This window comes from Sphaerotilus uruguayifluvii (assembly GCF_013294065.1).
GTDB lineage: Bacteria > Pseudomonadota > Gammaproteobacteria > Burkholderiales > Burkholderiaceae_C > Sphaerotilus > Sphaerotilus uruguayifluvii.
In genome coordinates, this window is the sequence record NZ_JABSNM010000016.1 from 1 (window position 1) to 112,396 (window position 112,396).

Below are 112,396 nucleotides of genomic sequence, written 5' to 3' on the forward strand. Positions count from 1 at the left end.
GCAAACCGCTCTCGGCTGATGTCACTCGCGTAGGCTTTTCTCGTCGGCATCCCCGCATTTTCAGGGCAGTCGGGATCGTGAACACGCTCTCAGACCGGCAGCGTCGGCGGCGAGGCGGCCCGCGGCGCGCCCTCGCCGGCCAGCGACTCCAGCCAGGCCCGCACCTCGGCCTCGCTCTCCAGCCGGCCCATCGGCGGCAGCGCTGCCAGCAGCCGCCGGCCGTAGCCCATCTGCACCAGCCGCGTGTCGCAGATCACCAGCAGGCCGCGGTCGCTCTCGCTGCGGATCAGCCGCCCGGCGCCCTGCTTCAGCGCGATCGCCGTCTCCGGCACGAAATGGTCGTTGAAGGCGCTGCCGCCCTCGGCCTCGATCGCGCGGCTGCGCGCCTCGGCCAGCGGATCGTTCGGCGGCGGGAACGGCAGCTTGTCGATGACGACGCACTGCAGCGCGTCGCCCGGCACGTCGATGCCCTCCCAGAAGCTGTGCGAACCCACCAGCACCGCGCGCGGGCGCTCCAGGAAGCGCGCCAGCAGCGCCCGCTTCGGCCCCTCGCCCTGCATCAGCACCTCGATGCCCCGGCCCTGCAGCCGCGCGCGCAGGCCCTCGCCGATGCGCTGCAGCGCGCGCAGCGTCGTCGTCAGCACGAAGGTGCGTCCGCCCAGCGCCTGCGCGCAGCGCGCCGCCAGCGCCGTCACCTCGTCCGGGTGGCGCGGATCGGCCGGCTTCGGGAACAGCCGCGGCACATGCAGCCGCGCCCGGCCCGCGTAGTCGAAGGGGCTGGCGACCTGCAGCGTGCGGGCCTCCTCCAGCCCGGCGCGGCGGGTGAACCAGGCCAGGCTCGGCTCGTCGCCCAGCGTCGCCGAGGTGAAGATCCAGGCCCGGCGGCCGGACTCGACCTGGGCGCGCAGCGTCTCGCGCACGTCCAGCGGCGACTCGGTCAGCCGGGCCTGGTGCGCGCCGGCATCGATCCAGCGCACCCGCCCGGGCTCGGCCTCCGCGCCGAAGGCCTCGGCCCGCGACAGCAGCGAGCGGGCGCGCTCGAGCAGGCGCTGCAGGTCGGGCCCGGCGGCCTCGACCGCCTCGAGGTGCTGCGCCGCCTCGGCCGCGACCCGCGCGACCCGTTCCAGCGCCTCGTCGAAGGGCGCCTGGCCGGCGCGCTCGTCCCAGCGCAGCCGCACGCTGGTGCGCCCCGGCCCGGCGCAGGCCAGCCGCAGCTCGCGCGCGGCCAGCTCGCAGCGCGCCGCCAGCTCCTGCCACGGCCCGAAGCCGCGCGCCTGCGTCAGCCCGGCGGCGAGCAGGTCGCGCCCGAAGTCCATCAGCTGCGAGCTCGCCAGCGTGCGGCCGAGGAACTGCACGCCCGCCTCGTTGAGCTGGTGCGCCTCGTCGAAGACCACCGCATCGACGCTGGGCAGCAGCTCGGCCATGCCGGTGTCGCGCAGCGTCAGGTCGGCGAAGAACAGGTGATGGTTGACGACGACGATGTCGGCCTGCATCGCCTCGCGCCGCGCCTGCACCACATGGCATTGCCGCCAGGACGGACAGTCGGCGCCCAGGCAGTTGTCGCGCGTCGAGCTGACCAGCGGAATGACCGCCGAGCGCTCGTCCAGCCCGTCGACCTCGGCCAGATCGCCGCTGCGCGTGCCCTGCGCCCAGGTCTCGATGCGGGCGAGCTGGCGCAGCGCGAAGACATCGAGCGGCTCGGGTGCCTGGCGCGCCAGCGTCAGGCGGTGCAGGCAGAGGTAGGACGCGCGCCCCTTGAGCAGCGCCACCTGCACCGGCAGGCCGAACAGGCGCGCCAGCCGCGGCAGGTCGCGCAGGAAGAGCTGGTCCTGCAGGCTCTTGGTCGCGGTGCTGACCATCGCGCGCAGGCCCGACAGCAGCAGTGGCACCAGGTAGGCGTAGGTCTTGCCGACGCCGGTGCCCGCCTCGGCCACCAGCACGTCGCGCGAATCGAGCGCCTGCGCCACCGCGTCGGCCAGCCGGGTCTGGCCCGGACGCGGGCGAAAGCGCGGATCCAGCCGGGCCAGATCGCCGCCGGGCGCGAAGGCGCGAGCGACCTCGGCCCGCAGCGCGAAGGCGTCGTCGCCAGGGGAGGTGTCGGGCGCTGCGTCGTTCATGCCGGCTCGGGCGGATCGAGCGAGATCTCGAGGCGCGCGATCATGTCGCGCAGCGCCAGCCGGCGCTTCTTCAGGCGGCGCAGCATCAGCTCGTCGAGCGGCATCTCGTGCGCGATCCTGTCGATCAGGCTGTCGAGATCGGCGTGCTCGATGCGCAACTCGATCAACCGACGCTGCGGGGAATGCAGGTTATCGTCCATCCGCGTGCATCATCAACAGGAAACATGGCAGACAGCGATTATAGTTTTGCCATGAAACCCGACTCCCCTGGATATCGGCTGTCGGCGTCGACTGGAATCGACCGCGGCGACCGGCTCTACCAACAGGATCAGGTGGAGATCTTCTCCCACCCGCGCGTGCCGGGCTGCGTGCTGGCCGTGCTGGCCGACGGCATGGGCGGCAAGAGCGGCGGCCGCAAGGCCGCCGACCAGGTGCTGCTGATCGCCCGCCAGCTCTTCGAGCGCTTCGTGCCGAGCCGCGAGCCGGCCGCCGACCTGCTCAAGCGCATCGTGCTCGAATCGCACCTGATGATCAAGCTGACGGCGATCACCTCCGAGCAGGAGCCGCACAGCACGATCGCCGCTGCGCTGATCCTGCCCGATCGCCAGTGCCATGTGATCCACGCCGGGGACTCGCGCGTCTACGTCTTCCGCGGCTCGCAGATGATGTCGCGCACCTTCGACCACTCGCTGGTGCAGCGCCTGGTCGAGGAAGGCGAGATCACCGAGGACGAGGCCAACGACCATCCGCACTCGCACCTGCTGACCGGCTGCCTGGGCGCCGACGAGGAGCCGCCGATCACGCTGGCCCGCCATGACCGGCTCGAGCTCGGCGACTCGATCCTGGTCTGCAGCGACGGGCTGTGGCACTACTTCACCTCGCGCGAGCTGGGCACCATCGTGCATGCGCTCAAGCCCCGCGACGCCAGCAAGATGCTGATCAGCAAGGCGCGCCAGCGCGCCCGCGGCGGCGGCGACAACCTCTCGCTCGCCCTGGTGCGCCTCGACGCGATCGAGTGAGCCGGACCGGGTCGCCGCCGGGATTCAGGTCAGCGACGTGTCCACGTCGCGCCGCTCCAGCGCCAGGAATTCCTGCGACTGCATCTCGTTCAGACGCGAGACGGTGCGCGGGAACTCGTGCGACAGCGGCCCTTCGGTGTAGAGCTGCTCGGCCGGCACCTCGGCCGACATGATCAGCTTGACGCGCCGGTCGTAGAGCACGTCGACCAGCCAGGTGAAGCGCCGGGCCTCCGAGGCCAGCTTCGGCGGCATCATCGGCACGTCCGACAGCAGCAGCGTGTGGAACTGGCTGGCCAGCTCGAGGTAGTCGTTCTGCGAGCGCGGGCCGCCGCAGAGCTGCCTGAAATCGAACCACACCACGCCGCCGGCCTTGCGACGCGCGCGGATCTCGCGGCTCTCGATGCGCAGCACCGGATCCTCGTCCTTCACCTCGGCCAGCTCGTCGAAGGCCTTCGTCATCTCGGCATCGGCCTGCGCGCCCAGCGGCGTGTGGTAGAGCTGCACGTGCTGCAGCGTGCGGCGGCGGTAGTCGGTGCCGTTGTCGACGTTGATCACCTCGAGCTTGGCCTTCAGCAGCTCGATCGCCGGCAGGATGCGGTCGCGGTGCAGGCCGTTCGGGTACAGCTCGTCGGGATGGAAGTTCGACGTGGTGATGATCGAGACCCGGTTCGCATACATCGCGTCGAGCAGCCGGTGCAGGATCATCGCGTCGGTGACGTCGGCGACATGGAACTCGTCGAAGCAGATCAGCCGGAAGCGCCGCGCGATGCGCTTGCCCAGCTCGTCGAGCGGATTCGGGATGCCCTTGAGCTCCTGCAGCTCGCGGTGCACCTCGCGCATGAACTCATGGAAGTGCAGCCGGGTCTTGCGCTGCAGCGGCACCGCCTGGAAGAAGCTGTCCATCAGGAAGCTCTTGCCCCGCCCCACCCCGCCGTACATGTAGACGCCGCGCGGCAGCGCCGGGCGCACCAGCATCTTGGTGATCGCGTTGCTGCGCCGGGCCTTGTAGGCGATCCACTCGTCCTGGCAGCGCTGCAGCGCCGCCACGGCGCGCAGCTGGGCCGGATCGGCCTGGTAGCCGCGCTCGGCGAGGGTCTGGTGATAGATCTCGGTGACGGTGCTCATGGGTTCGGGGGCGTCGACAAGGACAGAGGGGCGGCCTGCGCCGCCCCTCAGGGTCTCACGGCCTGCCGGGGCCGCGAGCGGATGCTCAGAAGTTCAGCGTGCGCTTGTCCACGGCCAGCGCGGCTTCCTTGGTGGCTTCCGACAGCGACGGGTGCGCATGGCAGATGCGCGCGATGTCCTCGGCCGAGGCCTTGAACTCCATCGCCACGACGGCTTCCGAGATCAGCTCGGACGCGAACGGGCCGACGATGTGCACGCCCAGGATCTCGTCGGTCTTGGCATCGGCCAGGAACTTGACGAAGCCGGTGGTGTCGCCCAGCGCACGCGCGCGGCCGTTGGCCATGAACGGGAACTGGCCGGCCTTGTAGGCGACGCCGTCGGCCTTGAGCTGCTGCTCGGTGCGGCCGACCCAGGCGATTTCCGGGCTGGTGTAGATCACCCACGGAATGGTCGCGAAGTTGACATGGCCGTGCTGGCCGGCGATGCGCTCGGCGACCGCCACGCCTTCTTCCTCGGCCTTGTGCGCCAGCATCGGGCCGCGCACCACGTCGCCGACCGCCCAGACGCCGGGCAGGTTGGTCTTGCAGTCGGCGTCCACGACGATCATGCCGCGCTCGTCGAGCTGCAGGCCGACGGCTTCAGGGTTCAGGCCGATGGTGTTGGCGACGCGGCCGATCGAGACGATCAGCTTGTCCACCGCCAGCGTCTGCTCCTCGCCCTTGGCGTTGGCATAGCTGATGACCACGCCTTCGCCCGAGGCGTCGACCTTGGAGATCTTGGCGCCGAACTCGAACTTCAGGCCCTGCTTCTGGAAGGCCTTGAGCGCCTCCTTGGCCACGCCTTCGTCGGCGGCGGCCAGGAAGGACGGCATGGCTTCGAGAATGGTGACCTCGGAGCCCAGGCGGCGCCAGACCGAGCCCATCTCCAGGCCGATCACGCCCGAGCCGATCACGCCGAGCTTGGCGGGAACGGCACCGATGCGCAGCGCGCCGTCGTTGGAGAGGATCTTCTCCTCGTCGAACGGGGCACCCGGCAGCGCACGCGCGTTCGAGCCGGTGGCGACGATGACGTTCTTGGCCGTCAGCGTCTCGTTGGCCGCGCCGGCCACCGCGATCTCGTAGCCGCCCTCGACCGCCTTGGCAAAGGAGCCGCGGCCGTGGAAGAAGCTGACCTTGTTCTTCTTGAACAGGTAGAGGATGCCGTCGTTGTTCTGCTTCACGACGGTGTTCTTGCGGCCGACCATCTTCGCGACATCCATCTTCAGGTTGTCGAGGGTGATGCCGTGGTCGCCGAAGTGGTGCGCGGCCTGCTCGAAGTGCTCGCTGGACTGCAGCAGCGCCTTCGACGGGATGCAGCCGACGTTGGTGCAGGTGCCGCCCGGAGCCGGGCCGCCCTTGTCGTTCTTCCACTCGTCGATGCAGGCGACCTGGAAGCCGAGCTGGGCTGCACGGATCGCGGCGATGTAGCCGCCGGGGCCGCCACCGATGACGACGACGTCGAATTGCTTGGACATGGTGTTTCCTGGAATGCTTGGCAGAACGCCCCCGGAGGGGCGTTCGAGATCACGTCAGAGGATCAGATGCGGGGCGCGTCGATCAGATGTCGAACAGCAGGCGGGCCGGATCTTCCAGCGCTTCCTTCATCGTCACCAGACCCAGCACGGCCTCGCGGCCGTCGATGATGCGGTGGTCGTACGACATCGCCAGGTAGTTGATCGGACGCACGACGACCTGGCCGTTCTCGACCACCGCGCGGTCCTTGGTGGCGTGCACGCCCAGGATGGCCGACTGCGGCGGGTTGATGATCGGGGTCGACAGCATCGAGCCGAAGGTGCCGCCGTTGGAGATCGAGAAGGTGCCGCCCGACAGGTCTTCCAGACCCAGCTTGCCGTCCTTGGCCTTCTTGCCGAACTCGGCGATCTTCTTCTCGATGTCGGCGAAGGACATCTGGTCGGCGTTGCGGATGATCGGCACCACCAGGCCGCGCGGCGAGCCCACCGCGATGCCGATGTCGAAGTAGCCGTGGTAGACGATGTCGTTGCCGTCGACCGAGGAGTTCAGGATCGGGTACTTCTTCAGCGCCGCGACCGCCGCCTTGACGAAGAAGGACATGAAGCCCAGCTTGATGCCGTGCTCCTTCTCGAACTTGTCCTGGAACTTCTTGCGCATGTCCATGACCGGCGCCATGTTGACCTCGTTGAAGGTCGTCAGGATGGCGTTGGTCGACTGCGACTGGATCAGGCGCTCGGCGATGCGCGCGCGCAGGCGGCTCATCGGCACGCGCTGCTCGGGGCGGTCGCTCAGGTTCTGCGCGGCCGGCGCGGCCACGGCGGGCAGCGGCCGGGCCACGGCGGCGGGCACCGGCGCGGCGACCGGGGCCGGCACGGCGGCCGGCTTGGCACCACCGGCGACGGCGGCCAGCACATCACCCTTGGTGACGCGGCCGTCCTTGCCCGAGCCGGCGACATCGCCGACGGCCAGGCCGTTGTCGGCCAGCAGCTTGGCGGCGGCCGGCATCGCGACGTCGCCCTTCGAGCCGCCGGTGGCGGCCGGCGCGGCGGCGGCCGCCACCGGAGCGGCGGCCGGCGCGGCTGCGGCCGGAGCGGCGGCAGCGCCCGCCTTGCCTTCGGTGTCGATCTGCGCGATCACCTGGTCGCTGACGACCGTGCCGCCGTCACCGACGACATGGGCGGCCAGCACGCCGGCGGCCGGCGCCGGCACTTCCAGCACGACCTTGTCGGTCTCGATCTCGATCAGGATCTCGTCGATGGCGACAGCCTCGCCCGGCTTCTTCTTCCACGACAGCAGGGTTGCTTCGGCAACCGACTCGGACAGCTGGGGAACCTTGACTTCTACGATGGCCATGATGGGAAATTCGGTTGGATCTCGGATTCACGCCCGCGACCTGTCCCGGGCACCCGCCCTGCTGGGGCGGGCGCCGGGCACGCGAAGCGTTCGGGACAGGCTTACTTGGTCAGCACGAAGCCCTTGAGCTTGGCGAAGGACTGGTCCAGCAGCGCCTTCTGCTGTTCCTGGTGCAGGTGGGCGTAACCCACGGCCGGCGAGGCCGAGGCCGGGCGACCGGCGTAGCCGAGACGCTGACCGCTCTGCATGTTCTCGTGGATCTGATGCTGCACGAAGAACCAGGCACCCTGGTTCTGCGGCTCGTCCTGGCACCACACGATGTCGGTGGCGTTCGGATACTTCTTCAGCTCGTTGGCGAAGGCGCGGTGCGGGAAGGGATAGAGCTGCTCGACGCGGATGATGGCCACGTCGTTCGCCTTCTTCTCCTCGCGCTTCTTGATCAGGTCGTAGTAGACCTTGCCCGAGCAGCAGATCACGCGCTTGACCTTGGCGCCGTCGATCGCGGCGTTGAGCTCGCCGATCACGGTGCGGAACTCGCCCTTGGTGAACTCGGTCACCGGCGAGGTCGCCTCCTTGTTGCGCAGCAGCGACTTCGGCGTGAACAGCACCAGCGGCTTGCGCAGCGGGCGCACCATCTGGCGACGCAGCACATGGAAGATCTGCGAGGCGGTGGTCGGCTGCACGATCTGCATGTTGGTGTCGGCGGCCAGCTGCATGAAGCGCTCCAGGCGGGCCGAGCTGTGCTCGGGGCCCTGGCCTTCGTAGCCGTGCGGCAGCATCAGCGTCAGGCCGTTGACGCGGCCCCACTTCACTTCGCCGGAGGCGATGAACTGGTCGATCACGACCTGCGCGCCGTTGGCGAAGTCGCCGAACTGGGCTTCCCAGATCGTCAGCGTGTTCGGCTCGGCCGAGGCGTAGCCGTACTCGAAGCCCAGCACCGCCTCTTCCGACAGGATCGAGTCGATGACGGTGAAGGTGGCCTGACCGTCGGCGACGTGCTGCGCCGGCACGTAGGTGCCCTCGTCCCACTTCTCGCGCTTCTGGTCATGGATGACGGCGTGACGGTGCGTGAAGGTGCCCCGGCCGCAGTCCTCGCCCGACAGGCGCACGCCGTAGCCGGCCGCCACCAGCGAGGCGAAGGCCATGTGCTCGCCCATGCCCCAGTCGACGTTGATCTCGCCACGACCCATGGCCGCGCGGTCGTCGTAGACCTTCTTGACCAGCGGGTGCATGTTCACGGTGGCCGGCATGGTGGTCAGGCGCTCGGCCAGACGCTTCCACTCGGTCAGCGGGATCGCGGTGTCGGCCGAATCGGTCCACTTCTTGCCCAGGAACGGCGCCCAGTCGACCGCGAACTTGCTCTTGTAGTTCGACAGCACCGGGTCGACCGTGTGGCGGCCGGCGTCCATCGCGGCGCGGTAGGCCTTGACCATGTCGTCGCCCAGCGTCTCGCCCAGGCCCTGGGCGGCCAGCTTGTCGGCGTAGAGCTTGCGGGTGCCAGGGTGCGCGCCGATCTTCTTGTACATCAGCGGCTGGGTCAGCGCCGGCGTGTCCTGCTCGTTGTGGCCCAGCTTGCGGAAGCAGATGATGTCGACGACCACGTCCTTGCGGAAGGCCAGGCGGAACTCGAGCGCCAGCTGCGTGGCCAGCACGACCGCTTCCGGATCGTCGCCGTTGACGTGCAGCACCGGCGACTCGACCATCTTGACGATGTCGGTGCAGTACAGCGTCGAGCGCAGGTCGCGCGGGTCGCTGGTGGTGAAGCCGATCTGGTTGTTGATGATCAGGTGCACCGTGCCGCCCGTGGAGTAGCCACGGGTCTCGGACAGCATCAGCGTCTCCTGGTTGACACCCTGGCCGCCGAAGGCCGAGTCGCCGTGCACCAGCACCGGCAGCACCTGCGCGCCGGCCGGATCGCCGCGGCGGTCCATGCGCGCGCGCACCGAGCCTTCCACCACCGGGTTGACGATTTCCAGGTGCGACGGGTTGAACGCCAGCGACAGGTGGACCGGACCGCCCTGGGTCGCGATGTCCGAGCTGAAGCCCTGGTGATACTTGACGTCACCGGCAGGCAGCTCTTCCGGCGCGGTGTGGTCGAATTCGGCGAACAGGTCCTTGGGCATCTTGCCCAGGGTGTTGACCAGCACGTTCAGGCGGCCGCGGTGGGCCATGCCGATGACGATCTCCTGGACACCCTTCTCGCCGGCGCGCTGGACCAGCTCGTCCATCGCGGCGATGAAGCTCTCGCCGCCTTCGAGCGAGAAGCGCTTCTGGCCGACGTACTTGGTGTGCAGGAAGCGCTCCAGGCCTTCGGCCGCGGTCAGACGCTCCAGGATGTGCTTCTTCTGCTCGACGCTGAAGCTCGCCTTCGAGCGGATGCTCTCGAGCTTCTCCTGCCACCAGCGCTTCTGCGTCTGGTCGGTGATGTGCATGAACTCGACGCCGAGCGTGCTGCAGTAGGTCTCGCGCAGCGCCTGCAGGATCTCCCGCAGGGTCATGTGCTCGGCCTTCGTGAAGTACGTGTTCGTCGCCGAGAACGTGATGTCCATGTCGGACTCGGTCAGGTCGTAGAACGCCGGCTCGAGTTCGGGAATCTTGGGACGCTCGGTGCGCTTGAGCGGATCGAGGTCGGCCCAGCGCGCGCCCACGTTGCGGTACGCGGCGATCAGCGACTGGACGTGGACCTGCTTGCGGGCGACCGCCAGATCGGCGGAGCTGGCCTTGACGGCGAAGGCGTTGGCCTTGGCGCGCTGCGCGAAGGATTCGATGACGGGCGCGTGGGCGACGTCGCGGCTGTCGGAGCCGTCGACCGCGGGCACGTGCTGAAGCGCGTCGAAGTAGTCGCGCCAGTTGTCAGGCACCGAGCCCGGATTGTCGAGGTACGCCTCGTACATTTCTTCGACGTAGGGGGCATTGCCGCCGAAGAGGTACGAGTTCGACCTGTATTGCTGCATCATATTTTCGCTCACCTTGCGCCCCAGTGACCAGGGCTCCGATGGGTTGGACAACCTTCCGCGACACGGCTAGACCGGTTGGCGGATCGCGACCCGCCTTAGCTGTTGCCAGAGAAGGGGACGGGAAGGACCTACAGAGTCAGGACGACAATGTAGCACCGGGAACGCGGCGCGTCCCTGGCGTTTTTTCTGTGTCGAGAGAATGACTGTGGTCAAAATGATGCAACCCTGTCCGCGTTGCGGACATGAATGCATCAGCCTGGCACAGGGCGGCGCGGCCCGAGGCGTGGCACATGATCTGCTTGTCTCCTGCGACGGTCGTGTCGCTGCGTTCTCGTGTCGTTGTCGTCTGCCGTTCCCGCCCGCGGCCCCAAGGCCGTGGGTGCTCCCGTCAGGGGCGCATTCTCGCGAAGGGCGCCGCCAGCGGATCACCGACGAACAGCCCCTGGCGAGGCCAGGCCACGCTCTTCCAGTAGGCCTCGAGCGCGGTGCTGCCCTGCAGGTAGTGCATCAGCAGCAGCTGCGGGTGCGGGAACTTCTGCGGATGATTGCAGGGTTCGCTGACAGTTCCATAACTTGCAGTGACGCCGGCATCGATCCAGTCGAGCGCCGTGCTCTGCCCGGCGGACCGGTCGAGCACGCCGCCGTAGGAGGTCAGATGATCGGCCAGCGCGCCCGGCAGCCAGCCGATCGCCTCCGCGCCCGAGAAGCGCGCCACCCCGGTCTGCACCAGAACGACGCGTTCGCTGCCGGCCGCGGGCAGGTCGCCGTCCTCGACCAGCACCTCGAGGCCCAGGCGAGGGACCGCGCCGGCCGGCGGGAACAGCGACGCGCGGACATTGCGCGCCGCATCGGCGGTGTTCATGTAATGCACGCGCGACGGCGCCACGCCGCGCAGCGCCAGCGCGCCGATCGAGGTGCTGGCCCGGTCGATCAGCCGGTGCGCCAGCGCCGGGGAGGAGGCGGCCAGCAGCATCGACGGGCGCAGGCCATGATCGCGCCAGGGCGCCGCGCTGCGGGAGTTGAAATAGGGCGACAGGGCCTGTCGGGCGCAGGTCGACGCGCAGACCCCCGGATCGAAGCCCAGCGTGACCGCCGACGTGATCGACTGGCACTCGACGGCAAACGGCTTCACCCAGGCCAGCGCCAGGCCCTGGACGCGATCGCCGAAGAACTCGTCGATGCGCCGGCGCAGCCGCTCCAGCTCGGCCACCGCCAGATGCGGCTGCACCGGCAGGTCCACATGCAGCACCTGATCGTCGGCCAGCGCATGGGCGCGGCGGTAGTGCTCGCCGACCTCGACCGAATAGGGATCAGCATCGTTGACGACCAGCCCGATGCGCGACGGCAGCACCCGCCCGGCCACGCGCGGCACGCCAGTCAGCCAGCGCCGCTGCGGCGCGGAGGCCGCCCGCGCCGGGGCCGCGCCGGCCGGCTCCATCGGGGGCTCGGCCGGGGCCGGTGCGGCCGCCGCAGCCCCTCCGATCATCGACGCCAGAAGCGCACCGAGCATCTGCATCGCCAGATGCCTTTTCGCCATGTAAAAATGCCGACAGAAACCGAATCGAATCACCATGACAAAGAAGGATAGTGCACCGCAGACCCCGGCCATCCAGGTGATGGAACGCATGTTCATGCTGCTCGACGTGCTCGCCGAGCATCAGGATCCGGTGTCGCTCAAGCAGATCAGCGAGCAGACGGGCCTGCACCCGTCGACCGCGCACCGCATCCTGAACGATCTGGCGATCGGCCGCTTCGTCGATCGCCCGGAAGCCGGCAGCTACCGGCTCGGAATGCGACTTCTTGAACTCGGAAACCTGGTCAAGGCGCGACTCGACGTGCGCGATGCGGCCCTGGGACCGATGCGCGATCTGCACAAGCTCACGCATCAGCCGGTCAACCTGTCGGTGCGCCAGGGCGACGAGATCGTCTACATCGAGCGGGCCTACTCGGAACGCTCGGGCATGCAGGTGGTGCGGGCCATCGGCGGGCGCGCGCCGCTTCACCTCACCTCGGTGGGCAAGCTCTTCCTCGCGCACGACGATCCCCAGCGGGTGCGCAGCTATGCGACCCGCACCGGGCTGGCCGGCCACACCCGCAACAGCATCACCGACCTGTCGACGCTGGAGCGCGAGCTCTCGCGGGTGCGGCAGACCGAGATGGCACGGGACAACGAGGAACTGGAGCTGGGCGTGCGCTGCATGGCCGCAGCCATCCACGACGACCAGGGCCGGCTGGTGGCCGGACTGTCGATCTCGGCGCCGGCCGACCGTCTCGAGGAGACCTGGGCCGACCGGCTGCGCGAGACCGCACAGTCGATCTCGGCCTCGCTGGGCTACCGCGGCAGCCACTGAGGCACCCACGAGAAAAGCCCCGCTCGCGAGCGGGGCTTCGGATCCGTGCGGCCCGGATCAGGACAGCGGCGTGCGGGCCCGGCCGGCCGACAGCGGCCCGGCCGGATGACGCCCGGCATCTCCCGACTCGATCCAGCGCCGCACCCGCTCGGCATCGCCGATGCGCGAGTACTTGCCCGCCGAATCGAGGAAGACCATGATCAGCTTGCGGCCGGACAGCTTCGCCTGCATCACCAGGCAGCGCCCGGCCTCGACGATGTAGCCGGTCTTCTGCAGGCCGATGTCCCAGCCCGGGTTCATCACCAGGCGGTTGGTGTTGTGGAACTGCAGCGTACGCGAACCGACGTCGACCTCGTGCGCCGGCGAGGTCGAGAACTCGCGCAGCAGCGGGTACTGGTAGGCCGCCTTGACCAGGCGAGCCAGATCGGCCGCGCTGGACTGGTTGCTGCTCGACAGGCCGGTCGGCTCGACATAGCGCGTACTGGACATGCCCAGCGCCACGGCCTTGCGGTTCATCGCGGCGACGAAGGCCTGCAGGCCACCGGGATAGTGGCGGCCGAGCGCGTTGGCCGCACGGTTCTCCGACGACATCAGCGCCAGATGCAGCAGTTCGCCACGGCTGAGCACGATGCCGGGCGACAGGCGCGAGCGGCTGTTCTTCTCGGTGTCGATGTCTTCCGCGGAGATCTCGAGCATGTCCTCGAGCGGCTGCTTCGCCTCGACGACGACCAGCGCCGTCATCAGCTTGGTCAGCGAGGCGATCGGCAGCACCGCCTGCGAGTTCTTGCTGAACAGCACCTCGGAGGTGTCCTGGTCGACCACCAGCGCGACGCTGGACTTCAGGTCGAGCGGATCGGCAGTGGCATGCAGGCCGCTGGCCTGGCCGTAGGACAGGCGCGGCGGCTCGGCCGCCTCGGCGGCCACGGCACGGCGGGCCGACACCCGGCGTGCGGCACGCGCGCCGTCGCCGGACTTCTTGCGCACGGCCGCGGCGGCGGAGGTGCTCTTGGCCCGGGCCTGGCGGGTGGCGGCCTCGGCCGACACCGGACCCAGCCCGGAGAGAAGCACTGCCACGCCGAGCAGCAGTGCCGAACACTGGGAGGAAATCGTCTTCTTCTTCAAGGATTCACACGTCACGACGGGCCTCTGGATACTGCGAACAGGGAACCGGAATCAGTCTAGGCCAAGCATGCCCTGCGTCACAAGCACATGATTCGCCGAAGATTTTCAGTTCCCACCCCCAGTTCGCACGATCCCTGCGTCAGCCCTGTGCCGCGACCCGCTCGGCCTTGCTGTGGAGCTTGTTCAGCGCCGACAGATAGGCCTTGGCCGAGGCGACGACGATGTCGGGATCCGCGCCGACCCCATTGACGACGCGGCCGCCATGTTGAAGCCGAACAGTGACTTCGCCCTGCGACTCGGTGCTGCCGGACGTGATGGCGTTCACGGAATACAGCAGCAGTTCAGCTCCGGTCTCCAGCTTCGACTCGATCGCCTTCAGCGTCGCATCGACCGGACCGTTGCCCTGCGCCACCGCGCGGTGCTCGATCTGGCCGGCGGCGAAGGTCACCCGCGCGCCCGGACGCTCGCCGGTCTCGGAGTGCTGCGACAGCGACAGCAGGCGATAGTGCTCGACCTCGGCGCTGACGCTCTCGTCGCCGACCAGCGCGATGATGTCCTCGTCGAAGATCTCGCTCTTGCGGTCGGCCAGGTCCTTGAACTTGACGAAGGCGGCGTTGAGCTCGGACTCGGACTCGAGCTCGACGCCGAGGTCCTGCAGGCGCTGCTTGAAGGCGTTGCGGCCCGAGAGCTTGCCCAGCACGATCTTGTTGGCGCTCCAGCCCACGTCCTCGGCGCGCATGATCTCGTAGGTGTCGCGCGCCTTGAGCACGCCGTCCTGGTGGATGCCCGAGGCATGCGCGAAGGCGTTGGCGCCCACCACCGCCTTGTTCGGCTGCACCACGAAGCCGGTGGTCTGCGCCACCATGCGCGAGGCCGGCACGATCTGCGAGGTGTCGATGCCCAGGTCGAGGTTGAAGTAGTCGCGGCGGGTCTTGACCGCCATCACCACCTCTTCGAGCGAGCAGTTGCCCGCGCGCTCGCCCAGGCCGTTGATGGTGCATTCCACCTGGCGCGCGCCGCCGATCTTCACGCCGGCCAGCGAGTTGGCCACCGCCATCCCCAGGTCGTTGTGGCAGTGCACCGACCAGATCGCCTTGTCGGAGTTCGGGATGCGCTCGCGCAGCGTGCGGATGAAGTTGCCGTAGAGCTCGGGAATCGCGTAGCCGACGGTGTCGGGAATGTTCAGCGTCGTGGCGCCCTCGTCGATCACGGCCTCGAGCACGCGGCACAGGAAGTCGACGTCCGAACGGTAGCCGTCCTCGGGCGAGAACTCGATGTCGGCGCACAGATTGCGCGCGAAGCGCACCGACAGCCGCGCCTGCTCGAGCACCTGCTCGGGCGTCATGCGCAGCTTCTTCTCCATGTGCAGCGCGCTGGTGGCGATGAAGGTGTGGATGCGGGCGCGGTTGGCGCCGCGCAGCGCCTCGGCCGCACGCGAGATGTCGCGGTCGTTGGCACGCGCCAGCGAGCAGACGGTGGAGTCCTTGATCACGTCGGCGATGGCCTTGACCGCCTCGAAGTCGCCATTCGACGACGCGGCGAAGCCGGCCTCGATGACATCGACCTTCAGGCGCTCGAGCTGGCGCGCGATGCGCAGCTTCTCGTCGCGCGTCATCGAGGCGCCGGGCGACTGCTCGCCGTCGCGCAAGGTGGTGTCGAAAATGATCAGCTTGTCACTCATGGTCGTCTCCAAGGAGGGTGGGTACACCGACGCTGCTCTGGGATCCCGGGTGGATGACCGGGCGACAAAAGAGAACGGCCCGCAGCGTGGTGCCATGCGGGCCGTCGATCCAGAAAGGGGGTACAGGAATGTACAGGTGTGACTGGTCAGCGCGCCCGGGGCACTTCGATTAGAAGCAGTGCTAGGGATTGAACGCCGAAAGTCATGCGGCCACTATAGCACGCCTCAGCGGTGCAGGCCGCGCTCGTCGGGCTCGTCGGTCGAGGTGGCGATGACGCTGACCGGGCGGCCGCGCGACTTGCGCACCCCGTACACCACATAGCCCGACAGGCCGTAGACGACGAAGACGCCGAACAGCACCAGCGGCGGGTGATAGGTGATCACCGCGATGCCCAGCGCGATCGCCACGATCACGATGAAGGGCACGGTGCGCTTGAAGTTGACGTCCTTGAAGCTGTAGAAGGGCACGTTGGTGACCATCGTCAGCCCGGCGTAGAGCGTGGTGGCGAAGGCCAGCCAGATCAGCCATTCGATGTCGCGCACGCCCCGGAAGCCCATGTCGTCCATCACCCAGATCAGGCCGGTGACCAGCGCGGCCGCGGCCGGGCTCGGCAGGCCCTGGAAGTAGCGCTTGTCGACCACGCCGATGTTGGTGTTGAAGCGCGCCAGGCGCAGCGCGGCGCCCGAGCAGTAGACGAAGGCGGCGATCCAGCCGAGCTTGCCCAGGCCCTTGAGCGCCCACTCGTACATGATCAGCGCCGGCGCCGCGCCGAAGGAGACCATGTCCGACAGGCTGTCCATCTGCTCGCCGAAGGCGCTGGTGGTGTTGGTCATGCGTGCGACGCGACCGTCCAGGCTGTCGAGCACCATCGCGCAGAACACGCCGATCGCGGCCTGGTCGAAGCGGCCGTTCATCGCCATCACGATGGCGTAGAAGCCGCCGAACAGCGCCGCCAGCGTGAACAGGTTCGGCAGGATGTAGATGCCCTTGCGCCTCGGACGCAGCGGCGCCGGCTCGTCCAGATCGTCGTCGAGGTCGCCCCGATCGGGGGTGGTGTTTTGGTTCATGGCGCGATTATCGCCAAGCGCGGCCGCCGCCCGACAGGGCCGCCCCACGGCCAGCCCGGGCGGGGCTCAGCGCCCCTCGCTCATCAGGTACAGCCAGGGATCGCGCGCGGCGGCGATCTCCGGTCCGTCGACGCGCTCGTGGCCGGCGAGGTCGAACAGATGCACCCGGCGCCAGCCGGCCGCACGGCACTCGTCGATCATCGCCTCGGGCCGCAGGTAGCGGGTCGCGCCACCGTTGCACGGGTCGATCAGCTCGACCGGTCCGGCGCCGGCCTGGCGCAGCCGGTCGCGATTGAGCCGGCGCATGCGGCCCCAGAAATGCTGCGTCTCCAGATAGACGCGCAGCGAACCGGCCCAGCGCACCGCCGCCCGGCTGTCGAGCCAGTTCAGGTTGTGCGAGGAATGGATCATCGCGCCGCCCGGCGCCAGCACCCGCGCGCACTCGGCCAGCACCTGGCGCCGCTGCGCCGCATCGCCCACCAGGTCGATGCCGTTGAAGCTGAACAGCACCAGGTCGAAGGCCGCGTCGGCGAAGGGCAGCGCCCGCGCGTCCGCCACCTCGAGGCGCAGGCCGGGAAAGCGCTGCCGGCAGGCGGCGATCATCGGCTCGGACAGGTCCACGCCGACATAGCCGCGGCAGCGCCCGGCCAGCGCCGCGGTCGTGCGCCCGCCGCCCACGCCCAGGTCCAGCACCCGGCTGGCGGCCAACCGGCGCTCGCCGATGCGCCCCAGGATGACCTGCTCGGCGCGCTGCAGCGTCGACTGGCCGGCATAGCGGCGCACCACCTCCGGCCGCAGGTAGTAGTCGGGTCCGACCGGAGAAGGAGCGAGAGGCGGCGTCATCATGGGGATTCCCTGCGTGATTTCTCGTGAATGCGCCGATTGTCAGATACAAATCATTACATTCAGGCTCGCTCAAGCCGCGTTCAGCAAGCCGCAAGGAAACGAGAAAGGGGCGACACCCTCGCGGGTGTCGCCCCCTCGTGCTCGACGGCGTCCGGCACCGAGCCGGACCGCCGGACGCGCGATCAGTTGCGGCTCTTGTCGACCAGCTTGTTGGCCTTGATCCAGGGCATCATCTCGCGCAGCTTGGCGCCGACGACCTCGATCTGGTGCTCTTCGGTCAGGCGACGGCGGCTGATCAGCGTCGGGGCGCCGGCCTTGTTCTCCAGGATGAAGGACTTGGCGTATTCGCCGGTCTGGATGTCCTTCAGGCACTGGCGCATCGCGTTCTTGGTCGCCTCGGTGACGACGCGCGGGCCGGTCACGTACTCGCCGTACTCGGCGTTGTTCGAGATCGAGTAGTTCATGTTCGCGATGCCGCCTTCGTAGATCAGGTCCACGATCAGCTTCAGCTCGTGCAGGCACTCGAAGTAGGCCATTTCCGGCGCGTAGCCGGCTTCCACCAGCGTCTCGAAGCCGGCCTTGATCAGCTCGACGGCACCGCCGCACAGCACGGCCTGCTCGCCGAACAGGTCGGTCTCGGTCTCTTCGCGGAAGTTGGTCTCGATGATGCCGGCCTTGCCGCCACCGTTGGCCGAGGCGTAGGACAGGGCCAGGTCACGGGCGCGGCCGGTCTTGTCCTGGTAGACGGCGATCAGGTGCGGCACGCCGCCGCCCTGCACGTAGGTGCCGCGAACGGTGTGGCCCGGGGCCTTCGGCGCGACCATCCAGACGTCGACGTCGGCGCGCGGCACGACCTGGCCGTAGTGCACGTTGAAGCCGTGCGCGAACACCAGCGAAGCGCCTTCCTTCATGTTCGGAGCGACTTCGGCGTTGTAGACCGCAGCGATCTGCTCGTCCGGCAGCAGGATCATGACGACGTCGGCCTCGCGCACCGCGTCGGCGATCTCGGCGACCTTCAGGCCGGCCTTCTCGGCCTTGGCCCACGACGCACCGCCCTTGCGCAGGCCGACGGTGACCTTCACGCCCGAGTCGTTCAGGTTCTGGGCATGCGCGTGGCCTTGCGAGCCATAGCCGATGATGGTGACGTTCTTGCCCTTGATGAGGGACAGGTCGGCATCCTTATCGTAGTAAACCTTCATGGAAATTTCCGTATTCCGTAGTTGAGTCTGTAGCGGGGACGAATCAAACACGCAGGATGCGCTCGCCGCGCCCGATCCCGCTGGTACCGGTGCGCACGGTCTCGAGGATGGCGGTGCGGTCCACCGCCTCGATGAAGGCATCGAGCTTGGACGAGTCGCCCGTCAGCTCGATGGTGTAGGTCTTGTCGGTCACGTCGATGATGCGGCCGCGGAAGATGTCGGCCATGCGCATCATCTCGTCGCGCTCCTTGCCGACGGCGCGCACCTTCACCAGCATCAGCTCGCGGGCGGTGAAGCTGCCCTCGGTCAGGTCGACGACCTTGACGACCTCGATCAGGCGGTTCAGGTGCTTGGTGATCTGCTCGATCACCTCGTCGGAGCCGTGGGTGACGATGGTCATGCGCGACAGCGACGGATCTTCCGTCGGCGCGACCGTCAGGCTCTCGATGTTGTAGCCGCGGGCCGAGAACAGGCCGACGACGCGCGACAGCGCGCCGGCCTCGTTCTCGAGCAGCAGGGCGATGATGTGCTTCATGTGAGGGTCTCCCGGCCGGCGGGCCGCGGCGCGACGGCGTGTGGCCGTCGCCCGCCCCGCAGGCCTGTCAACGAAGAAAGGTCGAGTGCTCTCGAGAGGAATCAGCAGGCCCGGGGCCGTGCCGGCGCTTCCCGGCGCCCTGCCCCGCCGGCGGTCACCCGCGGGGCCTGGCCGGGTCGCGGACCGGTCACAGGTCTTCCGAGCCCAGCAGCATCTCGGTGATGCCCTTGCCCGCCTGGACCATCGGCCAGACGTTCTCGGTCGGATCGGTGCGCACGTCGAGGAAGACGGTGCGGTCCTTCAGGCGGATGACCTCCTTCAGGGCCGGCTCGACCTCGGACGGGCGCTCGATCTTGATGCCGACGTGGCCATAGGACTCGGCCAGCTTGACGAAGTCGGGCAGCGCGTCCATGTAGCTGTGCGCGTAGCGGCCTTCGTAGATCAGCTCCTGCCACTGGCGGACCATGCCGAGGTAGCGGTTGTTCAGCGCGATGACCTTGACCGGCGTGCGGTACTGCTGGCAGGTCGAGAGCTCCTGGATGTTCATCTGGATCGAGCCCTCGCCGGTGATGCAGAACACGTCCGCATCCGGCTTGGCCAGCTTGATGCCCATCGCATACGGCAGGCCCACGCCCATCGTGCCCAGGCCGCCGGAGTTGATCCAGCGACGCGGCTCGTCGAAGCGGTAGAACTGCGCCGCCCACATCTGGTGCTGGCCGACGTCCGAGGTCACGTAGCTGTCGGTGCCGCGCGTCAGGTTCCACAGCGTCTCGACGACATGCTGCGGCTTGATCAGCTCGTCCGACAGCTTGTAGCTCAGGCAGTCGCGCTTGCGCCATTCGGCGATCTGCGACCACCAGGCGCCGAGCGCGTTGGCGTCCGGCCGCTGCTGGGCCTCGCGGATCTGCGCGATCAGCTCCTGCAGCACGTCCTTGACATCGCCCACGATGGGGATGTCGACCTTGACGCGCTTGGAGATCGACGACGGATCGATGTCGACATGGATGATCTTGCGCTCGACCGAGGCGAAGTGCTTCGGGTTGCCGATCACGCGGTCGTCGAAGCGTGCGCCCACCGCCAGCAGGACGTCGCAGTTCTGCATCGTCATGTTGGCTTCGTAGGTGCCGTGCATCCCGAGCATGCCCAGGAAGCGCGGGTCGGTGGCCGGCATCGCGCCCAGGCCCATCAGCGTGTTCGTGACCGGGTAGCCCAGCAGGTCGACCAGCTCGCGCAGCTCGGCCGAGGCATTGCCCAGCACCACGCCGCCGCCGGTGTAGATGTAGGGCCGCTTGGCCTGCAGCAGCAGCGACACGGCCTTGCGGATCTGGCCGCCATGGCCCTTGCGCACCGGGTTGTACGAGCGCATCGAGATCGTCTCGGGATACTCGAAGGGCGCGGTGTTCAGCGACACGTCCTTCGGGATGTCGACGACGACCGGCCCCGGGCGACCCGTGCGGGCGATGTGGAAGGCCTTCTTCAGCGTGACGGCCAGGTCGCGCACGTCCTTGACCAGGAAGTTGTGCTTGACCACCGGGCGGGTGATGCCGACGGTGTCGCACTCCTGGAAGGCGTCGAGGCCGATCGCGGCGGTCGGCACCTGGCCGGTGATCACCACCATCGGGATCGAGTCCATGTAGGCGGTGGCGATGCCGGTGACCGCGTTGGTCACGCCGGGGCCGGAGGTGACCAGGGCCACGCCGACGTTGCCGGTGGCACGCGCATAGCCGTCGGCCGCATGGACGGCCGCCTGTTCGTGGCGGACCAGGACGTGCTGGATCGACTCCTGCTTGTACAGGGCGTCGTAGATGTACAGGACCGAGCCGCCGGGATAGCCCCAGATGAACTCGACGCCTTCGGCCTGAAGGCTGCGCACGAGGATTTCCGAGCCGTTGAGCACCGGCAGGGAAGCGGAGGAGGAGGAATCGCGGGAGGCTTGTGCCGAGGCGGCACGCTTTTGTTCCGCGGCAGACATGTCCATGTTGATGAACCTTTCGGGTTTTCTCTGACGAAAATCGATCGGTGCGCCTCCTCTCGCCCTCGTGAGGCGGAATTGGCGCCTGCGCGGTCATCGACGCAGGCGCCCGGGGTCGGGCGACCGGTTCAGACCAGGCACGCGTGGTGCGAATCCGGGATTATCGCACCAAGCTGGCGTCATGTCGAAGAAATGCACCCAGGCCGCCCGCACATGCCCTCATCGGAGGGCAGCGACGGCGATGACATAATCCGCGCCGCCCCACTTCCGGACCGATGCCGCCCGCCCGGGCGCGGCCCCACCCCTTGGCCACCGAACAAGAGCTCTCCGACTTCCTGCAGAACATCGAGAAGCGCGCCTTCAAGCGCACCGTCTATGCGGTGCGCGACGAGGACGCGGCGCTCGACATCGTGCAGGACGCGATGATCCGGCTCGCGCAGCGCTATGGCGACCGCCCGGCGGCGGAGCTGCCGCTGCTGTTCCAGCGCATCCTCAGCAACGCGACGATGGACTGGTTCCGCCACCAGAAGGTGCGCAACGCGGTGATGCGCAACTTCTCGGAGTTCGAGTCGTCCGAGTCCGACGACGACTTCGACCTGCTCGAGCACCTGTCGACCCAGGACAGCGCCGGCACCGATGCGGAATCGGCCGACGCGGCAGTCGCGCGGGTACAGACCTTGCAATTGATCGAGGAGGAAATCGCCAGGCTGCCGGCGCGTCAACGTGAAGCCTTCCTTATGCGTTACTGGGAGGAAATGGATGTTGCCGAGACCGCGGTGGCCATGGGCTGCTCGGAAGGCAGCGTCAAGACTCACTGCTCGCGCGCCGTGCATGCACTGGCGAAGGCACTGCAAGCCAAGGGAATCTCACTGTGAACACCGCCCCCCCCTCCCGTCCGCCCAGGCCGGCCAATGCCGAGGCCCTGGAAGCCCGTTTCGCGCTGCGACTGGCCGCGCGCCTGGAGACCGGCGCGCAGCAGGTGCCGCACGACATCGGCGAGCGGCTGCGCGTGGCGCGCCAGCAGGCGGTCGCGCAGGCGCGCCGTCCCGCCCCGGCGCGCGCGCCGGTGCAGGCCGAGGCCCCGGTGGTGATGCCGGTCTCGATCGGCGCGTCGGGCAGCGCCGCGCTGATGCAGGGCCGGCTGGGCAGCGGCGACGAGTCGCCCTGGTGGGGCCGTCTGGGCTGGCTGCTGCCGACGCTGGCGCTGGTGGCAGGCCTGTTCGGCATCGGCGAATGGCGCGACATGGAGTCGATCGCCTCGATCGCGCAGATCGACGCCGAACTGCTCGGCGACGACGTGCCGCCCTCGGCCTATGCCGACGCGGGCTTCCACGAATTCCTGAAGCTGCCGGCCGTGGCCACCGCCGAGCCGGCGCCGACCCCCTCCGCAGAGATCGCCCAGCAGCCATGACCCCTTCGCGTCCCGCACCGTCCCGGCGGACCGCGGCCAGCCTCGTGCTGGCGTCGGCGCTGAGCCTCGGCCTGCCGGCCGGCGCGCAGACGGCGGCCTCGGCCAGTCCGGGCGGCGGGCTGACCTGGCAGCAGCTCAGCCCGGCCGAACAGGCGGTGCTGCAGCCGCTGCGCGCGCAGTGGAGCGACATCGAACCGACGCGTCGCCAGAAATGGCGCGACATCGCCGCGCTCCATCCGAAGCTGACGCCCGAGCAGCGCGAGCGGCTGCGCTCGCGCATGACCGAATGGGCCGCGATGACGCCGGTCCAGCGCAATGCCGCACGGCTGAACTTCGAGGAAGCGCGCCAGATCCCGGCCTCGGAGCGCCAGGCCCGCTGGCAGGCCTGGCAGCAGCTGCCCGAGGAACAGCGCCGCGCGCTCAGCGAGCAGGCCGCCAGCCGGCCCGCACCGGCCGGACCGGTGCCCGCCGCGGTGCGCCGGACGCCGGCGACCGACACGCCGCAGCCCAAGAACAACATCGTCTCGGGCTCGCCGGTCCGGACACAGCCGCAGCCGGTCGCGCTCGGCACGGTCCAGGCCGGCCCCGGCGCCAGCACCCGGCCGATCGGCCGCTCCGCGCCGATGCCGCCGCGCCACCAGCCCGTCGGCCTGCCCAAGATCGCCGCGACCCCCGGCTTCGTCGACAGCACGACGCTGCTGCCCTCGCGCGGCCCGCAGGGCACGCCCGTGCCGTCGCCGACGCTGTCGCCCGCCGCCGTCGCCCAGGACGCAGCGGCAGCACCTGGGGCTGCCGCCGCGCCCGCGGCGACGCCTGCCTCGGGCAGCGAGCCCTGAAGCCCGCCTCCGAGGCCCTCGCATCGCAGGCGTTAACATGGCGGCCCCGATGAATGCCGCCCCCGCCTGAGATGGCCGCCACGACTGCCCCGTCCGCCCTGCCCTACACCCCCGACGATGCCGACCCCTCGCTGCAGCCGACGCCGCCGCTGCAGCGGCGCATCGCGGCCATGCTCTACGAGAGCGTGCTGCTGTTCGGCGTGCTGATGATCGGCGGCATCGCCTACGGGGTCGCGACCGGCCAGACGAATGCGCTGCAGGGCCGGCTGGAGTTCCAGATCTTCCTGTTCCTGCTGCTGGGCCTGTACTTCTGCTGGTGCTGGGTGCGCGGCGGGCAGACGCTGGCGATGAAGACCTGGCATGTGCGGCTGGTGCGGCTGGACGGCCGCTCGCCGAGCCTGCCGCAGGCGGTCGCGCGCTACCTGCTGGCCTGGCTGTGGTTCCTGCCGGCGCTGCTGGCCGCCTGGAAGCTGGGGCTGCATGACAAGGGCGCGCTCTCGGGCGCGCTGCTGGCCGGCATGGCCGGCTATGCGCTGCTGACCTGGGTGCTGCCGGACCGGCAGTTCCTGCACGACCGGCTCTGCCAGACCCGGCTGGTCACCTGGCGTCCCGCGCCGCGCAAGCGCCGCTGAAGCGGCCCCGCCTCACCTCTCCGATCCACGTCACGGAATGGACAATCCGCACAAGGGCCGCACCGGCCTCGATCGAATCCGACACGCCGCGGGCTATTCGCTGCAGGGCCTGAGCGGCGCCTACCGGCACGAGAGCGCGTTCCGCCAGGAGCTCTGGCTGGCCGCGCTGCTGCTGCCGCTGGCCTTCTGGCTGGGACGGACCTGGGTGGAGGTGGCGCTGCTGGCCGGCAGCGTGGTGATGGTGATGATCGTCGAGCTGCTGAACTCGGCGGTCGAGGCGACCGTCGACCGCATCTCCTTCGATCTTCACGAGCTGGCCAAGCGCGCCAAGGACTACGGCAGCGCCGCGGTCTTCCTGGCGCTGGCGCTGTGCGGCGGCATCTGGGCCGCCGCGCTGTGGAGCCGCCTGGCCGGCGGCTGAAGATCAGACCGCGTTCTCGTCGGTCTCGCCGGTGCGGATGCGGATGACCTGCTCGACCGGCGTCACGAAGATCTTGCCGTCGCCGATTTTGCCGGTGTGCGCGGCCTTGACGATGGCCTCGAGGCAGCGCTCGACGTCCGCGCCCTTCACGACGATCTCGACCTTGACCTTGGGCAGGAAGTCGACGACGTACTCGGCGCCGCGGTAGAGCTCGGTGTGGCCCTTCTGGCGGCCGAAGCCCTTGACTTCGGTGACGGTCAGGCCGGTGACGCCGACCTCGGCGAGGGCCTCGCGGACCTCCTCGAGCTTGAACGGCTTGATGATGGCGGTGATCTGTTTCATGGTCATGGCGGTCTCCGGCAAACGGGACGGATCAGGGTTCGGATCAATGTAGCACCGCGGGCGGCCGCCTGCCGGCAGGCCGCCCGGGCGTCACCTCACTTCAGGGCCTTGTAGCGGAAGCGCTTCGGGCGGGCGCCTTCTTCGCCCAGGCGGCGCTTCTTGTCGGCCTCGTACTCCTGGTAGTTGCCGTCGAAGAAGAACCACTGCGAGTCGCCCTCCGCCGCCAGGATGTGGGTGCAGATGCGGTCCAGGAACCAGCGGTCGTGGGAGATGATCATGGCCGAGCCGGCGAACTCCAGCAGGGCCTCCTCCAGCGCGCGCAGGGTCTCGACGTCCAGGTCGTTCGACGGTTCGTCCAGCATCAGCACGTTGCCGCCCTGGGCCAGGGTCTTGGCCAGGTGGAGGCGTCCGCGCTCACCGCCGGAGAGGCTGCCCACCAGCTTCTGCTGGTCGTTGCCCTTGAAGTTGAAGCGGCCGATGTAGGCGCGGCTGGGCATGACGAACTTGCCCACGACGATGTTGTCCAGACCGCCCGAGACGTCTTCCCAGACGGTCTTGCTGTCGTCCAGGCTCTGGCGGCTCTGGTCGACGAAGGCCAGCTTGGCGGTCTTGCCGATGGCGACCTCGCCCGCATCCGGCGCCTCGACGCCCTGGATCAGGCGGAACAGCGTCGACTTGCCGGCGCCGTTCGGGCCGATGATGCCGACGATGGCGCCGGCCGGCACCTTGAACGACAGGTTCTCGATCAGGACGCGGTCGCCGAAGCTCTTGGAGACGTTCTTGAACTCGATCACCTCGTTGCCCAGGCGATCGGCCACCGGGATGAAGATCTCGTTGGTCTCGTTGCGGCGCTGGTAGTCGACGTCGCTCAGTTCCTCGAAGCGGGCCAGACGCGCCTTGCTCTTGGCCTGGCGGCCCTTGGCGTTCTTGCGCACCCACTCCAGTTCCTGCTTCATGGCCTTGGCGCGGGCATCCTCGGTCTTCTGCTCCTGCTCCAGGCGCTTTTCCTTGCCTTCGAGCCAGTCGGAGTAGTTGCCCTTGTACGGGTAGCCCTGGCCGCGGTCGAGTTCCAGGATCCACTCGGCGGCGTTGTCGAGGAAGTAGCGATCGTGGGTGATGGCCACCACGGTGCCGGAGAAGCGCTGCAGGAAATGCTCCAGCCACTCGACCGATTCGGCGTCCAGGTGGTTGGTGGGTTCGTCGAGCAGCAGCATGTCGGGCTTGGACAGCAGCAGGCGGCACAGCGCGACGCGGCGCTTCTCGCCGCCCGACAGCGGGCCGATCAGCGCGTCCCACGCCGGCAGGCGCAGCGCGTCGGCGGCGATCTCCAGCTGCAGGTCGGTGTTCTCGCTGCCGGCGGCGGCGATGATGGCCTCCAGCTCAGCCTGCTCGGCGGCGAGCTTGTCGAAGTCGGCGTTCTCGTCGGCGTATTCGGCGTAGACCTGATCCAGGCGGGCCTTGGCCGCCATCACGCCACCGATGCCCTGCTCGACCGCCTCGCGCACCGTCTGGCCCGGATCGAGCTGCGGCTCCTGCGGCAGGTATCCGATCTTCAGGCCCGGCATCGGCACGGCTTCGCCCTCGATGTCCTTGTCGAGGCCGGCCATGATCTTCAGCAGCGTCGACTTGCCCGAGCCGTTCAGGCCGAGCACGCCGATCTTGGCGCCGGGGAAGAAGGACAGCGACACGTCCTTCAGGATCTGCCGCTTCGGCGGCACGATCTTGCCGACGCGGTTCATGGTGAAAACGTATTGGGCCATGGGGTGTGCGGAAAAGAGCCTGGGGCGATGGGTGCGGGGAATCCCCGCGCTGAATCCGGTATTGTCGCCGCACTCGCGGCCGAACGCACCGTCCGACGGACGGCAGGCTGCAGCCGACCAGCGGCAAGGCCGGGCGGTGACGACGGCACGCCGGCGCCCTAGCATCCCGCCATCGTTTCATTTTTGCGCGATCGCCCGACCGCCTCGCGACCCTCCATGTCCCGCCCGACTTCCGCCCGTGCCCGCCGCCCGCACCCGACCCGGGGCTTCACGCTGATCGAGGTGATGGTGGTGGTGGCCATCATCGGCATCCTCGCCTCGGTGGCACTGCCCTCCTACAACGACTACATGCGCCGCAGCGCGCTGCCCGAGGCCTTCACATTCCTGTCGAACGACCGGGTGGCGATGGAGCAGTACTACCAGGACAACCGCAACTACGGCAGCGGTGCCTGCGCCAGCAAGACGCAGGCGGTGCCCTCGGCCGGCAACCTGCCCGACAAGGGCTCGAGCCTGAAGTTCGGCTACAGCTGCACGGTCGGCGCGGACGGCCAGAGCTACAGGCTCGTGGCCACCGGCGTGAGCGGCCAGGCTTCCTACGGCCATGTCTACGAGACCGACCAGTCGGGCGCGCAGCGCACGACGATGTTCAAGGGCGCGACCGTCAGCAAGTCCTGCTGGCTGAAGAAGGGCACGGAATGCTGAACCGACGCCGGCACGGCTTCACGCTGATCGAGCTGATGGTCACGCTCGCGGTGGCGGGCGTGCTGCTGGTCGGGGCCATTCCGCTGGTGCGCGAATGGCTGATGAACCTGGAGATCCGCAACGCGGCCGAGTCGATCGCCAGCGGCCTGTCCAAGGCCCGCAGCGAGGCGGTCAAGCGCAACCAGCCCGTGATGTTCTCGCTGGTCTCCAGCACCAGCGCCGGCACGCTCGACGCCGACTGCCAGCTCTCGCCGCGATCGGCCTCGTGGGTGGTGAGCCTGGAGGATCCGTCGGGCGCCTGCGACCGTCCCGCCGGCGTCGGCGGCGTCAAGGAAGACAAGCCGCGCCTGCTCGACAAGCACGCGAGCGGCGACGGCTCGCCCAGCGTCGTCGTCGGCGTCTACGACGCGAGCTGCTCGAACTCCACCGGCGCGACCCAGGTCAGCTTCAACGGCTACGGCCGGATGAACGACGATCCGGAGCCGATGCGCTGCATCGTCGTGCGCCATCCGCGCAGCGACACCACGCACACGCTGCGCGTCATGGTCGGCACCGGCGGCACCGTGCGCACCTGCGATCCGGCGGTCACCGACCGCGACGACCCCCGCACCTGCATCCCGACATGAAGACCGCCCGCCGCCCCGCCCTCCGCCCGGTCCGCGGCTTCGCGCTGATCGAGGCGCTGATCGCGCTGCTGATCTTCTCGCTGGCGGTGCTCGGCCTGGTGGGTCTGCAGGCCTCGATGACGCGCGCCAGCACCGGCGCGAAGTACCGCGCCGACGCCGCCTACCTGGCCACCGACCTGATCGGCATGATGTGGAGCGACCGCACGCAGCTCAAGCTGTTCAACAGCTGCGACGCGCACGCGCCCTGCCAGGCCTGGAGCACGCGTGTCGGCAGCACGCTGCCGGCAGGCCGCGCCACCGTCAGCGTCGTCGACAAGGTCACCGACACCAGCGTGCAGTCGGCCTACGCGGTCAGCGAGGTCACCGTGACCGTCTTCTGGCGCACGCCCGGCGAGAACGCCGACCACCAGTTCAGCACCACCACCGTCATCAGCGCGAACCCGGCCTCCTGAGCCCGGCGCGCGCCTTCAGAGCATGTCCGGCATGACCGAGTCCTCCCGTCCCATGGCGTCGTCGCAGCGCGGCGTCACGCTGATCGAGCTGATGATCGGCATGGTCATCGGCCTGCTGGCCGTGCTCGTGATCAGCCAGGTGGCGATCCTCTACGAGGGGCGCAAGCGCACGATCACCTCCGGCGCCGACGCCCAGGCCAGCGGCGCGCTGGCGCTGATGGCGATCCAGCGCGACATCCAGACCAGCGGCTACGGCCTGGCCGAGGGCGGCGCGATCGGCTGCCCGGTGCGCGCGCGCCACAGCGGCATGGCCGCCGGCGCGGTGCTGCGCTTCACGCTGGCGCCCGTCGTCATCACCGATGGCGCCAACGGCGCGCCCGACAGCATCGGCGTGCTGATGAGCCGTCCCGGCGACTTCGCGGTGCCGATCCGCACCACGAGCGACCATGCCCGCGGCGCCAGCGTGTTCAAGGTCGGCAGCGGCGCCCCGCTCGGGCTGAAGCAGGGCAGCCTGATGCTGGCCGTGCCGGTCCCCACGCCCGACCCGAAGGCGCTCGCCAGCGAGGAGAGCACCTGGTGCAGCGTCTTCAACCTCAGCGAGACGCCGGCCGCCGACGCCACCACGCTGGCCCACGCGACCGGCACGACCGGCCCGTGGAACCAGGACCTGTCGGGCGAGCCGGTCTTTCCCGGCGCGACCAGCACCGACATCGCCTACGCCTCGGGCAGCCTGCTGCTGAACCTGGGCTCGCTGACGCGGCGCACCTTCTGCATCAGCGGCCGCGGCGGCGACTGCGACGCGCCCGGCGCGCCGCTGGTGCCGCTGAACCTGCGCCAGATCAGCCTCGACAGCGCCACCGCGAAGGACAAGGCCGAGGACCTGCACCCGCAGGTGGTGCAGCTGCAGGCGGTCTACGGCCTGGACACCACCGGCGCCGACCAGATCGTCGACCAGTGGACCGCGACCTCGCCGACCACCGCCGCGGGCTGGCGCCAGGTCATCGCGGTGCGGGTGGCGGTCGTGACCCGCAGCGTGCAGGACGAGCGCCGGCCCGACCGCGCCGCCGAGCAGCCGGTCACGCCGGACCTGCCGGTCTGGCACCCGGACGGCTCGACCGCCGAGACGCTGCGCGTCGACCAGGTCGTCGGCAGCGGCTGGCGCAACTACCGCTACAAGGTCTTCGAGACCGTGATCCCGCTGCGCAACCTGCTCTGGCAGGCCGCCTCCTGATCCCGCCGGCCGGCCCCCAGCAGCCGAGGACCCCTCCCGATGAACAGAGCTCCCCTCCCGATCCGCAGAACGCAGCATGGCGCCTCGCTGGTGTTCGCGATGATCACCGTCGTGGCGCTGTCGCTGGCCGCGGTCGCGCTGATCCGCTCGGTCGACACCGGCGTCAACATCCTGGGCAACCTCGGCTTCAAGCAGGACACGCTGATGGCGGCCGACCGCGCCACGCAGAAGGCCGTCGAGTGGATGCAGAGCCAGGTCTCGGCCAGCACCAGCTCGCTCGATGCCAGCCAGCCCGACCTCGGCTACATGGCCGCGATGGTCGACGGCCTCGATCCGGTCTCGAGCTCGAAGTCGGCGACCCGCGCGGCGATCGACTGGAACCGCGACGGCTGCAGCTCGCAGCCCGGCCCGACACCCAGGACCTGCGTGCCGGCGCTGAAGGACGCGATCGACCTGGGCAACGGCATCCGCGCGCGCTACCTGATCGTGCGGCTGTGCAGCGACATCGGCAGCAGCACCTCCGGCACGGTGCTGTGCCCGCGCCCGCCCGGCTCCAACAGCACGATCTCGGGCGAGCGCAACCAGCTCGACACCAAGAACAGCGGCCGCATCGGCACGACCGTCGTGACCGAGTACTACCGCGTCATCGTGCGCGCCGAGGGCGCACGCAACACCGTCAGCCTCACCGAGACGCTGGTGCACTTCTGAGAACCGCCATGTCCCGACGCCCCAGCCCTTCCCGTCCGGCACCCGCCTCGCCCCCCGCCCGCCCGCCGGTGGCGGCCCTGCCGCTGCTGACCGCGCTGGCGCTGGGCCTGCCGACCCTGCATGCCCAGGTCATCGACGTGGCCCAGGCGCCGCTGAACGCGACCTCGCTGCGGGTCAAGCCCAACATCATGTTCATCCTCGACGACTCGGGCTCGATGAACTACGAGTTCATGCCCGACGAGGTCGGCTTCACGAAGGACTGGGCCACCGACGAGTTCTATGTCGGCTACTGGTCGTCGCAGTGCAACGGCGTGGCCTTCGACCCGACGCTGGACTATGCGCCCCCGGTCGATGCCGCCGGCAACACCTATCCCAACGCGAGCTTCACCGCCGCACCGAACGACGGCTTCCGCACCGGCTCGCCCACCACCAGCCTCGACGGCCGCAGCTACTACGTCTACGTGCCCTACGCCGGCTCGCCGGCGGCGATGTCCTGGACCTACCGCAGCTACGGCGAGGTCGACACCTCGACCACCTTCTACAAGGAATGCATGCAGACGGCCGGCGATGCCGTCAAGGCGGGCCGGTTCACCAAGGTGACGCTCAGCGCCAGCGACACCTCCGCCACCGCCGTGGCGCTGCGGCAGAAGTACGCCAACTGGTACACCTACTACCGCAGCCGCAAGCTGACGATGCGCAGCGCCGTCGGCCGCTCCTTCCGCTACATCGGCGAGAACTACCGCGTCGGCATCACGCTGATCAGCGACGGCACCGTCACCAGCCCGAGCTTCCTGAACGTCTCGGACTTCCTCGACAAGGCCGGCTCGGGCACCGGCACGCAGCGCAGCGACTTCTACCGCCTGCTCTATGCCGCCGAGACGGTCGACGGCTACACGCCGCTGCGCGGCGCGCTCTCCAAGGTCGGACGCTACTTCGCCAAGACCTGGCCGGGCCAGACCGTCGATCCGATGCAGTACTCGTGCCAGCGCAACTACGCGCTGCTGTCGACCGACGGCTACTGGAACGTCGGCATCCCGAGCGAGCCCGGCTACGAGACCGGCATCTACCGGCCGCTGCAGCTGAACAGCAGCACCCTGGTGGACAACCAGGATGGCACGCTCAAGACCCCCTACAAGGACAGCACCGGCACCGACGCCGGCGGCGACAGCAACTCGCTGGCCGATGTCGCCCAGTACTACTGGGCCACCGACCTGCGCCCCGACATGGCCGACAATGTCGCCGCGACCGAGCGCGACCGCGCCACCCACCAGCACCTGCGGACCTTCACGGTCGGCCTGGGCGTGCGCGGCACGCTGACCTACGACCGCAACTACCTGACGCAGAGCAGCGGCGACTACGCCGACATCGTCGCCGGGCGCAAGCAGTGGCCGGTGCCGACCGGCACGAAGGACCCCAGCTCCTACGGCGACGCCACCCACATCGACGACCTCTGGCACGCCGCGGTCAACGGCCACGGCCAGTACTTCTCGGCCAGCAACCCGGAGTCGCTGGCCGAGGCGATCACGACGATGCTCAGCGAGATCAGCAAGGACAGCGGCTCCGGCTCCGCGGCCTCGACCAGCTCGCTGACGCCGGTGAGCGGCGACGACTGGATCTTCCTGCCCAGCTTCAGCAGCGCGCCGAGCTGGTACGGCGACATCCGCGCCTTCCGCTTCACCACCGACCCGGTCACCGGTGCGCTGATCGCTCCCGACACCGGCCCCGACAAGGAGATCTGGAGCGCACGCAAGAAGCTCGATGCGCGCGATGCGTCGACGCGCCGCATCCTGTTCGGCACGACCGGCGGCACGCTGGCCGAGCTGACCTATGCCAACCTGCAGGCCTCCGGCCTGAACGGCGACTTCGACATCGCCTGCAGCGCCACCGTCTCGAGCCTGTCGCAGTGCAGCACGCTCAGCACCGCAGCCAAGGCCAAGGTCACAGGCACCAATCTGGTGAGCTTCCTGCGTGGCGACACCTCGCTGTCGCTGAGCCAGAAAACCCTCGACAACCAGGTCTTCCGCAGCCGCACCTCGGTGCTGGGCGACTTCGTCAACGCCTCGCCGGTGTACCTGGCCCGGGCGCCCTTCAGCTACGCCGACGCCGACTACAGCACCTTCGCCGCCGCCCAGAAGACGCGGCTGAAGATGGTCTACGCCGCGGCCAACGACGGCATGCTGCACGCCTTCCGCGTCGGCGAGAACACCAGCGACAGCACCGGCGGCGAGGAGGCCTGGGCCTTCGTGCCGCGCGGCGTGATGCCGCACCTGTGGCGCCTGGCCGACGCGGGCTACGACAGCAACCACCGCAACATTCTCGACGCCACGCCGGTCATCGGCGACGTCTACGACAGCACGACCCGGCAGTGGCGCACCATCCTGGTCGGCGGCATGGGGGCCGGCGGGCGCTACTACTACGCGCTCGACGTGACCTCGCCGCTGAACCCGAAGCTGCTGTGGGAGTTCAGCAACGGCAACCTCGGCCTGACCTTCGGCAACCCGGTCATCGCGAAGAATGCGCAGGGACGCTGGACGGTCGCCTTCACCTCCGGCACGAACAATGTCGGCGACGGCATCGGCCGGCTCTACGTGGTCGACGCGGTCAGCGGCGCCCTGCTGAGCACGGTGGCGACCCCCGCGGGCAGCGCGGCCGCCCCGAACAATCTCGGCCGGCTCAACGCCTGGGTCGCCAGCGAGACCGACAACACCGCGCTGCGCTACTACGCCGGCGACATGCAGGGCAGCCTGTGGCGCTTCGACCCGGACGACCGGGTCGAGCCCTCCGGCACCGAGGCGGTGCGCCTGGGCCGCGCGCTCGACGCGGCAGGCAATGCGCAGCCGATCGTCGACATGCCGCTGCTGACCGAGATCACCGCCGGCAGCGGCATCAAGACCGCGATCGTCACCTTCGGCACCGGCCGGCTCGTCAACATCGGCGACCTCTCGACCACCGGCGTGCAGAGCGTCTACGCGGTCAAGGACGCGCTGCAGGCCAGCGGCATCGGCGGCAGCGGCGCCAGCCAGGCCGCGCTGCGCGACACCGCCTCGCACCTGGTCAAGCAGACGCTGAAGGCCGATCGCACGATCGACCCGGTCAACGCGGTCGACTGGACGACGCAGAACGGCTGGTATGTCGACCTCGACCTGCCGCTGTCCACGGGCGAGCGCATCGTGCTCGACGGCGTGCCGCTGGGCGACGGCGTGATCGCCTACGCCTCGTCGGTGCCCAGCAGCGACCCGTGCAGCAGCGGCGGCAAGTCCTACCTCTACCAGTTCAAGGTCGGCAACGGCGCGCTGGCGGCCAAGACGCTGACCTACGACTCGCTGCTGGTGGGCATCGGCCGCACCGTCGACAGCAAGGGCAATGTCAGCGTGGTCACGACGCAGCGCAACGAGGCGCTGTCGCTGGCTGCAGGCGGCGGGCGCAAGCCGGAGAAGTCGACCCAGGCTCGACGCACCGCATGGCGGGAACTCGACTGAAGCCGGCAGCGGCGGCCAGCGTGCTGCTGTCGCTGCTGCTGCATGCGGCGCTGCTGGCGGCCCCGCCGGCGGCACGGCCCCAGGAAGGCGCGGGCCGTCCGCCAGCGATGCGGGTGCGCACGCTGACCGAGGCCATCACGGCGCCGCAGGCGCAGCCACCGCGGCCGCCGGACGATCGGGCCGGCCGCGAGCCCGCGCGAGCCCGCACGGGCAGAGCGGGCACGACGATGCCGGCCTGGGATCTGCCGACGGCACCGACCGCGGCGGGCCCGCCGGTGGACGGGCCATCCGACGACCCGGCCGCCCCGAACGAGGGCGAGAGCGAGAGCGAAGACGGACTGGGCGACTTTCTCGCGCCCGAGCAGCTCGACCGGCGCGCCCGGGCCAGCGCGTCGATCGACCTGCCCTGGCCGGAGCTGGCACCGCATGGCCGCTTCCGCGCGGTCATGACGCTGTTCGTCGACGAGACCGGCCAGGTGCTGCGGGTGCGGCTGGAGCCGGACGAGGCCGGCACGCTGCCGCCGGTGCTCGAGGACAGCGCGCGCCAGGCCTTTCTCGCCGGCCGCTTCGAGCCGGGCGAGCTCGGCGGGCGCGCGGTGCGCAGCCGGCTGCGGGTCGAGGTGGAGTTCCGGGACGACTGAAACGCGTCCGGGCCGCTCAGACCCCGGCCAGCACCCGCAGGTGCGCCGCGACGCTGCGCGCCAGCGAGCTCAGCACGTAGCCGCCCTCCAGGCAGGAGACGATGCGCCCCTTGGCGTGGCGCTCGGCCAGGTCGACCAGGCGCTGGGTGATCCAGCCGTAGTCGGCCTCGACCAGGCCGAGCTGGCCCAGGTCGTCCTCGCGGTGCGCGTCGAAGCCGGCGGAGATGAAGATCATCTGCGGGCGGAAGGCCTCCAGCCGCGGCATCCAGTGCAGGTCGATCAGCTCGCGCACCTCCATGCCGCGGGTGTAGGCAGGCACCGGCACGTTGACCATGTTGTCGCCCAGCGGCACGCCACCGCTGTACGGGTAGATCTGGTCCTGGAAGAAGCTCGCCATCAGGATGCGGTCGTCGCCGGCGACGATGTCCTCGGTGCCGTTGCCGTGGTGCACGTCGAAGTCGATGATCGCCACCCGCTCCAGCCCGCGCACGTCCAGCGCATGGCGCGCCGCGATCGCGATGTTGTTGTAGAAGCAGAAGCCCATCGCCTCGGAGCGGGTCGCGTGGTGGCCGGGCGGACGGATCGCGCAGAAGGCGTTGGCATAGGTGCCGTCGATGACGGCGTCGGTGGCGGCGATCGCCGCGCCCACCGAGCGCAGCATCGCCTGGCGGGTGCCGGGGCAGACGCTGGTGTCGGGGTCGATCGCGCGGTGCTCGCCGGTCTCGACCGCCTGGCGCAGGAACTCGTCGAGCTCGATCAGGTAGCGCTCGCTGTGCGCCAGCATCAGGTCCTCGTGGCGGCCGAGCGGCACCTCGTCGGGGCGATGCAGCGCGATGTCCAGCCCGGTGGCCAGCAGATGGTCCTCGATCGCGTCGAGGCGCTGCGGACATTCGGGGTGGCCGGGGCCCATGTCGTGGCCGCGGCAGTCGGAGTGCGTGTAGAAGGCGGTGCTCATGATGTTGTCTCGCACGGGAATGCGGGGGTCCTTTTCCCGTGCGTTGTCCCTCTGGCTTCAGGTATGGTTCGATGATGATGACAAGCCCACATCACGCCCAGCTGACACCCCTTTCACGGCTTCTGGCGCAGCTGGTCGACCGGATCGGCTCGGTGGTGGCGGGCAAGCCGGCGCAGATCCTCGACAGTGTCGCCTGCCTGCTCGCGGGCGGGCACCTGCTCATCGAGGATGTCCCGGGTGTCGGCAAGACGACGCTGGCGCACGCGCTGGCCGCCTCCGTCGGCCTGCGCTTCGCGCGCGTCCAGTTCACCGCGGACCTGACACCCAGCGACCTGATCGGGGTCAGTGTCTACGAGCGAAACCGCGAGAGCTTTGTCTTTCATCAAGGCCCGATCTTCACCCAGGTCCTGCTGGCCGACGAGATCAACCGGACCGGGCCGCGCACGCAGAGCGCGCTGCTCGAGGCGATGGAGGAGCATCAGGTCAGCGTCGACGGCCAGACGCTGGCGCTGCCGGCGCCCTTCTTCGTCATCGCGACGCAGAACCCGTCGGAGCAGCTCGGCACGCACCCGCTGCCCGAGAGCCAGCTCGACCGCTTCCTGATGTGCCTGACGCTGGGCTATCCCGACCCGGCGGCCGAGCGCGCGCTGCTCGAGGGCCGCGACCGGCGCGCGGCGGTGCGCGGGCTGGAGGCGGCGATGACGCCGGCGGAGCTGCAGGCGGCGCAGGCCGCGGTGCTGCAGGTCCATGCCGCGCCGGCCCTGCTCGACTACCTGCAGGCGCTGATCGCTGCGACCCGCGACGGACGCTGGTTCGTGCAGGGCATCTCGCCGCGCGCCGCGCTGGGCCTGCTGCGTGCGGCGCGCGCGCGTGCGCTGCTGGCCGGGCGCGACCATGTGATGCCGGAGGACCTGCAGGCGCTGGCGGTGCCGGTGCTGGCGCACCGGCTGCAGCCGCTGCCCGGATCGGGCCGCGGCCCGGCCGCCCAGGTGCGCGCGATGGTCGACGCGGTCGGACTGGCCTGAGCGGAGCCGCCCCGTCGATGCGACGCCCGCGCCGCTGGCAGCTCTGGTGGGAGGCGCGCCACCCGCGCACCGACCGGCTCGAGCTGACCCACCGCAACCTCTACATCCTGCCGACGGCCTCGGGCTGGCTGTTCGCGCTGCTGCTGCTGGCGCTGCTGCTGGCCTCGATCAACTACCAGCTCAACCTCGGCCACCTGCTGACCTTCTCGCTGGCCAGCGCCGGCGTCGTCGCGCTGCACGCGACCCATTCGGCGCTGCGCGGCCTGGTGCTGCAGGCCATGCCGGTCGAGCCGGTCTTCGCCGGCGACGAGCTGCTGCTGGAGATCCGGCTGGACGAGCGCCTGCGCGTGGGTGCGCCGTGGAACTTCGGCCGCCACGGCATCGGCCTGCGCTGGCGCGACCGGCCCGGCGACGAGACGGTGCAGGTCAGCCTGTCGGAGAACGGCCCGGCGGTGCTGCGGCTCGGCCGCCGGACCGCACGGCGCGGCCGGCTGGAGCTGCCGGCGATCGAGATCGACTGCCGCTTCCCGCTCGGCCTGTTCCGCGCCTGGAGCGTCTGGCGGCTGTCGCTGCAGCCGCTGGTCTGGCCGGCGCCGGAGCCCGGCGCGCCGCCGCTGCCCGAGCCGCCGGCCCGGGACGGCACGGCCCGCGCCGCCGCGTGGCGGCATGACGAGGACGGCGAGCACGGCATCCGCCCGTGGCGGCGCGAGGACCGGCCCTCGCAGGTGCTGTGGAAGCTGTCGGCGCGCAGCCTGGCCGCCGGCAGCGGCCTGCTGGTGCGCGACCCGCCGCCCCCGCCCCGCCAGGGCAGCGACCTGCAGCTCGACGGCGACCGGCTGCAGGGCCTGGACGGCGAGACGCGGCTGAGCCGGCTGTGCGCCTGGGTGCTGGCGGCCGAGGCCGAGGGGCGGCGCTGGCGACTCGACCTGGGCGCGGTGCATGTCGGCCCCGGCCACGGTCCGGTGCAGCGGCGCGCCGCGCTCGACGCGCTGGCGCTGTGGGGCGGTCGCCCGGCGGAGACGGCGCCATGAGCCGCCTGCTGCATGCCTGGACCGTCGCGCTCGACAGCCGCCCGCGCGAGACACGCGACACGCTGTTCCTGCTGGCGGTGCTGGCCTGGACGCTGCTGCCGCAGATCAGCCAGGTGCCGCTCTGGTGCGCCGCGCTGGCCTATGCGGCGCTGGCCTGGCGCGCGCGGCTGGCCTGGCGCGGCGCGGCGCTGCCCTCGCGCTGGATGCTGCTGCTGGCGCTGCTGGGCGCAGGCGCGGGCACGCTGCTCAGCCACCAGACGCTGCTGGGCAAGTCGGCCGGCCTGACGCTGCTGGTGGTGCTGGCGGCGCTGAAGACGCTAGAGCTGCGCGCGCGACGCGACGCCACCGTGGTGTTCTTTCTCGGCTTCTTCCTGGTGCTGGCGAGCTTCCTGCACTCGCAGTCGCTGGCCACCGCGCTGGCGATGGCGCTCTCGGTGTGGACGCTCCTGGCCGCGCTGGTGCTCGCGCACATGCCCCAGGGCCGCCCGCCGCTGCTGCAGTCGCTGAAGCTGGCGGCGCGGCTGCTGCTGACCGGCCTGCCGCTGATCGTGCTGCTGTTCCTGCTGTTCCCGCGCATGGCGCCGCTGTGGAGCCTGCCGTCGGAGGGCGGCGGGCGCACCGGGCTGTCGGACCGGCTGCAGCTCGGCCAGGTCGCCGAGCTGGCGCAGGACGACAGCCCGGCGCTGCGGCTGCAGTTCGACGGCCCGGTGCCGGAGCCGGCGCGGCTGTACTTCCGCGGCCCGGTGCTGGCCGAGCCCGACGGCACCGGCTGGCGCATCCGCCCCGGCGCCAGCGGCGAGCCGCTGCCGGCGCCGCGGCCCGGCGCGACGCTGCTGCGCTACCGCATGACGGTCGAGCCGCTGGGCATCACCACGCTGCCGCTGCTGGAGTCGGCGCGCTTCGGCCCGCTGCCGGCCGAGGGCCATCCGCGCTGGCTGCGCCACCGCGACGGTGCCTGGCTGTCGGAGCGGCCGCTGGACGCGCGGCTGCAGGTCGAGGCGCAGGCGGTGCTCGACACGCCCGAGCATGTCGCCCCCGGCGCGCGTCCGTCCACGCCCGCACCCGCGTCCGCCACCGCGCTCGTCGCCGCGCAGCCGCTGCCCGAGGCGCTGCAGCCGCAGGTCGAGCTGCCGGCCGGCCACCATCCGCGCACCATCGCCTGGGCCCGCGGCCAGCTCGGCGGCGACGGCGAACGCGATCCGGCCCGCCTGGCCCAGCGCCTGCTCGAGCGCATCCGCCGCGAGCCCTACGTCTACACGCTGACGCCGGGCGAGTCCGGCCCCGAGCCGGTCGACGAGTTCTGGCTCGACCGCCGCAGCGGCTTCTGCGAGCACTACGCCAGCGCCTTCGTCATCGCGATGCGCGCGCTGGGCGTGCCGGCCCGGCTGGTGACCGGCTACCAGGGCGGACGGGTCAATCCGGTCAACGGCGTGCTCGAGGTGCGCCAGAGCGATGCCCATGCCTGGGTCGAGTACCACGATCCGCGCCGGGGCTGGGTGCGGGTCGATCCGACGGCGGCGATCGCGCCGGAGCGGGTGATGCTGCCGGGCCCTGGCGGCGCCGGACGCCGGCTCGACGGCGCCTTCGCCGCGCTCGATCCGGCGCTGCTCGAGCGCATGCGCGCGCTGTGGAGCGCCGCCGACCACCGCTGGAACCAGTGGGTGCTGGGCTATGGCCGCCAGGGCCAGCGCGACCTGGCCGGGGCGCTGGGCTGGTCGCTGCCGGACACCGCCGGGCTGGTGCGGCTGCTGGCCGGCCTGATCGGGCTGCTCGGACTGGCCGGCGCGCTGCTGGCCGCGCGCGCCGGCCGCCAGCGCCCGCCCGACGAGCTGTGGCTGCAGGGCTACGAGCGGCTGCGCCAGGAGCTGGCCCGGCGCGGCCTCGACAGCCGGGCCTCGGTCCCGCCGGCGACACTGGCGCAGCAGGTGCGTCTGCACTGGGGCGAGGCCGGCGAGCCGGTGGCCCTGCGGCTGCAGGGCCTGGGCGAATGGCGCTACGCTGCACCGGTCGCCCGCCGTCCGGCGCTGCGGCCGCTGCTGCGCGAGGCCCTGAAGGCGGCGCGCCGGCTGCCGCGCCGGCCCGGCCCACCGGCCCCGGCGACGGCCGCCCCACCTTCCGATCCCCCGCGATGAGAATCCTCCACACCATGCTGCGCGTCGGCGACCTGCAGCGCTCGATCGACTTCTACACCCAGGTGATGGGCATGACGCTGCTGCGCACCACGCACCGGCCGGAGCAGAAGTACGACCTGGCCTTTCTCGGCTACGGCAGCAACCCCGAGCACGCCGAGCTGGAGCTCACCTTCAACCACGGCGTCGACCGCTACGAGCTGGGCAGCGCCTACGGCCACATCGCCGTCGGCGTGGAGGACGCCGCGGCCACCTGCGCGGCGGTGCGCGAGCGCGCGCAGGCGCTGGGCGGCGCGGTCACCCGCGAGGCCGGCCCGGTCCAGGGCGGCAGCACCGTGATCGCCTTCATCACCGATCCGGACGGCTACAAGATCGAGCTGATCCAGCGCGGCACCTGAAGCCGGCTGAAGGTGGCTGCACGGCAGCGGCACAATCGGGCCCCGATGAGTGCCGTGTCCCCCACCCCCCCCGTCCCGCTTCCCGAGGATCTGACGCCGCTGCAGCGCGATGTGCTGCAGGCGCTGGCCGTGCTGACCGGCTACCGGCAGCGCACCGTCATCCACAAGTTCCTGCAGGCCTGCGGCTGGCTCACCGACAAGGGCCGCCCCCCCACCGGCGACGCGGTGCGCCGCGCGGTCGACGAACTGGCCGCGCAGGGCCGGCTGATCGGTCACCCGAGCCGCAGCGGCTACTGGGCGGTGCCGCACGAGCTGCACACCGCCACCTGGCTGGGCGTGCTGGAGCGCGACACGCCGGAGCGGCTGGCCCGGGCGCTGGCCGTGGTCGACGGCCCCGATGAGGTGCCCCGGCCCTTTGGCGGCGGGATGCGCGTCGCGCCCTTCGTCAACATGGACGCGGCCTGCGCCGCGGTGCGACTGGCGCTGTATGGCGGCTCCCCGCCCGACCGGCTCGAGCCGCTGCGGCTGCGCTGCGGCTGGGGGCTGGAATGGCAGGCCGTGCTCGAGCGCGCGCTGTTCGATCGCCTGGACGTGCCCCTGCTGGCGCGGCTGCATCCGCTGATGCGCATGGAGACGCTGCAGTCCTGCCTGGAGCTGCGCATGCGCCGCTGGAGCTGCCCGGACGGGCTGCCCATGCGCGAGCTGGTCGATGCGCTGCTGGCCGAGGCCGGCCGCGATCCGCGCCTGATGGCGCTGCTGTCCTGCCACCCGCTGCCGATGGCCGTCGAGGAATGGCGGCTGCTGGCGCAGCTGCCCGACGAACCGCCGCTGCCCCCGATCGAGCCCGCCGATCCCGCCACGGACCCGATGTCGGCCCTGCTCGAGGCCCATGCCGGCCTGAGATCGATGGCCGCCGGACGCTGGGACGAGGCGACCCGGCACTACGTCGCCTCGCTGGAGGGCCTGCGCCGCGTGACCGGCCAGCGCAAGGAGCTGCTGCCGACCTGGATCGCGCTGGGCCATGTGCTGGCGCTGATGGCGCAGGGCACGCCGGCGACGCTGGCGCAGGCACAGAAGTTCTGCCTGACCGAGAGCGGCCGACGCCAGGCCGGCACCGACAGCCTCTGGGGCCTGCTGGCGCTGGCGATCCGCATGCGCCAGGGCGAGGAGCGACGCGATCCGCGCGCGCTGCCGATCCGCAGCCGGCCGCCGCACCTGCATCCGGACGATCTGGCCAGCTGGATCGGCCGGGCCTGGCTGCACGACCCGGCCAGCGATCCCGCCCTCACCGCGGCCGAGCGCACGATCGCGCGGGAGACGATCACCCGCCTGCACCAGTGCGGCCTGACGCTGCTGGCCGGGCTGATGGAGTCGGCGCTGGCGGTGCTGGAAGGCCGCGCGCCCGAGCGGCCCTTCATCACCGGCGCGTCGCTGCACCAGCCCGCCTGGCAGCGCGCGCTCGACGAGCTGGCCCGGCTCGGCCAGGACAGCGCGGCGCGTCCGGAAGGCGCCAGCCAAGCCACCCGCCTGGTGTGGGTGCTGTCGGTCAACCTGCATGGCGCGCTGGAGGCCATCCAGCCGATGGAGCAGCGCCAGGGCCAGCGCGGCTGGGGCAAGCCGCGCGCGCTGCCGCTGTCGCGGCTGCTGCGCGACGACAGCCTGCCGCCGCAGGACCTGCGGCTGGTGCGCTGCATCCGCGCCAGCGTGCACGAGCGCGGCGGCCAGCGCCTCGATCTGGCCCAGGCCATCGTCGCGCTGGTCGGCCATCCGCTGATCGAGTTCGACGACACGCCCGGCGTGAACGTGAGCCTGACCGAGACACCGGCCGAGATCGACGTGACCGACCTGGGCGCGCGGCTGCGGGTCACGCTGCTGCCGCCGCCGCGCTGGTGCGACCCGCAGGCCGACCGCAGCGAGCCGCAGCTGCCGATCATCAACGCCGCCGACCAGCGCGAGGCCGAGCAGCTGCTGCTGACCACCGTGCTGCGCGACGGGCCGGACCGGGCGCGGGTGGTGCGCTTCAGCGCGGCGCAGAAGCGCGCCGCGCAGCTCATCGGCACCGGCCTGGAGGTGCCGCACGAGGCGATGGCGCAGCTCGACGAGGTGCTGCGCGGTCTGGGCGCGCATTTCCGCATCCACAGCGACAGCGCAGGGGCCGGTGCGACCGGCCCGGACGGCGCGTCGCCCGCGCAGGCGCAGGAAGTCGAGGCCGAGACGCGGCTGCGTGCCGAGCTCACGCCCGAGGGCGACGGGCTGGCGCTGCGGCTCGCGGTGGCCCCGCTGGGCGCCGAGGGACCGCGGCTGGAGCCCGGCCAGGGCCGGGTGCGGCTGATCGCCTCGTCGAGCGGCGGCACGCCGCGCGCGACGCGGCGCGACCTGGCGCGCGAGCGCGATCACCTGGAACGGGTGCTGGAGGCCTGCCCGATGCTCGAGCCGCTGCCCGACGGGGCGCCGGCGCGCTGGTCGGTGGCCGAGCCCGAGCTGGCGCTGGCGCTGCTCGAGCGGCTGCACACGCTGCAGGCGGTCGAGGCGCTGGACTGGCCGCGCGGCCGACCGATCCAGGTCGACGCCGCCGGACTCCAGCAGCTCAAGGTGCGGGTGCGCAGCGGCCAGGACTGGCTGGCGCTCGACGGCGGCGTCGAGATCGACGAGCAGCTGGTCTTCAGCCTCGGGCGGCTGCTCGACTGGAGCCGCACGCAGCGCAGCCGCTTCGTGCCGATGGGCGACGGCCGCTATCTGGCGCTGACCGAGGAACTGCGCGGCCGGCTCGAGGACATGGCCGGCGTGGCCGAGACCCGCCAGGACGCCGCACGCCTGACGCCGCTGGCCGCGCCGTGGCTGGAACAGACGCTCGAGGGCAGCCGGCTCGAGACCGACGCGCGCTTTCGCGAGCGCGTCGAGCGGCTGGCGCAGCTCGAGCGTCAGGTGCCGCGCCTGCCCGGCACGCTGCAGGCCGAGCTGCGGCCCTATCAGCAGGAAGGCTTCGAGTGGGCGATGCGCCGCGCCGGCGCCGGCTTCGGGGCGATCCTGGCCGACGACATGGGCCTGGGCAAGACGCTGCAGGCGCTGGCGGTGCTGCTGGCGCGCGGGCGCGGCGGCGCGGCGCTGGTGGTGGCGCCGACCTCGCTGATCGGCAACTGGCTGGCCGAGGCGCGCCGCTTCGCGCCGGCGCTGCGCCTGAGCGACTTCGGCGCGACGCCACCGGCCGAGCGCGAGGCGCTGCGTGCGGCCGCCGGCCCGAACGAGGTGCTGCTGGTGTCGTACACGCTGCTGCAGCTCGACGCCGAGGGCTTTGCCGGCCGCGACTGGCACACGCTGGTGCTCGACGAGGCGCAGGCGGTCAAGAACGCCGCGGCGCGGCGCAGCCAGGCGGTGCATGCGCTGCACGCGGACTTCCGACTGGCGCTCTCAGGCACGCCGATCGAGAACCGGCTGGCCGAGCTGTGGTCGATCATGCAGATCTGCAATCCGGGCCTGCTGGGCACGCAGGCGCAGTTCTCGGAGCGCTTCGCGGTGCCGATCGAGCGCGACCGCCACCGCGGCCGCCAGCGCACGCTGCGCCGGCTGGTCGGGCCCTTCATCCTGCGCCGCACCAAGTCGCAGGTGCTCGAGGACCTGCCGCCGCGCACCGAGCTGGTCCTGCCGGTCGAGGCCGAGCCGGCCGAGCAGGCGCACTACGAGGCGCTGCGCCGCCAGGCGCTGAAGGAGGCGGAGGAGGCGCTGCAGGGCGACGCCGGCAGCGGCACCGCCCAGCTCCACCTGCTGGCGCAGCTGACCCGGCTGCGCCGCGCCGCCTGCGATCCGCGCCTGGTCACGCCGGAGCTGTCGCTGGCCGGCGCCAAGGTGCGCGCCTTCGGCGAGCTGGCGCGCGAGCTGGCCGCCAACGGCCACCGCACGCTGGTCTTCAGCCAGTTCGTCGACTTCCTGCAGCTGCTGCGCGCCACGCTCGACGAGGCCGGCCTGAGCCACCAGTACCTGGATGGCGCGACGCCCGCGGCCGAACGCAGCCGCCGCGTCGCCGCCTTCCAGGACGGCGAGGGCGACTTCTTCCTGATCAGCCTGAAGGCCGGCGGCTTCGGCCTGAACCTGACCGCGGCCGACTACGTCGTGATCGCCGACCCGTGGTGGAACCCGGCCGCCGAGGACCAGGCCTCGGGCCGCGCCCACCGCATCGGCCAGCAGCGCCCGGTCACCGTCTACCGGCTGGTGCGCCAGGGCACGCTGGAGGAGCGCATCGTCGCGCTGCACCACGACAAGCGCGAGCTGGCGGCGCAGGTGCTCGACGGCGGCGACGGCCCGGCCCAGGCCCCGCTGGCACCGCAGGAGCTGCTGGCGCTGATGCGCGGCGACGATCCGCAGTGAGGCCGGCGGCAGCGGGGCGGCTCAGGCCGCCTGCTGCTGCAGCGCACGCGCGATGCGCTGCAGGTCGACCATCTGCAGCATGCGGCGCGCGTCGCCCTGCCCGACCTGGGCGAGCTGGCGCGAGTGCACCGCCTGCGCCAGCGCATCGCGGGCATCGCCCAGCACGGGCAGCGCCGGCTCCCAGTCGGCCGGCTCGATGCTGCGCAGCATCGGCACCGCGAAGCCCACCGGCACGCCCTCTTCGGCCTCGACCACCAGCACGCTGACCGCCGGCGTGACTGCCGGCGGCGGCAGGCCGTGCAGCCGGCTCAGGCACATCACCGGGATCGAGCGGCCCCGGTGCGCGACCAGACCGAGCATCACGCCGCCGACCTCGAGCACCGCGATCTCGCAGCCGAAGGGCAGGATCTCGCGGATCTGCCCGATCGGCGTGGCCACCTCGCGGCCGAGCTGGTAGGTCACCATCGCGCGCTGGCCGGCGGCCTGCAGCGCCACGGCCGCGGCGCCGTCCGCCGGCGCCGACCCCGCGGCGGCCCCGCGCAGCGCCGCGACCGGCCGACCGCTGGCCGCCAGGGCCTGGAGCCCGGCGTGTCCGAGCAGGCCCCGCGGGCTCAGCACCAGGAACTGCTGCACCGTCGGCGGCAGCAGCGCGCGCACCTCCTCGGCCAGCGCCTGGATGGACAGCCCGCCCTCGAACAGGTCCTGCCGCGGCAGCGCAAACGCCGGCACCGGCATCACCGCATCGTCATCGACGCGCACCACGTCGAGCACCCGGTCGATCAGGAAGGCCACCAGGCCGGCCTCGAGCCGCACCATGAAGGCCTGGTGCGTCGCCTCCTGCGCACGCTCCATCCGGCCGAGCCCGCACAGCGCCGGCAGATCGACCACCGGCACCTCCTCGCCCGCATGCTCGAGCACGCCGATGCAGGCCCCGGATCCGCCCAGCACCGAGGCGCGCACCTGCGGCGAGGGCAGCGTCGCATGCACCGCCATCGCCGGCAGCGCCAGCGGGACGCGGCCGCAGGTCATCAGCAGCATCGGCAGGCCCGAGGCCAGCGGCTCGTCGCTGACGCTGCCGTCATGCACCCGCTGGCGCTGCGGCTCCGGATCCTCGACGCAGGGCAGACCGGGCAGCGCCAGCAGCGCCGCCGGCGACAGCACGCTGATCAGGCCCGCGTCGTCGGCACGGCGCAGGCTGCCGGCCAGCAGCCCGCCCGGCGCGGCGCGGTTCATCCGCCCGCCCTCGCTGCGGAACACGCCCGTCACGCCCTCGCACAGCAGCCCCAGGATGCGACCGTCATGCACCACCAGCACGACGCACGGCCAGTCGACCGGATCGATCGCCAGCCCGATCAGCGGCCGCAGGTCCAGCACCGGCACCAGCACGCCGCGCAGGTCGATCGCGCCGAGCAGCCCCTCGGCCCGCACCGGCAGGCGCTCGAGCCGGCCGCAGGGCACGACCTCGCGCAGCGCGCTCATCGGCAGCGCCAGCTGCAGGCCGCCGACCCGCATGCCGCCGAAGTCGCCGGCCGGATCGATTCCGCTCACGACTTCACCGAGCCGGTCAGCGCCCCGATCAGCCCGGAGACCTCGCCGGCCAGACGCCGCTGGCCCTCGGTGGCCTGGGCGATCTCGGACACGCTCGAGCGGGTGCGCCCGACGCTGCTCATGATGCCCTCGAAGCTGCGCGCGGCCTCCTTGCTGACCTCGGCGCCATGGCCGACCTGCATCACCGACTCCTCGATCAGCTTGGCGATCTCGCGCGCCGCCACCGAGCTGCGCTCGGCGAGCTTGCGCACCTCGCCGGCCACCACCGAGAAGCCCACGCCGTGCTGGCCGGCGCGCGCCGCCTCGATCGCGGCGTTGAAGGCCAGCAGATTGGTCTGGCTGGCGATCTCGCCGATCACGCGCACGATCTCGGAGACCCGCACCGAGCTGGTCTGGATGCTGCCGATGGTCTCGATCGACTTCTGCAGCGCCGCGAAGCCGCCCTGCGCGGCGCAGGCCGCCTCGCCCGCCATCTCGGCGGCGACGCCGGAGTTGCGCGCGATCTCGGTGATGCTGGCCACCAGGCTGGCCACGCTCTCGCTCATCTCGGCCGACTTGGAGGCGATGCGCTTCTCCAGCTGCACCTCCTTCGTGACGTCGAAGGCGTACTTGACGATCTTCATGACCCGGCCGTTGAGGTCGAGGATCGGGTTGTAGGTCGCCTGGATCCAGACATCGCGGTTGTACTTGCCCACCCGGTGGAAGCGGCCGCTGAGGAACCTGCCCTCGCCCAGGCGCAGCCAGAAGTCGCGGTACTCCTCGCCCTGGGTGTATTCCGGCGTGCAGAACATGCTGTGGTGCATGCCCTGGATCTCGCGCAGCGTGTAGCCCATCGCGGCGAGGAAGTTGCGGTTGGCGCTCAGCACCCGGCCATCGAGGTCGAACTCGATCACCGCCTGGCCGATGTCCATCGCCTGGACCTTGGCGACGTACTCGGCATTGCGCAGCCGCGCCTCGGTGACGTCGCTGGCGAACTTGACCACCTTCACCGGATGGCCGCGCCGGTCCAGGATCGGGTTGTAGGTGGCCTGGATCCAGATCTCGCGCCCGTCCCGGCCGATGCGCTTGTACTCGCCGGAGAAATACTCGCCGCGCGAGAGCCGCTCCCAGAAGGTCTGGTAGTCGCTCGAGCCGACCTCGGCCGGCGCGACGAACATGCGGTGGTGCCGGCCGGCGATGTCCTCGGCCTTGTAGTCGAACAGGCGCAGGAAGTTCTCGTTGGCGTGCAGCACCCGCCCGCTCAGGTCGAACTCGATCACCGCCTGCGCGCGGTCGATCGCGCCGAGCTTGCCGGCCGCATCGAGCCGGGCCTGCTGCTCCTGGGTGATGTCCTGGGCCAGGATCAGCACCTTCATCAGCGTGCCGTCCAGGTTCATCACCGGACTGCGCGTCGACGAGAACCACGCCTCGCGCCCGCCCGCGGCCTTGCGACGGAAGGCGCCGCTGCAGGAGCGCCCGGAGCGCAGGCCCTGCCACATCGCCTCGTATTCCGGGGAATGGCTGTCGTCGTCGAACAGCAGCGAGCTCTCGGCACGCCCGATCAGCTCCTCGCGCGAACAGCCCAGCGCCTGCACGAACCGGTCGTTGATCGACTGGATGCAGCCATCTCGATCGAGCACCATCATGCAGCTGGTGGCGGAGACCGCGTCCATCATCGTCTGGGTCTCGAGGCTCTGCTGCCTGGCCTCGGTGATGTCGCGGCAGTGCTTGACCACCTTCACCGGCTGGCCATCGCCGTCGAGGACCGGGTTGTAGCTGGCCTGGATCCAGATGCGACGACCGTTCTTGCCGAAGCGCAGGTACTCGCCGGAGAGCACCTCGCCATGCGCCAGCGCGTGCCAGAACTGCCGGTACTCGGACGAGCGCCCCTCGCTGTTGTCGACGAAGACGCGGTGATGCTGGCCGCGCAGCTCCTCGCGCGTGTAGCCGACGAGCTTCAGGAAGTTGTCGTTGGCGTCGAGGATGTTGCCCGTCAGGTCGAACTCGACGATGCCATGCGAGCGCGAGATCGCGTCGAGCCGGCACTGGTTCTCGACCGACTGGGCCTTGGCCTCGGTCACGTCCCGCGCCAGCATCAGCACATGGACCGGATGCCCCTGCGGATCGCGCACCGGCAGCATCGACAGCGCCAGCCAGACGGTCCGGGCCTGCGGGCCGATGTGGCGCAGCGTGCGGATCACCGGCCTGCCGTCGTGCAGCAGCTCGAGCAGGCCGCCCGGCTCGCCCGTGGGCCGGACTTCCGTGCAGAAGCGGCTGTAGGGCTGGCCGATCACGTCCTCGCGACGGCTCTCGAAATGCGCGAGAAAGGCGTCGTTGGCGCTGCGGACCGTGCCGTCGAACTCGATCTCCGCCACCATCAGGTGGCTGTTGATCGCGGAGATGCTGGATTCGGTGAGGTTCGGGGTGTTCATCGTCGGCGGGAGCTGGGAACTGCGGCCCGATGATTCTCGGCACCCTGCCCCCACCCCCGATCCGCGGATCAGGACCCCGATTGCCCCCCTGTCGGATCCGGGCTTTCAGATCAGCGACATGCGGCGCGCCGCCTCGCGCAGCTCGCCGCGGAAGTCCGGATGCGCGATGGCGATCAGCGCGGCGGCGCGCTCGCGCAGCGAGCGCCCGCGCAGCTGCGCGATGCCGTGTTCGGTGACGACATAGTTGACGTCGTTCTTGGTCGTCGACACGAAGGTGCCCGGCGAGAGCACCGGCGCGATGCGCGAGACGGTGCCGCCGCGCGCGGTCGACGGCAGCACGATGATGCCGCGCCCGCCCTCCGACAGGTTGGCCGCGCGGATGAAGTCGGCCTGGCCGCCGGTGCCGGAGAACGGCGTCGGCCCGAAGCTCTCGGAGCCGCACTGGCCCGACAGATCGACCTGCAGCGAGGCGTTGATCGCCACCAGGTTGTCGTTGCGCCCGGCGATCGCCGGATCGTTGGTGAAGTCGACCGGATGCATCTCCAGCATCGGATTGCGGTGCATCGCGCGGTAGAGCCGCGCGGAGCCCATGCCGAAGGTGGCGACGATGCGCCCGGGCATGAAGTTCTTGCGCCGGCAGGTGACCGCGCCGCTCTCGACCAGCGACAGCAGGCCGTCGCCCATCATCTCGGTGTGGATGCCCAGATCGCGCTTGTCGTGCAGCTGGGTCACCACCGCGTCCGGGATGCTGCCGTAGCCCAGCTGCAGCGTGTCGCCGTCGCGCACCAGGCCGGCCACATGCGCGCCGATGGTGCGCTGCACCTCGTCGATCTCCGGCAGGCCGACCTCGCGCAGCGGCGCGCCGCTCTCGACGATGGCGCTCACCTGCGAGATGTGCACATGGCAGGCCCCGAAGGCGAAGGGCACGTTCGGGTTGACCTCCAGGATCACCTCGCGGGCGCGCTCGATCGCCGCCATCGTGAAGTCCGGGCTCAGGCTGATCGAGAAGAAGCCGTGCTCGTCCATCGGCGAGGCCAGCGTCATCACCACCTCGCAGCGCTGCTCGCCGCGGCGGATCAGGCGCGGGATCTCCGAGAAATGGCAGGGCACCTGATCGACCCAGCCGGCGGGAAAGCCGGCGCGGATCGACGCGCTCAGGAACAGCGAGCGCGCGCGCAGCCGCGACGGATCGGGATCCTGCATGTAGCCCTGCGGCGCCAGCGGCAGCAGCTGGCTGATCGTCACGTCGGAGAGCCGGTCGCGCCGCGCCGACAGCGCGCGCAGCAGCTCGGGCGGCTCGCCGACGGCCGAGGCGACCAGCACGGTGTCGCCGTCGCGCACCCGCGCGGCGAGGACCTCGTCGGCGCGGCCCAGCCGGTCCTGGTAGAGCGACTGGGGCGATGCAAGGGTGGGAACTCGGTTCATGTGCTGTTTCTCCTGGGCCCTGGGCTGGTTGAGTGCCTGTGAGTGTTCGGGGTTCCTGGGGGCTGGGCCGTCCGGCCCATTCTAGGAAGCGCCGGCCTGCAGCGGGGGCCCGGACAGTCACCCTCGCGTCACCGGTTACATCGATGTTTCATGCGGCGATCCCGGCGACAATCGCGCCCATGCTCGCCTACCGCCACGCCTTCCATGCCGGCAACCATGCCGACGTCCTCAAGCACCTCGTCCTGACCCAGGTGCTGCGCTACATGACGCAGAAGGACAAGCCCCTGACCCTGATCGACACCCACGCCGGCGCCGGCGGCTACGGCCTCGACAGCAACCACGCCCGCAAGCACGCCGAGTACGACGACGGCATCGGCCGCCTCTGGGGCCGCAGCGACCTGCCCGAGGCGCTGGCCGACTACGTCGGGCTGGTGAAGGCCTTCAACCCGGACGCCTCGCGGCTGATGCGCTATCCCGGCTCGCCCACGCTGGCCAAGATGCTGCTGCGCGCTGACGACCGCATGCGCCTGTACGAGCTGCACTCGACCGACTTCCCGCTGCTGCAGGAGACGATGGCCGAGCGGCGCGAGACGGCGGTGATGAACCGCGACGGCTTCGGCGCGCTCAAGGCCGACCTGCCGCCGCCCTCGCGCCGCGCGGTGGTGCTGATCGACCCGTCCTACGAGATCAAGACCGACTACGCCAAGGTGGTCGCCGCGGTGCGCGAGGGCCTGGAGCGCTTCGAGGACGCGGTGATCCTGGTCTGGTACCCGCAGCTGCAACGGCTGGAGCCCCGCGAGATGGTCAGCCGGCTCAAGGCCGCGGCCAACCAGGGCGCGCGCCGCGGCTGGCTGCACGCCAGCCTGTCGGTGGCCGCACCGACCAGCGACGGCTTCGGCATGCTGGGCTCGGGCATGTTCGTGATCAACCCGCCCTTCGTGCTGCAGCAGATGCTGGCGCAGACGCTGCCGGTGCTCAAGCGCGAGCTGGCCCAGCACGACGGTGCCAGCTTCGTGCTCGAGCAAGGCACGCGCTGAAGACGCCGGACGCCGCTCAGCGCGGCCGGCGCCGCTTGATGCCGCTGACCATCGCGGCGACCAGGTTGGTGCGCTCGACCGCGCTCATCAGCAGCGCCGCGGCCACATGCACGCCGGCCAGTCCGAGCAGGGCCTCGGCCAGCCCCTCATGCAGCTCCTGCAGCCATTCCTCGCCCCAGAAGGCGTCGGTGGTCTGCAGCCAGCCGGTGACGCCCAGCGCCAGCACCACCGCCAGCAGCGCCAGCATCATCAGCGCGCCCAGCGGGTTGTGGCCGGCGTGCGTGCCGTGGCAGCCGGCCCGCAGGTCGGCCAGATGGGCGCGCAGCCGCGCTGGCGTCGGCCAGAAATCGGCGAAGCGCGCATGCCGCGTGCCGACGAAGCCCCAGACGATGCGCGCGAGCACCAGCGCGCCGGCCGCGTAGCCGATCCACTGGTGCACCCGCTCGCCATCGTCGATGACGAACTCGTTGAGCGCGATGCAGGCCACCAGGCCCCAGTGGAAGATCCGCACGAACGGATCCCACACCCGGACCTCTCCAGGCTCCAGGTCGGACGGCGACGTGCCCGTGCTCACTTGGACTCGAGCACCGCGGCCGTGGCCGGGTCGAAGTAGATCTCGACCTTCTTGCCAGCCTTGTCCTGGCCGTAGATCTCGTAGCACTGGCCCTTCGTGACCTTGAAGGTCTTGATCTTGTAGCCCTCGCCCTCGAGCTTGGCCTTGAAGTCGGCCTCCTTCATCCAGCTCTCCTTCGGCGCCTTGCAGGTCGGGCCGGCGGTGGCGGCGGTGGCGGTCAGCAGCGCGGCGATCAGGATCATCAGTCGGTTCATCGTTTCGGTCCTTCGTTCGGGGTCAGGGGGAACGACCCCGGGCGGGGCCGCGATCGCATTGCAGCGCCGGGGCGTGAAGCCGGACTGAAGCCGGACCGCGGATCAGGGACGAAAAAACCGATGGGCACGAAAGATGCCGGCGAGACATACCCCCTTGAAAAGGGGGGTCCACTTTGCCTTTCTTGACGGATTCAGCGCTCGATGCGGCAAATTTTCGCATCTATCATGAAGGACACCCCACAAACACGGGACAGTACCGATCCCGTGCAGATCCTGTTCCGATCCCTGGTCCGCGGAGTCCGCCATGAATCTCGTCCTCGCCCCGATCGCCTCGCCCGCCGTGCGCAGCACCGCCTGGCTGCTGGTCGCGCTGCAGGTGCTGGCGATGACGCTGCTGACGCTGCTGATGGGGCTGCTGCCCGGCCTGAGCCCCTCGGTCGAGAAGGCGCTGTTCGGCGCCTGGGTGATGCTGGTGGGCGTGTCGATCGCGTTCACGCCGCTGGTGCCACCGCGCGAGCGCGCCTCGCACCTGCTGGGCTTCGGCCTGGGCTGGCCGATGCTGCAGGTGCTGGCGTCGTGGGCGGTGCAGGCGCTGCTGCTCTGAACGCGGCTCAGCGCAGCGCGGCCGCCACCGGCGGCGGCGGCACGGCATGGTCGAGATCCGGGCGACGCCACGGATCGACATGGGTCATCAGGTTCAGCACCCGGTGGCGCTGCATGACCCGGCGCCGGGCCTCGACGGCGATGTCGTGGCCGGCCTCGACGCTGAGCGTGGCCTCGACCTCGAGGTGCGCGTCGACGACGATCATGTCGCCCATCTTGCGGGTGCGGATGTCGTGCACGCCGCTGACGCCGGGCGTGCCGGCCAGCGTCTCGCGGATGGCCTCGACCTCGCTGTCGTCGACCGCCCGGTCCATCAGGTCGTGCAGCGCGTCCCAGCCGAACTCCCAGCCCATGCGAGCGACCAGGAAGCCGACGATCAGCGCGGCGATCGGATCGAGCAGCGGGTAGCCGGCCAGGTTGCCGACGATGCCCAGTCCGACCACCAGCGAGGAGGCCGCATCCGAGCGCGCATGCCAGGCGTTGGCCACCAGCATGCTCGACTTGACCCGCTTGGCCACCGCCAGCATGTAGCGGAACAGGCCCTCCTTGGCCAGCAGCGCCAGCCCGGCCACCCACAGCGCCAGCGGCGCGACCGGCGCGATCTCGTCCGGGTTCTCGAGCTTGAGGATGGCCGACCAGACCATGCCCAGCCCCACGGCCAGCAGCAGCGCGCCCAGCACCAGCGAGGCGGCGTTCTCGAAGCGCTGGTGGCCGTAGGGGTGGTCCTCGTCGGCGTCCTTGCGGCTGTGATGGCTGGCCAGCAGCACGACGAAATCGGCCACCAGATCCGACAGCGAGTGGATGCCGTCGGCGATCAGGCCCTGGGACTTCGACAGCACGCCGGCGACGATCTGGACCGTCGTCAGCACCAGATTGACGATCACGCTGACCCAGGTGCTGCGGGACGCGGCCCGGGCGCGGTCCTCGGCAAGACCGGGACCGTCCTCGTCGTCATCGGGCAGAGGGGAAAACTGCATCGGAGCGGGCCGACCCGGAGGGCCGGCGTGAAAGTGGAGATCCCCTCATCCTAGCGCCGGTGCTGAAGCCGGCGTGAGGCCCGGCGCGGATCAGCCGCGCAGCGCCTGCGCCTCGGCCGCCAGCCGGGTGATGCGCGCCCAGTCGCCGGCCTTGACCGCGTCGGCCGGGGTGAGCCACGAGCCGCCGCACACCTTCACGTTGGGCAGCGACAGGAACTGCGGCGCCGTCTCCAGCGTGATGCCGCCGGTCGGGCAGAACACCACGTCGTGGAAGGGGCTGGCGAAGGCCTTGAGCAGGTTGACGCCGCCCACCGCGGTGGCCGGGAACAGCTTCAGGAAGCGGTAGCCGTCGGCGCTGGCCATCATGACCTCGCTGGCGGTGGACACGCCCGGCAGCAGCGGCAGGCCGATGTCCAGGCAGGCGCGGCCGATCTCGGGGGTGTAGCCGGGGCTGACGGCGAACTGGCAGCCGGCGTCCCTGGCGGCCTGCGCGTCGGCGATCGAGCGCACCGTGCCGGCGCCGACGATGGCCTCGGGCACCTCGGCGATCATCGCCTTGATGCAGTCGAGCGCCGCCGGGGTGCGCAGCGTCACCTCCAGCACCTTGACACCGCCGGCGACCAGCGCGCGGGCCAGCGGCACCGCGTCCTCGACGCGGTCGATGACGATGACGGGAATGACGGGGCCGTGGCCGGCCAGATCGAGGGTGTTCATGGGGAGACTCGCGATTCGTGAGGGTTCAAGGCCCGGTCAGAGCCAGGTGACGGCGCCTTCCTCGGCGCTCAGCACGTTGCGGCGCATGCCGCCGAAGAGTTCGCGGCCCAGGCCGTGCGCGGCGTCGTCGGCCAGGTCGGCCGGGCGATCCTCGATGGTGCGCGCGGCCCATTCGTCGGCGCCCACCAGGGCATCGAGCGTGCCGGCCACCGCGTCGACGCGGACGAGGTCGCCGCTGCGCACCTTGCCCAGCGGGCCGCCGCCGAGCACCTCGGGGCTGACGTGGATCGCCGCGGGCACCTTGCCGGAGGCGCCGCTCATGCGCCCGTCGGTCACCAGCGCGACGCGGAAGCCCTTGTCCTGCAGCACCGCCAGCGGCGGCGTGAGCTTGTGCAGCTCGGGCATGCCGTTGGCGCGCGGGCCCTGGAAGCGCACGACGGCGACGAAGTCGCGCTCGAGTTCGCCGCGCTTGAAGGCCTGCTGCAGCGCCTCCTGGCTGTCGAAGACGATGGCCGGCGCCTCGACGACGTGGCGGTCCTCGGGCACGGCGCTGACCTTCATGACGCCGCGGCCGAGGTTGCCGGCCAGCAGCTTCAGGCCGCCGCTCTCGCCGAAGGGCTCGGCGGCGGTGCGCACGATCTGGTCGTCGATCGGGGTGGCCGGCAGGTCGCGCCAGGCGAGCAGGCCGTCCGCGCCCTGAGCCGCCAGCACGGGCACGCGGCCGTAGGCGGCCATGCCGCCCTCGGCCACCGTCATCACGTCACCGTGCAGGCAGCCCGAGTCGAGCAGCTCGCGCAGCACGAAGCCGGGGCCGCCCGCGGCCTGGAACTGGTTCACGTCGGCCTTGCCGTTCGGATAGACCCGCGCCAGCAGCGGTGTCGCGGCCGACAGCTCGGAGAAGTCGGTCCAGTCGATGAGGATGCCGGCCGAGCGCGCCACCGCCACCCAGTGGATCAGGTGGTTGGTCGAGCCGCCGGTAGCCAGGAGCGCCACCATCGCGTTGACGATGCAGCGCTCGTCGACCAGCTCGCCGATCGGGGTGTAGCGCGCGCCGCCCTTGCGGATGGCCAGCACGTTGCGCACCGCCTCGCGGGTGAGTTCCTCGCGCAGGCCCTCGTGCGGGTGGATGAAGGCGGCGCCCGGCACATGCAGGCCCATCGCCTCCAGCAGCATCTGGTTGGAGTTGGCGGTGCCGTAGAAGGTGCAGGTGCCGGCGCCATGGTAGGCGGCGGACTCGGCCTCCAGCAGCTTGTCGCGCCCGACCAGGCCCTGCGCGAACTGCTCGCGCACCTTGGACTTCTCGCTGTTGGACAGGCCGGTCGACATCGGCCCGGCCGGCACGAACACGCAGGGCAGATGACCGAAGTGCAGCGCACCGATCAAGAGGCCCGGCACGATCTTGTCGCACACGCCGAGCAGCAGCGCGGCGTCGAACACGTCGTGCGTCAGGCCCACCGCGGTGGCCATGGCGATGGTGTCGCGCGAGAACAGGCTCAGCTCCATGCCCGGCAGGCCCTGGGTGACGCCGTCGCACATCGCCGGCACGCCGCCGGCGACCTGCACCGTGGCGCCGAGGCGGCGCGCCTCGTCGCGGATCACCGCCGGAAAGCCCTCGTAGGGCTGGTGCGCCGACAGCATGTCGTTGTAGGCGGTGATGATGCCGATGTTGGGTGCCTTCTCGGCCACGACGCGGAACTTGTCCGAGCCCGGCAGCGCCGCGAAGGCGTGGGCCACGTTGGCGCAGCCCATCCGGTCGGCCCCGCGCGGGCGCGCAGCGATGGCACGCGTGCGCGCCAGATAGGCCTGGCGCAGCGGCTGGCTGCGTTCGCGGATGCGGGCGGTGATGTCGGCGATCTGGGATTTCATGGCGTTGGGCTGGCCTGGAACGGCCGTGAAACTTTCGGATGATTACAGCGTAACCGGGTTACATCGTCAAATCATTCGCCAGGAGCCCACGCAAGAAAAAGGCCCGGCGCCGCGACGATCGCGGCCCGGGCCTGCGCAAGCGCCAGCCCTCGCGGGCCGGCCGACGCTCAGGGCGCGTCAACGATGCGGATCTCGACGCGACGGGCCTCGCGGTCGGTGCCGCTGCCGGTGGTGCTTTCCGGCTTGCGCAGCAGCACCTGCTGCAGCGGCACGCCGCCGACGATCAGTGCCGCACGCACGGCCTTGGCGCGCTGCTTGGCCAGCTCGGCGTTCTTCGCCGGGTCGCCGGTGGAATCGTGATAGCCCGACAGCAGCACGCGCTTGCTGCCGTCGCCGGCCAGCGCCTTGACCACCTCGGCCAGCGCGCCCGCATCCTGCGGCGACACCTCGGCCGAGCCGGTCTCGAAATACAGCACCGCCAGCGCCGGGCCGGTCGGGTTCAGGTCGACCAGCACATCGGTCTCGCCGGTCGAGGCCGCGGCCGCCGCGGTCTGCGCCGCCGGAGCCGACGGGCCCTTCAGGGTGCGCGTCACCGCAAAGCCCAGCACGCCCAGCAGCAGCACCGCCACGCTGGCGAACACCACCCACAGACCCACCTTGCGGCTGTCGTCGCGATCGTCGTCACTCATTTCGAACCTCCTCATGTTGATGAACGCGGCAGTTTACGGTGACAAACATCACGCATTCTTGACTTTGGGAGGGGCCGTCGCGCTCTTGTGGCGACAGCACCACTGCACCGACACTGCGGTGATGGACCTCGCGCGCATCCATGACGATCTCGAGCGGCTGCTCGCCGGCGGCACCGGCCTGCAGGTCTTCGGCTATGGCTCGCTGCTGTGGCGGCCGGCCTTCGCGCCGGCCGAATGCCTGCCGGCGCGGGTGCATGGATGGCACCGGGCACTGCGGATGCGCTCGCGCGTCAACCGCGGCACGCCGCAGTGCCCGGGGCTGGTCTTCGCGCTGCTGCCCGGCGGCTCGTGCCGGGGCGAGCTGCACCGCGAACACGACGCGCGCGCCCATGCGACGCTCGACGCGCTGTGGGAGCGCGAGATGCCCGGCGGCGGCGTCTACCGGCCACGCTGGATCGACTGCCACACGCCGCGGGGGCGGCTGCCGGCGCTGGCCTTCACGCTGTCGCCCGCGCATCCCAGCCATGTCGGCCGGCTGGACGACGCCGCGCTGCTGCAGGTGCTGCGCCAGGCCCGGGGCCGCTACGGCAGCACGCTCGACTACCTGCTGCGCACCGCCGCGCGCCTCGAGCAGCTCGGCATCCGCGATGCCGAGGTCTCACGCCTGGTCGACCTGGCCGAACGGCATGGGCTGACGGACCGCGAGCGCCGGCTCGGCCTCGATCAGCCGCTCGAGGTCGGCCTGCGTGTCGATGTCGACCAGCACGCCGGCGTCGCCGGTCTCGACCGGCACTGAAGGGTAGCGCGCCAGCACGCGGCGCAGCCCCTGGTCGCCGCTCAGGCGCGAAAGCTCGTTGTACAGCTCGGCCGACAGGCCGACCGGATGGCCGGCGCGGCCGCCATGCTGCGCGCAGACGATCGGCGCAGCCCCCAGGCAGACCGCGCGCGCCACCGCCTGCAGCGTCTGCGGACGCACCCGCGGCATGTCGCCGGGCAGCACCAGCCAGCCGCAGGACTGCGCCCGCGCACACACGCCGGCCGCGATCGAGTAGCCCACGCCCAGCGGCTCGCGGCTGGCCGAGCCGACCGGCGGCAGCAGCACGATGTCGCGCGAGGCCACCACCTCGCGCACCAGGCCGACCAGCGGCGCCACCGTCACCACCACCAGCGGCAGCCCCGAGGCCAGCACCGACTGCAGCGTGTGCGCCAGCACGCTGGAGTCCCCCAGGGGCGCGGCCAGCTTCGGCGCTGTCGTGCCGAAGCGACGTCCGGCCCCGGCCGCGACCACCACCACCGTCGGAAGCGTGCGCGTCGGGCTCATGCCACCCCCTCCCCCGCGCCTCTGGAATGCTGCACTGCGATCATGCCGCTATCGAAACCGACAAGCGCCGCGCAAGGAAGTGGTGCCTTCACTTAAGGAAGATCACTAGCGCCGCCGCGACCCGCCCGGGATCGGGGCGGAAGGCGCTCCACGATGGCGCATACTGGCGCCATGAAGGACATCGCCCACCTGCGCAAGAGTTACGAGAGCGGCGAGCTCGAGGAGGCCCAGGCCCATTCCGAGCCGCTGCAGCAGTTCGAGCAGTGGCTGCACGCGGCGCTCGACGCCGGCGTGCCCGAGCCGAACGCGATGACGCTGGCCACCGTCGGCGCGGACGGCCGCCCGTCGACCCGCATCGTGCTGATCAAGGACTACGACGCCCGCGGTCTGGTCTGGTACACCAACTACGACAGCCGCAAGGGCCGCGAGCTCGCCACCCACCCCTGGGCCGCGCTGCAGTTCCACTGGGTCGAGATGGAGCGGGTGGTGCGCATCGAGGGCCGGGTCGAGCGGGTGACCGAGGCCGAGTCGGACGCCTACTACGCCTCGCGCCCGCTGGATTCGCGTCTGGGCGCCTGGGCCTCGCCGCAGAGCCAGCCGATCGAGTCGCGCGCCACCCTCGTCGCCAATGCGGCCAGGGCGGCCGCGCGTCATGGCCTGAACCCGCCCCGTCCGCCGCACTGGGGCGGCTTCCGCCTCGATCCGGACCGATGGGAGTTCTGGCAGGGCCGCAAGTCGCGCCTGCACGACCGGCTGGTCTACCAGCGCGACGCCACCGGCACCTGGCAGCGCCTGCGCCTGGCGCCATGAAGTGAATATTTCGCGCAAGCCTTGTTATCAAATGATGATTTCCGAAACCTGAAGGAGGCCGGGCACCGAGAATCGCAGCGTTACCAGACCTGCGCTCTCGCCTCTCGCCCGTGCTCGACCCTTCCTGGAAACCGACCCTCTCCGCGCTGATCCAGCCCCCGGCCAGCCTGCTGCTGATGATCCCGGCGGGGTTGTGGGCATTGCGCTGGCGCCGCTGGGCCGGCCGGCTGATGATCTCGCTGGCCACGCTCGGGCTGTGGCTGATGTGCTGCAGCGGCAGCGCGCAGTGGCTGCAGGACCATGTGCTGCGCCCGCCCTCGGCGCTGAGCGCGCCGGAGATCCGCGCGCTGATGCGCGCGCCCGGCACGCCGCCGACCGCGATCGTCGTGCTCGGCGCCGGCCGCCATCGCCTCTCGCCGGAATACGGCAGCTCGATGCTGACGCAGCAGGCGATGGTGCGGCTGCACTACGGTGTCTGGCTGGCGCGGCGCACCGGGCAGCCTCTGGCCTACAGCGGCGGCGTGGGCTGGGGCCAGTCCGGCGAGACCACCGAGGCCGAGACCGCCGCACGCATCCTGATGGACGACTACGGCAGCCGGCTGCGCTGGACCGAATCGCGCTCGCGCGACACCCGAGAGAACGCCGAGCGGCTGGTGCCGATGCTCCAGGCCGACGGCGTGCGCCGCATCATCCTGGTGACGCACGCCAGCCACATGCCACGCGCGATGCGCGCCTTCCGCGATGCCGCCGGACGGCAGATCTCGATCGTCGCCGCGCCGGTGGGCTTCGTGACGAACGACGAGTCGGGCCTGCTGGACTGGATCCCGAGCTCGTACGGCTACCGGCTGGTGCACGACGCGCTGCACGAGGTGCTCGGGCTGATCACCGGGAACTGAGCGGCCGGACACCGGACGGGAGGCCCGGACAGAAACCCGCCCGAGGCGCAGGCCGTCGGGCGGGTGGTGGCGATCGTCATCTGATCGCCTGCGGAGAACGCGGAGGGGAAGAGTCCACGCCTCCTTCCGGACCACAATGATCCGGCTTCAGGGCGTCCGCCTGATGCGGACGGCCAAAGATTACGCCCCGGATCTGCCGCTGGCAAGCCCCCCCGGCTTCGGCTCGAACAGCCGCGACCACATCGCCTCCATGCGGGTGGCCACCGCATGGTCCATCTCGATCGTGCGCCCCCACTCGCGGTCGGTCTCGCCGGGCCACTTGTTGGTCGCGTCCAGCCCCATCTTGCCGCCCAGGCCCGACACCGGCGAGGCGAAGTCGAGGTAGTCGATCGGCGTGTGCTCGACCAGCGTGGTGTCGCGCACCGGATCCATGCGGGTGGTGATCGCCCAGATCACCTCCTGCCAGCTGCGGATGTCGACGTCGTCGTCCACCACCACGATGAACTTGGTGTACATGAACTGGCGCAGGAAGCTCCACAGGCCGAACATCAGCCGCTTGGCGTGGCCCGGATAGGCCTTCCTCATGCTGATGACCGCCATGCGGTAGCTGCAGCCCTCCGGCGGCAGATAGAAGTCGACGATCTCCGGAAACTGCTTCTTCAGGATCGGCACGAAGACCTCGTTGAGCGCCACCCCCAGCACCGCCGGCTCGTCGGGCGGCTTGCCGGTGTAGGTCGAGTGGTAGATCGCGTCCTGGCGCATCGTCAGGCGCGAGATCTCGAACACCGGGAACCAGTCCTGCTCGTTGTAGTAGCCGGTGTGGTCGCCGTAGGGGCCTTCCAGCGCGTGCAGGTAGCCGTCCTTCTCCTTCAGCCGCACGCCGTGCTCGCTGACGCCCTCGAAGCCGGGCTCGGCCGGCGGGATGTGGCCCTCCAGCACGATCTCGGCGCTGGCCGGCACCTGCAGCATCAGGCCGCCCTCGCCCACCTGGCTGTCGGCCAGCTCGGTGCGGCCGCCACGCAGCAGGCCGGCGAACTGGTACTCCGACAGGCTGTCGGGCACCGGCGTCACCGCGCCGAGGATCGTCGCCGGATCGGCGCCCAAAGCCACCACGATCGGAAAGGGCTTTCCACGATTTGCATGAACGAATTCGCGGAAATCCAACGCACCGCCGCGATGGGCCAGCCAGCGCATGATGACCTGGCGACGTCCGATCACCTGCTGGCGGTAGATGCCGAGGTTCTGGCGCCGGCGCGGCCGCGCAACCGATTGCGGTCCGCGCGTCACCACCAGCCCCCAGGTGATCAGCGGCGCCACGTCGCCCGGCCAGCAATGCTGCACCGGCAGCCGGCCCAGGTCGACGTCCGGCCCCTCGATCACCCGCTCCTGGCAGGCCGGCCGGCGCACCACCGAGGGCTTCATGTCCCACAGCGTGCGTGCCATCTGCCACAGCTGGCCGGCGTCCTGCAGCCCCTTCGGGGGCTCGGGCTCCTTCAGCCGCGCCAGCAGCTCGCCGATGTCGCGCAGCGCCGAGACGCTTTCGGCGCCCATGCCCAGCGCGACACGCCCCGGCGTGCCGAAGAGATTGGTAACTGCAGGTATCGTGAATTTTTCACTTCCACGCACCGGATGGGTGAACAGCAGAGCCGGCCCGCCCGCCCGAAGCGTGCGATCGGACAGCCAGGTCATTTCCAGATCGGTCGAGACGGGCTCTTTCACTTCAAGAAGCTCGCCCCGGGCCCGCAAGGCGGCCAGGAAGTCTCGGAGGTCTCGGTATTTCATGCTTTTTGTGTCTGATTGGTGACTCTTTTATTGTTGACCGGTTATTTGGACGACTTCTAGAATCCGGCCGTTTCGTAACACAGGGGCTCGTGGCCTGCCGCGACCATCGCGCAGCAGCCCCTTATTCGAACCCGTCAGGACAAGGGAGGGCGGCCGCCACCAGAGCGGCCCGGTGTGCAGGAACTGCGAAGAGCAGCATCCTGCCGCGGTGACGACGGGAATTATCGAGGCGCCTGCCCATGGCCACACGGCGCCTGCAGTGATAGCGAAAGGAGTTGCATGACTGCACCCCGATCGTGGACACGCGTGCGCATGGCAGCCCTGCTGTCGGTGCGGGTGTTCTTCTCCGATCTCGGACACGGCCTGCTGGCCGTGAGCCACAGCAGCCTGGCCGTCATCGGTCTGGCGGTGCTGAGCACCACCTTCGTCATCGGCGGTCGCGCCGATGTCCGCGGCGCGCTCGAGGAGCGCGCGCTGGACTGGCTCGTCGCGCGCCAGGAGGCCCGCACGGCCGACAGCGCCGACACGCTCGAGACCTCGGACCTGCTCGGTCCGGGCGACGCGTCGGCGGTCGACCGCGCCACCGCGGTCGACCCGAGCGAGCTCAACCGCCAGCAGGCGGTGGTCGCGCAATGGCTGGCGCGCCGCTACAAGGTCGCGCCCGAGCCGGTCGGCCGGCTGGTCCAGGAGGCCTGGTCGCTGGGCCGGCGCGTCGGTCTCGAGCCGACGCTGATCCTGGCCATCGTCGCGATCGAGTCCTCGTTCAACCCGTTCGCGCAGAGCTCGGTCGGCGCGCAGGGCCTGATGCAGGTGCTGACGAAGGTCCATGACGACAAGTACGTCGCCTTCGGCGGCAACCACGCGGCCTTCGATCCGCTGACCAACCTGCGCGTCGGCGTGCAGGTGCTCAAGGACTGCATCGCCCGGGCCGGCTCGGTCGAGGGCGGCCTGCGCTACTACGTCGGCGCGGCCAATCTGGCCAGCGACGGCGGCTACGCCTTCAAGGTGCTGGCCGAGCAGGAGTTCATGCAGCAGCTGCTGCACGGCCGCTCGGTGCCGGTGACGGCACGCCTGCCGGTGCCGCCGGTGGCGCCGCCCGACGCCCCGCCCGCGGGCGGGCCGATGTCGCCGGTCAGCCCGGCGCCCGGCGCGGGAGCCCATGGCAACCGCGTGGCGTCGCTGGGCTACTGAGCGCGTGCGCTTCCTGTAAACTCGCCCGACCACGCAACTGGCGTTCAAGGCCTCGATCGGGGCCGAGGTGGGCAACCACCGGGGAGCGTGGTCGCCGCAGGCGCATCGGCTTGCGGCGGTTTCTTGCCGTGCGCCTGGGCAGCCCGTGCCGTCGATCCGCGAGGAATCGCCGCCGGGTCCAGAACCTCCCGACAGGACTGCCGCATCATGTTTGACCGCGCCACCCACACCCTGGCCGCCATCGACCCCGAGATCACCGCCGCGATCGAGGCCGAGGTCCATCGCCAGGAAGACCACATCGAGCTGATCGCCAGCGAGAACTACACCTCGCCGGCCGTCATGGCCGCCCAGGGCTCGCAGCTCACCAACAAGTACGCCGAAGGCTACCCCGGCAAGCGCTACTACGGCGGCTGCGAGCATGTCGACGTCGTCGAGCAGATCGCCATCGACCGTGCCAAGGAACTGTTCGGCGCCAGCTTCGCCAACGTGCAGCCGAACTCCGGCTCGCAGGCCAACCAGGCCGTCTACTTCGGCCTGCTGCAGCCGGGCGACACCATCATGGGCATGAGCCTGGCCGAAGGCGGCCACCTGACCCACGGCATGCCGCTGAACATGTCGGGCAAGTGGTTCAAGGTCGTCTCCTACGGCCTGAACGCCGCCGAGGACATCGACTACGACGCGATGGAGCGCATGGCGCACGAGCACAAGCCGAAGCTGATCATCGCGGGCGCGTCGGCGTTCGCGCTGCGCATCGACTTCGAGCGCTTCGCCAAGGTGGCCAAGGCCGTCGGCGCCTACCTCTGGGTCGACATGGCGCACTACGCCGGCCTGATCGCCGCGGGCGTCTACCCGAACCCGGTGCCGCACGCCGACGTCGTCACCACGACCACGCACAAGACGCTGCGCGGCCCGCGCGGCGGCCTGATCCTGATGAACGACGAGGCCGTCGCCAAGAAGATCAACTCGGCGATCTTCCCCGGCATCCAGGGCGGCCCGCTGATGCACGTCATCGCGGCCAAGGCCGTGGCGCTGAAGGAAGCCCTGTCGCCCGAGTTCAAGGCCTACCAGGAGCAGGTGGTCAGGAACGCCGCCGTGATGGCCGAGACGCTGACCCAGCGCGGCCTGCGCATCGTCAGCGGCCGCACCGAGAGCCACGTCATGCTGGTCGACCTGCGTCCGAAGGGCCTGACCGGCAAGGAAGCCGAGGCGCTGCTGGGCCGTGCCCACATGACCTGCAACAAGAACGGCATCCCGAACGACCCGCAGAAGCCGATGGTCACCAGCGGCATCCGCCTGGGCTCGCCGGCCCTGACCACCCGCGGCTTCAAGGAGGACCAGGCCCGCCTGGTCGCCAACCTGATCGCCGACGTGCTGGAAGCCCCGAACGACGAGGCCGTCATCGAGCGCGTCAAGGCGCAGGTCGCGCAGCTGACCCGCGACTTCCCCGTCTACCGCGGCTGAGGCCGGGCGGCGACGCCCTCCCGATGCGCTGCCCCTACTGCGGTCACCAGGAAACCACCGTCGTCGAGACCCGCGCGTCCGACGAGGGTGACGCGATGCGCCGGCGGCGGCGCTGCAGCGGCTGCGACAAGCGCTTCACCACCTACGAGCGCGCCGAGCTGGCGATGCCGGCGGTGGTGAAGAAGAACGGGGCACGCAGCGAGTTCGACCGCGCCAAGCTGCGCGCGTCGATGACGCTGGCCCTGCGCAAGCGCAATGTCAGCGTCGACCTGCTCGACGCGGCGATCGCCCGCATCGAGAACACCCTGTTCACCAGCGGCGAGAGCGAGGTCGGCACCTCGCAGATCGGCGAGCTGGTGATGCGCGAGCTCAAGCGCCTCGACAAGGTCGCCTACGTGCGCTACGCCTCGGTCTACCGCCAGTTCGAGGATGTCGACGCGTTCAGCCAGCTGATCCGCGAGATCTGATCCAGCGCGGATCGCCTCCGCATCCCCCCTCGCCTCCCCCTGACGTCCCTCCATGGAGGGATGCCGCGCGGGCGCCTGCCTGCAGACACTGGCCTCCTGTGCCCGTGTCCTTGCCGTCAGGAGGTCCGCGATGCGTGCTCGCCGTCACCCCCGCAAACGCCAGCCCGCCCGGTTGCGCGGGCTGACGCTGGTCGAGCTGCTGGTCACGCTGACGCTGCTTGCGCTGCTGGCCGGCGCGGCGCTGCCGGCGCTGGGCGCGCTGCTGCAGCGCCGCCGCCTCGAGGGCGCCTCGTCGCAGCTGATCTCGGACCTGCAGCTGCTGCGCACCAGCGCAATCTCGCGCCACCGGGCGCTGCGGCTGAGCCTGCAGGACCTGCCCGAAGGCAGCTGCCGGATGATCCACGACGGCGAGGCCGGCGACTGCCGCTGCCAGGCCGATGCGCGCCTGCAGCCGCTGACCGAATGCCGCACCGGCGTGACGCTGCTGCAGGCCGCGCTGCTGCCGCGCAGCCAGCGCCTGCGCCTGCAGAGCAATGCCGCCAGCCTCAGGCTGGAGCCTCGTCACGGCACGCTGACGCCGACCGCGACGATCGAGATCGCCAGCGAGGACTCGACCCAGCGGCTGCGCCATGTCGTCAGCCTGCTCGGCCGCATCCGGGTCTGCGCGCCGGCCGCTCCGGTGCCCGGGGTGCCGGCATGCTGAGCCGAGCGCGCCCGCCACGCCCCCCACGCCGCCCTCGCGGCATGACGCTGATCGAGCTCTGCGTGGTGATGCTGCTCGTCGGCCTGCTGCTGGTGCTGGCGCTGCCGAGCTGGCAGCAGCAGGTGCGGCGGGCGCGCCGCGCCGACGCCTTCGCGGCGCTGGCGCAGATCGAGCTCGCGCAGTCGCGCTGGCGCTCGCGGCATGCCGAGCATGCCGGCTCGCTGGGCGCCGACGGCCTGGCGCTGCCGACGCGCAGCCCGGCCGGGCATTACGCGCTGGCGCTCGACGCCGGCATCGACGACCCGGCCAGCGCCTTTCGTGCCACCGCCAGCGCGCTGGGCGACCAGGCCGGAGACACCGACTGCCGCTGGCTGGCGATCGAGTACGCCGCCGGAGCGCTGCGGCCGCGCTCCGGCCCCGATGCCCGGCTCGACAACGATGCCGCGCGCAACCGCGACTGCTGGCGGCCATGAGCGGCGCCCTGCCCCGGAACCGGCCGAGGCCGCGCAGACCGGGCCCGGCACACGGGCTGGCGCTGCTCGAGCTGCTGCTGGCCGCCGCGCTGGCGCTCGGGCTGGCGGCGGCGGCGCTGCAGTTCGTGCTCGCGCAGATCGACGAGCAGCAGCGCCTGCAGGCCGACCGCCGGCTGCGCCAGGACCTGCTCGCGGTGGCCGACCTGCTGGCACGCGACCTGCGGCGCAGCGGCTACTGGGGCCACGCCGGCCTGGCCGCCGATCGGGCGGCGCGCGGCGAGCCGGTGCCCGCCAATCCGTACGACGGCCTGAGCCTCGCGGCCGACGGCAGCGCGATCGGCCACGCCTACAGCCGGGACGACAGCGAGGACGATCAGGTCGCCGGCACCGAGCGCTTCGGCCTGCGCCTGGATACAGCCACCGGCGTGCTGTCCTGGCGGGTGTCCGGCAGCGCGCTGGCCCCGTCGGCGCGCGACGCCTGGCAGCCGCTGAGCGATCCGACCCGGCTGCGCGTGCTGCGGCTGGCGCTGCAGGTCGACGAGCGCGAGCAGTCGCTGGCGGCGCTGTGCGCGCTCGAGCGCTGCGACGCGGCCGCCGGCGGCGACTGCCCGCCGCGGAGGCTGTCGCGCCAGGTCCGGCTGCTGCTCGAGGCCGCCGACCCGCGCGACGCCACCCGCACGCGCCGCATCGAGCTCTCCAGCCGGGTGCGCAACGACGAGGTCCGCGGTGTCTGCCCGGGCTGAACGGCCGCGTGCCCGGGCCCAGCGCGGTCTCGGCGCGGTCGCGCTGGTGGTCGTGCTGCTGCTCGGGGCGCATCTGGCGCTGCTGGCCAGCCACGGCGCGCAGTTCGTCGAGCAGCGGGCCGGGGCGGCGCGGCTGCAGCAGGTCCAGGCCCGCGAGGCGGCCGAGTCCGGCCTGGCCTGGGCGCTGGCGATGCTGAACGATCCGCGCCCGGTCGACGCCCGCTGCGCTCCACCCGGCCCGGGCCTGCGCTCGCTGCGCGCCCGCTGGCTGGCAGGCACGGCGGCCGAACAGGCGGCGCTGCAGCCGGCCTGCGAACGGGCCGCGGCACGCTGGCACTGCGACTGCCCGGACGGCGCGGCCGGCCGCCCGGCCGCACCGCAGGACGGCCTGCTGCACCCGGCCTTCGGCCTGACGCTGGCGCCGGGCGACACGCCGTCGCAGTGGCGGCTGCGCGCCGAGGGCTGCGCCGGCCGCGGCCCCGGCTGCGGCGACCCCGGCGGGCGCGAACCCGAGGCCCGCCATCGCATCGAGATCGTGCTGGCGCGCGCCGGCAGCACGCTTCGCCCGCCCGAGGCGGCGCTGACCGCGGTCGCCGACGTGCGCCTCGAGGGCAGCGTCCTGCTGGCCCGCACCGATCCGGCCGGCGCCGGCGCGGCGGTGCGCAGCGGCGGCCGGATCGACCGGATCGCGCCGGCACAGACCCTCGGCCCGCCCGGCACGCCCGCCGAGGCCCTGTGCCAGGCCGGCGATCCGAGACTGGCCCAGGGCGGCGCGCCGGCGCTGTGGCGCGAACTGCTCGGCCTGCCTCCGCAGGGTGCGGACCTGCCCGGCTGGGAGCGCATCGACTGCGCCGGCCTCTGCGATGCGCAGGCGGTGGCCGCGCGCATCGCCCAGGGCTCGCAGGCGCTGTGGCTCGACGGCGACCTCGACCTGGGCGGGCGCGACTGGGGCCGGGCGGACCAGCCGGTGCTGCTGGCGGTGTCGGGCCGGCTGCTCGCGCGCGAGAGCTTCCGGGCCGACGGCCTGCTGATCGGCGCCCAGGTCGATCTGGCGCCGGCCGGAGCGGGTGCCACGCCGGCCCGGCTGCGCGGTGCGCTGGTCTCGCTCGGCGCGGCCCGGCTGGCCGGCGCGCTGGAGCTGCGCCACGACCGGCTGCTGCTGGCCCGGCTGGCGCCGCTGGGCGGCGCGCTGGTGATGGTGCCGGGCAGCTGGTTCGACCCGGTGAACCCATGAACCGCCGCCCGCAGACCGCCGCGCGACGCGCCCCGGGACTGGCGATGGCCGAGCTGCTGGTGGCGCTGCTGCTGCTGGCGATCGGCAGCCTGTCGATGCTGCGGCTGCAGGCCGGGCTGCGCCTGGACGAGGACCGGCTGCGCCAGCACGACGAGGCGCTGCGCCGCGCCGCCGACGACCTGGAGCAGCTGCGCGGCCAGGACAGCCGGCCCGAGCCGGTGCAGCGGCGGCCGCTGCCCGACGCCCTCGACGGCACGCTCTACCTGCTGGACCGCGAGCTGGCCGACGGTCCGGCGGCCCGGCTGCTCGGCCAGACCAGCCGCGTCGGCTGGACCGACCGGGCCGGCCAGCCGCAGTCGGTCGAGATCGGCAGCCTGTCGGCGCGGCTGGACGCCCGGCTGTCGGCCGCGACCCGGCTTGCGCGCCTCGATGCCTCGGGCCGCAGCGTCGGCCTGGGCCGGCCGGCGCCCTCCGCCCGCCTGCCGCCCGGCAGCCAGGACCTCGGCGACGGCCGACACGCCTGGCGCGCCCGGCCGGACGCGACGCTGATCTGGGTCTTCGACAGCGCCAGCGCCGCCGCGACGCTGCGCTGCGACAAGCCCGTGCCGGCCGCGGGCACGACCGAGCGCCTCGATGCCGGCAGCCTCGGCAGCTGCAAGCTGCTGTCAGGCCTGCTGCTGTCGGGCCATGTGCGCTTCGCCACCGACACCGACACGGTCGGCGAGGCCCAGGCCGAGCAGCCCGCCTCGCCGGTGATGCCTCTGGGGCTGAAGCTGACGCTGAGCACCACCGGCCACCCGTCGCCGGCCTGGGAATGCGTGCACGACGGCCCGGACGGCGGCACGACCGGCAGCACGCGCACCTCGATCGCCTACCACTGCGTCATCCAGCCGGTCGCGCCGGCCTCGGGCGGACTGCCGCGCTGGTCGGGCCGGCTCGACCTGGTGCCCTCGGGCTGGCTGCTGGCCGACAGCGGCGCCACCACCGGCGCGACCGGGCGCTTCCGGATCTGCCGCTACAGCGCCGACCAGGACGGCAACGGCCGCATCGACGCGGCCGAGCATCCGGCCACCCACATCGCGGTGACGCTGCCGCTGGCCGCGCAGAACTTCCTGGTCATCCGCGCCAGCGCACGCTGCCCGGTCGACACCGGCCCCTGGCCCTGGCCGGATCCGGTCGACGACAGCACGGTCGCGCACCAGCCCTGACAGCCGCTCGTGCCCTGCCCGGACGCCGATGACGCGATGCACAATCCGGGCATGCACGCCCTCGACGACACCCCGGACGATCTCCGCCCCGCCCCGCTGGCGCAGTTCAGCGCCCGCGACCAGATCGCGATGGCCGAGGCACTCGACCTGGCGGCCCGGGCCATCGGCCTGACCGAGCCCAATCCGCGGGTCGGCTGCGTGCTGACCGCGCCCGACGGGCAGGTCATCGGCCGCGGCCATACCCGCGAGGCCGGCGGCCCGCACGCCGAGGTGGTCGCGCTGCGCGAGGCCCGCGCCGCCGGCCACGAGCTGCGCGGCGCCACCGCCCATGTCACGCTCGAGCCCTGCAGCCACCACGGCCGCACGCCGCCGTGCGCCGACGCGCTGGTCGAGGCCGGCCTGGCGCGGGTGGTGATCGCCGCGCTCGACCCCAATCCGCTGGTGGCCGGGCGCGGCGTGCGCCGGCTGCGCGCCGCCGGCATCGAGGTGGTCCACGGCCTGATGGCCGAGGCCTCGCGCGAGCTCAACATCGGCTTCTTCTCGCGCATGCTCCGCGGCCGGCCCTGGGTGCGCCTGAAGGTCGCCGGCAGCCTGGACGGCCGCACGGCGCTGCCCGACGGACGCAGCCAGTGGATCACCGGCGCGGCCGCGCGCGCCGACGGCCATGCCTGGCGGCGCCGCGCCGGCGCGATCCTGACCGGCGTGGGCACGGTGCTCGACGACGACCCGCGCCTGGACACCCGCCTGGCGACCGATCCCTGGGGCCGGCTGCCGCTGCGGGTGGTGCTCGACAGCACGCTGCGCACGCCGCCGACCGCACGCCTGCTCGACGCCCCGGGCCGCGCGCTGCTGCTGTGCCTGCCCGCCGCCCTCGAGGACGAGACGCGCGTCGCGGCGCTGCGGCGCGACGGCGTCGAGATCGAGGCGGTCGCGCCCGGCGCCGACGGCCGGCCCGACCTCGCCTCGGTGCTGGCGCTGCTGGGCCGGCGCGGCATCAACGAGCTGCATGTCGAGGCCGGTGCGCGGCTCAACGGCGCGCTGCTGGCCGCCGGCCAGGTCGACGAGCTGCTGGCCTATGTCGCGCCGGTGCTGCTCGGCGAGGGCCGCGGGCTGGCCGCCTTCGGGCCGCCGGCCTCGCTCGACCAGGCCTGGCGGCTGGCGCTGCACGACGTCGCCCGGGTCGGCGAGGACGTGCGCCTGATCGGCCGTCCGGGCGCACGGACCAGCGCCTAGGGGACAGACTCGAAGGCCCCCGCGAGGGACAAGCCCTGCCGAGCGCCTACAATCCAGGGATGTCGATTTCTCCGATACCCGAGCTGGTGGCCGAGCTGGCGGCCGGTCGCATGATCATCCTCGTCGACGAGGAGGACCGCGAGAACGAGGGCGACCTGGTCCTCGCCGCCGATCTGGTGACGCCTGAAGCCATCAACTTCATGGCCAGATACGGCCGCGGCCTGATCTGCCTGACGCTGACGCGCGAGCGCTGCGAGTTCCTGCAGCTGCCGCCGATGGCCGCGCGCAACGGCACCAAGCACAGCACCGCCTTCACCGTCTCGATCGAGGCGGCCACCGGCGTCACCACCGGCATCTCGGCGGCGGACCGCGCGCGCACCGTGGAGGCCGCGGTCGCCCGCGACGGCCGGCCCGCCGACCTGGTCCAGCCCGGCCACATCTTCCCGCTGCAGGCCCAGGACGGCGGCGTGCTGATGCGCGCCGGCCACACCGAGGCCGGCTGCGATCTGGCCCGCATGGCCGGCCTGTCGCCCGCCTCGGTGATCTGCGAGATCATGAAGGACGACGGCACGATGGCGCGCCTGCCCGACCTGCAGGAATTCGCCCGCGAGCACGGCCTGAAGATCGGCACCATCGCCGACCTGATCGCCTACCGCAGCCGCAACGAGACGCTGATCGAGCCGCTGCACCAGGCCCCGCTGACGACGCCCTGGGGCGCCTTCGACAGCCGCGTCTACCGCGACCGCACCGGCCAGGTCCACCTCGCGCTGTCCAAGGGCCGCTGGACGCCCGACGACGAGCTGCTGGTGCGGGTGCACGAGCCGCTGTCGGTGCTGGACCTGCTCGACGTCGGCCGCGCGCGCCACTCCTGGGCGCTGCCGGACGCGCTGGCGACGATCGAGTCGGCCGGGCGCGGCGTGGCGGTGCTGCTCAACGTCGGCCAGGACGCGCAGGCGCTGCTGGGCCTGGCGCAGCCGCAGCCGGCCGAGCCGGCCCGCACCGCCATGGACCTGCGCACCTACGGCGTGGGCGCGCAGATCCTGCGCGACCTCGGCGTGCGTCGCATGAAGCTGATGAGCAACCGCCGCCGCATGCCGAGCATGGTCGGCTACGGCCTGGAAGTCACCGGCTTCCTGCCGTCCGAGCCCCAGGCCTGAGCGCCAACACGCCGACCCTCACCACGGAGTCATCGCCATGCAAGGTGCCGACAAGGGCCAATCCACCCGTCTGGACGGCAGCGACCTGCGCGTCGCCATCGTCCAGGCCCGCTTCAACGCCGAGCTGACCGACCGGCTCGCGCAGAGCTGCATCGCCGAGCTGCAGCGCCTGGGCGTCGAGGAGCGCCACATCCGCCACGTCAGCGTGCCCGGCGCGCTGGAGGTGCCGGTGGCGCTGCAGGCGCTGGCCGAGGCCGACGAGCATGACGCGCTGATCGCGCTGGGCTGCATCATCCGTGGCGAGACCTACCACTTCGAACTGGTCGCCAACGAGAGCGGCGCCGGCGTGACCCGGGTGTCGCTCGATCATGGCGTGCCGATCGCCAATGCCATCCTGACCGTCGAGAACGAGGCCCAGGCCTGGGCCCGCGCCGAGGACAAGGGCGCCGACGCGGCCCGCGTCGCGGTCGAGATGGCGAATCTGCTGGAAGAATTGTCTTGAACCCGAATCCGAATCCGAAATCCCGCTCGCAGGCCCCTGGCCAGGCCGGAGCGCCCCGTCCGAAGTCCGCCCGCCGCCGCTCGCGCGAGCTGGCGCTGCAGGGCCTGTACGAGTGGCTGATCAGCCGCACCGACGTCGGCGTCGTGCTGGCGCACATGCGCGAGCAGGACGAGCACGGCCGCTGCGACAGCGCCCACCTCGACGCGCTGCTGCAGGGCTGCATCGCGCAGATCGCCGACCTGGACGGCGTGATCGCGCCGCACCTGGACCGCAGCGTGGCTCAGCTCTCGCCGGTCGAGCATGCGGTGCTGCTGATCGGCACCTACGAGCTGCGCCACTGCATGGACGTGCCCTACCGGGTCGCGATCAACGAGGCGGTCGAGCTGGCCAAGTCCTTCGGCGGCACCGACGGCCACAAGTACGTCAACGGCGTGCTCGACAAGGCGGCCGCGGGGCTGCGCCCGGACGAGGTCGCGGCCCAGCGCGCGGCCCGCAGCGCCTCGCGCCCGTCCTGAGGACGGCCGGACCCCGAGGTCGAGACCGCACGCAACCGACGATGGACCGACACCCCGCCGCCCGACCTGACCCCCATCGCCTGGCCGACCGCGTCGCCGGGATCGAGCCCTTCTGGGTGATGGAGTGCGCCAAGGCCGCCGACGAGATCGCCCGCAGCCCGGCCTGCGATCCGGCCCTCGGCGGCGAGCCGATGATCTACCTGAACATCGGCGAGCCCGACACCACCGCGCCGCCGGCGGTGGCCGAGGCGGCGCAGCGCTGCATCGCCGCCGGCCGGACCCAGTACACCCCGGCCACCGGCCTGCCGGCCCTGCGCGAGGCGATCTCGCGCTGGTATGCCGAGCGCTGGGGCGCGGACGTGCCGGCGCGTCGCATCGTCGTGACCGCCGGTGCCTCGGCGGCGCTGCAGCTGCTGACGAGCGCGGTGGTCGGCCCCGGCGACGAGATCCTGATGCCGGATCCGAGCTATCCGTGCAACCGCCATTTCGTCACCGCCGCCGGCGGCGTCGCCCGGCTGCTGCCGGCCGAGGCCGCGCAGCGCTTCCAGCTCGACGCGGGCTCGGTCGAGGCGGCCTGGAGCGAGGCGACCCGCGGCGTGATGCTGGCCTCGCCGTCGAACCCGACCGGCACCTCGATCGCGCCCGACGAGCTCGCCCGCATCGCCGCCGTGGTGCGCGCGCGCGGCGGCCTGACCATCGTCGACGAGATCTACCTCGGCCTGAGCTACGACGGCCAGGCGCGCAGCGCGGCGACGCTGGGCGAGGACGTGGTCGTCGTCAACAGCTTCTCCAAGTATTTCGGCATGACCGGCTGGCGGCTGGGCTGGATGGTGCTGCCCGAGGCGCTGGTGCCGGCGGTCGAGAAGCTGGCGCAGAACCTCTACATCTGCGCCTCGACGGTCGCGCAGCACGCCGCGCTGGCCTGCTTCGAGCCCGCGACGCTGGCGCTGTGCGAGCAGCGCCGCCTGGCGATGCAGGCGCGGCGCGACTTCATCGTGCCGGCGCTGGAGTCGCTCGGCCTGGCGGTGCCGGTGCGCCCCGACGGCGCCTTCTACGTCTGGTTCGACACCCGCGCGCATGCGCCCGACAGCTGGACCTTCTGCATGGAGATGATGCAGCGCGCCCACATCGCGCTGACGCCGGGGCGCGACTTCGGCCATGCGCAGACCGCGCATCACGCCCGCCTGTCGTTCGCCAGCTCGATGGAAGACCTGCACGAGGCGACCCGGCGCCTGCGGCGGGTGCTGCGGCGCTGAACGGCCCGGTCACGCGAGGCTGCCGCAGTCATGACCACCTCCACCCGCCCCCGCCAGCAGCCGCCCGGAGCGCCTGGATCGCCCGAGGCCGGCTGGCTGCCGACCGACCCCGGCGCGCTGACCGAGACGCTGCCGCCCGACAGCCTGCCCTTCGAGCAGCAGATCGGCGCGGCGCTGGACCTCAGCCTGCCGGGCGAGACGACCACGCCGGTGCCGCCGCTGCCGCCGGCGCCGCCGGTGCAGATTCCGGACGCGCAGGCGCTGCTGAACCAGAACCAGATGGGCCGCTACGTGCTCGAGCGCCCGCTGGGCGCCGGCGGCCTGGGCACCGTCTGGTCGGCCTACGACACCGTGCTGACGCGCCGCGTCGCGGTCAAGACGCTGCCGCTGGCGGTGCCCGACGGCGAGCGCGAGCCGCTGGTGGCGCGGGTGCTCGACGAGGCGCGCGCGGCCGCGCGCCTGAGCCATCCTCACATCGTCACCGTGCACGACGCCGGCGTCAGCCCGGAGGGCGCCTACATCGCGATGGAGCTGCTGCGCGGCAAGGACCTGTCGCAGATGCTGCGCGCGGGCTGGCGTCCCAGCGGCGAGCAGGCCGCGCTGATCGTGCGCCGCGTCGCCGACGCGCTGAGCTACGCGCACGGCAAGGGCGTCGTGCACCGCGACATCAAGCCCGGCAACATCTTCATGGTCGGGCGCACCCGGCCGGTGGTGCTGGACTTCGGCATCGCGCAGCTGCTGCACCAGGCCGAGGCGATCGGCGGTCCGGCGCTGGGCTCGCCCTACTACGCCGCGCCGGAGCAGTTCGACGGCCGCGAGTGCGATCCGCGCACCGACGTCTACTCGCTCGGCGTGGTGCTCTACGAGCTGCTGTGCGGCCAGCGACCCTACCTCGGCGGCACGCTGACCGAGATCCGCGCCTCGGTGCGCACCGGGCGGCCGCGCCACCCCTGCGAGCTCGACGCCGGCGTGCCGCGCGAGCTCGCCGAGATCGCGCTGAAGGCGATCCGCATCGATCCGGAGCAGCGCCATCGCACCGCCGGCACGATGGCGCGCGAGCTGCGCGCCTGGCTGTCCTCGCACAGCGCCGGCAGCGAGGCGGCGCCTGCGGCCGGCCCGAGCCTGCAGCCGCTGGCCTCGCAGCCGCCGCCGCCCTCGACGATGCCCACGCCGCTGCAGCTGCCCGCGGTGCTCGCGCCGGAGCCTCGGCGGCCGAGCTGGGTGCTCAGCACGCTGCTGCTGGTCGTGCTGCTGCTGCTGCTGCTGGTGGCCACGCTGCTGTGGGCGCGCACCTGATGAAGACCTGCCCGCCCGGGCCCCGGCCCCCGATCCCGACCCGATGACCATTCCGACCCCGCCGCCGATCGCCGGATTCCGCTGGCCGCTGCGCATCTACTGGGAGGACACCGACGCCGGCGGCGTGGTGTTCTACGCCAACTACCTGAAGTTCTTCGAGCGCGCGCGCACCGAGTGGCTGCGCGAGCTCGGCTTCTCGCAGGAGGCGATGCGGCTGCAGGAGGCGGCGATGTTCGTCGTCACCGACACCGCGGTGCGCTACCGCCAGCCGGCGCGGCTCGACGATCGCATCGAGGTCACCGTGCGGCTGGCCGAGGCGGGCCGCGCCAGCCTCGTGCTCGACCAGCAGGCCTGGCGCGAGGACACGCTGCTGGCCGAAGGCCGCATCCGCATCGGCTGCGTCGATGCCGCCACGCTGCGGCCCCGGCGCATGCCGGCTTCCCTGCTGTCCGTGCTCGGACTCTCCTGAGGTGGATTGATGAACCAGGACCTGAACATCCTGCAGCTGGTGATGCATGCCAGCATCGTGGTGCAGCTCGTCATGGCGGTGCTGCTGCTGGTGTCGCTGGCGAGCTGGGCCGTCATCGTGGCCAAGGTCGTCGGCCTGCGCCGGGTGCGCGGCGGCAACGACCGCTTCGAGCGCGACTTCTGGTCGGGCCGCCACATCAACGAGCTCTACCAGCAGAGCGAGCGCAACGCGCACCTGTCGGCGCCGATGGAGCGCATCTTCACCGCCGGCATGCGCGAGTTCCTGAAGCTGCGCGAGCGCCGCGTCGGCGATCCCGGCACGATGCTCGACGGCGCCCGGCGCGCGATGCGCGCGAGCTTCCAGCGCGAGCTCGACGTCATCGAGTCCAACCTGTCCTTCCTGGCCACCGTCGGCTCGGTCTCGCCCTACGTCGGCCTGTTCGGCACCGTCTGGGGCATCATGCACGCCTTCACCGGCCTGTCGAACCTGCAGCAGGTGACGCTGTCCACCGTCGCGCCGGGCATCGCCGAGGCGCTGGTGGCCACCGCGATCGGCCTCTTCGCCGCGATTCCGGCGGTCATCGCCTACAACCGCTTCGCCCGCGACATCGACCGCCTGGCGATCCAGCAGGAGACCTTCATGGAGGAGTTCTCCAACATCCTGGCGCGCAACGTCGGCCAGATGGCCGCCGCGCAGCCGGCCGCCACGCACTGAGCGCACCCGCGCACCGGAGGCCGCCGCCATGCCCGCCGTCCAGTCCCGCTCCGGATCGGGGCGCCGCCGCACGATCAACGAGATCAACATGGTCCCGTTCATCGACGTGATGCTGGTGCTGCTGATCATCTTCATGGTCTGCGCGCCGCTGATGACGCCCGGCGTCGTCGACCTGCCCACCGTCGGACAGGCGCAGCGCCAGCCCGACCGCGTCATCGAGGTCATCGTCGACGCCGACGGCCAGCTGCGCCTGAAGGTCGACGGCCGCACGCCCGCCGGCACCGCCCCGGACGAGCGCGTCGCGCTCGGCGGCCTGGCCGGCCGGGTGAAGTCGCTCGCCGAAGGCGCCGCGCAGGTGCCGGTCATCATCGCCGCCGACAAGGGCGTGCGCTACGAGCTGGTCGTCAAGGTGATGGACACGCTGCAGCGCGCCGGCGTGGCCCGCGTCGGCCTGGCGGTGCGCACCAGCGGCGGCTGAAGGGGCCCGGCCGATGACCCTGCCGCCGCCGCCCTCGCCCGCCTCGCCGCCGCCCGACCCGGCCGACGATCCCATCCGCAACCCGCCCTCGGCCGACAGCCTCGGCCTGGGCTCGACGGTGGCGCTGCTCGCGCACGTCGGCCTGATCGCCGCGCTCGCCTGGGGCGTGGCCTGGAAGCGCCAGGAGATCGCCGCGGTCAGCGCCGAGCTGTGGTCCGCGGTGCCCCAGGCTGCCGCGCCTGCGCCCGCCGCGGCACCGGCAGCGCGCAGCCAGCCCGAGGTGCAGGCCCCGGCCGTCGTGCCCCCGCCGCCGCCGGCTCCGCCCCCTCCTCCCCCGCCCCCTCCTCCCCCGCCGCCACCTCCCGCGCCCGCACCGGCTCCGGTCCCGCCCCCCCTGCCGACACCGAAGCTGAAGGCCGCCGCCCCGCCGCCGCCCGCCGTGAACGAGCAGCAGCGCGAGGCCGACATCGCCCGCGAACGCGCCGAGAAGCGCCGCCGCGAGGCCGAGCAGGCCGCCCAGGCCGAGAAGGAACGCCGCGAGCGCGAGAAGGCCCAGAAGGCGCAGAAGGAGCAGGCCGAACGGGAAAAGGCCGAGCGCAAGGCGGAGAAGGAGCGCCTCGCGAAGGAGCAGGCCGAGAAGGATCGCCGCGAGCGCGAGAAGGCTGAGAAGGCCGAGAAGGCGGCCCGCGACAAGGCGGAGAAGGAACGCGCCGAGAAGGACCGGGCAGAACGGGAGAAGGCCGAGAAGGTCGCCCGCGAAAAGGCGGAGAAGGCGGAGAAAGCCGAGAAGGACAAGGCCGACAAGGCGGCGCGCGAGAAGGCCGAGCGCGAGAAGGCGGAAAAGGCAGAGAAGGCCGCCAAGGCAGAAAAGGCCGAGAAGGCCGACAAGGAGCACGCCGCCCGGCTGCGCGAGGAGAACCTGCGCCGGCTGCAGAAGCAGCTCGGCGACGGCGATGGCGGCGACGCCGACGCGGGCTCGCGCTCGAACGCCGGCAGCGGACGCGGTCCGGCCGGCTCGAGCGGCGGCGGCACGGCCGCGCAGTCCTCCGGCCCGTCGGCGGGCTATGCCGGCCGGCTGCGTGCCTACCTCAAGCCCAAGCTGACCTTCACCGGCGAGATCCGCAGCAGCGCGCCGGCGGTGGTGCGGGTGCGCGTCGCGCCCGACGGCACGATCATGTCGCGCGAGCTGCTGAAGTCCAGCGGTCAGCCCGAGTGGGACCAGGCGGTGATCAACGCGATCGACAAGGCCGGCGTGGTGCCGCGCGACATCGACAACCGCGTGCCGCCGGTGATCGACATTCCCTGGACCGCATCCGAACGCTGAGCCGAGACCGCCCATGACGACGCCCCCGACCGATCTGACCATCGTCCACAACACGGCCGCATCGCGCTTCGAGGCGGTCGTGGACGGCCTGACCTGCGTGGCCGCCTACCACCGCAGCGGCGACATGATCGACATGCACCACACCGGCGTGCCGCGCTCGCTCGAGGGCCGCGGCATCGCCGCCGCGCTGGTCCGGGCCGCGCTGGACTGGGCCGCCGCCGAGGGGCTGAAGGTGCGCCCGAGCTGCTCCTACGTGCGGGTCTACATGCAGCGGCATCCGCAGACGCAGGTGCTGCGGGGCTGAAGCGATCGCAAGAACCTCTGCGGGTGCCCGCCTGCGCCGGGCATGACGCCCCCGAACCCAGGACCGCGCCCACCGCGCTGCCCCCGTCACCCTCGCGCAGGCGAGGGCCCACGCCAACCCCTGCGTGGCATACGCCACGCCCCCCCGGCCCCGTCCGATTGCTATGCTTTTGCACTTTTCTCAGGGAGCAAGGCATGGACAAGAGCAAGCGAAAGATCTTCCTGGCCTCCTCGGCCGAACTGGTCGAGGACCGGCGCGAGTTCGAGATCTTCATCAACCGGCAGAACAAGCGTTGGCACGAGCGGGGCGTGTTCCTGGAGCTGGTGATCTGGGAGGACTTCGTCGACGCGATGTCACAGACCCGGCTGCAGGACGAGTACAACAAGGCGCTGAAGGGCTGCGACGTGTTCGTGATGCTGTTCTGGACCAAGGTCGGGATGTACACGGCCGAGGAGTTCGAGACGGCGTTCGGGCAGTTCAAGGCGACGGGGCGGCCGTTGATCTATACCTACTGCCGCAAGATCACGGTCCCGATGGACGAGATCGACGAAGACGATGCGGCCAGCCTGTTGGCTTTCAAGAAAAAGCTGAAGGTGCTTGGGCACTTTCAGACGGGGTACGCAGACCGAGATGGGCTGTGTCGGCACTTCGGTGAGCAACTGGAGAAGCTGGCGCTTGAGGGTTTCTTCGGAACGATCCCGGGACCGGAGACCGCCGCTTCGCTGGCGGCAGGCGCCCCGTCGAACACGGCCACGCTGCATGGCAGTGGCGCGATTGCCCAGGGTGCCGGAGCACAAGCCGTGGGGGCCGGCGGTGTGCTGATCGGCAACAACAGTGGATCGATCAACACGGGAACGATCCACACCGGTGGCGCGATGTTCCTCGGACCGGTGAATGCGGGCCGCGATGTGGTGGGCGGCAACCAGACTGTCCACCAGGCCCCTGCGGTCGCACCCGCCCGTTCCGATCCAGACTTGAACACCCTGCTCGCCGGGCTGGCTGCCCAGGTTCAGGCCAAGGCGACCACCGGGCAAGCTGAGACGGTGGCGGAAACGGTGAATGCGCTGGCCACCGAAACCGCCAAGGGCGACAAGGCCGACGACAGCAAGCTGGCGCATCTGGTCAAGGGCCTGATCGATCTGGTGCCGGCGGCCGTGGGCGGCATCGTCAGCGCGTTCGCGTCGCCGGTGCTTGGTGGGCTGGCCGGGCCGTTGACAAGGGCGGTGCTGGAAAAGATCCAGGGCGGCGGTCCTGCGGCGCCATGAGCGTGGCCCTTCGATGCCAAGATAGCGAATCCGTCTTTCCACTGCCCTTTGGAGGTGCTTGCCATGTACCAGGCCATCGAAGCCATCTGCCGCGCGGGCCAGATCATTCCGCTGGAGCCGGTGCAGTTCCAGGAGGATGAACATCTGGTCATCGTCCGGCTGCCGCTCGCCGCGGTGGTCGGTCTGCGCCCCGCCTCGACGGCACCCGCACCGGCGACAGGCGACTGGCAGCAGTTCGCCGGGATGCTCAAGGACTCGCCGAACTGGAACGGCGATCCGCAGGCCGTGCAGGAGGCGATGCGCCGTGAGTGGGATTGATCATCTGCTCGATACCAATGTGGTCATCGGCCTGCTCAAGGGCGCGGAGCCGGCGCTCGCGCTGATGCAGCAGTCCGGGCTGATCATGGCCCGGACGGGGGTCAGCCAGATCACCCGGATGGAGCTGCTCGGCTTCCCGGCCCTGGGTGAGCAGGAGGAGCAGGCCGCGCGGGCGTTCCTGTCCTGCTGCGAAGTGGTTCGCCTCAGCGACGACATCGAGAACGAGGCCATCCGGCTGCGCCGCCATGGCGGACTGAAATTGCCGGATGCCATCGTTGCCGCCACGGCCCGCGTCTGCGGCGCCCGGTTGCTGACGCTGGATCAGCGCCTGGCACGGGTGATGCGCGATGCCTTTTGAGGGAACGCCGTCCGTTCACGCCGAGGGAATGGTGGCTCAAGGCGCTGTCGAGGCCGGGCGGGATGCCGTCGGGCGGGACCAGTACAACATCACGCTGCTGCTGCAGCCCGAGATGCTGGCTGGGCTGGAGGTCGTGCCGGATGCGTCGGTGCTGCGCTGCTACCTGGACGGGCTGATCGATGCGCTGACGCCCCTGCCGCTCGACCGCATCGACACCCGTGCCTCGACCGACGGCGAGCCGCTGGCGCTGGACGACGTGTTCGAGCCGCTCGACACGTGCCTGTCGATTCCCGAGGGGCTGACGCTGGCACAGTGGTTCGACCCGGCTCGTCAGCGTTCGCGCAGCAAGGCGGGTCGTTCCGGACAGGCCCTGGAGGAACAGAAGCAGCGCCCCGTCACGGCCCTCGAAGCCCTGGCGCATCACCGCAGCCTGACCCTGCTCGGCGCGGCGGGCGGCGGCAAGAGCACCTTCGGCGCCTGGATGCTGGTGATGCTGGCGCGGGCGTGGCGGGAGGAATTGCCGACGGTCCTGGAGGGGGCCTGGCCGCACGACGCGCTGCTGCCGATCCGCGTGACGCTGCGGCATTTCGGGGCGTCGCTGGCGTCGTCGGACGTCGGCACGGCTGAACGGCTGTGGGCCTTCATCGCGGAGACGCTGAAGCGCGACGGGCACGAACTGCCGGTGAAGTACCTGAAGAGCGTGGCGATCCAGCGCGGGGCGCTGTTCCTGTTCGATGGACTGGACGAATGCGGCACGCCCGCGCAGTGCGAGCAGGTGCTGAAAGCCATCGAGGCACTGGAGCGCAGCCTGACGGGCACGAAAAGCCGCTTCCTGCGCACGGTGCGGCCGAACGCCTGGAAGGCCCCGGTGGCGTCCAAGGGCGAATACGCCTTGGCGGGGCTGACCGAGGCACAGGTCGATCACTTCATCACCCGCTGGTACGAGGCGGCGGATCGGCACGGCTGGTCACTGCGCGCCGATCCGGCAGTGCTGGTGGCTGACCTTCAGCAGGCCAGCCGGCGCCAGGATCTGCGCGAGCTGGCCGCCAATCCGCTGCTGCTGACGCTGATGGCGGCGCTGCACACGGTCGATCGGCTGCCGGACGACCGCGCCGACCTGTACCGCGAGGCGGTCACGCTGCTGCTGATGCGCTGGGACGACAAGGACGAGCGCGGTGCGGGAGCCAGCCTGCGCCGGTTGCTGGACCTGCCCCATTTCCGCATCGAGAGCCTGCTGCCGGCGCTTGAAGAGGTGGCGTACAAGACGCACGAGGCCAAGGACGAGGCAGTCCACGAGGACCGTCTGCGCCAGGGCTTCGAGGCGCTGTTTGCCGATGCGGGTGACGCGCTGCGGCGTGCGCAGACGGTGGTGAACTACATCGTCGAGCGCACCGGCCTGCTGAGTTGGGATGGCTCAGCACCTCCGCGTCGCTTCGAGTTCCCGCACCGCAGCTTCCGCGAATACCTCGCCGCCTGCCATCTGACCCGGCAGCCGGACATGGCCAGCCGCTGCATCGCGCTGACGCGCGGGGCGGCGGAGCAATGGGCACGATGGGAGCTGGTGCTGATCCTGGCGGCGCGCATCGCCGAGCCGGAGCGCGGCACGATGCTGGCGCAGGCGCTGGTCGAATCCTCGGCTGCTTCGTCTGCCGCATGGACGGAAGCGGACTGGCTGCGGGCGCGGCTGGCCGGGTTGCAGTTCCAGGAGATCGGCGCCAAGGACGTGCAGGCCGAGCCCTACCGTCGCGCCATGGCCGATCGGGTCGTGGCGGTGCTGATGCGCGGCGCGTTTCCGGGCAAGCCGACGGGCAACGGCGTGCCGGCCAGGTTGCGCGCCCAGCTGGGGGATGTACTGGGCGAGCTGGATCCGCGTTTCGATGTGGAAAACTGCTTTCTGCCCTGCGGCGATGACCTCGGCTTCGTCCCCATCCCCGGCCGCGACGACCTGCGCTTCGCCCGCTACCCGGTCACGGTGGCGCAGTTCCGCACCTTCATCGAACACAGCGGTTTCGAGCTGGGCGACTCAAGGGGCCTGCGCGACCCGGACCACCGCCCGGTGCACCACGTCAACCACGCCGAGGCGCTGGCGTACTGCGAATGGCTGACCGGCACGGGCTGCCTGCCTGAGGGCTGGCGGGCGGATCTGCCGGACGAGCACGAATGGGAGCACGCCTCGCGGGGCGGGCAGCCCAAGGGGTGGGACTACTGGTGGGCTGGCAAGGCCGATCCGGAGCGGGCGAACTACGACGACACCGGCATCGGTGACACCTCGGTCGTCGGCTGCTTTCCGGCCAACGGCTACGGGCTGTACGACATGCTCGGCAATATCTGGGAGTGGACCAAAACCACCACAACCGTCCAATCGAACGGGGAGACATTTGCGGTCCAGCTCGTACGTGGTGGCTCGTGGGCCTTTGCATCAGATCACATGAACTGCGCTGTCTACAGCGCTGCAAGGCCCGATTTCTGCGACTACAGCCAAGGCTTTCGTGTAGTGCTGCGTCACTGTACTGACAGTGATCGTGGCTTCCCGCCTGCGCGGGAATGACGGCGGTCAAACGCTGGGGAGCGCAGACCGCGCCGCCCCCCGTCACCCTCGCGCAGGCGAGGGCCCACGCCCGCCCCTGCGCCCGACAGGCCGCTCACCCCCGCAGATCGATCACCTTCACCCGCACCCGGCGCTCCTTGTCGCCGCGGCGCACGGTGAGCTCGACGGTCGAGTCGATGCCGGCGCGCTCGAGCTCGCTGACGAAGCTGGAGAGCGTCTGCACGGTGCGGCCGTTGACGCCGACGATGACGTCGCCCAGGTCGCCGGTCTGCGGGTTGTAGGGCTGCAGGCCGGCCGCGGCCGCCGGCGTGCCGCGGCCCACCGCACCCAGCACCACGCCCGAGATGCCGGCGCGCGCCACCTGGTCGGGCGAGATGGGCGTCACGCCGATGCCCGGCAGCGGCGCCTGGCCGCGGTTGATCAGCGAGGGCACCACCCGGTTGACCAGATCGACCGGAATCGCGAAGCCGATGCCCGAGGAGCTGCCGCTGGTCGAACGGATCGCCGAGTTCACGCCGATCAGCCGCCCCGCGCTGTCGAGCAGCGGCCCGCCCGAGTTGCCGGGATTGATCGCCGCGTCGGTCTGGATCACGCCGGCGACCTCGCGGAAGTTGGCGGTCGGCAGCTCGCGGTCGAGCGCGCTCACCAGGCCCTTGGTCAGCGTGCGCTGCAGGCCGAAGGGGTTGCCGATGGCGTAGACGGTCTGGCCGATGCGCAGGTCGCGCGACGAGCCCAGCGGCACCGGGCGCAGGTTCTTCGGCACGCTCTTGAGCCGCAGCACCGCCAGGTCGTACTCGGGCGCGCCGCCGACCACCTCGGCGTCGATGGGCTTGCCGGCGTCGAGCTGCACGAACACCCGCCGCGCGCCCTTGACCACATGGAAATTGGTGACGACGTGGCCGGTGGCGTCCCACACGAAGCCCGAGCCGGCGCCCTGGCTGACCTCGGCGCCGCCGAAGACGCCGCGCTGCACCGTCTCGGTGGTGATGTAGGCCACCGAGGGCGAGGACTGCTCGAACAGCCCCACCACCGCCTGCTCGTCGGCCAGCAGCCCGCCGCGCGGCGTGACCGCACGCGGCGCGGCCTCCTCGCGCGCGCTGGCCAGCGTCGGCAGCAGCGCCAGCGCCAGCAGCGCGGCCGCCGTGCGCAGGCCGGGGAATCGGGACAGGGGCTGACCCGTCAGGGTCGTCGGAGAGGCGATCGGGTTCATCGGCACAGGCGCGGAGCAGTCGGGACGTGCAGGGGCTGGGAGACCGGATGCGGGCGATTCTGCCCGTTTCAAGTCCGGGTGCGGCGCGCGGTTATCCTCGCGTCATGATCGTCGAACACTCCGGCCGGGACCGCACCCGCCCCGGCCGCCGCTGATGCGCGCCGGCATCGTGCAGGCCGCGATGGCCTATGTCATCTGGGGCCTGTTTCCGCTTTATTTCCATCTGCTGGCCGGCGTCGCCGCGCTGGAGGTGCTGGCGCACCGCATCGTCTGGTCGCTGCTGTTCCTGATCGGCGTGCTGGGCATGCGGCGCCAGTGGGACTGGCTGCGTCCGGCGCTGGCCGACGGCCGGGTGATGCGCCGCTTCGGGCTGACCGCGCTGCTGATCGCGGCCAACTGGTTCGTCTACATCTGGGCGGTCGGCGCCGGCCGGGTGGTCGAGGCCAGCCTGGGCTACTTCATCTCGCCGCTGGTCAACGTGCTGACCGGCTGGCTGGTGCTCAAGGAGCGGCTGCGGCCGCTGCAGTGGCTGGCCGTGGCGGTGGCCACCGCCGGCGTGGCCTGGCTGACGCTGGCGCAGGGCGCCGCGCCCTGGATCGCGCTGGCGCTGGCGGCCACCTTCGCCAGCTACGGCCTGCTGCGCAAGACCGCCACGCTGGGCGCGCTGGAGGGCCTGACGCTGGAGACGATCCTGCTGGGTCCGCTGGCGCTGGCCGGACTGGCCTGGGCGATCCTGCACGGCCAGGACAGCGTCACCCGGGTGGCGCTGCCGCAGCAGCTGCTGCTGGTGGCGGCCGGGCCGCTGACCGCCATTCCGCTGCTGCTGTTCGCCGGTGGCGCGCGACGCATTCCGCTGAGCCTGCTGGGCATGCTGCAGTACATCGGCCCGACGCTGCAGCTGGCCATCGGCGTGCTGGTCTTCGGCGAGGCCTTCGCGGGCGGGCGGGCGCAGGGCTTCATGATCATCTGGGCCGCCTGCGCGCTGTTCAGCGCCGAGATCGCCTGGCAGAACCGCAGGAGCCGGGCATGAGCGCGCTGCCCCGCCCCTCGCCGTCGCGCCGGCTCGGGCGCGCCGCGGCGCTGCAGCTGCGCGCCACGCTGCTGTCGCTGCGCGACCTGCTGCTGACCGGCGGGCCGGTGCTGCTGCTGGCCGTCGGCCTGGTGTGGATGGCCTATGTCGTGCTGGATCCGAACCCGCCGCGCCACATGGTGCTGGCCACCGGCGGCGCGCAGGGCGCCTACGCCGAGTTCGGCAAGCGCTACCAGCAGGCGCTGGCGCGCCACGGCATCGAGGTCGAGCTGCGCGCCACCCGCGGCTCGCTCGACAACCTGAAGCTGCTGCAGGACGGCGAGGTCGACGCGGCCTTCGTGCAGGGCGGCGCCGACGAGGTGCGCGGCGGCGACGAGCCGCCGCCGGAGGACCTGCTCAGCCTGGGCGGCCTGTTCCGCGAGCCGGTCTGGGTCTTCTACCGCGAGCAGGCCGCCGTCGAGCGCGCCGGCCGCGAGCGGCTCGAGAGCCTGTCGCAGCTCGACGGCTGGCGGCTCAACGTCGGCCAGGACGGCAGCGGCGTGACCAACCTGATGCGCCGGCTGCTCGAGGCCAACGGGCTGGACATGGCGGCGATGCCGCTGTCGCGGCTGGCGACGACGCCGGCGGTGGTCGAGCTGCTCGAGGGCCGCATCGACGCGCTGGCGCTGGTGTCGGCGCCGGAGTCGCCGATCGTGCGCATGCTGCTGATCACGCCGGGCATCCGGCTGCTGGACTTCACCCAGGCCGAGGCCTACGCGCGGCGGGTGCCGCAGGTCAGCCCGGTGCTGCTGCCGCGCGGCGTGGTCGACCTGGCGCGCGACCTGCCGGCGCAGGACGTGCATCTGGTCTCGGCCACCGCCGCGCTGCTGGTGCGCGAGAACACCCATCCGGCGCTGCAGCAGCTGCTGGTGCAGGCCGCCCGGCGCATCCACGGCGAACCGAACTGGTTCCAGCACAAGGGCGAGTACCCGAAGGCGCAGGCCGGCGACTACGCGCTCTCGCCGGAGGCGCAGCGCTTCTACGCCGCCGGCGAGCCGCTGCTGCAGCGCCACCTGCCCTTCTGGCTGTCGAACCTGATCGACCGGATGTGGGTGGTGCTGGTGTCGATCATCGCGGTGCTGATCCCGCTGTCGCGGGTGGTGCCGCCGCTGTACAACTTCCGGGTGCGCTCGCGCATCTTCCGCTGGTACGGGCTGCTGCGCGACATCGAGCAGCAGCAGGCCGAGGCCGCCCGCGCGCCGGCGGACCTGCTCGCCGAGCTCGACCAGCTCGACGAGCGGGTCGGGCGGCTGCCGGTGCCGCTGTCCTACGCGGAAGAGCTGTACGCGCTGCGCAGCCACATCGCGCTGGTGCGCCAGCGCCTGCATGAACGCCCGCCCGCACCGAACGACCCCGAGACCGAGCCCCGGAGCACGCCATGACGATGCCCTCTTCCACCCCGACCTCCCCGGTTCCCGCCCGCCTGGCCGCGCTGCGCCAGGCGCTCATCCGCCATGACCTGGCCGCGGTGCTGGTGCCCTCCAGCGATCCGCACCTGTCCGAATACCTGCCCGAGCGCTGGCAGGGCCGGGTGCACTTCTCCGGCTTCACCGGCTCGATGGGCACGCTGGTGGTCACGCGCGACCGCGCCGCCGTCTTCGCCGACAGCCGCTACTGGACCCAGGCCGAGGCCGAGCTGGCCGGCACGACGGTCGAGCTGGTGAAGATCCCCACCGGCGCGGCCACCCACCACATCGACTGGCTGACCGCCACGCTCTCGCCCGGCCAGACGCTGGCGGTCGACGCCGCGGTGCTGGGCCTGGCCGCGGCGCAGATGCTGGCCGGCGCGCTGCAGCGCCGCGGCATCGGCCTGCGCACCGACCTCGACCTGATGAGCGAGGCCTGGCCGGAGCGCCCCGGCCTGCCGGGCGCGCCAGTGCGCGAGCACCTGGCGCCGCATGCGGCCGTGCCGCGCGCCGAGCGGCTGGCGGCGGTGCGCGCCGGCATGGCCCGCCACCACGCCAGCCACCATCTGGTCTCCACCGTCGACGACATCGCCTGGATCACCAGCCTGCGCGGCTCAGACGTCGACTACAACCCGGTCTTCCTCGCCCATCTGCTGATCGGGCCGCAGCGTGCGACGCTGTTCGTGGCGGCGGGCAAGGTCGACGCCAGCCTGGCCGCGCGGCTGGCCGCCGACGGCATCGACCTGGCCGACTACGCCGAGGCCGCCCCGGCGCTGGCGGCGCTGCCGGCCGACGCGGTGCTGCTGGTCGACCCGAAGCGCATCACGCTGGGCCTGCGCGAGGCGGTGCCCGCGGGCGTGGCGGTGGTCGAGGCGATCAACCCCAGCACGCTGGCCAAGAGCCGCAAGACGCCGGCCGAGGCCGCCTTCATCCGCGAGGCGATGGAGAAGGACGGCGCGGCGATGTGCCGCTTCTACGCCTGGCTGGAGGCGGCGCTCGGCCGCGAGGCGATCAGCGAGCTGACCATCGACGAGCGCCTGACGGCCGAGCGCGCCCGCGAGGACGGCTTCGTCAGCCTGAGCTTTCCGACCATCGCCGGCTTCAACGCCAACGGCGCGATGCCGCACTACCGCGCCACGCCCGAGTCCTTCGCCGAGATCTCCACGCCCGACGGGCTGGTGGCGGAAGGCCTGCTGCTGATCGACTCCGGCGCGCAGTACCTGGGCGGCACCACCGACATCACCCGCGTCTGGCCGATCGGCGCGCCCTCGGCTGCGCAGAAGGCCGACTTCACCCGGGTGCTCAAGGGCACGATGGCGCTGTCGCGCGCGCGCTTCCCCGCCGGCACCCTCTCGCCGCACCTGGACACGCTGGCGCGCGCGCCGCTGTGGGAGGCGGGCCTGGACTTCGGCCACGGCACCGGCCACGGCGTGGGCTATTTCCTCAACGTGCACGAGGGCCCGCAGAGCATCTCGCGCGCGATGCCCGACGCCTCGATGGCGATGCACCCCGGCATGATCACCTCGGTCGAACCGGGCCTGTACCGCGACGGCCGCTGGGGCATCCGCATCGAGAACCTGGTGCTGAACGTCAGCGTGGGCACGCCCGACGAGTTCGGCGAGTACCTCGCCTTCGAGACGCTCACGCTCTGCCCGATCGACAGCCGCTGCCTCGAGCTGTCGCTGCTGCGCGCCGACGAGCGGCAGTGGCTGAACGACTACCACGCCGAGGTGCGCCGCCGTCTGGCGCCGCGCCTGGACGGCGCCGCGCTCGACTGGCTGCTGCGCCGCACCGAGCCGGTCTGAGCGCCGGGCATCCTTCCCTCTCGACCCCCGACCAAGGAGACTGCCGATGAGCACCCGCCACCTCGACACCCTGCTGGGCGACTTCCGCAGCGGCGAGCTCGACGCCACCGCGCTGGCGCACGGATTCCGCGACACCGCCGCGCACTGGCCGGGGCTGCCCGAGCGCTACAGCCAGGTGCTCGGCCAGCTGCTGATGCAGGTCGAGTCGAGCGCGCTCTTCACCGAGGAGAGCTGCAGCTTCAGCCGCGGCGACCTGTCGGATGCGCTCGGCCAGTGGCTGGCCAAGGCGCGCCAGGTCGCGCCGCACTGAAAAGGAACGGGGCCGGCATCGCTGCCGGCCCCGACCTCTCCCCCTCGACCGAGGACCGCCACCCCTGACGGTCCTCCCTCGTTCAGCCTCGTTCAGTCTCGTTCAGTCTCGATCTCTCGTCCTGTCGTTCCCGGGCCCCCGGATCTTCAGAAGCGGGTCCAGTCGCCCCCGCCGCCGTCGTTGCCAGGCGTGTCGCCCCGGCGCCGCTGCGGCGGCTGGGCATGCGGCTCGATGCCGTCGAGCGCGCCCCAGTCCGACGCCGGGAAGGGCGGCAGCGGCGGCGGCGTCTCGCCGCGGGCCTTGACCCGGGCGCTGTGAATGGCGTGATGGGCGTTCCAGGCCGCCTGCTGCGTGCGCTGCAGCAGCTGGAAGGCGCTGACCACCTTCTGCAGCCGCTCGGCCTGCTGACGCAGCGCCTCGGCCGCAGTGGCGCTCTGACTGACCACCGACTCGTTGTGGCGGGTCAGCTGGTCGAGCTGCTCGATGCTCTGGCCGGTCAGCTCGGCCTGGGCCGGCGACGGATCGCGGCCGTCGGCATCCGGGCTGCTCAGCTCGACGATGTCGGTCATGCGCTGCACCGAGACGATCAGCGCGTCCATCGTCGCGTCGGCATCGCGGGCCAGGCGGCCGCCGAACTCGACCTTCGCGGCCGAGGCGGTGACCAGCTGCTTGATCTCGCGCGCCGCATTGCCGGCGCGCACCGCCAGCGCCCGGACTTCGCCGGCGACCACCGCGAAACCCTTGCCCTTGTCGCCCGCCTGCGCCGCCTCGATCGCGGCCTGCAGCGCCAGCAGATTGGTCTGGAAGGCGATGCTGTCGATGGTGCCGAGGATCTCGGAGATCTGGCGGCTCGACTGGCGGATGTCCTCCATGTTGGCCACCACCTGCGCGACCACGTCGCTGCCCTGGTGCGCCGCGGCCACCGCGGTGTCGACCAGCTCGCGCGGCGTCAGGCCCGACAGCGGCATCACCAGATCGGCGGGCGGCAGCGGCTCGGCCGGCTGCGGCGCCTCGGCGGCGGGCGTCATGGCGGACATCGCGGCGGCCTGCGGCTCGGGCTGCACGTCACGCGCCGGAGCCGGCGGGACGGCGGCAGGCTCGGAGGCCGCCGGCGCGGCCTGCGCCAGGCTGCCGGACTGGGCCCGGGCCAGCACCTGCGACAGCAGCGGCGCGAAGCCCGAGGCCAGCGAGGCATCGACCGCGGCCTCGTCGAGCTCGGCGCTCCCGGCCGCCGCGTGGCGGGCCTGGCGGCGCAGCCGGTCGCGCAGCTCGATCAGCGCGTGCTGCAGCTGGCCGAACTCGTCGGCGCTCACCGCCGGCGCCGGCGCGGTGTCGTCACCCTCGGCCAGCCGCTCGGCGAAGTCGACGGTGCGGTCCAGCGGCCATTTCAGGCTGTCGACCATCAGCCAGGCGACCACGCCGGCGACCGCCATCGACAGCGTGCCCAGCACGCCGAGCAGGCGGCGGGACGCGGCCAGCGCGGCGTCCTGCCCCATCATCAGCAGGCCGGCGCAGACCAGCGCGAACATCAGCGCGACGAGCACGCCGAAGCCCAGCGCCAGTCGGTTGGCGACAGGAAGGCGGCCCAGGGCCTGACGGATCTTTTGCAGCGAAAGCATCGGGAACGGCTCCGAGAGAGTCTGTGCCCCGATTCTGTTCAAGGTCTACGTCTCGAGAAATACGTCACATCTGCACACATCCAGGGCGAAGTGCAAGCTCTGAAACATCGCCCCGTCGTGCCGGGGGGCCGGATCCCGCAAACCGGCCCATCCCGGACTTCCGAACCGCCGGAAATGCGGATTCCTTCATGCAGACGGGGGTCGCGCGGGGCCCCTTTCCTCGGGGTGCAGCGCCAACCGCCGTCGTTTTTCCGGTACCCGGCGTCACACGCCCGGGCGAACCACCCGGGCCTGCAGCGCCTCTCGCAGCCGATCGGCGCTGTCGCGCAGATGGGCGGCGGTGTCGGAAGACGCATCGAAACGATACCGTACCTTGTCGAGCCTCGCCAGCAGCGCCCGCGCCTGCAGGCCCACGCGCATGCGCATTTCGGCACGCCCGGCCGCGCCAGGGGCCAGCAGCCACTGCGCGAGCTGGTTCACATGCTCGCGCTGCAGCGCCCGGCGTGCCGGATCGATGCGGGCCTCGTGCCCGTCGAGCTCGGCCCAGACCGCCGCCGACAGGCGCTGGTGCAGCTCGTCGAGCGACAGGCTGGGCGTGGTGGCGTCGGACTTGTCGGCGCCGTCGAGCAGCCGGGTGGCCATCGTGTCGCTGGCCAGCTGCATCAGCAGCACGCGCTGCAGCTCGGCGAGCTGCTGCGGCGGGCTGAAGTCGGTGGCCACCGCGCCGCTGCCCGACAGCAGCGCCTCGCCGCGCTCGAAGTAGTCCGGCGCCAGCCGGCGCTGCAGCGCCGGCGAGACCGTCAGCGCCTGCGGCGACAGCAGCTCGCCCAGCAGCAGCTCGAGCGCGCGGCGCTGCTCGGCCAGCGGCACGGGCTGCAGCGGATCCCGGCCGGTGCCGGGCGCGTCGCGCAGCGTGCGCAGGCCGCCGATCTGGCGCAGCAGCGTCGCGCTGGCACGGCCGACATCGCGCAGCGCGAAGCCGACCGCGCGGCGCAGCCCCGCCGGATCGGCATCGGCGGCCAGCGGCTGCGCCTCCAGCCGGGTCAGCAGATCGCGCGCGATGCCCAGGCGCTTGCGTGCGAAGACCACCGGATCGCGGCCGAGATCGCCCTGCAGCGTTTCCGGGTCGAGCCCGGCGAGAAAGTCCTCGTCGGTGCCGAAGGCCAGCTCGGGCTCGCCGCTGCGCGCGGCGATGCGCGACAGCGCCGCGGCCTCCTCGGCCGGCGCCAGCTCGCGGTAGGCGTATTCGATCGCCCAGTGGTCGTAGGGGCCGAGCGTGGTCTGGAAGGCCGCGACGCGCGGCTGGCCGCGCGCGGGCAGGTTGATCGCGGCGTACTCCATCACCGAGCCGGTCAGCGCATGGCTGCGGGTGAACTCCGGATCGGACAGCTGCGCCTCGTCGCGCACGGTCGAGGCGCGGAAGTTGTGCCGCAGCCCCAGCGTGTGGCCGACCTCGTGCATCGTCACGTCCTTCAGGTAGGCGGCGACGAAGGCCTCGGCCTCGGGGCCGGCCGGATCCAGCCCCTCGCGCACCGACAGCACGTCCAGCGCGTAGCCGAGCTGCTCGGCGGCCAGGTCGGCATGCTGGCACAGCACCGGCGAGCCCGGCGCGCCCAGGTCCGGCGGCTGGGCGAAGGCCGGCGCCGGCGCGGCGATCACCTGGCTGCGCAGCGTGCGCAGCGCGCGCGAGCTCAGGCTCTCGATGGCGATGTCGGCGTCGAGGATCTCGCCGCTGCGCGGGTCGACATGGCTGGGGCCGACCGCCCCGAACATCGCCGTCGCGTTGGTCATCCAGCGCACCGAGGCGATGCCGGTCTCGAGCGTGTCGAAGTCGGCGTCCTCGGGCTGGACCTTCGCGACGATGGCGTCCTTGAAGCCGAGCGCCTCGAAGGCACGGTTCCACTCCAGGATGCCGGCGCGGATCGGCTCGCGGTAGCGCTCGGGCACGCTGCGGTCGATCCAGTAGACGATCGGCCGCACCGGCTCCGACAGCGCGGCGGCCGGATCCTTCTTCTCGAGCCGCCAGCGGTTGACGAAGCGCTTCTTCGGGCTGCGCGCGAACTCGTCGCCGAAGTCGCTGACCGTGGTGACGAAGTGGCCGATGCGGGCGTCGGCGGCGCGCGCGCGCATCGGCTCGGCCGGCAGGCGGGTCAGCGAGTAGTGCAGCTGCACGAACAGGCTGCGCGCATCGGGCAGCGTCGCGGGCACCGAGGGGCTGGCGCCGGGCGGCATGCCCGGCTGCGCCGAGGCCAGCGCGCCGGTGGCGAAGTGCTGCTGCACCGTCAGCGCCAGCAGCTCGGGCGTGCCGCGCACCGCGGTGATGCCGGAGTGGCGCGGATCGAGCGAGTAGCCCTGGCGGTAGGTGCGCTGCAGGTGCGGGCCCAGCGCCATCAGATCGCCCTGGAACAGCGCCGAGGCGTCGACCAGCACGGTGCGGCGCTCCGGATGCGGCTGGCTGGCCACCGCCGTGCTGGCCAGCAGGCTGGGCGAGAAGGCCGCGGCCACCGCGCGGGCCTGCGGCGTGCCGGCCTGGGCCACGTACTCGGCATTGCGCGCGATCAGCCGGACCTGGTTGAACACCCGCACGAACTCGACCCACTTCGCGCCGCCGGCGCCGGTGCGCCCGCCCATCAGGCCGCCGAGCACCCCGCCCTCGCCGATGCCGGAGGCGATCTTCGGCGACAGGAAGAAGGGCGTGCCGAAGTCCTTCTCGGACAGCTCCAGCCAGACCTTCTCGTCCTTCTGCCAGACCGGGATCAGGCCGTCGGTGCGGCGCGCCTCGCGCACCACCTGCGCGAAGGGCGGCAGCGCGGCGACCGGCAGCGCCGGCGCGGCCGCGCCGGAGGGCGCGCTGGCCGCCCCGGCCGGAGCCGAGGCCGCCGACGCGGCCGGGCGGGCCGGGGCCGGAGCCGCCGAGGCGGCTGCCTGCGCGGCCGGCGCGGCGGTCGCGGGCGCCGCCGTGTCGGCCGTCGTGGCACAGCCGGCCAGCAGCACGGCCGCCGCCAGCGCGGTCACGGACAGGGAGGACGGGAACGGGAGGGAACGGCGCATGCGGACTCGATTCGATCGGATCGGGGTGGCCCGCATTGTGACCGTGCGGGCCCTCAGCGCTCGGGCACCTGCTCCAGATCGCCCAGCCAGACCGTGGCTTCTGCATCGCTGGGCGCGCGCCAGTCGCCGCGCGGCGACAGCGAGCCGCCCGAGCCGACCTTGGGCGAGTTCGGCACGCAGCTGCGCTTGAACTGGCTGGTCTTGAAGAAGCGCCACAGGAAGGTGCGCAGGTGGCGGCGGATCTCCGCCAGCGGGTAGGCGTTGCGCGCGGTCACGCCCTCGGGCCAGCGGCCGGCGGCCGCGTCGCCCCAGGTGTGCAGCGCCAGGAAGGCGACCTTCGACGGCGCGAAGCCCGAGCGCAGCGTGTGATAGAGGTGGAAGTCCTGCAGCTCGTAGGGGCCGACGCTGGCCTCGCTGGACTGCTGCGGCTGGCCGGAGGCGTCGCCCGGCACCAGCTCCGGGCTGATCTCGGTCTCGACGACGTCGATCAGCGCGCGGCTGCAGGCCTCGCCGAACTCGCCGCGCGCGGCCACCCAGCGCACCAGATGCTGGATCAGCGTCTTGGGCACGCTGGCGTTGACGTTGTAGTGCGACATGTGGTCGCCGACGCCATAGGTGCACCAGCCCAGCGCCAGCTCGCTGAGATCGCCGGTGCCGACCACCAGCGCGTCCTGGTGGTTGGCCAGGCGGAACAGGTGGCTGGTGCGCTCGCCGGCCTGCACGTTCTCGAAGGTGATGTCGTAGACCGGCTGGCCGCTGGCGTAGGGGTGGCCGAGGTCCTTCAGCATCTGCTCGCAGCTCGGGCGGATGTCGATCATGCCGCCGCCGCAGCCGATCACCTCCATCAGCCGCATCGCCTGGTCGAGCGTGCGCAGGCTGGTGGCGAAGCCCGGCATCGTGTAGGCGAGGATGTTGGCGCGCGGCAGGCCGAGCCGGTCCATCGTGCGGGCGCACACCAGCAGCGCATGCGTGGAGTCCAGCCCGCCGGAGACGCCGATCACCAGCTTCTTCAGCCCGGAGGACTGCAGCCGCTTGACCAGCGCGCTCACCTGGATCTGGTAGATCTCCTCGCAGCGGGCGTCGAGCAGCTGCGGGTTCGACGGCACATAGGGGAAGCGGTCGAAGACGCGGCGCAGCGGCAGCACCTCCTCGTCCGGGCGGCGCAGCGCGAAGCGCACCGTGCGCCAGGCGGCCAGCTCGCCGCGGTGGCGCGCGACGCTGGCGGCGAAGCTGGTCTGGCGCATGCGCTCGCGCGCGAGCTTCTCCAGGTCGACATCGGCGCAGACCAGCTGCGCGTCCGCGCGGAAGCGCTCGGACTCGGCCAGCAGCGTGCCGTTCTCGCAGATCAGCGCCTGGCCGTCCCAGGCCAGGTCGGTGGTCGACTCGCCCGGGCCGGCCGAGCTGTAGAGGTAGGCGGCCAGACAGCGCGCCGACTGCTGCGACACCAGCGCGTGGCGGTAGTCGGCCTTGCCGACCGTCACGTTCGAGGCCGAAAGGTTCACCAGCACGGTCGCGCCGGCCAGCGCCGCGAAGGACGAGGGCGGAATCGGCACCCAGACGTCCTCGCAGATCTCGACGGCGAAGGTCAGCGGCGCGTGCATCTGGCCGGTCTGCGCCGCGAACAGCAGCTGCGCGCCGAAGGGCACGGTCTGGCCGCACAGCGTCACCTCGGTGGCCAGCGCCTGGCCGCCGGGGCTGAACTGGCGCGCCTCGTAGAACTCGGCATAGTTCGGCAGGTAGGACTTCGGCACCACGCCCAGCAGCCGGCCGTCGAGCACCACCGCCGCCACGTTGTAGAGGGCGCCGTCGACCTGCAGCGGCAGGCCCACCACCGCCACCGCGCCCACGCCGCGCGAGGCCTCGATCACCTCGGCCAGCGCGCGCTCGCAGCCCTCGAGCAGCGCGCGCTGGTGGAACAGGTCCTCGCAGCTGTAGGCCGACAGGCCCAGTTCGGGGAAGGCGACCAGCACCGCGCCCTGGCGCGCGGCCTCGCGGTGCAGCCGGACGGTCTCGGCGGCATTGAAGGCCGGATCGGCGACACGGCACACCGGCACCGCGACGGCCACGCGCGCGAAGCCGTGGCTGTAGAGATTGAGGAACGGATCCCGGGGGTTCAAGGCAGGCGACTCCGAAGTCAGACGGGTTCACGGGGAATGCCGAACTGTAGCCGCTGCGGTTCCAGGGGCCATGCGAACATCGCCCGCATGACGGACGCCGCCCTTCCGACGACCCCTTCCCGCCCCAGCCCGGCCCGGCCGCCCCGGCTGCGGCTGCAGATCCACGACGCCCCCGGCCGCATCGATGCCGCCGCCTGGGACGCTCTGCTGGCAGCCTCGCCCGCGCCGACGCCCTTCCTGCGTCACGCCTTCCTGGCGGCGCTGCATGCCAGCGGCAGCGCCTGCGCCGCCACCGGCTGGCAGCCGGTCTTCATGACGCTGGCCGACGAGAACGCCGCCGGCGTGCTGCGCGCCGGCGCCGCGCTCTACCTGAAAAGCCATTCCTACGGCGAATATGTCTTCGACTGGGCCTGGGCCGACGCCTGGGAGCGCGCCGGCCAGCGCTACTACCCGAAGCTGCTCGGCGCCGTGCCCTTCACGCCGGTGCCGGGCTCGCGGCTGCTGGCGCGCGACGCGGAGGCACGCGCGGCGCTGCTGGCCGCCATCGAGGCCTTCGCGCGCGATCAGGGGCTGTCCTCGGCCCACCTGCTCTTCCTGGACGAGGCCGACCGGGCCGCCGCCACCGCCCAGGGCTGGCTGCTGCGCGAGGGCGTGCAGTTCCACTGGACCAACCGCCAGCCCGAGCCCTACGCCGACTTCGCCGACTTCCTCGCCCACCTCTCGCGCGACAAGCGCAAGAAGATCCAGCAGGAGCGCCGCTACGTGCGCGAGGCCGGCATCGCCTTCGACGTGCGGCGCGGCGCCGAGATCGCCGAGGCCGACTGGGACTTCTTCGCCCGCTGCTACGACAACACCTACCGCGAGCACCGCTCGACGCCCTACCTGAGTCGCGCCTTCTGGGCCGAGATGGCGCGCACCCTGCCCGAGCACTGGCTGATGTTCGTCGCCCGGCGCGGGACCGAGCGGGTGGCGGCGTCGCTGATCGCGATCGACCCCGAGCGTCGGGTGGCCTGGGGGCGCTACTGGGGCTGCACCGAGCCGGTGGCGCATCTGCACTTCGCCGCCTGCTACCACGCGCCGCTGGACTGGTGCGTGCGCGAGCGCTTCCTGCGCTTCGAGGGCGGCGCGCAGGGCGAGCACAAGATGGCGCGCGGCCTGCTGCCGGTGACGACGACCTCGGCCCACTGGCTGCGCCACCCCGGCTTCGCCGACGCGGTGGCGCGCTTCCTGGCGCAGGAAAGCGCCGGGGTCGAGGCCTACGTGGGCGAGCTGCGCGAGCGCAATCCGTTCAGGTCCTGACAGTCCCCCTGGGCCGCCCGCTATGCTTTTGCATTTTTCAGGGGCCTCCGCATGGACAGCGACAAGCGACGCATTCCAACGCGTGCCATGAACGCGGCACGTCGATGCCAAGATGGTGAACCGGTCTTGCACGTTTCCCCGGGATGAAACTGCCATGGACCAAGCCATTAATTCGAATTAACACGTCCGCTGCCATGACCCGACTCACGTCCCTGTACCTCGAAAATTTCGTCGCCTTCCAGCACCCGCTGGACTGGCGGGCGCACTCGTCGCTGAACGTCATCATTGGCGAGAACGACACCGGCAAGACGCACCTGCTCAAGCTGCTCTACGCGATGACCCGCGCGATCGAGGAGCACGCCAAGAAGCGCGCCGGCCCCGAGCCGAAGGAACTCGCCGAGGTGCTGGCCGGCAAGCTGCGCTGGACCTTCCTGCCGCCCAAGATGGAGCTGGGCCGGCTGGTGACCCGGGGCAGCGGCAACCGCCTGAGCGTCGAGCTGGGCTGGAACGGCAGCGGGCACCTGAAGTTCGCCTTCGGCAAGGACACGGTCAGCCGCATCGTCGAGATGCAGACCAACAACCTGCCCGAACTCGACGGCCACAAGGCCAGCTTCCTGCCGCCGAAGGAAATCCTGTCGATCTTCGACGCCATCGTGGCCACCCGCGAATCGCAGGAAATCGCCTCGTTCGACGACACCTATTACGACCTCGTCCAGGACTACCGCCAGCCCCCGACCGCCGGCAAATGGCAGGACAACATCAGGAACGTGTTCCGCCACCTCGAAGACGTGACCGGCGGCGGAGAAGTCGAGATGGACAAGGACGGCACCATCGTCTTCCGGCGCGGCAAGGAAAGCTTCAACATGCACCAGACCGCCGAGGGGATCAAGAAGATCGGCATCCTCTCGCGGCTGATGCGCAACCGGCGTCTGACCCCGACCGGTGGCTGCATGCTGTTCGTCGACGAGCCGGAGGTGAACCTGCACCCGAAGGCGATCGTGCTGTTCGCCGAGATGCTGCACGAGTTCGCGCAGTCGGGCATCCAGGTCTACCTGACCACCCACAGCTACTTCCTGCTCAAGCGGCTGGAGCAACTGGCCCGCGAGAAGGCGACCGACTACGCGCTGCTCGACCTGCGCAAGCAGCCGGACGGGGGCGGCGTGACCGGCACGGTGACCCGCCTGGCGCAAGGCCTGCCGATGAACCCGATCGTCGAGGAGTCGCTGCGGCTGTTCGACCGCGACGTGCTGCTTGACCTGGGGGCATGAGCGCGTGGCAACCTACGAAGAATCCGGGCTGCGCCTGATGCTGCCCGACGACCGGCATTTCCGCTTCGCCGACCTGGCACCCTACCGCGCCCTCAGCGGCCAGCACCTCAAGGAGATGGACTTCGCCTGGATCGACGGCCAGGGCCGGCTGATCCTGCTGGAGGTGCGCAGCTACGCGCAGGTCACCGAGACACTCACCGGGCCGGACTTCATGCCGACCAAGGGTCGCGCCGCCCCGTTTCGCTTTCAGGCGCTGCTCGACAAGGTCACCGACACGCTGCTGATGCTGGCCGCCGTGTGGTCCGGCACCGACTGGGGCCGCACGCTCTCGCCGCTGCTGCCCCTGGCCGCGCGCCAGCCGCTGCCGCTCAAGGTGGTGATCGCCGTGGACCTGCCCCCCGCCCTGACCGTGCATCTGCAAGGCTTGCGCGACAGCCTGAACGCTCGCCTGCAGGGTCGCCTCGCCTTGGTGGACGTGCCGCGTGTGGTGCTGATGGACCATGCCCGACTGCTTTCGAATCCGATGTTCAGCTCCTTTGTACAGACGGCACAAGCCAGACAGATGCAGGCGTGAATAATCGGCCCTATGAGTCCATCCGCCCTGCGCCTTGCCGCCCTCGCGCCCCTGATGGCCACGCTGGCCGCCTGCACGACCCTGCCCAGCGACCGCCGCCCCGCCCCGTCGCCCTGGCCCTCGCCGGCCCCGGCGCCTGCGCCGGGCACGCTGCCGCCGGTGATCACGCTGCCGCCCTCGCCGATGCCCGGACCGGCACCGGGGCCGGCCCCGGTGCCCGCGCCGCCGGCCCTGCCGCCGCTGCCGCCCGTGCCGCCGCCACCTCCCGCGCCGGCGCCGGTCAGCGTCTTCGACGTGCGCGACGTGGCGATGCGGGTGCTGCCGCCGAACCTGCCCGACCGCCGCCGCTGGGCCGAGGACATCGCCACCGCCTTCGCCGCGCTGTCGATTCCGGCGCAGCCGCACAAGGTCTGCGCGCTGGCGGCCGTCATCGAGCAGGAGTCGACCTGGCAGGCCGACCCGCCGGTGCCGGGCCTGCCCAAGCTTGCCCGCGCCGAGCTGGACAAGAAGCGCGAGCGCTATTCGATCCCGAAGGCGGTGCTGGACCTGGCGCTGTCGAAGACCTCGCCGGACGGGCGCACCTACCAGGACCGGATCGATCACTTCCGCACTGAGCGGGACGTCTCCGAGTTCTACGAGGACATGATCCGCGAGATCCCGATGGGCGCCACGCTGTTCGAGGGCCAGAACCCGGTGCGCACCGGCGGCGCCACCCAGGTCAGCGTCGCCTTCGCCACCGAGCAGATGCGCGAGAAGCCCTACCCGTGGAAGCCGGCCGGCACGCCGCGCGAGGAGGTCTTCAAGCGCCGCGGCGCGCTCTATTTCGGCGCGGCGATGCTGCTGGACTATCCGGTCTCGTACAACCGCATGCTCTACCGCTTCGCCGACTACAACGCCGGGCGCTACAGCAGCCGCAACGCCGCGGTGCAGGCGCTGCTGGCGCAGCTCACCGGCCAGAAGCTCGATCCGGATGGCGACCTGCTGCGCTACAAGGGCGGCGAGCCGCTGTCGCCGCGCAGCGACCCCAGCCAGGCCTGGCGGGCGCTGCTGGCGCTGCAGCCGGAGCTGGGCGTGAACGCCGCGCAGATCGAGCGCGACCTGAAGCTGGAGAAGCGCTTCGAGTTCGAGCAGTCGCCGACCTACCGGCGCCTGTACCAGCTCGCCGAGCGCCGCGGCCTGAAGCCGGCGCGCGAGCAGCTGCCCGACATCGACCTCAACAGCCCGAAGATCACCCGCAAGCTCACCACCGCCTGGTTCGCCGACCGCTGCGAGATGCGCTACCGCGCCTGCCTGGCGCGCGACGCCGCCGCGGCCTCGCTGCCGCCGGCGAGCGATCCGCGGCCCTGAACGCCCGCCGGACCGGATCGGATCAGGCCAGGCGGCTGTCCTCGCCGCCCCCGGGCCAGGGCAGCCGGATGTCGCCATACCAGGCCTCGACCGCCCCGCCGAGATCGTCGCTGTCGGTCATCACGCCCAGGCTGCGCAGCGCGCCGGGCTCGCGGCCGAAGACCTGGCGGTAGTCCGCGACCAGGTCACGGCGGTGGTGGCGCCACGGTCCGGCGGCGGCCGGGCCGCTGTCGACGACCAGGTAGCGGATGCTGTCGCTGCGCGGGTAGCGCACCACCGTGCCGACCGGCAGCTGGCTGTCCCAGACGTACATCAGCATCGAGTGCGGCAGCACCTGGCCGGTGAACAGCTCGACCTGCTCGCGGAAGATCAGCTCGCGCAGCGACAGCCCGGAGAGATCGCCGTCGAAGGCGACGACGACGCGCGCGGTGCAGTCGTCGAGCGTGTCGTCGTCGCAGCGGGCCTCGGGCGGCACCGTCTCGGCGCGCCAGCTGAACTCGATGTCGCGGAACTGGCCCGGCTCGCGGCGCAGGTCGCAGCGCAGGCCGGTGGCGCCGCGCTCGGCGTGCGCGGCGACGACGCTGGCGCCGCCCAGCGGATCGGCCGCGACCCGGTAGAGCGTGTCGAGCCGGTCGGGGCGCATGCGGTGCGGCTGCCAGCCCGGCGGCAGCACGGCGCCGGCCGCGCAGCCGGAAAAGGCCGGCACCGGCGCCGGCAGCACCGGGGGCGTGCACGGCGCGTCGCAGGCGCGCGCCGAGGGCGTGCGGCTGACGCCCGCCAGCAGCGCGGCCGCACCCAGGCGCAGCCAGCGGCGGCGGCTCGTCGCGCCAGCGCCGGCGCCACCATCGGCATCTCGATCAAGGAGGTCGCGGATCATGGCCGGCACGGTAGCCGGCCGGTGTGTCCGCTTCGGGTCAGCGCAGCGCGCGCGACAGGTCGTCGCGCCGCTGCGTCAGCTCGCGGATGCGGCGGTTCAGGCGGTCGAGCTCCTCGTTGCGCTGCGGCTCGGCCAGCGGCGGCGCCGGGCGGATGTGCCGCAGCGGAGCGCCGGTGGACACGAGGTGCGAGCGCTCGGCCTCGAGGCTGCGCAGGTCCCTGTCGATCTGCGCCTGTTCGCGGCCGGCGTCATGGGCCCGCCGGGCGAAGGGCACCTCGTCGCAGAAGCGGTCGTAGCCGCGCCCCTGCCGGCCGGCCTCGAACTGCGCCCGGCTCGTGCACTGGCGGTCCAGCCGGTCGCGCCGGGCGGCGTCGTAGCCGGCGTGGAACTGGTAGTCGTCCGGCGGCATGCCCACGGACAGGCAGGCGGGCGGGCTGCCCGCCTGCGCGTCGACCGGCGCGCCGCTCTCGAACTGCCGGCGCCCGAGCGCGCGCCAGTCGAGCGTGGCGCAGTAGTTCTCCGCGCTGTGGCGGTAGTTGACGAGATAGGTCGGCGAGTCCACCGCCACGCCGATGGACGCGCAGCGCGACTGCGCGTAGGCGATGTCCTGTGGCGCCACGCCGCGGCCGCCGTCCTCGCGGCCCTGCACCGCCCAGTCGCGGCCGCACCACTGCTTCAGCCCGGCCAGACGCCCCCGCTCGTAGGCGGCCCGGTCCGGCATGACGCCTTCGGCCTCGCAGCGCGCCAGCAGGCTGCCGGGCACGAACTGCCCGCCGGCGCCGTCCTGGCGGCCGGTCTGCTCCCAGCGGGTCTCCTCGCACCGCTGCTTCAGCGTGGTGCATCCCGCCAGCATCGCGGCCATGCCGATCGCCAGCAGCCCGGCCCCGGGCCGCCGGCCCGTCCTGCGCCTTCCTCTCATCCGTCTCTCCCTCGAGATCGCTGCATGAATCCCCGAGGATTCTGCACGCCCGGGCGATCAGGGCCGGCCCTGGATCCAGCTGCCGTCGCGCGCCAGCGTCAGCGCCTGGTCGTGGAAGGCCGCCAGCGTCTCGCGGTGGCCGACGCTGACCAGCACCGCCTGCGGCAGCGCGGTGCGCAGCAGCCGGTACAGGCCGTGCTCCAGGCCGGTGTCGGTGGCGGAGGTCGCCTCGTCGAGGAAGACGATCGCCGGCCGGTTCGCCAGCACGCGGCCGAAGGCCAGGCGCTGCTGCTCGCCCGGCGAGAGCACCTGCGACCAGTCCTGCGCCTGGTCGAGCTGGGTGGCCAGGTGGCCGAGCTGGACCTGCTCGAGGATCTGCGCGGCGCGTGCCGGATCGAGCGACGCGGCCTCGGCCGGATAGGCCAGCGCCTCGGCCAGCGTGCCGATCGGCAGGTAGGGCCGCTGCGACAGGAACAGGCAGGCCGAGCCGTGCGGCCGCGCCGCCCGGCCGTCCGAGAACGGCCACAGGCCGGCGAGCGTGCGCAGCAGCGTCGTCTTGCCCGAGCCCGAGGGGCCGCGGATCAGCAGCGCGCTGCCGGCCGGCAGCGCCAGCGACAGGTCGGCGGTCAGCACCTGGCCGTCGGGGCGGCGCACCGTCAGGTGCTCGATCGTCAGCCCCTGCGCCTGCTCGGCCAGCGCCGGCAGCGTCAGGCTCGACGACGCGCGCACGTTCTGCTCGAAGCCGCTCAGGCGCTCGAGCACCGCGCGGTAGCCGGCGAAGCTGTCGTAGGAGGTGCGGAAGAAGGACAGCGCCTCCTCGACCTGGCCGAAGGCCTGGCTGGTCTGCATCACGTCGCCGAGCTTGATCGTGCCGGCGAACAGGCGCGGCGCCTGGATGATGAAGGGGAAGACCACCGCGATCTGGCTGATCGCCAGGTTGTAGCCGTCGAACTTCAGCGACCGCCACAGCGTGTCCCAGGCGTTGCCGATCACGGCCGCGAAGCTCGCCAGCAGGCCGCGGCGCTCGACCGCCTCGCCGCGGTAGAGCGCGATGCTCTCGCCGTACTCGCGCAGGCGCACCAGCAGGTAGCGGTAGTTCGCGGTCAGCTTCTCGGCCATGAAGTTCAGCCCGATCAGCGGCCGGCCGATCCAGAACGCGAAGGACGAGGCGACGATCACGTACAGGTAGACCAGGAACACCATCGCGCGCGGGATCTCGGTGCCGGCCACCGTCATCGACGCCGAGAGATTCCACAGGATGCCGGTGAACTCGTACATCGACACCACCGAGCTGACCAGTCCCATCGACAGCCCCAGCGTCGTCGTCACCAGCGCCGCGACATCCTGCTGGATGCGCTGGTCGGGGTTGTCCACCGGCGGCGAGGCGAAGCGCCCGAGGTAGTAGGACTGCCCGCCCAGCCACTCGTCGACGGTGCGGTCGTTGAGCCACTGGCGCCAGTGGATGGTGAAGGCGCCGCGGATGTAGCTGTTGAGCACCGCGCGGATCACATGGATCGTCGCCAGCACGCCGAAGAGCTGCATGCCGAACCAGAAGCCCTTCTGGTCGAGCGCCTGCAGCGCGCTGTAGAACTCGTTGTACCAGTACGAGAACACCACGTTCATGCGCACCGTGAACAGCACGAACAGCAGCATCAGCGCCACGCCGCCGAGCGGCCGCCAGGAGCGCCGCGGCGAGAAGTAGGCGCCGGTGAGCGACCAGAACTGCCGCCCCCACACCGTCCCGCGCGCCAGCAGCGCCATCACCGCGACGAAGACCACCAGCGTGATCGCGTAGGCCTTGGCCACCCAGATCGCGCTGTTCAGAAGTTCCTGGTTCCAGTTCATGCGCCTAGTCTACGGGCGAAAAAAAGGGAGCCCGGCGGGCTCCCCTTCTTCGCGACGGCTCCGGCGACGGCCGGAGCCCGGGCGCTCATGGCCTCACTTGGCGGCCAGACGCTCGACGCCGCTGCTGATCTCGGCACGGGCGGCTTCGGCATCGGCCCAGCCGGTGACCTTGACCCACTTGCCCTTCTCGAGGTCCTTGTAGTGCTCGAAGAAGTGCTGGATGCGCGCCAGGATCAGCGGATCGACGTCGCCGTGCGACTTGATGCCGGCGTAGGTCGGCAGGATCTTCTCGGTCGGCACGGCCAGCACCTTGGCGTCCTGGCCCGACTCGTCTTCCATGTTCAGCACGCCGATGGCGCGGCAGGGCACGACCGAGCCCGGCACCAGCGGGAACGGGGTCAGCACCAGCACGTCGACCGGGTCACCGTCGAGCGACAGGGTCTGCGGCACGTAGCCGTAGTTGCACGGGTAGTGCATGGCCGTGCCCATGAAGCGGTCCACGAACAGCGCGCCGGTTTCCTTGTCGACTTCGTACTTGACGGGGTCCGAGTTCGCCGGGATCTCGATGATCACGTTGAACTTGTCGGCGGTGCCGGGGGGGACGTTGAGCAGGCTCATGAGGTGGTTCCGAGTGTTGAATGGAATGGGATAGCCGGAAAGCCGTCGAGATTCTACGGGGCGCGCTTGCGTCGGCCTTGCGCCTCGGGCGCGAGTCGTGACGACTTCAAACAAGCCCGCTTCCCCCCGACGTTGCGGCATCGCAACATCGATCAGGATCGCACGCGCCGCTGTCCCGGAATGGAACATTCGAGGTACGCGACAGGCCCGATGCACGTCGCATTCTTCCGTAATTACGGGAATTGCCCGGTTGTCCAGTCTTGACCGCACACAGGATGATGCTGCGCAGCAATACAGGCCGGCGTACAATGCTGCACTGCAACATGAGCGGCACGCCGCCCTGCCCCAGCCCCCACCGGATGCCCGAGGAATCGCGATGCTCTATCAGTTCTACGAAACCCAGCGCGCTCTGCTGAGCCCGTTCGCGGAGTTCGCCAGCGCCACCGCCAAGCTCTACAGCCATCCGCTGTCGCCGTTCGCCCAGGCCCCCGGCTCCGAGCGCATGGCCGCCGGCTTCGACCTGCTGCACCGCCTGACGAAGGAATACGAGAAGCCGGCCTTCGGCATCACCACGGTCAAGGTCGACGGCGTCGACGTGGCCGTGCAGGAGCAGGTGGTCGAGAACCGCCCCTTCTGCCGCCTGCTGCGCTTCAAGCGCTACACCGACAACGCGCAGATGCTCGAGCGCATGCGCGCGCAGCCCATCGTGCTGGTGGTGGCGCCGCTGTCGGGCCACCACTCGACGCTGCTGCGCGACACGGTGCGCACGCTGCTGCAGGACCACAAGGTCTACATCACCGACTGGGTCGACGCGCGCATGGTCTCGATGGAGGCCGGCGACTTCCACCTCGACGACTACATCGGCTACGTGCAGGACTTCATCCGCCAGCTCGGCCCGGACGTCAACGTGATCTCGGTCTGCCAGCCCACCGTGCCGGTGCTGGCGGCGATCTCGCTGATGGCCTCGCGCGGCGAGGCCACGCCGCGCACGATGACGATGATGGGCGGCCCGATCGACGCCCGCAAGAGCCCGACCGCGGTCAACAACCTGGCGATGAACCGCAACATCGAGTGGTTCGAGCACAACGTGATCTACCGCGTGCCGCAGAACTTCCCCGGCGCCGGCCGGCGCGTCTACCCGGGCTTCATGCAGCACACCGGCTTCGTCGCGATGAACCCGGACCGCCATGCCAACTCGCACTGGGACTACTTCCTGGACCTGGTGCGCGGCGACGACGACAGCGCCGAGGCGCACCGCCAGTTCTATGACGAGTACAACGCGGTGCTCGACATGGACGCCAACTACTACCTCGAGACGATCCGCACCGTCTTCCAGGACTTCTCGCTGGTCTACGGCACCTGGGTGGTCAAGGGCGAGCCGGTGCGGCCGCAGGACATCCGCACCACCGCGCTGCTGACGGTCGAGGGCGAGCTCGACGACATCTCCGGCGCCGGCCAGACCGAGGCCGCGCACGGCCTGTGCAGCGGCATCCCGGCCGAGCGCCGCGAGCACTACATCGTCAAGGGCGCCGGCCACTACGGCATCTTCTCCGGCCGCCGCTGGCGCGAGATGGCCTATCCGGAGGTGCGCAAGTTCATCCTCGAGCACCAGGCGCCGATGAAGGCTGCGGCGGCCCCGGTGGCCGATCCGGTCGAGGCGATCCCCGAAACGGCGGCTCCGGCGACCCCGGAGACCGAGGTCGAGACGGCCGCAGCGGTCGCCGCCCCGGCGCCGCAGGCTCCGGTCGCCGAGAGCGCGCAGGCTCCCGCGCCGGTCGACACCGCGACCCCGGACGAGGCCCCTGCACCGGTCGACGCCGCACCGGCCGACGCCGCACCGGCCGAGCCGGCGCCGACGCGCCGCGGCAAGACGCGCCGCTGAGCCCGGGCGCCCGGCCCGCGCGGCCGGGCCGGGCATCGACCTGAAGGACAATCGCGGCCCCGCCGCGATTTCCCTTTCTGCCCGCCGCCATGCCGCCGCCCTCCCTCGCCGACCTGATCGATGCCCAGCTGCCGCAGACGCAGTGCACCCGCTGCGGCCAGCCCGACTGCCGCGCGTATGCCGAGGCGGTGGCCGCCGGCACGATGGACATCAACCGCTGCCCGCCCGGCGGACTCGAGGGCGTCATGCGCCTGGCCGCGCTGACCGGCCGGCCCGCGCAGGCGCTCGATCCGGCGTGCGGCGTCGAGGGGCCGCTCACGGTGGCGGTCATCGACGAGGCCTGGTGCATCGGCTGCACGCTGTGCATCAAGGCCTGCCCGGTCGACTGCATCAGCGGCACGAACAAGCACATGCACACCGTCATCGAGGCCGACTGCACCGGCTGCGAGCTCTGCCTGCCGGCCTGCCCGGTCGACTGCATCTCGCTGGAGGTGGTCACGCCCGGGCGCAGCGGCTGGCAGGCCTGGACACCCGGGCAGGCCGACGCGGCCCGCCAGCGCTACCTGGATCGCAACGCCCGGCGCGAGCGGGCCGCGCGCCAGCACGCCGCGCGCCTCGAGGACAAGGCCCAGCACAAGCTCGAGCACCTCGAGCAGCTGACGAAGAACACCGAGGTGCCCGGCGAGATCGAGCGCAAGCGCGCGATGATCGAGGCGGCCCTGGCGCGCGCGCGCTTGCAGCGTCAAAAAGACTCGTGCTAGAATTGCATTCTGCGTTGGGGGGGTAGCTCAGCTGGGAGAGCGTCGCGTTCGCAATGCGAAGGTCGGGAGTTCGATCCTCCTCCTCTCCACCAACGAATCCAGCGAAAAACGCCGAAGCCGAAAGGTTTCGGCGTTTTTTCTTGCCTGTCCGAAACGCAGGGGGCGGATGCTCGCGCATCCGCCCCCTGTGCTGTCGGTCGGGTCCGGCTCAGGTCCTGCGCGCAGCGCGACGACGGCTCCAGCCCAGCACGCCCAGACCGGCGACCATCATCGCCAGGCTCTCGGGCTCGGGCACCGGCGCGGCAGGAACCGTGTAGCTGATCGAGTCGAAGACCGCCGAGGTGCCGGCGCGGGTGTAGCTGCCCAGCACGCTGGCCGCGCCGGAGCCGGCCTGGGCGGCCCACACGTCGGCGACGATGCGCCCTTGCGCATCCGGCACGTCGACGCCCGACAGGCTGTAGACCGACACGCCATCGACATACCAGGACAGCGAGCCCGAGGTCCAGTCGAACGCGTAGGAATGCAGGCCGGCCGAGGCATCGAAGCCCAGCGCCACCGACTGCGTCACCAGCCCGCCGCTGGTCGACGACAGGAAGCTCAGCTGCAGCGTGCTGGTGTCGTTGCCGGCGATGTGCATGCCGATCAGGTCGCTCGGGCCGCTGGCGCTGTTGAGCGTGCCGCTGTACTTCATGAAGTCGGTGACGACGCCGCTGCCGGACGCGGCCCGGAAGGTAGCGCTGAAGGTGCCGAAGCCGTAGGTGTCGAGCGACGCGTACTGGCCCGAGGCGTTCGGGCGGCTGCCGCACTGCTCGGCCGCCACGCTGCAGGGCCAGGTGTTCAGCCTCAGGTACATCTGGTCGCTGGCAAAGGCGACATGGTCGGCGCGCCAGGCGACGTCGACCGGCTGGGGTGCCAGGGTGGCATTGGTCTTCTGCCAGAGGCTGGTGTCGTAGCCGGACAGGTCGTCGACGAAGGAGGAGCCGGTCGCGTGGGCCATGCCCGACAGGGGCACGAGCAGCCAGACCAGGGAGCGCAGGGTGCGGGCAACGGGCGTCATGGGCGGTGTCTTTCGAGTCGAGGACGGCTCCGATGAGCCGAACCAGGCACACCATCGTGGTGCGCGTCGCTCGAAGACTAGGGATTGGCCGCCCGGCCGACACCCCCGCGTTTGAGCACTTCAGGATCCGGACGACAAACAATCCAGTCCTGATGTGAAAAATTCAACCGGTTTTTGGAGCCTGTTCGAAGAGCTGCGCGAGCACTGCGCCACGCTGGCGCAGCGTCACCGCGCCCGGATCGCCAGTTGCGCGCAGATGTTGCGGCCGGTCACGGTCAGGCGCAGCGCCCCGCCGTGCCATTCGAACCAGTTGATGGCGACATAGTCGTCGATCAGCACCGGGTCGATCAGGTCGGCGCGCCGACGCTGCAGGAACTCGATCGTCGCCGGCAGCGCGGCCCGCAGGCGCTCGAGGCGCACGGAAGGAGAAGAGGACGGCGACGAAGGCACGGACGCCTCCGCGACGGACGGTGAGGAACTCGAACCGGTCATGGCGCTCTCCGATGGAACGGGTCACCATAGCACCATTCCGCCGCGATCGCCTGACGCGGCGGATCCGGATGGACGACTCAGGGAACTTCCAGGTACCTCTCGACCAGCTGGAAGAAGCGGTCGTAGAACTCGCCGGCGGGAATCGTCTCGCTGGCGACCTTGACCAGCGAGTCGTCGTTCGACGACAGCGGCAGCGAGACCGAGCCGATCGCGCTGACGCCCAGGCTGGCCGAGCTCGAGCTCTTCTTCAGCGAGTAGCGGTCCTGCACCGCGCTGACGAAGGCGATCGTCGAGGGCCGGTCGGCCGGCTCGCCGGCGTTGGCCGGCGCGTCCGAGGCCGACAGCGCCGCGGCACGCACCTCGGGCACGCAGACGATGTGGAACTCGATCTGCACATGCACCTCGGGCTGCGGCTGGAAGCTCTTGCGCCCGGTGACCGAGTCGGCGCGGTCGCCACTGCCGATCAGGTAGCCCTGGCTCATCAGCGCGCGGCGCGCGGCCTCGCAGGTGCCGCCCGTCGTCGCGGGAAACACCCGCGAGAAGGTCTCGGTGCTCGAGAAGGCCTCGTCGAGATAGACCCGGGACTTCGCCGCGGCGCTGCCCGACGAGGTCGAGCAGCCGGCCAGGGCCAGCAGCGTCAGGGCGGCAAGAGCGCAGCGGAGGAACGGCAGGACGGAGGGACGCATCGGTGGCGCGGCAGGTCGGGTCGGTTCACGCGAACGGCCGCCATCGTAGCGCCTGACGGCGGCCGACTCCGTTTCTGCGGGATCAGGCGCGCGGCTTGCGGCGCGCCGGGGCCTTCTTCGCGGCCGGAGCCGGCTCGGCGGAGACGGGGGCGGCGGCGAACAGCTTGGCGGCGCGGCCCTTGAGCTCGAGCAGTTCGTCGGGCGTGACCGAGTAGCGCGCGGCCATCGCGTCGGCACGGATGCCGAACTCGACCTCCTTCGTGCCGTTGGACAGCGTGCCGCTGGTGAAGTCGTAGTCGGCGTCGCGGGCCGGGAAGCCGTTCTTCTCGAGGTCGTAGCCCTGATAGCGGACCTCGGTGATGTCGCCACTGGCGAAGTCCAGGACGCCGGTCGACTTGACCAGGGTGTCGGCGAGCTCGTCGACGATGACGATGGGCAGCTTCAGGTCCATGCGGAACGACTCTCTTTCTTTTCGCCTCAGGCGACTTTCGGGGCGGGCGATGATGCCACAGCACCATGTCCGCACACCGCACAATGCGGGCCGCAACCCGAACCCCAGCCCGGAGGAACCGCCCATGCCCCGCCTGATCGTCGGCCCCTTCAACCGCGTCGAGGGCGATCTCGAGGTCCGTCTGGACATCGCCGACGGCCGGGTGCGCTCGGCCGAGGTCTGCGCGCCGATGTACCGCGGCTTCGAGCAGATCCTGCTCGGCCGCCCGGCCGGGGACGCGCTGGTGATCGTGCCGCGCATCTGCGGCATCTGCTCGGTGTCGCAGTCGGTGGCGGCGACCCGGGCGCTGGCCGACCTGGCCGGCGTGCAGCCCCCGCCCAACGGCCTGCTGGCGACCGACCTGATGCTGGCCTGCGAGAACCTGGCCGACCACCTGACGCATTTCTACCTGTTCTTCATGCCGGACTTCACCCGCGAGGTCTACGCCACGCGGCCCTGGTTCGTGGAGGCGCGCCGGCGCTTCGCCGCCCTCTCGCCCGAGGGCTGCGGCGAGCACCACCGGCTGGCGACCGCGGCGCGCGCGCGCTGGTTCACGCTGATGGGCCTGCTCGGCGGCAAGTGGCCGCACACCGGCAGCCTGGAGGCCGGCGGCTCGGCGCGGGCGATCGACGCGGCCGAGCGGCTGCGGCTGCTGGCGCGGGTGCGCGAGTTCCGCGGCTTTCTCGAGCGCACGCTGTTCGGCGCGCCGCTGGAGGCGGTGGCCGCGCTCTCCAGCCTGACGGATCTGGCGCGCTGGCGCGCCGAGCGCCCGACCGGCACGGACGCCGGCGCCGGCGACCTGCGCTTCTTTCTGGACCTGGCCGACGACCTGGGGCTGGCGCGGCTCGGGCCCGGGCCGGGGCTGTGGATCAGCCACGGCGCCTATCCGCAGCCCGACGGCACGACCGCGATCGGCGGCGGCGTCTGGCGCGCCGGCGCGTCGGCCACCGCCGCGCTGGACCTGTCGCTCGTCACCGAGGACGTGACCCGCGCCTGGCTGGCCGCCGACGGCGAGCCGGTGCGCCCCCCGGCACGCGGCCTGACGCTGCCGGACGCCGACAAGCCCGGCGCCTACAGCTGGAACAAGGCACCGCGCCTGGGCGGCGAGGTCGCCGAGACCGGCGCGCTGGCGCGCCAGCTCGCCGACGGCCAGCCGCTGCTGCGCGAGCTGGTCGCACGCGAGGGCTCGGGCGTGCTGGCGCGGGTGCTGGCACGGCTGATGGAGCTGGCGCGCGTGGTGCCGCTGATGGAGGGCTGGCTGAAGGCGATCCGCCCCGGCGAGCCCTTCTGCCGCCCGGCACCGCTGCCGGCCGAGGGCCAGGGCCGCGGCCTGACCGAGGCCGCGCGCGGCGCGCTCGGCCACTGGATCGCGCTGCAGGGCGGACGCATCCGCCACTGGCAGATCATCGCGCCGACGAGCTGGAACTTCTCGCCGCGCGACGCCAGCGGCCGGCCCGGCGCGCTCGAGCAGGCGCTGGAGGACGCGCCGGTGCGCCCGGGCGAGACCACGCCGGTGGCGGTGCAGCACATCGTGCGCTCCTTCGACCCGTGCATGGTCTGCACCGTGCACTGACTCCCCCTTCGCTGCAGGACGAACCCGCCATGCCCGACCGCCCGCCGCTCGCCCCGATGCTGCCGCCCGCCGAGGGGATCGACGACAGCGCCTGGCTCGACGTGATCCAGAAGATGGACGAGGTCTACTCGCAGCTGGTGGCCGACGAGGTCGCGCTCGAGGAGAAGAACGCCCAGCTCGAGCAGTCGCAGCAGTTCATCTTCAGCCTGCTCAGCGCGATGAGCGACGTGCTGGTGGCCTGCGACGCCGGCGGCCGCATCGAGGAGACCAACCGCGCGCTGGCCGAGCTGACCGGCCGCGACGAGGCCGCGCTGCGCGGCAGCGGCATCGAGGCGCTGATGGCCGACGAGGCCAGCCGGGTGCGCCTGCGCCATGTGCTGGGCACGCCGGCGCTGCAGCGCGGCGGCACGGTGCTCGAGGTCGAGCTGCTCGACGGCGCCGGCCAGCCGGTGCCGGTCGACTTCAACTGCACGCCGCGGCTGGACGCGGCCGGGCGGCGCGTCGGCCTGGTCTTCGTCGGGCGGCCGATGGGCGAGCTCAAGCGCGCCTACCACCAGCTGCGCGAGGCGCACGAGGCGCTCAAGCGCACCCAGCAGCAGCTGCTGCACTCGGAGAAGATGGCCTCGCTGGGCCGGCTGGTGGCAGGCGTCGCGCACGAGCTGAACAACCCCATCAGCTTCGTGCTCGGCAACGTGCATGCGCTGACCCGCTACACCGAGCGGCTGCGCCAGTACCTCGGCGAGATCCACGGCGGCCGGCCGGTGGCCGAGCTCGCGCCGATGCGCCGCCGACTGCGCCTCGACCACCTGCTGGCCGACCTGCCCTCGCTGATGGAAGGCACGCTCGAGGGCGCGCAGCGCACCGCCGACATCGTGCAGGGACTGAAGCGCTTCTCGGCCGCCGACCGCGACGAGCGCGGCCCGGTGCGGCTCAACGAGGTGGTCGAGCAGGCGATCCACTGGGTGCGCAAGGGCACCGCGCCGGACTTCGTCGTGCACTGGCAGCCCGGCCCCGACAGCGTGGTCGAGGGCGCACCGGGGCCGCTGCTGCAGGTGATGCTCAACCTGATCCAGAACGCCTGGGATGCGGCCAGCGGCGCGGGCGCGAAGCCCCCGACGCTGTGGATCACCGGCCATCTGGAGGCCGGTCTGGCGCGGCTGGTGTTCCGCGACAACGGCCCCGGCATCGCGCCGGAGCATCTGGGTCGACTGTTCGACCCCTTCTTCACCACCAAGCCGGTCGGCAAGGGCACCGGCCTGGGGCTGTCGATCAGCTACGGCATCGTCGAGCAGCACGGCGGGCGGCTGCTCGCCGGCAACCAGGCCGACGGCGGAGCGGAGTTCGTGGTCGAGCTGCCCGCCCAGGGCCTGCCGATGGCGTCGGCCAGCGGCTGAACGGCCCGGGTCAGACGCTGGAGCCGCTCTCCTGCGGCGGCGCCTCCGGCAGCTCCTGGTCGGCCGGGCGGGCGGCACCGTGGGCTGCCTGCGCCTTCTTCTGCGCCTTCTCCTCCTTCTTCTTCTTCTTCTCCAGCTCGCGCTGACGCTTCTCGAACGAGTAGTTCGGCTTCATGGCCATGGGGGCGCCTTTCTGTGTGGTGGTCGACTCAGGGTATCACGCGCAGCCCCGGCCGCGACCGCGCCGTCACCGGACAACGATCTTCCGCCAGCGGCCATCGACCGGTCACTCTCTTTCCACCCATCCGATCACGCTCGCCTGACCTGCGTCAAGACGTCACGAATTTCCAAGCCGTGACAAGGACTTGCGACAGTGATGCGGGATTACCCTGAGCCGATGGGCGTCAGGCACGCGACTTGTGACGTTCTCCGCGACAGAACCGAGGAGACCCACATGGAAACGTTCTACGAGGTGATGCGGCGCCAGGGCATCTCGCGCCGCAGCCTGCTGAAATACTGCTCGCTCACCGCGACCTCGCTGGGTCTCGGCCCGGCCTTCGTGCCGCAGATCGCGCACGCGATGGAGACCAAGCCGCGCACGCCGGT

100 protein-coding genes, 1 tRNA gene, 1 pseudogene and 1 riboswitch are annotated in these 112,396 nt (G+C 71.5%); of the genes and pseudogenes, 61 read left to right on the forward strand and 41 right to left on the reverse strand.

The genetic code is table 11. From position 1 onward, the window contains the following. Positions 1–89 precede the first annotated feature (89 nt). Positions 90–2,117: a DNA repair helicase YoaA gene (locus HNQ01_RS16115; RefSeq protein ID WP_173806450.1), complete on the reverse strand. Its 2,028-nt coding sequence runs from the start codon at positions 2,115–2,117 to the stop codon at positions 90–92. Continuing rightward, on the reverse strand, positions 2,114–2,317 hold the full coding sequence (locus HNQ01_RS16120) for a YdcH family protein (protein WP_173806451.1): 204 nt from the start codon (positions 2,315–2,317) through the stop codon (positions 2,114–2,116). The genes HNQ01_RS16115 and HNQ01_RS16120 overlap by 4 nt, the downstream gene beginning before the upstream one ends. Positions 2,318–2,368: 51 nt before the next feature. On the opposite strand from HNQ01_RS16120, the gene HNQ01_RS16125 reads away from it, so the two are divergent. Continuing rightward, positions 2,369–3,136 carry a PP2C family protein-serine/threonine phosphatase gene (locus tag HNQ01_RS16125; protein ID WP_173806452.1) on the forward strand — a complete coding sequence of 256 codons (768 nt, stop codon included), beginning with the start codon at positions 2,369–2,371 and terminating at the stop codon, positions 3,134–3,136. Between the two features lie 24 nt (positions 3,137–3,160). Here HNQ01_RS16125 and zapE read toward each other — a convergent pair whose 3' ends face one another. From zapE to HNQ01_RS16150, 5 genes are all read right to left on the reverse strand, one after another. Beyond that, a complete protein-coding gene (zapE, locus tag HNQ01_RS16130) occupies positions 3,161–4,261 on the reverse strand; it encodes a cell division protein ZapE (protein ID WP_173806453.1) in 1,101 nt (366 codons plus the stop codon). 85 nt (positions 4,262–4,346) lie between these two features. Then, positions 4,347–5,774 (reverse strand): dihydrolipoyl dehydrogenase, encoded by a 1,428-nt coding sequence (gene lpdA / locus HNQ01_RS16135; protein WP_173806454.1) that lies wholly within the window; start codon positions 5,772–5,774, stop codon positions 4,347–4,349. A gap of 82 nt (positions 5,775–5,856) precedes the next feature. Next, positions 5,857–7,125, reverse strand: coding sequence for a 2-oxoglutarate dehydrogenase complex dihydrolipoyllysine-residue succinyltransferase (gene odhB, locus HNQ01_RS16140; protein WP_173806455.1), 1,269 nt, complete (start codon positions 7,123–7,125; stop codon positions 5,857–5,859). 101 nt (positions 7,126–7,226) lie between these two features. Beyond that, positions 7,227–10,082, reverse strand: coding sequence for a 2-oxoglutarate dehydrogenase E1 component (locus tag HNQ01_RS16145; protein WP_173806456.1), 2,856 nt, complete (start codon positions 10,080–10,082; stop codon positions 7,227–7,229). Positions 10,083–10,470: 388 nt separating this feature from the next. Further along, positions 10,471–11,619, reverse strand: coding sequence for a TIGR03790 family protein (locus HNQ01_RS16150; protein WP_286180899.1), 1,149 nt, complete (start codon positions 11,617–11,619; stop codon positions 10,471–10,473). A 34-nt stretch (positions 11,620–11,653) separates the two neighbouring features. Here HNQ01_RS16150 and HNQ01_RS16155 point away from each other — a divergent pair, with 34 nt between their 5' ends. Beyond that, complete coding sequence (locus HNQ01_RS16155; RefSeq protein ID WP_173806457.1) at positions 11,654–12,433, forward strand: IclR family transcriptional regulator; 780 nt, start codon at positions 11,654–11,656, stop codon at positions 12,431–12,433. A 57-nt stretch (positions 12,434–12,490) separates the two neighbouring features. Here HNQ01_RS16155 and pbpG read toward each other — a convergent pair whose 3' ends face one another. The 7 genes from pbpG to HNQ01_RS16190 form a co-directional block, all read right to left on the reverse strand. Further along, the gene (gene pbpG, locus HNQ01_RS16160; RefSeq protein WP_434801520.1) at positions 12,491–13,519 is read right to left on the reverse strand and encodes a D-alanyl-D-alanine endopeptidase; all 1,029 of its coding nucleotides are present in this window, start codon (positions 13,517–13,519) and stop codon (positions 12,491–12,493) included. Positions 13,520–13,694: 175 nt separating this feature from the next. Next, a complete protein-coding gene (locus HNQ01_RS16165; protein ID WP_173806459.1) occupies positions 13,695–15,236 on the reverse strand; it encodes a 2-isopropylmalate synthase in 1,542 nt (513 codons plus the stop codon). Between the two features lie 225 nt (positions 15,237–15,461). Continuing rightward, a complete protein-coding gene (gene pssA / locus HNQ01_RS16170; RefSeq protein WP_173806460.1) occupies positions 15,462–16,304 on the reverse strand; it encodes a CDP-diacylglycerol--serine O-phosphatidyltransferase in 843 nt (280 codons plus the stop codon). Positions 16,305–16,370: 66 nt separating this feature from the next. Continuing rightward, positions 16,371–17,147 carry a class I SAM-dependent methyltransferase gene (locus HNQ01_RS16175; RefSeq protein ID WP_173806461.1) on the reverse strand — a complete coding sequence of 259 codons (777 nt, stop codon included), beginning with the start codon at positions 17,145–17,147 and terminating at the stop codon, positions 16,371–16,373. A 185-nt stretch (positions 17,148–17,332) separates the two neighbouring features. Continuing rightward, positions 17,333–18,349, reverse strand: coding sequence for a ketol-acid reductoisomerase (gene ilvC, locus HNQ01_RS16180; RefSeq protein ID WP_173806462.1), 1,017 nt, complete (start codon positions 18,347–18,349; stop codon positions 17,333–17,335). A gap of 43 nt (positions 18,350–18,392) precedes the next feature. After that, positions 18,393–18,884: an acetolactate synthase small subunit gene (ilvN, locus tag HNQ01_RS16185; RefSeq protein WP_173806463.1), complete on the reverse strand. Its 492-nt coding sequence runs from the start codon at positions 18,882–18,884 to the stop codon at positions 18,393–18,395. A gap of 187 nt (positions 18,885–19,071) precedes the next feature. Beyond that, on the reverse strand, positions 19,072–20,862 hold the full coding sequence (locus HNQ01_RS16190; protein WP_173806464.1) for an acetolactate synthase 3 catalytic subunit: 1,791 nt from the start codon (positions 20,860–20,862) through the stop codon (positions 19,072–19,074). Between the two features lie 299 nt (positions 20,863–21,161). Between HNQ01_RS16190 and HNQ01_RS16195 the strand changes: the two genes are divergently transcribed. The 5 genes from HNQ01_RS16195 to HNQ01_RS16215 all read left to right on the forward strand — a co-directional run bounded on the left by HNQ01_RS16195 (position 21,162) and on the right by HNQ01_RS16215 (position 24,156). Next, entirely contained in the window at positions 21,162–21,731 is a 570-nt protein-coding gene (locus HNQ01_RS16195; RefSeq protein WP_173806539.1) for an RNA polymerase sigma factor, read from the forward strand. Continuing rightward, positions 21,728–22,267, forward strand: coding sequence for a DUF3619 family protein (locus HNQ01_RS16200; RefSeq protein ID WP_173806465.1), 540 nt, complete (start codon positions 21,728–21,730; stop codon positions 22,265–22,267). Before HNQ01_RS16195 ends, HNQ01_RS16200 begins: the two co-directional genes overlap by 4 nt. Continuing rightward, positions 22,264–23,103 (forward strand): DUF3106 domain-containing protein, encoded by an 840-nt coding sequence (locus HNQ01_RS16205; protein ID WP_173806466.1) that lies wholly within the window; start codon positions 22,264–22,266, stop codon positions 23,101–23,103. The genes HNQ01_RS16200 and HNQ01_RS16205 overlap by 4 nt, the downstream gene beginning before the upstream one ends. Positions 23,104–23,174: 71 nt before the next feature. Next, complete coding sequence (locus HNQ01_RS16210; protein ID WP_173806467.1) at positions 23,175–23,735, forward strand: RDD family protein; 561 nt, start codon at positions 23,175–23,177, stop codon at positions 23,733–23,735. 37 nt (positions 23,736–23,772) lie between these two features. Then, positions 23,773–24,156 (forward strand): diacylglycerol kinase, encoded by a 384-nt coding sequence (locus HNQ01_RS16215; RefSeq protein WP_173806468.1) that lies wholly within the window; start codon positions 23,773–23,775, stop codon positions 24,154–24,156. Between the two features lie 3 nt (positions 24,157–24,159). Here HNQ01_RS16215 and HNQ01_RS16220 read toward each other — a convergent pair whose 3' ends face one another. Together HNQ01_RS16220 and ettA are read right to left on the reverse strand one after the other, a co-directional pair. Continuing rightward, the gene (locus HNQ01_RS16220; RefSeq protein ID WP_173806540.1) at positions 24,160–24,498 is read right to left on the reverse strand and encodes a P-II family nitrogen regulator; all 339 of its coding nucleotides are present in this window, start codon (positions 24,496–24,498) and stop codon (positions 24,160–24,162) included. Positions 24,499–24,593: 95 nt separating this feature from the next. Further along, on the reverse strand, positions 24,594–26,258 hold the full coding sequence (ettA, locus tag HNQ01_RS16225) for an energy-dependent translational throttle protein EttA (protein WP_173806469.1): 1,665 nt from the start codon (positions 26,256–26,258) through the stop codon (positions 24,594–24,596). Positions 26,259–26,474: 216 nt separating this feature from the next. Here ettA and HNQ01_RS16230 point away from each other — a divergent pair, with 216 nt between their 5' ends. The 7 genes from HNQ01_RS16230 to HNQ01_RS16260 are packed head-to-tail and all read left to right on the forward strand — an operon-like array spanning position 26,475 to position 34,097. Further along, the gene (locus HNQ01_RS16230; protein WP_173806470.1) at positions 26,475–26,960 is read left to right on the forward strand and encodes a type IV pilin protein; all 486 of its coding nucleotides are present in this window, start codon (positions 26,475–26,477) and stop codon (positions 26,958–26,960) included. Beyond that, positions 26,954–27,586 (forward strand): GspH/FimT family pseudopilin, encoded by a 633-nt coding sequence (locus HNQ01_RS16235; protein WP_173806471.1) that lies wholly within the window; start codon positions 26,954–26,956, stop codon positions 27,584–27,586. The genes HNQ01_RS16230 and HNQ01_RS16235 overlap by 7 nt, the downstream gene beginning before the upstream one ends. Beyond that, positions 27,583–28,038, forward strand: coding sequence for a type IV pilus modification PilV family protein (locus HNQ01_RS16240; RefSeq protein WP_173806472.1), 456 nt, complete (start codon positions 27,583–27,585; stop codon positions 28,036–28,038). The genes HNQ01_RS16235 and HNQ01_RS16240 overlap by 4 nt, the downstream gene beginning before the upstream one ends. A gap of 31 nt (positions 28,039–28,069) precedes the next feature. Beyond that, positions 28,070–29,269: a PilW family protein gene (locus tag HNQ01_RS16245; protein ID WP_286180901.1), complete on the forward strand. Its 1,200-nt coding sequence runs from the start codon at positions 28,070–28,072 to the stop codon at positions 29,267–29,269. Positions 29,270–29,308: 39 nt separating this feature from the next. Further along, complete coding sequence (locus tag HNQ01_RS16250; protein ID WP_173806474.1) at positions 29,309–29,977, forward strand: pilus assembly PilX family protein; 669 nt, start codon at positions 29,309–29,311, stop codon at positions 29,975–29,977. 8 nt (positions 29,978–29,985) lie between these two features. Next, positions 29,986–33,456 carry a pilus assembly protein gene (locus HNQ01_RS16255; RefSeq protein ID WP_173806475.1) on the forward strand — a complete coding sequence of 1,157 codons (3,471 nt, stop codon included), beginning with the start codon at positions 29,986–29,988 and terminating at the stop codon, positions 33,454–33,456. Next, positions 33,438–34,097 (forward strand): energy transducer TonB, encoded by a 660-nt coding sequence (locus HNQ01_RS16260; protein ID WP_173806476.1) that lies wholly within the window; start codon positions 33,438–33,440, stop codon positions 34,095–34,097. Before HNQ01_RS16255 ends, HNQ01_RS16260 begins: the two co-directional genes overlap by 19 nt. Before the next feature lie 16 nt (positions 34,098–34,113). Here the strand turns inward: HNQ01_RS16260 and HNQ01_RS16265 are convergent, their stop codons facing one another. Beyond that, positions 34,114–35,052 carry a histone deacetylase family protein gene (locus tag HNQ01_RS16265; RefSeq protein WP_173806477.1) on the reverse strand — a complete coding sequence of 313 codons (939 nt, stop codon included), beginning with the start codon at positions 35,050–35,052 and terminating at the stop codon, positions 34,114–34,116. Between the two features lie 77 nt (positions 35,053–35,129). Between HNQ01_RS16265 and HNQ01_RS16270 the strand changes: the two genes are divergently transcribed. From HNQ01_RS16270 to HNQ01_RS22615, 5 genes are read left to right on the forward strand one after another with little or no spacing between them, the layout of a single operon-like run. After that, on the forward strand, positions 35,130–36,077 hold the full coding sequence (locus HNQ01_RS16270; RefSeq protein ID WP_173806478.1) for an AAA family ATPase: 948 nt from the start codon (positions 35,130–35,132) through the stop codon (positions 36,075–36,077). Between the two features lie 17 nt (positions 36,078–36,094). Beyond that, positions 36,095–37,108, forward strand: a complete 1,014-nt coding sequence (locus HNQ01_RS16275) for a DUF58 domain-containing protein (RefSeq protein WP_173806479.1) — start codon at positions 36,095–36,097, stop codon at positions 37,106–37,108. After that, on the forward strand, positions 37,105–39,240 hold the full coding sequence (locus tag HNQ01_RS16280; RefSeq protein WP_173806480.1) for a transglutaminase TgpA family protein: 2,136 nt from the start codon (positions 37,105–37,107) through the stop codon (positions 39,238–39,240). Before HNQ01_RS16275 ends, HNQ01_RS16280 begins: the two co-directional genes overlap by 4 nt. Then, positions 39,237–39,635 carry a lactoylglutathione lyase gene (gene gloA / locus HNQ01_RS16285; RefSeq protein ID WP_173806481.1) on the forward strand — a complete coding sequence of 133 codons (399 nt, stop codon included), beginning with the start codon at positions 39,237–39,239 and terminating at the stop codon, positions 39,633–39,635. Before HNQ01_RS16280 ends, gloA begins: the two co-directional genes overlap by 4 nt. 54 nt (positions 39,636–39,689) lie before the next feature. Next, positions 39,690–43,997 carry an SNF2-related protein gene (locus HNQ01_RS22615; protein WP_173806482.1) on the forward strand — a complete coding sequence of 1,436 codons (4,308 nt, stop codon included), beginning with the start codon at positions 39,690–39,692 and terminating at the stop codon, positions 43,995–43,997. 21 nt (positions 43,998–44,018) lie between these two features. Here HNQ01_RS22615 and HNQ01_RS16295 read toward each other — a convergent pair whose 3' ends face one another. The 3 genes from HNQ01_RS16295 to HNQ01_RS16305 form a co-directional block, all read right to left on the reverse strand. Then, positions 44,019–45,545, reverse strand: coding sequence for a chemotaxis protein CheW (locus HNQ01_RS16295; protein WP_173806483.1), 1,527 nt, complete (start codon positions 45,543–45,545; stop codon positions 44,019–44,021). Next, a complete protein-coding gene (locus tag HNQ01_RS16300; protein ID WP_173806484.1) occupies positions 45,542–47,956 on the reverse strand; it encodes a methyl-accepting chemotaxis protein in 2,415 nt (804 codons plus the stop codon). Before HNQ01_RS16300 ends, HNQ01_RS16295 begins: the two co-directional genes overlap by 4 nt. Positions 47,957–48,061: 105 nt before the next feature. Beyond that, entirely contained in the window at positions 48,062–49,381 is a 1,320-nt protein-coding gene (locus HNQ01_RS16305; RefSeq protein WP_173806485.1) for an acetyl-CoA hydrolase/transferase family protein, read from the reverse strand. A gap of 179 nt (positions 49,382–49,560) precedes the next feature. Here HNQ01_RS16305 and HNQ01_RS16310 point away from each other — a divergent pair, with 179 nt between their 5' ends. After that, entirely contained in the window at positions 49,561–50,418 is an 858-nt protein-coding gene (locus HNQ01_RS16310; RefSeq protein ID WP_173806486.1) for a 23S rRNA (adenine(2030)-N(6))-methyltransferase RlmJ, read from the forward strand. Positions 50,419–50,434: 16 nt separating this feature from the next. Here HNQ01_RS16310 and HNQ01_RS16315 read toward each other — a convergent pair whose 3' ends face one another. Together HNQ01_RS16315 and HNQ01_RS16320 are read right to left on the reverse strand one after the other, a co-directional pair. After that, positions 50,435–50,992: a cytochrome b/b6 domain-containing protein gene (locus tag HNQ01_RS16315; RefSeq protein ID WP_353621724.1), complete on the reverse strand. Its 558-nt coding sequence runs from the start codon at positions 50,990–50,992 to the stop codon at positions 50,435–50,437. After that, positions 50,989–51,246: a PepSY domain-containing protein gene (locus tag HNQ01_RS16320; protein WP_173806487.1), complete on the reverse strand. Its 258-nt coding sequence runs from the start codon at positions 51,244–51,246 to the stop codon at positions 50,989–50,991. The genes HNQ01_RS16315 and HNQ01_RS16320 overlap by 4 nt, the downstream gene beginning before the upstream one ends. Positions 51,247–51,550: 304 nt before the next feature. Between HNQ01_RS16320 and HNQ01_RS16325 the strand changes: the two genes are divergently transcribed. Beyond that, on the forward strand, positions 51,551–51,850 hold the full coding sequence (locus tag HNQ01_RS16325; RefSeq protein ID WP_173806488.1) for a hypothetical protein: 300 nt from the start codon (positions 51,551–51,553) through the stop codon (positions 51,848–51,850). 7 nt (positions 51,851–51,857) lie between these two features. Here the strand turns inward: HNQ01_RS16325 and HNQ01_RS16330 are convergent, their stop codons facing one another. The 4 genes from HNQ01_RS16330 to HNQ01_RS16345 all read right to left on the reverse strand — a co-directional run bounded on the left by HNQ01_RS16330 (position 51,858) and on the right by HNQ01_RS16345 (position 56,095). Further along, a complete protein-coding gene (locus tag HNQ01_RS16330) occupies positions 51,858–52,826 on the reverse strand; it encodes a cation diffusion facilitator family transporter (RefSeq protein ID WP_173806489.1) in 969 nt (322 codons plus the stop codon). Positions 52,827–52,916: 90 nt separating this feature from the next. Continuing rightward, positions 52,917–53,540: a bifunctional 4-hydroxy-2-oxoglutarate aldolase/2-dehydro-3-deoxy-phosphogluconate aldolase gene (locus tag HNQ01_RS16335; RefSeq protein ID WP_173806490.1), complete on the reverse strand. Its 624-nt coding sequence runs from the start codon at positions 53,538–53,540 to the stop codon at positions 52,917–52,919. A 36-nt stretch (positions 53,541–53,576) separates the two neighbouring features. Further along, positions 53,577–55,406: a phosphogluconate dehydratase gene (gene edd / locus HNQ01_RS16340; protein WP_173806491.1), complete on the reverse strand. Its 1,830-nt coding sequence runs from the start codon at positions 55,404–55,406 to the stop codon at positions 53,577–53,579. Positions 55,407–55,573: 167 nt separating this feature from the next. Further along, positions 55,574–56,095 (reverse strand): OmpA family protein, encoded by a 522-nt coding sequence (locus HNQ01_RS16345; protein WP_173806492.1) that lies wholly within the window; start codon positions 56,093–56,095, stop codon positions 55,574–55,576. 121 nt (positions 56,096–56,216) lie between these two features. Between HNQ01_RS16345 and HNQ01_RS16350 the strand changes: the two are divergent. Further along, positions 56,217–56,714 (forward strand): annotated as a pseudogene (locus HNQ01_RS16350) (gamma-glutamylcyclotransferase); the annotation flags it as partial. A 39-nt stretch (positions 56,715–56,753) separates the two neighbouring features. On the opposite strand, the gene HNQ01_RS16355 reads toward HNQ01_RS16350, so the two are convergent. Next, positions 56,754–57,416, reverse strand: coding sequence for a nucleotidyltransferase family protein (locus HNQ01_RS16355; protein ID WP_173806493.1), 663 nt, complete (start codon positions 57,414–57,416; stop codon positions 56,754–56,756). A gap of 171 nt (positions 57,417–57,587) precedes the next feature. On the opposite strand from HNQ01_RS16355, the gene pdxH reads away from it, so the two are divergent. Both pdxH and HNQ01_RS16365 read left to right on the forward strand, forming a co-directional pair. Further along, a complete protein-coding gene (pdxH, locus tag HNQ01_RS16360; RefSeq protein ID WP_173806494.1) occupies positions 57,588–58,226 on the forward strand; it encodes a pyridoxamine 5'-phosphate oxidase in 639 nt (212 codons plus the stop codon). A gap of 110 nt (positions 58,227–58,336) precedes the next feature. Then, positions 58,337–59,122, forward strand: coding sequence for a YdcF family protein (locus HNQ01_RS16365; RefSeq protein WP_353621725.1), 786 nt, complete (start codon positions 58,337–58,339; stop codon positions 59,120–59,122). A 180-nt stretch (positions 59,123–59,302) separates the two neighbouring features. Here the strand turns inward: HNQ01_RS16365 and HNQ01_RS16370 are convergent, their stop codons facing one another. Further along, complete coding sequence (locus HNQ01_RS16370; RefSeq protein ID WP_173806495.1) at positions 59,303–60,904, reverse strand: UbiD family decarboxylase domain-containing protein; 1,602 nt, start codon at positions 60,902–60,904, stop codon at positions 59,303–59,305. Between the two features lie 312 nt (positions 60,905–61,216). Between HNQ01_RS16370 and HNQ01_RS16375 the strand changes: the two genes are divergently transcribed. From HNQ01_RS16375 to HNQ01_RS16480, 23 genes are all read left to right on the forward strand, one after another. Then, on the forward strand, positions 61,217–62,095 hold the full coding sequence (locus tag HNQ01_RS16375; protein WP_286180904.1) for a lytic transglycosylase domain-containing protein: 879 nt from the start codon (positions 61,217–61,219) through the stop codon (positions 62,093–62,095). A gap of 23 nt (positions 62,096–62,118) precedes the next feature. Next, positions 62,119–62,242, forward strand: a riboswitch (ZMP/ZTP riboswitch). 60 nt (positions 62,243–62,302) lie between these two features. Then, the gene (glyA, locus tag HNQ01_RS16380) at positions 62,303–63,556 is read left to right on the forward strand and encodes a serine hydroxymethyltransferase (RefSeq protein ID WP_173806497.1); all 1,254 of its coding nucleotides are present in this window, start codon (positions 62,303–62,305) and stop codon (positions 63,554–63,556) included. 23 nt (positions 63,557–63,579) lie between these two features. Beyond that, entirely contained in the window at positions 63,580–64,023 is a 444-nt protein-coding gene (nrdR, locus tag HNQ01_RS16385; protein ID WP_173806498.1) for a transcriptional regulator NrdR, read from the forward strand. A gap of 130 nt (positions 64,024–64,153) precedes the next feature. Then, complete coding sequence (locus HNQ01_RS16390; RefSeq protein ID WP_173806499.1) at positions 64,154–64,726, forward strand: GspH/FimT family protein; 573 nt, start codon at positions 64,154–64,156, stop codon at positions 64,724–64,726. Between the two features lie 41 nt (positions 64,727–64,767). Further along, positions 64,768–65,199 carry a type IV pilin protein gene (locus HNQ01_RS16395; protein WP_173806543.1) on the forward strand — a complete coding sequence of 144 codons (432 nt, stop codon included), beginning with the start codon at positions 64,768–64,770 and terminating at the stop codon, positions 65,197–65,199. Then, entirely contained in the window at positions 65,196–65,942 is a 747-nt protein-coding gene (locus HNQ01_RS16400) for a hypothetical protein (protein ID WP_173806500.1), read from the forward strand. Before HNQ01_RS16395 ends, HNQ01_RS16400 begins: the two co-directional genes overlap by 4 nt. Then, positions 65,926–67,176: a hypothetical protein gene (locus HNQ01_RS16405; protein WP_173806501.1), complete on the forward strand. Its 1,251-nt coding sequence runs from the start codon at positions 65,926–65,928 to the stop codon at positions 67,174–67,176. Before HNQ01_RS16400 ends, HNQ01_RS16405 begins: the two co-directional genes overlap by 17 nt. Then, the gene (locus HNQ01_RS16410) at positions 67,173–68,384 is read left to right on the forward strand and encodes a hypothetical protein (RefSeq protein ID WP_173806502.1); all 1,212 of its coding nucleotides are present in this window, start codon (positions 67,173–67,175) and stop codon (positions 68,382–68,384) included. Before HNQ01_RS16405 ends, HNQ01_RS16410 begins: the two co-directional genes overlap by 4 nt. Before the next feature lie 129 nt (positions 68,385–68,513). After that, positions 68,514–69,617, forward strand: coding sequence for a bifunctional diaminohydroxyphosphoribosylaminopyrimidine deaminase/5-amino-6-(5-phosphoribosylamino)uracil reductase RibD (gene ribD / locus HNQ01_RS16415; protein ID WP_173806544.1), 1,104 nt, complete (start codon positions 68,514–68,516; stop codon positions 69,615–69,617). Between the two features lie 59 nt (positions 69,618–69,676). After that, entirely contained in the window at positions 69,677–70,774 is a 1,098-nt protein-coding gene (gene ribBA, locus HNQ01_RS16420) for a bifunctional 3,4-dihydroxy-2-butanone-4-phosphate synthase/GTP cyclohydrolase II (protein ID WP_173806503.1), read from the forward strand. Between the two features lie 37 nt (positions 70,775–70,811). Next, complete coding sequence (ribH, locus tag HNQ01_RS16425; RefSeq protein WP_173806504.1) at positions 70,812–71,276, forward strand: 6,7-dimethyl-8-ribityllumazine synthase; 465 nt, start codon at positions 70,812–70,814, stop codon at positions 71,274–71,276. Further along, positions 71,273–71,791, forward strand: a complete 519-nt coding sequence (gene nusB / locus HNQ01_RS16430) for a transcription antitermination factor NusB (protein ID WP_173806505.1) — start codon at positions 71,273–71,275, stop codon at positions 71,789–71,791. Before ribH ends, nusB begins: the two co-directional genes overlap by 4 nt. A 41-nt stretch (positions 71,792–71,832) precedes the next feature. Beyond that, the gene (locus HNQ01_RS16435; RefSeq protein ID WP_173806506.1) at positions 71,833–73,047 is read left to right on the forward strand and encodes a pyridoxal phosphate-dependent aminotransferase; all 1,215 of its coding nucleotides are present in this window, start codon (positions 71,833–71,835) and stop codon (positions 73,045–73,047) included. Positions 73,048–73,077: 30 nt separating this feature from the next. Then, positions 73,078–74,343, forward strand: a complete 1,266-nt coding sequence (locus HNQ01_RS16440) for a serine/threonine-protein kinase (RefSeq protein WP_173806507.1) — start codon at positions 73,078–73,080, stop codon at positions 74,341–74,343. A 43-nt stretch (positions 74,344–74,386) separates the two neighbouring features. Beyond that, complete coding sequence (gene ybgC / locus HNQ01_RS16445) at positions 74,387–74,812, forward strand: tol-pal system-associated acyl-CoA thioesterase (protein ID WP_173806508.1); 426 nt, start codon at positions 74,387–74,389, stop codon at positions 74,810–74,812. A 9-nt stretch (positions 74,813–74,821) separates the two neighbouring features. After that, a complete protein-coding gene (gene tolQ / locus HNQ01_RS16450; protein ID WP_173806509.1) occupies positions 74,822–75,526 on the forward strand; it encodes a protein TolQ in 705 nt (234 codons plus the stop codon). Between the two features lie 28 nt (positions 75,527–75,554). Beyond that, entirely contained in the window at positions 75,555–76,004 is a 450-nt protein-coding gene (locus HNQ01_RS16455; RefSeq protein WP_173806510.1) for an ExbD/TolR family protein, read from the forward strand. Positions 76,005–76,017: 13 nt separating this feature from the next. Further along, positions 76,018–77,328, forward strand: coding sequence for a cell envelope integrity protein TolA (tolA, locus tag HNQ01_RS16460; protein WP_173806511.1), 1,311 nt, complete (start codon positions 76,018–76,020; stop codon positions 77,326–77,328). Between the two features lie 13 nt (positions 77,329–77,341). Then, a complete protein-coding gene (locus HNQ01_RS16465; protein WP_173806512.1) occupies positions 77,342–77,632 on the forward strand; it encodes a GNAT family N-acetyltransferase in 291 nt (96 codons plus the stop codon). Between the two features lie 194 nt (positions 77,633–77,826). After that, on the forward strand, positions 77,827–78,897 hold the full coding sequence (locus tag HNQ01_RS16470) for a hypothetical protein (RefSeq protein ID WP_173806513.1): 1,071 nt from the start codon (positions 77,827–77,829) through the stop codon (positions 78,895–78,897). A gap of 63 nt (positions 78,898–78,960) precedes the next feature. Beyond that, the gene (locus HNQ01_RS22210; RefSeq protein WP_217427578.1) at positions 78,961–79,215 is read left to right on the forward strand and encodes an antitoxin family protein; all 255 of its coding nucleotides are present in this window, start codon (positions 78,961–78,963) and stop codon (positions 79,213–79,215) included. Further along, positions 79,202–79,573 carry a type II toxin-antitoxin system VapC family toxin gene (locus HNQ01_RS16475; protein ID WP_217427579.1) on the forward strand — a complete coding sequence of 124 codons (372 nt, stop codon included), beginning with the start codon at positions 79,202–79,204 and terminating at the stop codon, positions 79,571–79,573. Before HNQ01_RS22210 ends, HNQ01_RS16475 begins: the two co-directional genes overlap by 14 nt. Positions 79,574–79,601: 28 nt before the next feature. Then, positions 79,602–82,121, forward strand: coding sequence for an NACHT domain-containing protein (locus HNQ01_RS16480; protein ID WP_173806515.1), 2,520 nt, complete (start codon positions 79,602–79,604; stop codon positions 82,119–82,121). 94 nt (positions 82,122–82,215) lie between these two features. Here the strand turns inward: HNQ01_RS16480 and HNQ01_RS16485 are convergent, their stop codons facing one another. Further along, positions 82,216–83,331: a S1C family serine protease gene (locus HNQ01_RS16485; protein WP_173806516.1), complete on the reverse strand. Its 1,116-nt coding sequence runs from the start codon at positions 83,329–83,331 to the stop codon at positions 82,216–82,218. 154 nt (positions 83,332–83,485) lie between these two features. On the opposite strand from HNQ01_RS16485, the gene rarD reads away from it, so the two are divergent. The 4 genes from rarD to HNQ01_RS16505 are packed head-to-tail and all read left to right on the forward strand — an operon-like array spanning position 83,486 to position 87,921. After that, positions 83,486–84,361: an EamA family transporter RarD gene (gene rarD / locus HNQ01_RS16490; RefSeq protein WP_173806517.1), complete on the forward strand. Its 876-nt coding sequence runs from the start codon at positions 83,486–83,488 to the stop codon at positions 84,359–84,361. Next, positions 84,358–85,782, forward strand: coding sequence for a TAXI family TRAP transporter solute-binding subunit (locus HNQ01_RS16495; protein WP_173806518.1), 1,425 nt, complete (start codon positions 84,358–84,360; stop codon positions 85,780–85,782). The genes rarD and HNQ01_RS16495 overlap by 4 nt, the downstream gene beginning before the upstream one ends. 2 nt (positions 85,783–85,784) lie before the next feature. Continuing rightward, a complete protein-coding gene (locus HNQ01_RS16500; protein ID WP_173806545.1) occupies positions 85,785–87,611 on the forward strand; it encodes an aminopeptidase P family protein in 1,827 nt (608 codons plus the stop codon). Positions 87,612–87,657: 46 nt separating this feature from the next. Continuing rightward, the gene (locus tag HNQ01_RS16505) at positions 87,658–87,921 is read left to right on the forward strand and encodes a hypothetical protein (RefSeq protein WP_173806519.1); all 264 of its coding nucleotides are present in this window, start codon (positions 87,658–87,660) and stop codon (positions 87,919–87,921) included. 146 nt (positions 87,922–88,067) lie between these two features. On the opposite strand, the gene HNQ01_RS16510 is transcribed toward HNQ01_RS16505, so the two are convergent. The 3 genes from HNQ01_RS16510 to HNQ01_RS16520 form a co-directional block, all read right to left on the reverse strand. Further along, positions 88,068–89,540 carry a methyl-accepting chemotaxis protein gene (locus HNQ01_RS16510; RefSeq protein ID WP_173806520.1) on the reverse strand — a complete coding sequence of 491 codons (1,473 nt, stop codon included), beginning with the start codon at positions 89,538–89,540 and terminating at the stop codon, positions 88,068–88,070. A 264-nt stretch (positions 89,541–89,804) separates the two neighbouring features. Further along, positions 89,805–92,591 (reverse strand): zinc-dependent metalloprotease, encoded by a 2,787-nt coding sequence (locus HNQ01_RS16515; protein WP_173806521.1) that lies wholly within the window; start codon positions 92,589–92,591, stop codon positions 89,805–89,807. Between the two features lie 53 nt (positions 92,592–92,644). Further along, positions 92,645–94,708: an NAD(+) synthase gene (locus HNQ01_RS16520; protein WP_173806522.1), complete on the reverse strand. Its 2,064-nt coding sequence runs from the start codon at positions 94,706–94,708 to the stop codon at positions 92,645–92,647. Between the two features lie 87 nt (positions 94,709–94,795). On the opposite strand from HNQ01_RS16520, the gene HNQ01_RS16525 reads away from it, so the two are divergent. From HNQ01_RS16525 to HNQ01_RS16540, 4 genes are all read left to right on the forward strand, one after another. Next, positions 94,796–96,007, forward strand: coding sequence for a GNAT family N-acetyltransferase (locus HNQ01_RS16525; RefSeq protein ID WP_173806523.1), 1,212 nt, complete (start codon positions 94,796–94,798; stop codon positions 96,005–96,007). Positions 96,008–96,201: 194 nt separating this feature from the next. After that, positions 96,202–97,275, forward strand: a complete 1,074-nt coding sequence (locus HNQ01_RS16530; RefSeq protein WP_173806524.1) for an AAA family ATPase — start codon at positions 96,202–96,204, stop codon at positions 97,273–97,275. Positions 97,276–97,312: 37 nt separating this feature from the next. Continuing rightward, the gene (locus HNQ01_RS16535) at positions 97,313–97,849 is read left to right on the forward strand and encodes a hypothetical protein (RefSeq protein ID WP_217427580.1); all 537 of its coding nucleotides are present in this window, start codon (positions 97,313–97,315) and stop codon (positions 97,847–97,849) included. A gap of 12 nt (positions 97,850–97,861) precedes the next feature. Then, a complete protein-coding gene (locus HNQ01_RS16540; protein WP_217427581.1) occupies positions 97,862–99,196 on the forward strand; it encodes a DUF1615 domain-containing protein in 1,335 nt (444 codons plus the stop codon). Between the two features lie 22 nt (positions 99,197–99,218). Here HNQ01_RS16540 and HNQ01_RS16545 read toward each other — a convergent pair whose 3' ends face one another. The 4 genes from HNQ01_RS16545 to ppa all read right to left on the reverse strand — a co-directional run bounded on the left by HNQ01_RS16545 (position 99,219) and on the right by ppa (position 103,455). Beyond that, a complete protein-coding gene (locus tag HNQ01_RS16545) occupies positions 99,219–100,073 on the reverse strand; it encodes a DUF3047 domain-containing protein (RefSeq protein ID WP_173806525.1) in 855 nt (284 codons plus the stop codon). 37 nt (positions 100,074–100,110) lie between these two features. Continuing rightward, the gene (locus tag HNQ01_RS16550; RefSeq protein ID WP_173806526.1) at positions 100,111–100,992 is read right to left on the reverse strand and encodes a DUF2799 domain-containing protein; all 882 of its coding nucleotides are present in this window, start codon (positions 100,990–100,992) and stop codon (positions 100,111–100,113) included. A 57-nt stretch (positions 100,993–101,049) separates the two neighbouring features. Continuing rightward, positions 101,050–102,837: an ABC transporter ATP-binding protein/permease gene (locus HNQ01_RS16555; RefSeq protein WP_173806527.1), complete on the reverse strand. Its 1,788-nt coding sequence runs from the start codon at positions 102,835–102,837 to the stop codon at positions 101,050–101,052. Positions 102,838–102,930: 93 nt separating this feature from the next. Further along, complete coding sequence (gene ppa / locus HNQ01_RS16560; protein WP_173806528.1) at positions 102,931–103,455, reverse strand: inorganic diphosphatase; 525 nt, start codon at positions 103,453–103,455, stop codon at positions 102,931–102,933. A gap of 376 nt (positions 103,456–103,831) precedes the next feature. On the opposite strand from ppa, the gene HNQ01_RS16565 reads away from it, so the two are divergent. The 3 genes from HNQ01_RS16565 (at position 103,832) to HNQ01_RS16575 (ending at position 106,190) form a co-directional block, all read left to right on the forward strand. Next, on the forward strand, positions 103,832–105,337 hold the full coding sequence (locus HNQ01_RS16565) for a polyhydroxyalkanoate depolymerase (protein ID WP_173806529.1): 1,506 nt from the start codon (positions 103,832–103,834) through the stop codon (positions 105,335–105,337). 89 nt (positions 105,338–105,426) lie between these two features. Further along, on the forward strand, positions 105,427–106,098 hold the full coding sequence (gene rsxB / locus HNQ01_RS16570; protein WP_173806530.1) for an electron transport complex subunit RsxB: 672 nt from the start codon (positions 105,427–105,429) through the stop codon (positions 106,096–106,098). 16 nt (positions 106,099–106,114) lie between these two features. Then, a tRNA-Ala gene (locus tag HNQ01_RS16575) sits at positions 106,115–106,190 on the forward strand. Between the two features lie 116 nt (positions 106,191–106,306). On the opposite strand, the gene HNQ01_RS16580 is transcribed toward HNQ01_RS16575, so the two are convergent. From HNQ01_RS16580 to HNQ01_RS16595, 4 genes are all read right to left on the reverse strand, one after another. After that, entirely contained in the window at positions 106,307–107,155 is an 849-nt protein-coding gene (locus HNQ01_RS16580; protein WP_173806531.1) for a family 16 glycosylhydrolase, read from the reverse strand. Positions 107,156–107,380: 225 nt separating this feature from the next. Further along, the gene (locus HNQ01_RS16585) at positions 107,381–107,605 is read right to left on the reverse strand and encodes a hypothetical protein (RefSeq protein WP_353621727.1); all 225 of its coding nucleotides are present in this window, start codon (positions 107,603–107,605) and stop codon (positions 107,381–107,383) included. 119 nt (positions 107,606–107,724) lie between these two features. Next, on the reverse strand, positions 107,725–108,333 hold the full coding sequence (locus HNQ01_RS16590) for a DUF2242 domain-containing protein (RefSeq protein WP_173806533.1): 609 nt from the start codon (positions 108,331–108,333) through the stop codon (positions 107,725–107,727). An 82-nt stretch (positions 108,334–108,415) separates the two neighbouring features. After that, positions 108,416–108,784 (reverse strand): hypothetical protein, encoded by a 369-nt coding sequence (locus HNQ01_RS16595; RefSeq protein WP_173806534.1) that lies wholly within the window; start codon positions 108,782–108,784, stop codon positions 108,416–108,418. Positions 108,785–108,908: 124 nt separating this feature from the next. On the opposite strand from HNQ01_RS16595, the gene HNQ01_RS16600 reads away from it, so the two are divergent. Further along, entirely contained in the window at positions 108,909–110,396 is a 1,488-nt protein-coding gene (locus HNQ01_RS16600; RefSeq protein ID WP_173806535.1) for a nickel-dependent hydrogenase large subunit, read from the forward strand. A gap of 29 nt (positions 110,397–110,425) precedes the next feature. Then, a complete protein-coding gene (locus HNQ01_RS16605) occupies positions 110,426–111,790 on the forward strand; it encodes a sensor histidine kinase (protein WP_173806536.1) in 1,365 nt (454 codons plus the stop codon). Between the two features lie 10 nt (positions 111,791–111,800). Here the strand turns inward: HNQ01_RS16605 and HNQ01_RS16610 are convergent, their stop codons facing one another. Further along, the gene (locus HNQ01_RS16610; protein ID WP_173806449.1) at positions 111,801–111,971 is read right to left on the reverse strand and encodes a hypothetical protein; all 171 of its coding nucleotides are present in this window, start codon (positions 111,969–111,971) and stop codon (positions 111,801–111,803) included. A 273-nt stretch (positions 111,972–112,244) separates the two neighbouring features. On the opposite strand from HNQ01_RS16610, the gene HNQ01_RS16615 reads away from it, so the two are divergent. Beyond that, positions 112,245–112,396 (forward strand): twin-arginine translocation signal domain-containing protein (locus HNQ01_RS16615; RefSeq protein ID WP_173806537.1); only part of this gene is annotated, 152 nt, incomplete at its 3' end.

Coding starts and splice junctions, on each gene's coding strand:
- HNQ01_RS16115 (WP_173806450.1), bottom strand. CDS start 2,117: ATGAACGACGCAGCGCCCGACACCTCCCCTGGCGACGACGCCTTCGCG.
- HNQ01_RS16120 (WP_173806451.1), bottom strand. CDS start 2,317: ATGGACGATAACCTGCATTCCCCGCAGCGTCGGTTGATCGAGTTGCGC.
- HNQ01_RS16125 (WP_173806452.1), top strand. CDS start 2,369: ATGAAACCCGACTCCCCTGGATATCGGCTGTCGGCGTCGACTGGAATC.
- zapE (WP_173806453.1), bottom strand. CDS start 4,261: ATGAGCACCGTCACCGAGATCTATCACCAGACCCTCGCCGAGCGCGGC.
- lpdA (WP_173806454.1), bottom strand. CDS start 5,774: ATGTCCAAGCAATTCGACGTCGTCGTCATCGGTGGCGGCCCCGGCGGC.
- odhB (WP_173806455.1), bottom strand. CDS start 7,125: ATGGCCATCGTAGAAGTCAAGGTTCCCCAGCTGTCCGAGTCGGTTGCC.
- HNQ01_RS16145 (WP_173806456.1), bottom strand. CDS start 10,082: ATGATGCAGCAATACAGGTCGAACTCGTACCTCTTCGGCGGCAATGCC.
- HNQ01_RS16150 (WP_286180899.1), bottom strand. CDS start 11,619: ATGGCGAAAAGGCATCTGGCGATGCAGATGCTCGGTGCGCTTCTGGCG.
- HNQ01_RS16155 (WP_173806457.1), top strand. CDS start 11,654: ATGACAAAGAAGGATAGTGCACCGCAGACCCCGGCCATCCAGGTGATG.
- HNQ01_RS16165 (WP_173806459.1), bottom strand. CDS start 15,236: ATGAGTGACAAGCTGATCATTTTCGACACCACCTTGCGCGACGGCGAG.
- pssA (WP_173806460.1), bottom strand. CDS start 16,304: ATGAACCAAAACACCACCCCCGATCGGGGCGACCTCGACGACGATCTG.
- HNQ01_RS16175 (WP_173806461.1), bottom strand. CDS start 17,147: ATGACGCCGCCTCTCGCTCCTTCTCCGGTCGGACCCGACTACTACCTG.
- ilvC (WP_173806462.1), bottom strand. CDS start 18,349: ATGAAGGTTTACTACGATAAGGATGCCGACCTGTCCCTCATCAAGGGC.
- ilvN (WP_173806463.1), bottom strand. CDS start 18,884: ATGAAGCACATCATCGCCCTGCTGCTCGAGAACGAGGCCGGCGCGCTG.
- HNQ01_RS16190 (WP_173806464.1), bottom strand. CDS start 20,862: ATGGACATGTCTGCCGCGGAACAAAAGCGTGCCGCCTCGGCACAAGCC.
- HNQ01_RS16205 (WP_173806466.1), top strand. CDS start 22,264: ATGACCCCTTCGCGTCCCGCACCGTCCCGGCGGACCGCGGCCAGCCTC.
- HNQ01_RS16210 (WP_173806467.1), top strand. CDS start 23,175: ATGGCCGCCACGACTGCCCCGTCCGCCCTGCCCTACACCCCCGACGAT.
- HNQ01_RS16215 (WP_173806468.1), top strand. CDS start 23,773: ATGGACAATCCGCACAAGGGCCGCACCGGCCTCGATCGAATCCGACAC.
- HNQ01_RS16220 (WP_173806540.1), bottom strand. CDS start 24,498: ATGAAACAGATCACCGCCATCATCAAGCCGTTCAAGCTCGAGGAGGTC.
- ettA (WP_173806469.1), bottom strand. CDS start 26,258: ATGGCCCAATACGTTTTCACCATGAACCGCGTCGGCAAGATCGTGCCG.
- HNQ01_RS16230 (WP_173806470.1), top strand. CDS start 26,475: ATGTCCCGCCCGACTTCCGCCCGTGCCCGCCGCCCGCACCCGACCCGG.
- HNQ01_RS16235 (WP_173806471.1), top strand. CDS start 26,954: ATGCTGAACCGACGCCGGCACGGCTTCACGCTGATCGAGCTGATGGTC.
- HNQ01_RS16240 (WP_173806472.1), top strand. CDS start 27,583: ATGAAGACCGCCCGCCGCCCCGCCCTCCGCCCGGTCCGCGGCTTCGCG.
- HNQ01_RS16245 (WP_286180901.1), top strand. CDS start 28,070: ATGACCGAGTCCTCCCGTCCCATGGCGTCGTCGCAGCGCGGCGTCACG.
- HNQ01_RS16250 (WP_173806474.1), top strand. CDS start 29,309: ATGAACAGAGCTCCCCTCCCGATCCGCAGAACGCAGCATGGCGCCTCG.
- HNQ01_RS16255 (WP_173806475.1), top strand. CDS start 29,986: ATGTCCCGACGCCCCAGCCCTTCCCGTCCGGCACCCGCCTCGCCCCCC.
- HNQ01_RS16260 (WP_173806476.1), top strand. CDS start 33,438: ATGGCGGGAACTCGACTGAAGCCGGCAGCGGCGGCCAGCGTGCTGCTG.
- HNQ01_RS16265 (WP_173806477.1), bottom strand. CDS start 35,052: ATGAGCACCGCCTTCTACACGCACTCCGACTGCCGCGGCCACGACATG.
- HNQ01_RS16270 (WP_173806478.1), top strand. CDS start 35,130: ATGACAAGCCCACATCACGCCCAGCTGACACCCCTTTCACGGCTTCTG.
- HNQ01_RS16275 (WP_173806479.1), top strand. CDS start 36,095: ATGCGACGCCCGCGCCGCTGGCAGCTCTGGTGGGAGGCGCGCCACCCG.
- HNQ01_RS16280 (WP_173806480.1), top strand. CDS start 37,105: ATGAGCCGCCTGCTGCATGCCTGGACCGTCGCGCTCGACAGCCGCCCG.
- gloA (WP_173806481.1), top strand. CDS start 39,237: ATGAGAATCCTCCACACCATGCTGCGCGTCGGCGACCTGCAGCGCTCG.
- HNQ01_RS16300 (WP_173806484.1), bottom strand. CDS start 47,956: ATGAACACCCCGAACCTCACCGAATCCAGCATCTCCGCGATCAACAGC.
- HNQ01_RS16305 (WP_173806485.1), bottom strand. CDS start 49,381: ATGAACCGAGTTCCCACCCTTGCATCGCCCCAGTCGCTCTACCAGGAC.
- HNQ01_RS16310 (WP_173806486.1), top strand. CDS start 49,561: ATGCTCGCCTACCGCCACGCCTTCCATGCCGGCAACCATGCCGACGTC.
- HNQ01_RS16320 (WP_173806487.1), bottom strand. CDS start 51,246: ATGAACCGACTGATGATCCTGATCGCCGCGCTGCTGACCGCCACCGCC.
- HNQ01_RS16325 (WP_173806488.1), top strand. CDS start 51,551: ATGAATCTCGTCCTCGCCCCGATCGCCTCGCCCGCCGTGCGCAGCACC.
- HNQ01_RS16330 (WP_173806489.1), bottom strand. CDS start 52,826: ATGCAGTTTTCCCCTCTGCCCGATGACGACGAGGACGGTCCCGGTCTT.
- HNQ01_RS16335 (WP_173806490.1), bottom strand. CDS start 53,540: ATGAACACCCTCGATCTGGCCGGCCACGGCCCCGTCATTCCCGTCATC.
- edd (WP_173806491.1), bottom strand. CDS start 55,406: ATGAAATCCCAGATCGCCGACATCACCGCCCGCATCCGCGAACGCAGC.
- HNQ01_RS16345 (WP_173806492.1), bottom strand. CDS start 56,095: ATGAGTGACGACGATCGCGACGACAGCCGCAAGGTGGGTCTGTGGGTG.
- HNQ01_RS16355 (WP_173806493.1), bottom strand. CDS start 57,416: ATGAGCCCGACGCGCACGCTTCCGACGGTGGTGGTGGTCGCGGCCGGG.
- pdxH (WP_173806494.1), top strand. CDS start 57,588: ATGAAGGACATCGCCCACCTGCGCAAGAGTTACGAGAGCGGCGAGCTC.
- HNQ01_RS16370 (WP_173806495.1), bottom strand. CDS start 60,904: ATGAAATACCGAGACCTCCGAGACTTCCTGGCCGCCTTGCGGGCCCGG.
- HNQ01_RS16375 (WP_286180904.1), top strand. CDS start 61,217: ATGGCAGCCCTGCTGTCGGTGCGGGTGTTCTTCTCCGATCTCGGACAC.
- glyA (WP_173806497.1), top strand. CDS start 62,303: ATGTTTGACCGCGCCACCCACACCCTGGCCGCCATCGACCCCGAGATC.
- nrdR (WP_173806498.1), top strand. CDS start 63,580: ATGCGCTGCCCCTACTGCGGTCACCAGGAAACCACCGTCGTCGAGACC.
- HNQ01_RS16390 (WP_173806499.1), top strand. CDS start 64,154: ATGCGTGCTCGCCGTCACCCCCGCAAACGCCAGCCCGCCCGGTTGCGC.
- HNQ01_RS16395 (WP_173806543.1), top strand. CDS start 64,768: ATGACGCTGATCGAGCTCTGCGTGGTGATGCTGCTCGTCGGCCTGCTG.
- HNQ01_RS16400 (WP_173806500.1), top strand. CDS start 65,196: ATGAGCGGCGCCCTGCCCCGGAACCGGCCGAGGCCGCGCAGACCGGGC.
- HNQ01_RS16410 (WP_173806502.1), top strand. CDS start 67,173: ATGAACCGCCGCCCGCAGACCGCCGCGCGACGCGCCCCGGGACTGGCG.
- ribD (WP_173806544.1), top strand. CDS start 68,514: ATGGCCGAGGCACTCGACCTGGCGGCCCGGGCCATCGGCCTGACCGAG.
- ribBA (WP_173806503.1), top strand. CDS start 69,677: ATGTCGATTTCTCCGATACCCGAGCTGGTGGCCGAGCTGGCGGCCGGT.
- ribH (WP_173806504.1), top strand. CDS start 70,812: ATGCAAGGTGCCGACAAGGGCCAATCCACCCGTCTGGACGGCAGCGAC.
- HNQ01_RS16435 (WP_173806506.1), top strand. CDS start 71,833: ATGGACCGACACCCCGCCGCCCGACCTGACCCCCATCGCCTGGCCGAC.
- HNQ01_RS16440 (WP_173806507.1), top strand. CDS start 73,078: ATGACCACCTCCACCCGCCCCCGCCAGCAGCCGCCCGGAGCGCCTGGA.
- ybgC (WP_173806508.1), top strand. CDS start 74,387: ATGACCATTCCGACCCCGCCGCCGATCGCCGGATTCCGCTGGCCGCTG.
- tolQ (WP_173806509.1), top strand. CDS start 74,822: ATGAACCAGGACCTGAACATCCTGCAGCTGGTGATGCATGCCAGCATC.
- HNQ01_RS16455 (WP_173806510.1), top strand. CDS start 75,555: ATGCCCGCCGTCCAGTCCCGCTCCGGATCGGGGCGCCGCCGCACGATC.
- tolA (WP_173806511.1), top strand. CDS start 76,018: ATGACCCTGCCGCCGCCGCCCTCGCCCGCCTCGCCGCCGCCCGACCCG.
- HNQ01_RS16465 (WP_173806512.1), top strand. CDS start 77,342: ATGACGACGCCCCCGACCGATCTGACCATCGTCCACAACACGGCCGCA.
- HNQ01_RS16470 (WP_173806513.1), top strand. CDS start 77,827: ATGGACAAGAGCAAGCGAAAGATCTTCCTGGCCTCCTCGGCCGAACTG.
- HNQ01_RS22210 (WP_217427578.1), top strand. CDS start 78,961: ATGTACCAGGCCATCGAAGCCATCTGCCGCGCGGGCCAGATCATTCCG.
- HNQ01_RS16480 (WP_173806515.1), top strand. CDS start 79,602: ATGGTGGCTCAAGGCGCTGTCGAGGCCGGGCGGGATGCCGTCGGGCGG.
- HNQ01_RS16485 (WP_173806516.1), bottom strand. CDS start 83,331: ATGAACCCGATCGCCTCTCCGACGACCCTGACGGGTCAGCCCCTGTCC.
- rarD (WP_173806517.1), top strand. CDS start 83,486: ATGCGCGCCGGCATCGTGCAGGCCGCGATGGCCTATGTCATCTGGGGC.
- HNQ01_RS16495 (WP_173806518.1), top strand. CDS start 84,358: ATGAGCGCGCTGCCCCGCCCCTCGCCGTCGCGCCGGCTCGGGCGCGCC.
- HNQ01_RS16500 (WP_173806545.1), top strand. CDS start 85,785: ATGCCCTCTTCCACCCCGACCTCCCCGGTTCCCGCCCGCCTGGCCGCG.
- HNQ01_RS16505 (WP_173806519.1), top strand. CDS start 87,658: ATGAGCACCCGCCACCTCGACACCCTGCTGGGCGACTTCCGCAGCGGC.
- HNQ01_RS16510 (WP_173806520.1), bottom strand. CDS start 89,540: ATGCTTTCGCTGCAAAAGATCCGTCAGGCCCTGGGCCGCCTTCCTGTC.
- HNQ01_RS16515 (WP_173806521.1), bottom strand. CDS start 92,591: ATGCGCCGTTCCCTCCCGTTCCCGTCCTCCCTGTCCGTGACCGCGCTG.
- HNQ01_RS16525 (WP_173806523.1), top strand. CDS start 94,796: ATGACGGACGCCGCCCTTCCGACGACCCCTTCCCGCCCCAGCCCGGCC.
- HNQ01_RS16530 (WP_173806524.1), top strand. CDS start 96,202: ATGACCCGACTCACGTCCCTGTACCTCGAAAATTTCGTCGCCTTCCAG.
- HNQ01_RS16535 (WP_217427580.1), top strand. CDS start 97,313: ATGCTGCCCGACGACCGGCATTTCCGCTTCGCCGACCTGGCACCCTAC.
- HNQ01_RS16540 (WP_217427581.1), top strand. CDS start 97,862: ATGAGTCCATCCGCCCTGCGCCTTGCCGCCCTCGCGCCCCTGATGGCC.
- HNQ01_RS16545 (WP_173806525.1), bottom strand. CDS start 100,073: ATGATCCGCGACCTCCTTGATCGAGATGCCGATGGTGGCGCCGGCGCT.
- HNQ01_RS16550 (WP_173806526.1), bottom strand. CDS start 100,992: ATGAGAGGAAGGCGCAGGACGGGCCGGCGGCCCGGGGCCGGGCTGCTG.
- HNQ01_RS16555 (WP_173806527.1), bottom strand. CDS start 102,837: ATGAACTGGAACCAGGAACTTCTGAACAGCGCGATCTGGGTGGCCAAG.
- ppa (WP_173806528.1), bottom strand. CDS start 103,455: ATGAGCCTGCTCAACGTCCCCCCCGGCACCGCCGACAAGTTCAACGTG.
- HNQ01_RS16565 (WP_173806529.1), top strand. CDS start 103,832: ATGCTCTATCAGTTCTACGAAACCCAGCGCGCTCTGCTGAGCCCGTTC.
- rsxB (WP_173806530.1), top strand. CDS start 105,427: ATGCCGCCGCCCTCCCTCGCCGACCTGATCGATGCCCAGCTGCCGCAG.
- HNQ01_RS16580 (WP_173806531.1), bottom strand. CDS start 107,155: ATGACGCCCGTTGCCCGCACCCTGCGCTCCCTGGTCTGGCTGCTCGTG.
- HNQ01_RS16590 (WP_173806533.1), bottom strand. CDS start 108,333: ATGCGTCCCTCCGTCCTGCCGTTCCTCCGCTGCGCTCTTGCCGCCCTG.
- HNQ01_RS16595 (WP_173806534.1), bottom strand. CDS start 108,784: ATGGACCTGAAGCTGCCCATCGTCATCGTCGACGAGCTCGCCGACACC.
- HNQ01_RS16600 (WP_173806535.1), top strand. CDS start 108,909: ATGCCCCGCCTGATCGTCGGCCCCTTCAACCGCGTCGAGGGCGATCTC.
- HNQ01_RS16605 (WP_173806536.1), top strand. CDS start 110,426: ATGCCCGACCGCCCGCCGCTCGCCCCGATGCTGCCGCCCGCCGAGGGG.
- HNQ01_RS16610 (WP_173806449.1), bottom strand. CDS start 111,971: ATGGCCATGAAGCCGAACTACTCGTTCGAGAAGCGTCAGCGCGAGCTG.